General features: G+C 55.2%; 80 protein-coding genes, 2 tRNA genes and 1 pseudogene. 45 read left to right on the top strand and 38 right to left on the bottom strand.

All coding sequences use genetic code 11. The features are described 5' to 3' along the window. Positions 1-54: 54 nt before the first annotated feature. The 11 genes and pseudogenes from QK300_RS10350 to QK300_RS10400 all read right to left on the bottom strand — a co-directional run bounded on the left by QK300_RS10350 (position 55) and on the right by QK300_RS10400 (position 10,190). The gene (locus QK300_RS10350; protein ID WP_281301692.1) at positions 55-630 is read right to left on the bottom strand and encodes a hypothetical protein; all 576 of its coding nucleotides are present in this window, start codon (positions 628-630) and stop codon (positions 55-57) included. A gap of 6 nt (positions 631-636) precedes the next feature. Next, entirely contained in the window at positions 637-969 is a 333-nt protein-coding gene (locus QK300_RS10355; protein ID WP_281301691.1) for a DUF5681 domain-containing protein, read from the bottom strand. A gap of 3 nt (positions 970-972) precedes the next feature. After that, positions 973-2,358, bottom strand: coding sequence for a DNA methyltransferase (locus QK300_RS10360; RefSeq protein ID WP_281301690.1), 1,386 nt, complete (start codon positions 2,356-2,358; stop codon positions 973-975). Between the two features lie 1,009 nt (positions 2,359-3,367). Continuing rightward, positions 3,368-3,813 (bottom strand): annotated as a pseudogene (locus tag QK300_RS10365) (IS5 family transposase); the annotation flags it as partial. Between the two features lie 245 nt (positions 3,814-4,058). After that, entirely contained in the window at positions 4,059-4,277 is a 219-nt protein-coding gene (locus QK300_RS10370; protein ID WP_281301689.1) for a hypothetical protein, read from the bottom strand. A 17-nt stretch (positions 4,278-4,294) separates the two neighbouring features. Then, positions 4,295-5,530, bottom strand: a complete 1,236-nt coding sequence (hemA, locus tag QK300_RS10375) for a 5-aminolevulinate synthase (RefSeq protein ID WP_348651875.1) — start codon at positions 5,528-5,530, stop codon at positions 4,295-4,297. Positions 5,531-5,736: 206 nt separating this feature from the next. Next, a complete protein-coding gene (locus QK300_RS10380; RefSeq protein ID WP_348651876.1) occupies positions 5,737-6,243 on the bottom strand; it encodes a winged helix DNA-binding protein in 507 nt (168 codons plus the stop codon). 116 nt (positions 6,244-6,359) lie between these two features. Continuing rightward, positions 6,360-7,247 carry a 3-hydroxyisobutyrate dehydrogenase gene (mmsB, locus tag QK300_RS10385; RefSeq protein WP_281301687.1) on the bottom strand — a complete coding sequence of 296 codons (888 nt, stop codon included), beginning with the start codon at positions 7,245-7,247 and terminating at the stop codon, positions 6,360-6,362. A 65-nt stretch (positions 7,248-7,312) separates the two neighbouring features. Next, positions 7,313-8,416 (bottom strand): enoyl-CoA hydratase/isomerase family protein, encoded by a 1,104-nt coding sequence (locus QK300_RS10390; protein WP_281301686.1) that lies wholly within the window; start codon positions 8,414-8,416, stop codon positions 7,313-7,315. A gap of 43 nt (positions 8,417-8,459) precedes the next feature. Further along, the gene (locus QK300_RS10395; protein WP_348651877.1) at positions 8,460-9,605 is read right to left on the bottom strand and encodes an acyl-CoA dehydrogenase family protein; all 1,146 of its coding nucleotides are present in this window, start codon (positions 9,603-9,605) and stop codon (positions 8,460-8,462) included. Between the two features lie 144 nt (positions 9,606-9,749). Next, complete coding sequence (locus QK300_RS10400) at positions 9,750-10,190, bottom strand: MucR family transcriptional regulator (RefSeq protein ID WP_281301684.1); 441 nt, start codon at positions 10,188-10,190, stop codon at positions 9,750-9,752. A gap of 356 nt (positions 10,191-10,546) precedes the next feature. On the opposite strand from QK300_RS10400, the gene rpiB reads away from it, so the two are divergent. The 11 genes from rpiB (at position 10,547) to QK300_RS10455 (ending at position 20,750) form a co-directional block, all read left to right on the top strand. Beyond that, positions 10,547-11,005, top strand: coding sequence for a ribose 5-phosphate isomerase B (rpiB, locus tag QK300_RS10405; protein ID WP_281301683.1), 459 nt, complete (start codon positions 10,547-10,549; stop codon positions 11,003-11,005). Positions 11,006-11,119: 114 nt separating this feature from the next. After that, positions 11,120-12,457, top strand: a complete 1,338-nt coding sequence (gene glyA, locus QK300_RS10410; protein ID WP_281301682.1) for a serine hydroxymethyltransferase — start codon at positions 11,120-11,122, stop codon at positions 12,455-12,457. Between the two features lie 92 nt (positions 12,458-12,549). Beyond that, the gene (nrdR, locus tag QK300_RS10415) at positions 12,550-13,035 is read left to right on the top strand and encodes a transcriptional regulator NrdR (RefSeq protein ID WP_281301681.1); all 486 of its coding nucleotides are present in this window, start codon (positions 12,550-12,552) and stop codon (positions 13,033-13,035) included. After that, complete coding sequence (ribD, locus tag QK300_RS10420; protein WP_281301680.1) at positions 13,032-14,045, top strand: bifunctional diaminohydroxyphosphoribosylaminopyrimidine deaminase/5-amino-6-(5-phosphoribosylamino)uracil reductase RibD; 1,014 nt, start codon at positions 13,032-13,034, stop codon at positions 14,043-14,045. Before nrdR ends, ribD begins: the two co-directional genes overlap by 4 nt. 30 nt (positions 14,046-14,075) lie before the next feature. Next, positions 14,076-14,735 carry a riboflavin synthase gene (locus tag QK300_RS10425; protein ID WP_281301679.1) on the top strand — a complete coding sequence of 220 codons (660 nt, stop codon included), beginning with the start codon at positions 14,076-14,078 and terminating at the stop codon, positions 14,733-14,735. 40 nt (positions 14,736-14,775) lie between these two features. Then, positions 14,776-15,897, top strand: a complete 1,122-nt coding sequence (gene ribB / locus QK300_RS10430) for a 3,4-dihydroxy-2-butanone-4-phosphate synthase (protein ID WP_281301678.1) — start codon at positions 14,776-14,778, stop codon at positions 15,895-15,897. A gap of 7 nt (positions 15,898-15,904) precedes the next feature. After that, positions 15,905-16,357: a 6,7-dimethyl-8-ribityllumazine synthase gene (gene ribH / locus QK300_RS10435; RefSeq protein WP_281301677.1), complete on the top strand. Its 453-nt coding sequence runs from the start codon at positions 15,905-15,907 to the stop codon at positions 16,355-16,357. A gap of 2 nt (positions 16,358-16,359) precedes the next feature. Further along, positions 16,360-16,857 (top strand): transcription antitermination factor NusB, encoded by a 498-nt coding sequence (gene nusB, locus QK300_RS10440; RefSeq protein WP_281301676.1) that lies wholly within the window; start codon positions 16,360-16,362, stop codon positions 16,855-16,857. Positions 16,858-16,877: 20 nt separating this feature from the next. Beyond that, positions 16,878-17,876 carry a thiamine-phosphate kinase gene (thiL, locus tag QK300_RS10445; protein ID WP_281301675.1) on the top strand — a complete coding sequence of 333 codons (999 nt, stop codon included), beginning with the start codon at positions 16,878-16,880 and terminating at the stop codon, positions 17,874-17,876. Between the two features lie 46 nt (positions 17,877-17,922). After that, positions 17,923-18,447, top strand: a complete 525-nt coding sequence (locus QK300_RS10450; RefSeq protein WP_281301674.1) for a hypothetical protein — start codon at positions 17,923-17,925, stop codon at positions 18,445-18,447. A 209-nt stretch (positions 18,448-18,656) separates the two neighbouring features. Beyond that, on the top strand, positions 18,657-20,750 hold the full coding sequence (locus tag QK300_RS10455; protein WP_281301673.1) for a sodium-translocating pyrophosphatase: 2,094 nt from the start codon (positions 18,657-18,659) through the stop codon (positions 20,748-20,750). An 84-nt stretch (positions 20,751-20,834) separates the two neighbouring features. Here QK300_RS10455 and bamE read toward each other — a convergent pair whose 3' ends face one another. Then, positions 20,835-21,320: an outer membrane protein assembly factor BamE gene (bamE, locus tag QK300_RS10460; RefSeq protein ID WP_281301672.1), complete on the bottom strand. Its 486-nt coding sequence runs from the start codon at positions 21,318-21,320 to the stop codon at positions 20,835-20,837. Positions 21,321-21,431: 111 nt separating this feature from the next. Between bamE and QK300_RS10465 the strand changes: the two genes are divergently transcribed. The 13 genes from QK300_RS10465 to QK300_RS10525 all read left to right on the top strand — a co-directional run bounded on the left by QK300_RS10465 (position 21,432) and on the right by QK300_RS10525 (position 30,072). Further along, positions 21,432-22,028, top strand: a complete 597-nt coding sequence (locus tag QK300_RS10465; protein ID WP_281301671.1) for a ubiquinol-cytochrome C chaperone family protein — start codon at positions 21,432-21,434, stop codon at positions 22,026-22,028. Beyond that, complete coding sequence (locus QK300_RS10470) at positions 22,025-22,549, top strand: DUF177 domain-containing protein (RefSeq protein WP_281301670.1); 525 nt, start codon at positions 22,025-22,027, stop codon at positions 22,547-22,549. The genes QK300_RS10465 and QK300_RS10470 overlap by 4 nt, the downstream gene beginning before the upstream one ends. Positions 22,550-22,658: 109 nt before the next feature. Beyond that, entirely contained in the window at positions 22,659-23,738 is a 1,080-nt protein-coding gene (gene plsX, locus QK300_RS10475) for a phosphate acyltransferase PlsX (protein ID WP_281301669.1), read from the top strand. Further along, the gene (locus QK300_RS10480; RefSeq protein WP_281301668.1) at positions 23,735-24,724 is read left to right on the top strand and encodes a beta-ketoacyl-ACP synthase III; all 990 of its coding nucleotides are present in this window, start codon (positions 23,735-23,737) and stop codon (positions 24,722-24,724) included. Before plsX ends, QK300_RS10480 begins: the two co-directional genes overlap by 4 nt. Before the next feature lie 138 nt (positions 24,725-24,862). Next, positions 24,863-25,177, top strand: coding sequence for an integration host factor subunit alpha (locus QK300_RS10485; RefSeq protein WP_281301667.1), 315 nt, complete (start codon positions 24,863-24,865; stop codon positions 25,175-25,177). A gap of 221 nt (positions 25,178-25,398) precedes the next feature. Further along, positions 25,399-25,977: a MerR family transcriptional regulator gene (locus QK300_RS10490; RefSeq protein ID WP_348651878.1), complete on the top strand. Its 579-nt coding sequence runs from the start codon at positions 25,399-25,401 to the stop codon at positions 25,975-25,977. Positions 25,978-26,129: 152 nt separating this feature from the next. Further along, positions 26,130-26,864, top strand: a complete 735-nt coding sequence (locus QK300_RS10495; RefSeq protein WP_281301665.1) for a cytochrome b/b6 domain-containing protein — start codon at positions 26,130-26,132, stop codon at positions 26,862-26,864. A 205-nt stretch (positions 26,865-27,069) separates the two neighbouring features. Beyond that, positions 27,070-27,146 (top strand) — tRNA-Pro (locus QK300_RS10500). Between the two features lie 33 nt (positions 27,147-27,179). Continuing rightward, a tRNA-Lys gene (locus QK300_RS10505) sits at positions 27,180-27,254 on the top strand. A gap of 121 nt (positions 27,255-27,375) precedes the next feature. Next, complete coding sequence (locus QK300_RS10510) at positions 27,376-27,942, top strand: UbiX family flavin prenyltransferase (protein WP_281301664.1); 567 nt, start codon at positions 27,376-27,378, stop codon at positions 27,940-27,942. Continuing rightward, on the top strand, positions 27,935-28,519 hold the full coding sequence (locus tag QK300_RS10515; protein WP_281301663.1) for a TIGR02444 family protein: 585 nt from the start codon (positions 27,935-27,937) through the stop codon (positions 28,517-28,519). Before QK300_RS10510 ends, QK300_RS10515 begins: the two co-directional genes overlap by 8 nt. 24 nt (positions 28,520-28,543) lie before the next feature. Next, complete coding sequence (locus QK300_RS10520; protein WP_281301662.1) at positions 28,544-28,861, top strand: 2Fe-2S iron-sulfur cluster-binding protein; 318 nt, start codon at positions 28,544-28,546, stop codon at positions 28,859-28,861. A gap of 32 nt (positions 28,862-28,893) precedes the next feature. After that, positions 28,894-30,072 carry a saccharopine dehydrogenase NADP-binding domain-containing protein gene (locus QK300_RS10525; RefSeq protein WP_281301661.1) on the top strand — a complete coding sequence of 393 codons (1,179 nt, stop codon included), beginning with the start codon at positions 28,894-28,896 and terminating at the stop codon, positions 30,070-30,072. A gap of 99 nt (positions 30,073-30,171) precedes the next feature. Here the strand turns inward: QK300_RS10525 and QK300_RS10530 are convergent, their stop codons facing one another. Further along, the gene (locus QK300_RS10530) at positions 30,172-33,237 is read right to left on the bottom strand and encodes a TonB-dependent receptor (protein ID WP_281301660.1); all 3,066 of its coding nucleotides are present in this window, start codon (positions 33,235-33,237) and stop codon (positions 30,172-30,174) included. A 388-nt stretch (positions 33,238-33,625) separates the two neighbouring features. On the opposite strand from QK300_RS10530, the gene QK300_RS10535 reads away from it, so the two are divergent. The 4 genes from QK300_RS10535 to QK300_RS10550 all read left to right on the top strand — a co-directional run bounded on the left by QK300_RS10535 (position 33,626) and on the right by QK300_RS10550 (position 36,601). Then, the gene (locus tag QK300_RS10535; RefSeq protein WP_348651879.1) at positions 33,626-34,018 is read left to right on the top strand and encodes a DUF4399 domain-containing protein; all 393 of its coding nucleotides are present in this window, start codon (positions 33,626-33,628) and stop codon (positions 34,016-34,018) included. Positions 34,019-34,116: 98 nt separating this feature from the next. After that, positions 34,117-35,703, top strand: a complete 1,587-nt coding sequence (locus QK300_RS10540) for a peptide chain release factor 3 (RefSeq protein WP_281301658.1) — start codon at positions 34,117-34,119, stop codon at positions 35,701-35,703. Continuing rightward, complete coding sequence (locus QK300_RS10545; protein ID WP_281301657.1) at positions 35,700-36,356, top strand: hypothetical protein; 657 nt, start codon at positions 35,700-35,702, stop codon at positions 36,354-36,356. Before QK300_RS10540 ends, QK300_RS10545 begins: the two co-directional genes overlap by 4 nt. Before the next feature lie 74 nt (positions 36,357-36,430). Next, on the top strand, positions 36,431-36,601 hold the full coding sequence (locus tag QK300_RS10550; protein WP_281301656.1) for a hypothetical protein: 171 nt from the start codon (positions 36,431-36,433) through the stop codon (positions 36,599-36,601). Positions 36,602-36,631: 30 nt separating this feature from the next. Here the strand turns inward: QK300_RS10550 and QK300_RS10555 are convergent, their stop codons facing one another. From QK300_RS10555 to QK300_RS10570, 4 genes are all read right to left on the bottom strand, one after another. Continuing rightward, a complete protein-coding gene (locus QK300_RS10555; RefSeq protein WP_281301655.1) occupies positions 36,632-37,921 on the bottom strand; it encodes a hypothetical protein in 1,290 nt (429 codons plus the stop codon). Next, complete coding sequence (locus tag QK300_RS10560; protein WP_281301654.1) at positions 37,918-39,369, bottom strand: glycosyl transferase family protein; 1,452 nt, start codon at positions 39,367-39,369, stop codon at positions 37,918-37,920. Before QK300_RS10560 ends, QK300_RS10555 begins: the two co-directional genes overlap by 4 nt. A 64-nt stretch (positions 39,370-39,433) precedes the next feature. Then, on the bottom strand, positions 39,434-40,432 hold the full coding sequence (locus QK300_RS10565; RefSeq protein ID WP_281301653.1) for a cobalamin biosynthesis protein: 999 nt from the start codon (positions 40,430-40,432) through the stop codon (positions 39,434-39,436). After that, on the bottom strand, positions 40,429-40,614 hold the full coding sequence (locus tag QK300_RS10570) for a DUF1289 domain-containing protein (protein WP_281301652.1): 186 nt from the start codon (positions 40,612-40,614) through the stop codon (positions 40,429-40,431). Before QK300_RS10570 ends, QK300_RS10565 begins: the two co-directional genes overlap by 4 nt. A 247-nt stretch (positions 40,615-40,861) precedes the next feature. Here QK300_RS10570 and QK300_RS10575 point away from each other — a divergent pair, with 247 nt between their 5' ends. Further along, positions 40,862-42,016, top strand: coding sequence for an acyl-CoA dehydrogenase (locus QK300_RS10575; protein WP_281301651.1), 1,155 nt, complete (start codon positions 40,862-40,864; stop codon positions 42,014-42,016). A 3-nt stretch (positions 42,017-42,019) separates the two neighbouring features. On the opposite strand, the gene egtD is transcribed toward QK300_RS10575, so the two are convergent. Together egtD and egtB are read right to left on the bottom strand one after the other, a co-directional pair. Further along, entirely contained in the window at positions 42,020-43,018 is a 999-nt protein-coding gene (egtD, locus tag QK300_RS10580; RefSeq protein ID WP_281301650.1) for an L-histidine N(alpha)-methyltransferase, read from the bottom strand. Beyond that, complete coding sequence (egtB, locus tag QK300_RS10585; protein ID WP_281301649.1) at positions 43,018-44,364, bottom strand: ergothioneine biosynthesis protein EgtB; 1,347 nt, start codon at positions 44,362-44,364, stop codon at positions 43,018-43,020. The genes egtD and egtB overlap by 1 nt, the downstream gene beginning before the upstream one ends. A 184-nt stretch (positions 44,365-44,548) precedes the next feature. Here egtB and QK300_RS10590 point away from each other — a divergent pair, with 184 nt between their 5' ends. Beyond that, entirely contained in the window at positions 44,549-45,547 is a 999-nt protein-coding gene (locus QK300_RS10590; protein ID WP_281320843.1) for an alpha/beta fold hydrolase, read from the top strand. A gap of 850 nt (positions 45,548-46,397) precedes the next feature. Next, on the top strand, positions 46,398-47,102 hold the full coding sequence (locus tag QK300_RS10595) for a hypothetical protein (protein ID WP_281301647.1): 705 nt from the start codon (positions 46,398-46,400) through the stop codon (positions 47,100-47,102). A gap of 106 nt (positions 47,103-47,208) precedes the next feature. Here the strand turns inward: QK300_RS10595 and prsR are convergent, their stop codons facing one another. Both prsR and prsK read right to left on the bottom strand, forming a co-directional pair. Beyond that, positions 47,209-48,555: a PEP-CTERM-box response regulator transcription factor gene (prsR, locus tag QK300_RS10600; RefSeq protein WP_281301646.1), complete on the bottom strand. Its 1,347-nt coding sequence runs from the start codon at positions 48,553-48,555 to the stop codon at positions 47,209-47,211. A gap of 42 nt (positions 48,556-48,597) precedes the next feature. Next, a complete protein-coding gene (gene prsK / locus QK300_RS10605; RefSeq protein ID WP_281301645.1) occupies positions 48,598-50,622 on the bottom strand; it encodes an XrtA/PEP-CTERM system histidine kinase PrsK in 2,025 nt (674 codons plus the stop codon). A 251-nt stretch (positions 50,623-50,873) separates the two neighbouring features. Between prsK and prsT the strand changes: the two genes are divergently transcribed. Next, positions 50,874-53,657, top strand: coding sequence for an XrtA/PEP-CTERM system TPR-repeat protein PrsT (gene prsT, locus QK300_RS10610; protein ID WP_281301644.1), 2,784 nt, complete (start codon positions 50,874-50,876; stop codon positions 53,655-53,657). A gap of 74 nt (positions 53,658-53,731) precedes the next feature. Here the strand turns inward: prsT and QK300_RS10615 are convergent, their stop codons facing one another. The 5 genes from QK300_RS10615 to QK300_RS10635 all read right to left on the bottom strand — a co-directional run bounded on the left by QK300_RS10615 (position 53,732) and on the right by QK300_RS10635 (position 61,212). After that, the gene (locus QK300_RS10615; RefSeq protein ID WP_281301643.1) at positions 53,732-55,210 is read right to left on the bottom strand and encodes an AMP nucleosidase; all 1,479 of its coding nucleotides are present in this window, start codon (positions 55,208-55,210) and stop codon (positions 53,732-53,734) included. A gap of 25 nt (positions 55,211-55,235) precedes the next feature. Then, positions 55,236-56,459, bottom strand: coding sequence for a nucleoside transporter C-terminal domain-containing protein (locus QK300_RS10620; RefSeq protein WP_281301642.1), 1,224 nt, complete (start codon positions 56,457-56,459; stop codon positions 55,236-55,238). 69 nt (positions 56,460-56,528) lie between these two features. Continuing rightward, positions 56,529-58,919, bottom strand: a complete 2,391-nt coding sequence (locus tag QK300_RS10625; RefSeq protein ID WP_281301641.1) for an aldehyde dehydrogenase family protein — start codon at positions 58,917-58,919, stop codon at positions 56,529-56,531. Positions 58,920-58,928: 9 nt separating this feature from the next. Continuing rightward, positions 58,929-59,876: a deoxyribose-phosphate aldolase gene (deoC, locus tag QK300_RS10630; protein WP_348651880.1), complete on the bottom strand. Its 948-nt coding sequence runs from the start codon at positions 59,874-59,876 to the stop codon at positions 58,929-58,931. Between the two features lie 118 nt (positions 59,877-59,994). Beyond that, positions 59,995-61,212 (bottom strand): phosphopentomutase, encoded by a 1,218-nt coding sequence (locus tag QK300_RS10635; RefSeq protein ID WP_281301639.1) that lies wholly within the window; start codon positions 61,210-61,212, stop codon positions 59,995-59,997. Positions 61,213-61,536: 324 nt separating this feature from the next. Between QK300_RS10635 and QK300_RS10640 the strand changes: the two genes are divergently transcribed. Next, on the top strand, positions 61,537-62,319 hold the full coding sequence (locus QK300_RS10640; protein ID WP_281301638.1) for a GntR family transcriptional regulator: 783 nt from the start codon (positions 61,537-61,539) through the stop codon (positions 62,317-62,319). 43 nt (positions 62,320-62,362) lie between these two features. After that, positions 62,363-63,184, top strand: a complete 822-nt coding sequence (locus QK300_RS10645; RefSeq protein WP_281301637.1) for a purine-nucleoside phosphorylase — start codon at positions 62,363-62,365, stop codon at positions 63,182-63,184. A 19-nt stretch (positions 63,185-63,203) separates the two neighbouring features. On the opposite strand, the gene QK300_RS10650 is transcribed toward QK300_RS10645, so the two are convergent. The 6 genes from QK300_RS10650 to QK300_RS10675 all read right to left on the bottom strand — a co-directional run bounded on the left by QK300_RS10650 (position 63,204) and on the right by QK300_RS10675 (position 70,851). Further along, a complete protein-coding gene (locus QK300_RS10650; RefSeq protein ID WP_281301636.1) occupies positions 63,204-63,893 on the bottom strand; it encodes an SCO family protein in 690 nt (229 codons plus the stop codon). Beyond that, on the bottom strand, positions 63,890-65,641 hold the full coding sequence (locus QK300_RS10655) for a c-type cytochrome (RefSeq protein WP_281301635.1): 1,752 nt from the start codon (positions 65,639-65,641) through the stop codon (positions 63,890-63,892). The genes QK300_RS10650 and QK300_RS10655 overlap by 4 nt, the downstream gene beginning before the upstream one ends. Positions 65,642-65,664: 23 nt before the next feature. Further along, positions 65,665-66,399, bottom strand: a complete 735-nt coding sequence (locus QK300_RS10660) for an SCO family protein (protein WP_281301634.1) — start codon at positions 66,397-66,399, stop codon at positions 65,665-65,667. A gap of 114 nt (positions 66,400-66,513) precedes the next feature. Further along, complete coding sequence (locus tag QK300_RS10665; protein ID WP_281301633.1) at positions 66,514-68,448, bottom strand: hypothetical protein; 1,935 nt, start codon at positions 68,446-68,448, stop codon at positions 66,514-66,516. Positions 68,449-68,491: 43 nt separating this feature from the next. Beyond that, entirely contained in the window at positions 68,492-69,151 is a 660-nt protein-coding gene (locus tag QK300_RS10670) for an SCO family protein (protein WP_281301632.1), read from the bottom strand. A 38-nt stretch (positions 69,152-69,189) separates the two neighbouring features. Beyond that, entirely contained in the window at positions 69,190-70,851 is a 1,662-nt protein-coding gene (locus QK300_RS10675; RefSeq protein ID WP_281301631.1) for a multicopper oxidase domain-containing protein, read from the bottom strand. Positions 70,852-71,642: 791 nt separating this feature from the next. On the opposite strand from QK300_RS10675, the gene QK300_RS10680 reads away from it, so the two are divergent. The 9 genes from QK300_RS10680 (at position 71,643) to QK300_RS10720 (ending at position 81,119) form a co-directional block, all read left to right on the top strand. After that, positions 71,643-73,358: an ATPase, T2SS/T4P/T4SS family gene (locus QK300_RS10680; RefSeq protein WP_281301630.1), complete on the top strand. Its 1,716-nt coding sequence runs from the start codon at positions 71,643-71,645 to the stop codon at positions 73,356-73,358. 4 nt (positions 73,359-73,362) lie between these two features. Continuing rightward, on the top strand, positions 73,363-74,622 hold the full coding sequence (locus QK300_RS10685) for a type II secretion system F family protein (RefSeq protein WP_281301629.1): 1,260 nt from the start codon (positions 73,363-73,365) through the stop codon (positions 74,620-74,622). Between the two features lie 9 nt (positions 74,623-74,631). Beyond that, a complete protein-coding gene (locus tag QK300_RS10690) occupies positions 74,632-75,135 on the top strand; it encodes a GspH/FimT family pseudopilin (protein WP_281301628.1) in 504 nt (167 codons plus the stop codon). Between the two features lie 91 nt (positions 75,136-75,226). Beyond that, positions 75,227-76,414 carry a type II secretion system protein GspL gene (locus QK300_RS10695; RefSeq protein WP_281301627.1) on the top strand — a complete coding sequence of 396 codons (1,188 nt, stop codon included), beginning with the start codon at positions 75,227-75,229 and terminating at the stop codon, positions 76,412-76,414. Continuing rightward, positions 76,411-76,998 carry a type II secretion system protein GspM gene (gene gspM, locus QK300_RS10700; RefSeq protein WP_281301626.1) on the top strand — a complete coding sequence of 196 codons (588 nt, stop codon included), beginning with the start codon at positions 76,411-76,413 and terminating at the stop codon, positions 76,996-76,998. The genes QK300_RS10695 and gspM overlap by 4 nt, the downstream gene beginning before the upstream one ends. Beyond that, positions 76,995-77,654 (top strand): hypothetical protein, encoded by a 660-nt coding sequence (locus tag QK300_RS10705; RefSeq protein ID WP_281301625.1) that lies wholly within the window; start codon positions 76,995-76,997, stop codon positions 77,652-77,654. The genes gspM and QK300_RS10705 overlap by 4 nt, the downstream gene beginning before the upstream one ends. Positions 77,655-77,682: 28 nt before the next feature. After that, positions 77,683-80,037, top strand: coding sequence for a type II secretion system secretin GspD (gspD, locus tag QK300_RS10710; RefSeq protein ID WP_281302305.1), 2,355 nt, complete (start codon positions 77,683-77,685; stop codon positions 80,035-80,037). A 27-nt stretch (positions 80,038-80,064) separates the two neighbouring features. Beyond that, entirely contained in the window at positions 80,065-80,454 is a 390-nt protein-coding gene (locus tag QK300_RS10715) for a prepilin-type N-terminal cleavage/methylation domain-containing protein (RefSeq protein WP_281301623.1), read from the top strand. Next, a complete protein-coding gene (locus tag QK300_RS10720; protein ID WP_281301622.1) occupies positions 80,451-81,119 on the top strand; it encodes a prepilin-type N-terminal cleavage/methylation domain-containing protein in 669 nt (222 codons plus the stop codon). Before QK300_RS10715 ends, QK300_RS10720 begins: the two co-directional genes overlap by 4 nt. Here the strand turns inward: QK300_RS10720 and QK300_RS10725 are convergent. Beyond that, entirely contained in the window at positions 81,116-82,078 is a 963-nt protein-coding gene (locus tag QK300_RS10725) for a type II secretion system protein GspK (RefSeq protein ID WP_281301621.1), read from the bottom strand. The two genes, QK300_RS10720 and QK300_RS10725, sit on opposite strands and share 4 nt — an antisense overlap. Next, positions 82,075-82,521 (bottom strand): type II secretion system major pseudopilin GspG, encoded by a 447-nt coding sequence (gene gspG, locus QK300_RS10730; RefSeq protein WP_281301620.1) that lies wholly within the window; start codon positions 82,519-82,521, stop codon positions 82,075-82,077. Before gspG ends, QK300_RS10725 begins: the two co-directional genes overlap by 4 nt. A gap of 210 nt (positions 82,522-82,731) precedes the next feature. Between gspG and folE the strand changes: the two genes are divergently transcribed. Beyond that, entirely contained in the window at positions 82,732-83,322 is a 591-nt protein-coding gene (gene folE / locus QK300_RS10735; protein WP_281301619.1) for a GTP cyclohydrolase I FolE, read from the top strand. 240 nt (positions 83,323-83,562) lie between these two features. Next, entirely contained in the window at positions 83,563-85,764 is a 2,202-nt protein-coding gene (locus tag QK300_RS10740; protein ID WP_281301618.1) for a S9 family peptidase, read from the top strand. Here QK300_RS10740 and QK300_RS10745 read toward each other — a convergent pair whose 3' ends face one another. The 4 genes from QK300_RS10745 to QK300_RS10760 form a co-directional block, all read right to left on the bottom strand. Continuing rightward, complete coding sequence (locus QK300_RS10745; protein ID WP_281301617.1) at positions 85,765-86,532, bottom strand: ATP-binding cassette domain-containing protein; 768 nt, start codon at positions 86,530-86,532, stop codon at positions 85,765-85,767. It lies immediately after the preceding gene. Next, positions 86,529-87,200 carry a molybdate ABC transporter permease subunit gene (modB, locus tag QK300_RS10750; protein WP_281301616.1) on the bottom strand — a complete coding sequence of 224 codons (672 nt, stop codon included), beginning with the start codon at positions 87,198-87,200 and terminating at the stop codon, positions 86,529-86,531. The genes QK300_RS10745 and modB overlap by 4 nt, the downstream gene beginning before the upstream one ends. 3 nt (positions 87,201-87,203) lie before the next feature. After that, positions 87,204-88,031 carry a molybdate ABC transporter substrate-binding protein gene (gene modA, locus QK300_RS10755; protein ID WP_281301615.1) on the bottom strand — a complete coding sequence of 276 codons (828 nt, stop codon included), beginning with the start codon at positions 88,029-88,031 and terminating at the stop codon, positions 87,204-87,206. 64 nt (positions 88,032-88,095) lie between these two features. Next, complete coding sequence (locus QK300_RS10760) at positions 88,096-88,551, bottom strand: LysR family transcriptional regulator (protein ID WP_281320844.1); 456 nt, start codon at positions 88,549-88,551, stop codon at positions 88,096-88,098. Positions 88,552-88,596: the final 45 nt, after the last annotated feature.

An 88,596-nucleotide genomic window follows, 5' to 3' on the forward strand; every position in this document is an offset into this window, starting at 1 on the left:
TTTTGCGATGACATCTGTGCTTCTCCTTGGTTCCATAGTTACCAAGCAAAGCGTCTATAAATCTAGGGGCATCTCATTTTCCTCCTTCAAGAGTTGGTTCGCGGCACCCATGATGCTGTCGCTGAGGACGCCAAGGAATGCATTCTTCTTGCGGCGTTCCTCGAGGACGGTCTGTGGATCAGGGGGCATGGACCTGAAGTCGAGCAAAAGCGCTGTGAAGCGTTTTGTGAATTTCTTTTCGGAAAGCCCGGACCAGTCCATGACAAAGTCGATTTGGTCGTTTTCACTGTATTGCATACTCGGCGGCAGGCTTTCGTTCACCTCTTGAGCCAGAAACAATAGCATTCCAACAGTATACTGCTCTTCTGTGGTCATCTCCGATATATTTTTATTATGGGATTTGGCGTAGCGAGCCAGAAATATGTCCCGGCAAAGGGCGCCCTTGCGAAATCGTGGCATCTCTTCCGGGCTTTCCGGCCCAAAAACGTAGGCCATGCTTTGGACGGAATCGAGCAAGATATCGTCGGGATGGGGGTAGAGGGCAGGCGGCTTTTCTCCCCGCTTTTTAGCCTCCGCAATGGCCGCTTCGCCTTTGCGTTTGAGCGCTTCGAGGCGAACATATCGCTCCACCTTGATTTACGTATATTGGATCTCCTTGCGTTCAAGGATATCCAGAAATTGAACTTGTGCGAGCCGGTTGCCTTTGGCCGCGTTGACCATAAGTGCGCGTATGACCGCCTGGACCGCTGGCAATTGGATCGTCTTGCCGTTTTCACGTAATTGTACAGGGCGATAAGCTTCTTCCTCGAGAAAGCTGTCGAACAGATGATCAGTCAGTCTCGGCGGTTGCGGTTTGGGTTTGGGCGGCCGACCCTGGGGGTTTCCGGACTGGCCTTTTTTGAAGCGGCTGGCCTTTGGCGGCTGGCCGTATCCCACCTTGTCGCTATCGGGTTTCTTGGGCTGTGTCATTGCTCAGGCCTTCTGACTGTCTGGGATCGATGAGTTATTTGCAGATGCTGGCTCTTTCCGGTGATCCGTTGCGGCCTCCTCATATGTTTTGCGGCGCTCGGCCACGTCCTCGAAAGTCTCACCACTTTCAAGCAGAACGGCCTGTTTGCCGGTGACGGCTTCAAACCGGCGAAGGATGGTGTCGCAGTAATGGGGGTCATATTCGATGAGACGGGCACGTCTCCCCGTCTTTTCCGCGGCAATGAGTGTGGTGCCGGAGCCGCCAAAGGCGTCGAGGACGATGTCCCCGCGCTTCGAGCAGTCCCTGATGGCATCGGCGACCAGAGCCACCGGCTTGACGGTGGGGTGCATGGCGAGTTCCTCGCTTCTTTTGGCCGACAAGCTGCTGATGCCGGGATAGTTCCAGACATTGGTGCGATAGCGCCCCGTATCGCCGAGGCCGAATGTATTGATATGGGGCGCGGTTCCCAGCTTGAAGACGAATACCAACTCGTGCTTGGAGCGATAGAAACTGCCCATGCCGCCATTGGTCTTGTTCCAGACGCAGAGGTTCTTGAACTCCGTGAAAGCCGACTTGCCGGCAGCCAAAAGCTCGCCCATATGCCGCCAGTCCATGCATACAAAAGCGATGGCACCGTCCCGACAGACGGCGGCCATCTGGCCCAGGGTTTCGGCAAGGAAAGCGGTAAAGGCATCATCGGACATCTCGCCCACGCCCATAGCAAAGTTCGCATGACGAATGCGACCCAGGCCACAGACATGGCCGTCGATGGGGACATTATAGGGCGGATCGGTGAATATCAGATCCACGGACGCACCATCGAGCAAGGTCGCATAGTCCGCAGCCTTGCGTGCGTCACCGCATATCAACCGGTGACGACCCAACTGCCAAAGATCGCCGGTGCGGCTTGCGGCCGTTCCGGAAATCGCTGGGATTCGGTCCTCCGGCGCATCATCCATGTCCGGCGCCCGTTCGCGGGCCTCGTCAAGGACGAGGTCGATCTCCGAGAGGGAAAAGCCTGTGATCTCCACATCGAAGTCGAGATCGATCAGGCCCTGAAGCTCGAGCGCAAGCAGGTCCTGATCCCAGCCGGCATTCAAGGCGAGCTTGTTGTCGGCCAGCACATAGGCGCGTCGTTCCGTCGCCGAGAGATGGGAAAGCGCCACCGTGGGCACGGTCTTCATATCCAGCAGCTTCGCCGCCTCAACCCGGCCATGGCCGGCAATGATCTCGCCATCGTCACTCACCAGTACCGGATTGGTAAATCCGAACTTCTCAATACTGTCGGCGATCTGGCGGATTTGCTTTTTGGAATGACGCCGGGCGTTTCGGGGATAGGGCCGTAATGTTCGCACGGGATGGTCCGTGATCTGGTAGGTAGAGATCATGATGTCCTCGCTTCAAATGAAAGAAACGCGAATATTTTTCGGCAAGGAAATTCATGAATGCAATGACATATTTTTTAGCAAATGATCGTAATTTGTGAATATTGTGGGGAAATATTTAACGCGTCGTTTAAAAGGACTTTAAAAGGCGTTTAAACGGCTTTAAAAAAATCTAGCCGGTTTCGAGCAGACAAAAAAAGTGAAAAAATTTTGCTCGCCGCGAGGCTTTCCGGGCCGTTTTTCTGTTTTATGAGCGTAATTTTTGCCCGAATTGCTCCGAACGATTCGACTGCCCCGGCGCATCCAGGATCACTTGACCCTACCGCGGGGGCGTCTATGGTTACCGCAATGGCGGGTAGGGTGCGTGGCTGTTCTCCTTGCCATTGCTACCGGATCATCGATCAGCCTTGCCATTTCCATCCCGGATTACCGGCATTGGCCCCGCACGCAGCCCCAACGACCGGAAACGCGTCCCGCTTTGTCAGGAATTTGTCCCACTTCGATATCATTTGTCCCACTTTCGTCTCGCCTCAGGCGCAAATATCCCACTTCTATATCGAAAGGGCGTAGCTTGGATCGGCAGGCAGGCATGGGCGAGGGCTGGCAGAGGCGAGGGCAATAGCGACACAGATTTAATGCTTTTTAGACGACCCGCCGCCAAGGCACCAGGGCAACCAGCTTGCACGGGCCCGTGCCATGGGCGCTTTCTGCATTCTTATCCCACTTGCGTCGGATCGCTCTTTCGCTCTGCGTATTCCCTGTTTTATGGTGGAACCAGAACATATATTCCCTGTTTAGGAACATAAGAAATCAACCCCTAAACCACTGAGATATATCTTTAAGTCTTGGAAAAAATCCGATCTTGAGCCGAAAAGAACAAAAAAACCCTGTTTCTAACCAAAACAGGGAAATGATCCCGGCTTTGGGGCGAGACGGGTTCGCAGCAGACTTCCCGCTCCGCCAATTTACGCTATAATACAATGGGTTATAATAAATAGCAGGCGCTAACCCAATGCGCCTGTCCCGGCGTCAGGCACAATTTGACCGGCAGGCCCTCGGCATCCACAAGAGCATGGATCTTGGTGGTCAGGCCGCCTCGGGAACGGCCCATGCAACCATCGACAGAGCCCCCTTTTTTCCGCTGGCTCCATGTTGATGGACGCGGACGCAAGAGCTATCGATCATCACGATATCGCCATCATAAGCCTTGCTGATGGCAGCCAGAAGGCGATCCCAGACCCCGGCCTTGCGCCATCGGACAAACCGGTTATAGCAGGTGGTATAGGGACCATATCGCTCGGGAATATCAGCCCATGGCGAGCCCGTTCGAAAGCGTTACAGGATGCCGTTCAGAACCCGCCGGTCATCAACACGCGGCACACCGCGCGGCTTGTTCGGCAGCAGGGGTTCGATGATCGACCATTCAAAGTCAGTCAGTTCATATCGGCGACGGCTCATCCATATCTCCCTTCAGGAAAATATGAATCATAAACGCGACGCTTTGGGAATTCCGTTTATGAGTTTACGGCTTAGGAATGCGCCTCATCTTTCAAGGCCATGCTCTGGACCATCACCAGCCATATCAAGATCGTGGAGGCGCGCATCCAAGCTCTTTTGGCATAGCGAAGGTTTGGGCTTGGGGGCCTGGCTGACGAATAAAGTGGGGGGAATGAAGAAAGCCCCGCTTCGTGATCTTGGATGGCTTAGACAAGGATGCCGGGGCGGTCATCGTCCTGATCATTTCTAGCCTTGTTCATCACATAAAGCAGCTTTTGCACGGCGAGTTTTGAGAGCGCATCGCGGCTCATTTTGGGATCGCCAACGATGCTGGCTTCCGTGCCGCTTTCAGGATCAACGGCGGTGACCTTCAAGGCTTTGCCCGATGAGATAAATTCAATCAGATAGGACTCAGATTTTCCCATCGGGATTTTCCAAAAAATCAGGCAGCGCGTCGCAGCTTCAAACGCTCCCATATGCTGCCAAGGGCCGAGACCAGATCATCCATCATGGCTTCACTATGCATGGGGCCGGGGGTGAGCCGCAAGCGTTCCGTGCCCCGGGGAACCGTGGGATAGTTGATCGGCTGCACATAAATGGCAAATTCATCCAGCAGATCATCGGTGACATGTTTGGTCATCACCGGATCGCCCACCATCAAAGGTACGATATGGCTTTCCGATGGCATCACCGGCAAACCCGCATCCGCCAGCTTTTGCTTTAACAGAGCGGCCTGCTTTTGATGCTGCTGACGCTCGATCCCGCTGTTTTTCAGGTGCCTGACACTTGCCAAAGCGCCCGCCGCCAGAACCGGGGCAAGGGCCGTGGTGAAAATGAAGCCTGAAGCATAAGACCGCACCACATCCACCAAAGCCTGGCTGGCTGCGATATAGCCGCCCATCACGCCAAAAGCCTTGCCCAGCGTGCCTTCGATCACATCCAGACGATGCATCACCCCATCGCGATCGGCAATCCCGCCGCCACGGGGGCCATAAAGCCCTACGGCATGAACCTCGTCCAGATAGGTCATGGCACCATATTTTTGGGCCAGATCGCAAATGGCCCCAATGGGCGCAATATCGCCATCCATGGAATAAACGGATTCAAAGGCCACCAGCTTGGGCCGGGCCGGATCGGCTGCGGCCAGCAGATCTTCAAGATGTTCCAGATCATTATGGCGAAAGATGTGTTTTTCCGCACCGGATTGGCGAACACCCTGGATCATCGACGCATGGTTGAATTGATCGGAAAAAACGATGCAGCCGGGCAAAAGCCGGGCAAGAGTAGACAGCGTCGCTTCATTGGAAATATAGCCCGATGTAAAGAGCAGGGCAGCCTCTTTGCCATGGAGATCGGCCAGTTCCTGTTCCAGCATCACATGATAATGATTGGTGCCCGCGATATTGCGGGTGCCCCCGGCACCGGCTCCGCAATGATCCAGAGCTTCGTGCATTGCCCTGATCACCGTTTCATGCTGGCCCATGCCCAGATAATCATTGGAACACCACACCGTAACCGGGCGGGCATTATCGCCAAGCGGCTGGCCATCATCGCCGGTGCCAAAGCGATCAGCGCGGGGAAATTCGCCGCGACGACGGACGATATCGGCAAAAACACGATAGCGGCCTTCTGCCTTCACGGCAGAAATCGCATCCGAGAATATCCGCTCATAATCCATATTCTTGCCCGCTTCGTCGGCTGCTTTATTGGCGGCATGTTTAAGGCTGGCCAGCGTTTGTGCAGAGGCCATGCTATGGCCCACCACGCAGCTTATCGACCAACCCAAACACGATCTGCTATCATATAATCATAAAGCAATGAAGGGAAACAAGGGCGCAAACCACCCTCGGATCAATTGTCGCAGCCAAGCCTTTGATGATGGGCTCAAATGGCAAAGCGCAGGCGATCGCTCCAGAAGCGCTCCAGATTGCGAAGATTGCGGCGCAGTGCGATCATTTCATCGGAATTGATCAGCCCATCCTGCAGCAGTTCATCGAGCTGTTCCAGATACATGGAATCGATCAGCTTGCGGATTTTATAGCCGCGATCGGTAAGTGAAATGCGCACGGCCCGGCGATCATGTTCGGCGCGCTGATGATCGATATAGCCCATCTCGACCAGTTTCTTAAGATTATAAGACACATTGGAGCCCTGATAATAGCCCCGGCTTTTCAATTCACCGGCGGTCATTTCATGCTCGCCGATATTATAAACCAAAAGCGCCTGCACCGGATTGAGATCGGAACAGCCTTCGCGATCAAGATGATCTTTCAGCACATCGAGCAGCCGCCTGTGCAAGCGCTCGACCAATGCCAAACAATCGAGGAAAAGGGCCTTTGTCTGGGCTTCGGGTGTTTCGTCGCCGATCAATCCCGCCGTGCCCGGCTGCATGGTCATGCCGTCTGTCTCCTGAGAATCCAAAGTTTCCAGCAAAATTTAGGAGTAAAACTACAAAAAAGACTTAATCCTTATGGTGCTTTTGCTGGAAATTTAGCGATATTTTTATTCTATTTCTCTTTTTCAATCATGGGAAAGATGGTTGAAAAGTCACGTCCGCCTTGCCCATCTGCCGAGAGTTTAGAATAAATATCGAAGGCATGAATACCCAGTTTTGCATCAGTTGCCGTCGCTTCGATGGCTTCTTTAGCAAGTTTTAAATCTTTGAGCATCATATCCACGGCAAAGCCCGGCTGATAATCGCGATTGGCGGGCGAAGAGGGAACAGGGCCGGGAACCGGGCAATAGCTGCTTAAAGACCAGCACTGCCCCGATGATGTATTGGCGATATCGAAAAATTTCTGATCCGGCAGCCCCAGCCTGCGGGCAAGGGAAAAGGCTTCGGACACGCCGATCATGGAAATGGCCAGCAGCATATTATTGCATAATTTGGCCGCCTGCCCATTGCCGGGATCGCCCGCATGGATGATTTTGGCCCCCATGATCGATAAATAGGGCTGGGCGGCATCAAAAGCCGTTTCATTACCCCCCACCATGAAGGTAAGGGTGCCCGCCTGCGCCCCGGCCACACCGCCTGAAACCGGGGCATCGATCATTTTAAGCCCGGCTTTGGTGGCGTTTTCAGAGACCGCGCGCGCGGTTTCAACATCGATGGTCGAGCTATCGATCAGCAGCGTATCGGGGGCCGCATGGGCAATCAGCCCCTTATCGCCCAGATAAACTTCGCGGACATGCTTGCCCGCTGGCAGCATGGTGATGATCACCGGGCAGGTGGCGATCATGGCGAGATCGGCTGCCGCCTTGCCGCCCGCATCCACGAGGGCTTTGGTCTGGCTGGGGCTGAGATCGAGCCCCAGAACCTCATGCCCCGCTTTTACCAGATTGAGCGCCATCGGCAGGCCCATATTCCCAAGCCCGATGAATCCGATTTGTGTCATTGTTCACTCCCCATAAGCAGTTAGGCCATAAGCAGTTAGGCCATAAGCGGTCAGGCTTTTATTGATCAGGATAAGATCAGTTCGCGCGGACCCAGATCAGCAAAATGAGCCTCGATCCCCTTTGGATCGATGTCTGCAAGACGGGCGGGCGACCAGCGCGGCTTGTGATCTTTTTCGATGAGAAGGGCGCGCACGCCTTCAAAAAAATCGTCATCCATGGATAGAATGCGATTGACGATGCGATATTCCATGCGCAGGCACTCATCAAGGCTGAGATCCTTGCCTTGATGATAGGCCTTGAAGCTCAGCTCCAGCGAGGTGGGCGATTTTTTGAGCAGATCGGCATAGATCCCCTGCGCCCATTGGGATTGATCCTGCTCCAAAGAATCGATGATCGCGCCCACGCTGGAGAGGCTGAAATGGCGGGCAATCTGGGCATGGCGGCCGGAAAGGGGGGCGGGTTCCTGTGGAGTAATCGCCAGATCATCAAGGGCCACACCGGTTTCCGCCAGGCCCAAAGGCCCTTTGGATTCCACCAGCCGGGCCTTCAGATCGATCAGCCGTTCATGGGGAATGATATGGGTCACAAGCCCCAGATGCAGGCAATCGTCCGCTTTCAGGCGATGCCCGCCAAGGGCCAGATAAAGCCCGGTGAAATCAGGCAGGCGCGGCAGAAAAAAGGAACCACCCACATCGGGGATCAGCCCCAGCCCGGTTTCGGGCATGGCAAATAGCGTGCGATCTGTTGCCACACGATAGGCCCCATGCACCGAAATTCCCACGCCGCCACCCATGGTGATGCCATCGAGAAAAGAGATGATCGGTTTCTGGAAATGGCCGATAGCACTGTTCATCTGATATTCGTCATGGAAAAAGCGCCAGCTTTCGCTATCCGCCTCCGCCTCAGACAAGCCCTTGCGTTCGGCCTGAGCAGCCCGGGCCACCTGCACCACATCGCCGCCCGCGCAAAAGGCCTTTTCGCCTTCGCCCTCGATGATCACCGCATCAATGGCGGGATCATTGGCCCACAGATCAAGCTGATGCCTGATCATCACGCACATATCGCGGGTAAGGGCATTGAGGGCGCGGGGCCGATTGAGCAGGATGAAGCCAATCCGACCGGCTTTTGAAAAGACGACATCGAGGCTTTCTGGAGGGGTTGAATTCACGCTATGTCCTCATGATTACAGAGATAAAAGAAGTGGCTGGCGATCAGCCGAGCAATTTGCGGGCAATGATCACCCGCATGATCTCATTGGTGCCTTCCAAAATCTGATGGACCCGCAGATCGCGCAAGACCCGTTCAATGGGATAATCCATCAGATAGCCATAGCCCCCATGCAATTGCAGGGCATCATTGGCGATGCGGGTGCCGGTATCGGTGGCCAGCCGCTTTGCCATGGCCGCATATTGGGTGGCATCATGGGCTTTATCCGTCACCTTTTGGGCCGCAGCATAAAGCAAAAGGCGGGCGGCTTCCAGATCGGTGGCCATATCCGCTAGCTTGAAGCCGGTGGCCTGAAATTCGGCAATGGGCCGACCGAACTGATGGCGTTCCTTTACATAATCAAGGCTTTTATCGAGGGCGAATTGCGCCCCGCCCAAGGAACAGGCGCCGATATTGAGGCGGCCGCCATCCAGCCCTTGCATAGCGATTTTAAAGCCATCGCCCTCGGCCCCGATGCGATTGGAAACAGGCACCGCGCAATCATCGAAATTGACCGTGGCTGTTGGTTGGGAATGCCAGCCCAGCTTCCGTTCCTGCGCCCCAAAGCTCAAACCCTTTGTGCCCTTTTCCACGATGAGGCACGAAATGCCGCCGGGCCCCGGATCGCCGGTGCGCACCATCACCACATACACATCCGAACCCGCATCGCCCGCACCAGAGATGAAGGCTTTCGCGCCATTGAGGATATAGTGATCGCCCTGGCGCAGGGCGCGGGTTTTGAGCGCCGCCGCATCCGAACCGGACGAGGCTTCGGTGAGGCAGTAGCTCGCGAATTTTTTCATGCTTGAAAGATCGCCCGTCCAGCGTGCGCGCTGATCTTCGGTGCCAAAGCGGGCGATCATCCAGTTGGCCATATTGTGGATCGAGAGATAAGCTGCCGTTGAAGGACAGCCATAAGCAAGTTGCTCAATGATGAGGGCGGCTTCCACCCGGCCCAAACCGACGCCGCCATGGGCTTCATCAACATAAATAGCGGCAAAACCAAGCTCGGCTGCCTGACGCAGGGCATCGGTGGGGAAAATTTTCTCTTCATCCCAGCGGGCGGCGAAGGGCAGCAGAGTGTGCAGGGCAAATTGCCGGGCGGTTTCTTTGATAAGGTCTTGTTCTTCGCTCAGCTTGAAATCCACGATACACCTCTGATCCGGCAAAAAGCCATATGATCAGTGGACCATAGCCAACCGAACGCCGAGGTCAATCCCGGCTCATGCTTAAAGCACGGCATGGAATGATCTGGGGGTGATTTGGGTAATGATGCGCAATTTTGCGCCCCGATTTCAGACTTTTTTGCGCCCGCCGCCCCGGCCACCCAGCCCCAGACCGATATCTTTGGCGAATTGCGAACGCCTTTTGGCATAGTTGGGGGCCACCATGGGATATTCCGGCGGCAAATTCCATTTCGCCCGATAGTCTTCGGGGGTCATGTCGTATTTTGATCTGAGATACCGCTTGAGCATTTTGAGTTGTTTGCCATCTTCCAGACAAATGATGAAATCATCGGTCACGGATTTTTTGATGGGAACAGCCGGCTTCAAACTATCCGCGACCATATGGCCGCTATCCTGGCCTAAATTGATCAGGCTTTGATGCACGGTTTTAATGACATCGGGAATTTGCGAAGCGGGCAAAGGATTATGGGCTACATAGGCTGTGACGATATCCGCAACCATTTGCATTGCGGCTTCTTGTGACAAGCCATTATTTTTTTTGTCGTCCATGGTCTGTTTCCGCATATTGTACAATAATAGCTGATTACATGGCAGCAAATTTTATAATAATCAAGATTAATTCTATTTTTACATTAATATTGATGAATTAAGGGAATTTAACTATGATGAAATGGAGAAAATCTTCCTGTCTGACTGAAGTTTATCAGATTAACTATTTAGAATCATCAGCTTTGATGGGTTGATCTTTCTTGCCGGCGGTTTTGTTTATAAACTGCCATGATGGCCTGATGAATTTTCCAGGGCTGCCGTCTTGGCGGCTGCGATCCGCCTGTGCTATGAGGCATCATGCTGGCGGACTCACGCCTGCGCGGCTTCCATTCAATCTTTCCTTCAGGATAATGCTCATGGCCGAGACGATTATTGCTCTAGCCGCCGATCATGCCGGTTTTGATCTCAAGCAGCTTTTGGCCGCGCATCTGCGGGATAAGGGCTTTAAAATCGAGGATCTGGGAACCTTTGATGGGGCATCGGTGGATTATCCCGATTTTGGCTATGCACTGGCGCAGGCCATTGTTGAGGGTCGGGCGATCAAGGGCGTGGCGGTGTGTGGCACAGGGATCGGCATTTCGATTGCCGCCAATCGCCATCCCGGGGTGCGCGCGGCTTTGTGTCATGAGCCCTTGTCAGCCAGGCTCGCCCGGCAGCATAATGATGCCAATATTCTAGCTTTGGGTGCGCGTTTGATCGGACCTGCGATGGCCAGCGAAATTCTCGATGTCTTTTTGGAAACAGCTTTTGAAGGCGGGCGGCATCAGCAAAGGGTCGATAAGCTGGGTGCCCCCCACAAAGGATCGACAGATTGATTGTTGATGCCCGCGTCTTTGATCATGGCGATCCAATGTACTTTTTGACCGGCTGAAGGATCAGCCCGGTTCCCATCTTTATCCTGATTTTCGGCGAATAAGGAATTGTTTATCATGTCATCCGCCCCGAAAGAGACTGCAAGCCCCGCTGCTGACCGCCGCCCTGATGCCCCGGCGCAAAACGGTTTTTTCACCACCCCTTTGGCGCAGGCCGATCCGGCCATTGCCCGAGCCATTGAAAAAGAATTGGCGCGCCAGCAAAGCCAGATCGAGTTGATCGCTTCTGAAAACATCACAAGCCTTGCGGTTTTGGAAGCGCAAGGCTCGGTGCTGACCAATAAATATGCCGAAGGCTATCCCGGAAAGCGCTATTATCAGGGCTGCGAATTTGTCGATATTGCGGAATCTTTGGCGATCGAGCGGGCCTGTCAGCTTTTTAATTGCAGCTTTGCCAATGTGCAGCCCCATTCCGGGGCGCAGGCCAATAGTGCGGTGATGCTGGCTTTGGTCAAGCCCGGTGAAACGATTTTGGGCATGTCCCTTGATGCCGGTGGCCATCTTACCCATGGGGCAAAGCCCAGCCTTTCGGGCAAATGGTTTCATGCCGTGCAATATGGGGTGCGGCGCGCCGATGGGCTGATCGATTATGATGAGGTGGAAAGCCTTGCCAAAGAACATCAGCCAAAGCTGATCATTGCCGGGGGATCGGCCTATTCCCGACAGATCGATTTTGCCCGTTTCCGCACTATTGCCGATAGCGTGGGGGCTTTTCTGATGGTGGATATGGCCCATTTTGCCGGTTTGGTGGCGGGTGGGGTGCATCCCAGCCCCTTGCCCCATGCCCATGTGGTCACCACCACCACCCATAAAACCCTGCGGGGTCCGCGCGGCGGCATGATCCTGTCGCAGGATGCCGAACTGGGGAAAAAGATCAATTCGGCGGTTTTCCCGGGTTTGCAGGGCGGGCCTTTGATGCATGTGATCGCGGCCAAGGCGGTGGCCTTTGGCGAGGCTTTGCAGCCCGGCTTCAAGCGCTATGCAAAGGCGGTGATCGATAATGCCCGGGCTTTGGGGGCAAAGCTGCAAGATGCCGGTTTCGATCTGGTGGCAGGCGGCACGGATACGCATCTGGTGCTGGTGGATTTGCGGCCCAAAGGATTGACCGGCAAGGCCGCCGATGAATCCCTTGAGCGCTGCGGGATCACCTGCAACAAGAATGGCGTGCCCTTTGATCCTGAAAAGCCGTTCATCACTTCGGGCATTCGTTTGGGCTCGCCAGCCTGCACCACAAGGGGATTTTCCACCGCCGAATTTGAAACGGTGGGAGATTGGATTTCAGAAGTGCTTGATGGGCTGGCCAAAAAGGCTGATGACAATCAGGCTTTGGAAACAGATATTCGCCAAAGAGTGCGGGATTTATGTGATCGCTTTCCCATTTATCCGGGGCTTTAGGGTCGCCGGTCGAAAGACTATGGGCCAAGCCTGATCCCAAAGCCGCTCATTTAAGGCTTGAGGGAGACCGGTCTTGAAACGAGAGGGGTGAGATGCGCTGTCCATTTTGTGGGAATGAGGATACGCAGGTCAAGGATTCGCGCCCGACCGATGATCGCTCGGCGATCCGGCGCCGCCGCTTTTGCCCGGGATGCGGGGCGCGGTTTACCACCTTTGAACGGGTGCAATTGCGCGAATTGGTGGTTTTAAAGCGCAATGGCCGAAGGGTACCTTTCGAGCGGGATAAATTGCAAAGATCCATCGATATTGCCATGCGCAAGCGCCCGGTAGAGCCGGAACGGGTGGAACGCATGGTCAATGGTTTGGTCCGCCGCCTTGAATCTCAGGGCGATAATGAGGTGAAGGCCGATTATATCGGGCAATTGGTGATGGATGCGCTCTCGAGCCTCGATCAGGTGGCTTATGTGCGCTATGCCTCGGTTTATCGCAATTTCCGCGAGGCTCAGGATTTCGAGAATTTTCTCTCCACCATGCAAGGGGATGAGGGATTGGAGCGTGATGAGGGCCGGGATGAATGAGCGATGACACGCCTTTCATGGATATGGCTTTGCGGCTGGGGCGGCGGGGTTTGGGCCGGGTTGCCCCTAATCCGGCGGTGGGCTGTGTGCTGGTTAAGGAAGGCAGAATTATCGGCCGGGGGTGGACTCAGCCCGGCGGCCGTCCTCATGCTGAAACTCAGGCCCTGCAATCGGCGATAGAGCCAGTGGCGGGGGCCACGGCTTATGTCAGCCTTGAGCCCTGCGCCCATCAGGGGGCAACGCCATCCTGCGCTACGGCCCTGATCGAAGCCGGGATTGCGCGCGTGGTGGTGGCCATGGAAGATCCCGATCCGCGCACGGCGGGGCAGGGGGTGGCGCGGATGCGTGCGGCAGGGCTGCAGGTGGATTTGGGGCTTTTGGCTGAACAGGCGCGGCGCGATCATCAAGGTTTTATGCTCAGGCTGACCCGGAACAGGCCTTTGGTCTGTGGCAAGATTGCGCAATCCGCCGATGGTCGCATTGCCAGCACCACAGGCCATAGCCAATGGATCACCGGCCCTTTGGCCCGCGCCCATGGCCATGCCCTGCGCGCGGATCATGATGCCATATTGATTGGCGGCGGCACATGGCGCGCTGATCATCCCCGGCTGGATTGTCGGCTGCCGGGCTTAGCTGATCGCAGCCCGCAAAAGGTGCTGTTGTCGCATGGGGTTCCTGAAGACCAGCCCGATGGCTGGTGGACATCGGCCCGGCTTCTGGCCGATCAGCAGCCCCCTTATGATCTGGATGATCTGCTCGGTGTTTTGGCCCGGCGCGGCATCACCCGCCTTTTGGTGGAGGGCGGGGCGGCCACCATCGCCGCATTTGTGCGGGCGGGGCTGATGGATCGCCTTTATCTTTACACTGCGCCCAAGCTGATTGGCGAGGATGGCCGGGCATCGGTCGGGGCTTTGGGGGTGCGGGATGTGATGGCCGATGCCCCCTATTTGAAGGTGATTGAAACACGCACCCTTGGCGAAGACGCTCTGGCAGTTTATGAACGCGGCTGAAGAGGCAGAGCGGGCTTTGAAGGAGCGACCATGTTTACGGGCATCATCACCGATATCGGGCATGTGCAAACCCTGATGCGCGGCGGAAAGCCGATCGAGGCCGCGAGCCCCGGACAGGGGGAAAGCGACACGCGGATCATTCTGGAGACCAGCTATGATCCGAAAAGCATCGATCTGGGGGCCTCTATCGCCTGTGCGGGGGTGTGCCTGACGGTGGTGGATAAAGGCGCTGCTGATAAAGATCAGGCGGGTGGCTGGTTTGCCGTGGATGTGAGCGATGAAACCCTGCGCTGCACGAATTTAGGGGATTGGCGCCCTGGCACCCCCGTTAATCTGGAACGATCCCTGCGCGTGGGCGATGAAATGGGCGGGCATATCGTTTCGGGCCATGTGGATGGCGTGGGGGTGATTCTTGAAATTATCGAGCGGGCAGGCTCGCGGGAATTTGTCATCGGCCTTCCCGATGATCTGGCCCCTTATGTGGCCCGCAAGGGATCGCTGGCGATCAATGGCACCTCGCTGACGGTGAATGCCGTGGGTGATCTGCCCGATGCCACGGCCTCGGTCAATCTCATCCCCCATAGCCTTGAGGAAACCACCTTTGGCAAGGCGGTGCAGGGGGATCGGGTTAATCTTGAAATCGATCTGCTTGCCCGTTATCTGGCGCGGTTGATGGAACAGCGCGCATAAAGACCTGATAGAACCGCCTTCACAGAAAGAAAGGCCCGACATGACTGAAGCTTTTTTGTCGCGCATCGAAGATGTGATCGAAGATGCGCGCAATGGCCGCATGTTCATCCTTGTCGATGATGAAGACCGCGAAAATGAAGGGGATCTGGTGATCCCCGCCCAGATGGCAACGCCCGAAGCGATCAATTTCATGGCGAAATTCGGTCGGGGGCTGATCTGTCTCACCCTCACCCGGAAGCGGGCAGAGACTTTGGGCCTGTCTTTGATGAGCCAGGATAATGCCAGCCGCCATCAAACCGCCTTCACCGTTTCCATCGAAGCCCGCGAAGGGGTGACCACGGGCATTTCCGCCGCTGATCGGGCGCGGACCATTCAGGTGGCCATCGATCATGGGAAAAGCCGCGATGATCTGGCAACGCCGGGCCATGTTTTTCCTTTGGTGGCGCGTGATGGCGGGGTTCTGGTGCGGGCAGGCCATACCGAAGCATCGGTGGATATTTCCCGCCTTGCGGGCCTGAATTCTTCAGCGGTGATCTGCGAAATCATGAACGAAGACGGCACCATGGCCCGCTTGCCCGATCTCATTCCCTTTGCCCAAAAGCATGGTTTGAAGGTGGCCACCATTCGCGATCTGATCGCCTATCGGCTGAAGAACGATAGCCTGGTGAAAGCGGTTGATGAAACCATCATGAACAGCCTTTATGGCGGTGAATGGACCCTCTTTGCTTATATGAATACCGCCGAATATGCCGAACATATGGTGCTGGTGAAGGGCGATCTGCGCGGTGATGATCCGGTTCTGGTGCGGATGCATGCGATCAGCCTGTTTGATGATATTCTGGCAGAAAATAATGGCCGCGCCGGGCAACTGCATCAATCGATGCGGGTGATTGGGGATGCCGGGCGGGGGGTGGTGGTGATCATCCGCGATACCCGCCCTGATCGGCTGACGCAGGAATTGAAAATGCGCCATATCCCTGCACGAAAACAGGATAAGGAAAGCACGGCGGCCCTGCGTGATTATGGGATCGGTGCCCAGATTCTGCTTGATCTGGGTGTCAGGAATTTGATTTTGCTGTCAAATACAAAACATAATATCGTTGGGCTTGAGGGCTATGGCCTTAATATCGTAGAACAACGCACCATTCCCACCGACGATTGATCATAACATGACCCCATCCCAGACGATTTTGATTGTAGAGGCCCGCTTCTACGAAGACCTGGCCGATGAACTTTATGCCGGAGCCGAGGCGTTTCTGACCGCCAGTGGCTTTAAGGTGGACCGCTTGAGCGTGCCCGGAGCCTTTGAAATTCCGGCGGCTATTGCCATGGCGGCCAAAGCCGGGCGGGCGGGCCATTGCGAGGAATTTGCTGGCTATGTTGCCTTGGGCGTGGTTATTCGCGGTGAAACCAGCCATTATGATTATGTTTGCGGCGAAAGCGCGCGGGGCCTGCAGGATCTGGCGGTGCAATATCAACTGGCCATCGGCTATGGCATCCTGACCACCGAAAATGGCGAACAGGCCTGGGCGCGGGCAGATCGCAAGCGGGGGAACAAGGGCCGGGCGGCAGCAAAAGCCTGTGTGGATATGATCAGCATCAAACAGCGCTTTGGAGTATAATCATGCCGCAAAAGCAGGCACCCTCGCCCGCGCGTTCGCGCAAAAACAAAAAACCCACCGGCGGTGCCCGGGCGGCGGCCCGCTTGGGGGCTGTGCAGGCCCTTTATCAGCTTGAACAAAACAGCGATGCCGATCCCCGCCATGTGGTGACCGAATTTCGCGCTTTTCGTTTGGGGCGTGAAATCGAAGGGGATCAATATGCCCCGGCGGATCAGGATTTATTTGCCGATATCGTTTTGGGGACCATCGAACGGGTGCATGAGATCGATGAAAAACTAAAGCAGGTTCTGGCCGCCAATTGGCCCCTTGATCGGCTGGAATCGGTTTTGCGCGCCATTTTGCGGGCGGCAAGCTATGAACTGATGGCCCGGCCCGATGTGCCCACGGCGGTGGTGATCAATGAATATATGGATGTGGCCCATGCCTTTTTCGATGGCGCGGAGCCGGCTTTTGCCAATGGTGTGATTGATCGACTGGCGCGCGAAATCCGCACGGCTTAGGCGGATGGGGGGAGCAGTTTTTGGATGAATTTGGCCTCATAAAATCCTGTTTTGCCGCTTTGGCTGGTGCGGATGCTCCGGCTTATGGCCTGGGGGATGATGCGGCTGTGCTCGCGCCGCCCCCTGGCTGCGATCTGGTTTTTACCAAGGATATGATGGTATCGGGCAGGCATTTTTTTGCTCATGATCCCGCCGATCTGGTGGCGCGCAAGCTTTTGCGGGTGAACCTGTCCGATCTGGCGGCGATGGGGGCGCGGCCTTTGGGCTATTTGCTGGGCTTTGCCTTTCCCCATCATCTGGATGAGGCTTTGGCGCGGGATTTTTGCCGGGGCCTCGCGCAGGATCAGGCGGAATTCGGGCTCCGGCTTTATGGCGGCGATACCGTTTCCGGGGCCGGATCGCTGGTCTTATCGCTCACCGCCATCGGGGCTGTTGGGCAGGGCCGCGCCCTGCGGCGTAGGGGGGCGCAGCCGGGCGATGATGTGTATGTGAGCGGTGCAATCGGCGATGCTGCTATGGGGTTAAAGGCTCTTTTGGGCACATTGCCCCCCGCTGTGGCCCGCATCCCGGATTTTGCCGCAATTAAAGATGCCCTGATTAATCGCTATCATCTGCCTCGGCCACGGGTGGCATTGGGCATGGCTTTGGCGGGTCATGCTTCTGCCGCAATTGACATATCGGATGGGCTGTTGGCTGATCTGGGTCATATCTGTGAACAAAGCGATTGCGCGATGGAGATCGAGGCCGGGCAGGTGCCTTTATCGGCGGGGGGGCGGATGGCGGTTCATCAGGCGCCCGAATTGTGGATGGATATTCTCACCGGCGGTGATGACTATGAACTGGCCTTTACCGCCGCCCCCGATGAGGCTGATCAGCTTGTGGCGCTGGCCCATGAAGCGGGTGTTGCCATCACTCGGATCGGCCGGGTGAAGCCGGGGGCAGGGCTCGCGGTGATCGCCCATGATGGCACGCCTTTGCCCCGCGATGCTTGGGGGGCGGGGGGCTTTCAGCATGGCTGATGTGGCGGACGCGATCAGAAAAAACCGGGAATGAGGAACAGGCTTTATGGTTGATGACGATCCCATTGAATTGCCGGCATCCGGCAAACGTCGCGGCGTGCTGATGATCATCATTGGTGTGGTCGTGGGTCTGCTGATCGGCGGTGGTGCGGTTTATCTGCTGGTTTCCGGCACTGCTGAGGCGCCGACAGATGCCGGGCAGACCGATGCGGCAGCCGCGCCCGATGAAGCTGCGCCCGATCTGCCCAAAGTTGATCTGCTGGTGGTGCCGGTGCGCCGCTTTGCGGTGCCTTTGATCGATCATGATGGCGATGTTCTGGGCTATATGTGGGTAGATCTGGCTTTCGAGGTGGATGGCCCCGATCATCAATCCTATGTCGCTGCCCGAATTCCCGAATTGCGCGATGCTTTCCTGCGCGATCTCAATGCCCGGCAAACCACGCAGAAAGACAAACCCGGTGCCCTTGATTTTGAGCTTTTGCGCGAACGCCTTGATGCGGTGAGCAAGCAGGTGATGGGCCCGGAACGGGTTTTAAGGGTGCGGATCACCAATGCCCAACGGGTTCCCTGATCCTATCGGGCCCGTCCGGGCCTAAAAAGCCCGGCGGGGCTCAGATTGTTCCACAGATGCGTTTGGTGGCTTGCGTGATCCCTAAGCGCCCCTTAAGCTTTTGAAACTGAAAAGGCCGCGCAGAAGAATAAAAAGCGGTCATGGGCTGATTTGTGCGCCAACATGCGCCCTGATTTGCCCGTCGGATTCAAAAGAAGGGGATATCGTTTATGCACGTTTTGTATGTTTCGATCGCTGCGGGTGTTTTGGCCATTGTGTATGGCATCTGGGCAACGCGATCTGTTTTGTCGGCCAGTCCTGGCAATGAGCGCATGCAGGAAATCGCCGGATATATTCAGGAAGCGGCAGGGGCTTATCTCAATCGCCAATATAGGGCCATTGCCATCGTCGGGGTCGTGGTTGCGGCTTTGCTGTTCTTTTTTCTCGAACCCTGGGCGGCCATCGGCTTTGTTTTAGGGGCGGTGCTGTCCGGCGCGGCAGGCTATATCGGCATGCTGATTTCCGTGCGGGCCAATGTGCGCACGGCGGAAGGGGCGCGGGAAAGCCTGCAAAGGGGCTTGTCCATTGCCTTTCGGGCGGGTGCGGTCACCGGGATGCTGGTGGCGGGCCTCGCCCTGCTGGCGGTGGCGGGCTATTATACCTTTCTCACTGTGGGGCTGGGCTTTGAAGCCACCGGGCGCACGGTGATCGATTCCCTTGTTTCTTTGGGCTTTGGGGCATCGCTGATTTCGATCTTTGCGCGTTTGGGGGGCGGTATCTTTACCAAGGGCGCGGATGTGGGCGCCGATCTGGTGGGCAAGGTTGAAGCCGGGATTCCCGAAGATGATCCCCGCAATCCGGCGGTGATCGCCGATAATGTGGGCGATAATGTGGGCGATTGCGCCGGGATGGCGGCGGATCTGTTTGAAACCTATGTGGTGACCGTGGGGGCGACCATGGTTTTATCGGCCTTGTTTTTGAAAACGGGGGCGGCTGATCTGATGGCTTTGCCCCTGATCATTGGTGGGGTGTGCATCGTCACTTCGATCATCGGAACCTTTTTCGTGCGTTTGGGATCAAAGCAATCGATCATGGGGGCCCTATATAAAGGCTTTCTGGTCACCAGTGTTTTGTCCCTCATTGCGATTTATTTCGCCATGGATTGGGCTTTGGGGGCGGATGGCCTCGATACGGCCTTCACCACCGCAGATGCGGGCCGCTTTACCGGCATGGATCTTTATTTGTGCGGTGTGGTGGGGCTGGCTGTGACTGGGCTTTTGATCTATGTCACGGAATATTATACCAGCACCGAATATCGCCCCGTGCGGTCGATTGCCAAGGCATCGGAAACCGGCCATGGCACCAATGTCATCCAAGGGCTGGCCATTTCCCTTGAGGCCACAGCCATTCCCGTGCTGATCATTTCCGCCGGGATCATCGTGGCGTATAGCCTGGCCGGTGTTTTGGGCTTAGGCTTTGCGGCCACGGCGATGCTCGCTTTGGCGGGCATGGTGGTGGCGCTCGATGCCTATGGCCCGGTGACCGATAATGCCGGCGGCATCGCTGAAATGGCCAATCTGGATGAAGATGTGCGGTCGCGCACCGATGCTTTGGATGCGGTGGGCAATACCACGAAAGCGGTGACCAAGGGCTATGCCATCGGCTCGGCGGGTTTGGCGGCTTTGGTGCTGTTCTCAGCCTATACGGCTGATATCGAAATCTATTTTTCTGAAGTGGTCGTCGATTTCAGCCTGTCTAATCCTTATGTTGTGGTGGGCCTGTTTTTAGGGGCCATGCTGCCTTATCTTTTTGGGGCCATGGGGATGACGGCGGTGGGCCGTGCCGGTGGTGCGGTGGTTGAGGAAGTGCGCCGTCAATTTCGTGAAAAGCCGGGCATCATGGATGGCACGGAAAAACCCGATTATGCCCGTTCGGTCGATCTTTTGACCAAGGCGGCGATCCGGGAAATGATCATTCCATCCTTATTGCCGGTGCTGGCGCCATTGGTGGTTTATTTCGTAATCAATGCCATTGCCGGTCAGGGTCAGGCCTTTTCGGCTGTTGGTGCTCTGCTTTTGGGGGTCATCGTTTCAGGCCTGTTTGTTGCCATTTCCATGACTGCCGGCGGCGGGGCTTGGGATAATGCCAAAAAATACATCGAAGATGGCCATCATGGCGGCAAGGGATCGGAAGCCCATAAAGCCGCGGTGACCGGTGATACGGTGGGCGATCCCTATAAGGATACGGCGGGCCCGGCGGTGAACCCGATGATCAAGATCACCAATATCGTGGCGCTTTTGCTGCTGGCCTTTCTGGCCCATTAAGCGCGGCAGATCAGAAAAAAACGGCATGCCTTTGAGGGGCGTGCCGTTTATTAATTGCGTAGAGATCGAGAGAGATATCAGATTTCAGCGGCCACCGGGTCCACGACCGCCACCGGGGCCCGCCGGGCCAACCCGCCCGATGCCACGCAAAAGCTGCTCGAAAAAGCCCAGAGTTTTGCCACGGATGGGGGTTATGTCATTCACCGGATTGATTTCCTGCGCATCGGCAAGGCCATAGCGTTTGACGTTTTGAACCGCCCCGCCATCGTCGAATTGCACTTCCACAACGGTTTGTGTGAGCGGGCGTTCCTCGATGAAGCCACGGCTAACCGTATCGCGGGAGACATAAAACCATGTTTCATTGCCAAAGGCGCTGACGATGGATGGAGTGCCCAGCATATCGACAACGGAATTTCTGTTGTCCACGCCGGGGGAAATGGCTTTCATCAGGTCTTCATCAACCACATAACCGCGGGTTTGGGTGGATGTGGTGCAGGCCGGGAGCAACAGCGCCATGGCCATGCCCCCCAATAAAGCGCCCTTCGACGATTTTGATTTCAGAGAACCCATTTTAGCAATCATTTGGAAACAAAGCCTGTGCTTGATTTTTTGTCGATAAGCGGCGAATGATCACAGATACAGTCATCTCCTATTCACCGCGTCAAGTCAACAAGCGTGCCCATGTCCTCATTGATCCATTTTCTGAAAAATCTTTTTGCCGCCTCGCCCGGCCGCGAAACCGCGATTGCCCTTTATAGTGGGGCCGTGGGCCAGGCCCGGCAGCCTGCTTTTTTTATACACTATAAAATCCCCGATACATTGGATGGGCGTTTCGATCTCGTTGTTTTGCATCTGTATTTGCTTTTGCACAGGCTGAGCGCGATCAAACCCCCCTGCAATGATGTGCAGATGATTTTGCAAGAGGCTTTTTTTGCCGATCTTGATCGCTCGATGCGCGAAATAGGGGTGGGGGATTTGGCCGTCGGCAAGCATGTCAAAGAGATGGCATCGGCCTATTTCGGACGCTTGCAGGCTTATGATCATGCCCTTGATTCGGGGGATGAGGCAGAGCTTGTGGATGTTTTGGCACGCAATATCTATCGGGGGCAGCTCCCTTCAGGGGATTGCATGGAGCGTTTGGCTTCTTATGTGAGGCGTCAGGCCGCGCATCTGGAAGCCATCAGCGACGAGGATATCTGTGCTGGCCGCGTGCATTTTCTAAGCCCTGAATTTTCCGAAACCACCAAAAGCCGACATGAGGATGACCCCCGGGCATGACCGCCTTTCACCAGATCATCAGCCGCGACAGCCTCGATAAAGAGCCGCTTTTTCTCCATCTGAAGGCAGATGAGGCCATTCGTGAGGCCTTGTCTCAAAGATTTGAACTGCCTGCGATCAATGCCCTTGAGGGTGATGTGGAAATCAATGCTATTGATGGGGGAATAAAGCTGTGCGGCCAGTTACGGGCCGATCTGGTGCAGCAATGTGTGCTTACTTTACAACCCATTGTCGTTCGGCTGGATGAGCCTTTCGCCATTTATTATCTTGCTGATGGCTTGCCTGAAGAGGATGGAGAGGCGATTGTGGATGCAGAGCATGAGGATGTGGTTGCTTTGATCGATGGTAAGGTGGATGTGGGCGAAGCTCTGGCGCAAACCCTGTCCTTGGCGCTTGATCCTTTTCCGCGTGCCGAAGATGCCGTTTTACCACAGGGGGTGCTCAGCGAAGACGAACTGAAGACAAGCCAACGTCGTGATAATCCATTCTCGATTCTAGAAAAACTTCGCGACAAGACTTGAAGCAATATCATTTGCCGCTATTTTGCACGGCGCATCAGGGTGTGGCAGAAGTGGTGCTTGCCGGTGTTATGATGTGTTGAATGGTATATAGATCCTGGGGCAGGCATAGTTGAAAAAACATCTGACAATTGCGCTCGACGCCATGGGTGGTGATCAAGCTCCGGCGGTGGTTGTTCATGGCGCGCATCTCGCCCGCGAACGCTATCCCGATGTCCATTTCGTCTTTTTCGGGCGCAGCGATGATGTGCTGCCCTTGCTCGATGCCGCACCTTTGCTGAAAAAGGTGAGCCGCTTTGTGCATACCGATGATGTGGTGCAGGCCGAAGACAAGCCCGGTAAAGCCCTGCGCCGCAGCCGCCAATCCTCGATGGCGCTGGCCATCGAATCCGTGAAGGCGGGGGAGTGCGATGTGGCGGTATCAGCCGGTAATACAGGGGCGTTGATGGCGCTGGCCAAATTCATCCTGCGCACCTTACCATCCATTGATCGCCCCGCTTTGGCCTCTCTTCTGCCCACCTATAAGGGCGAATGTGTGATGCTGGATCTGGGCGCGAATGTGGAATGTGATGCCTCTAATCTCGTTGAATTTTCAGTGATGGGCGCGGCTTTTGCCCGCACGGTTTTGGGATTGCAGCGGCCGCGCGTGGGGCTGCTCAATATCGGGGTCGAGGAACTGAAGGGCAATGAAGAGGTGAAAGAAGCCGCAGAAATCCTGCGGACGTCTGATCTGCCGATGGAATTTTGCGGCTTTATCGAAGGCAATATGATCGGGGCGGGCGAAACCGATGTGGTGGTCACCGATGGCTTTACCGGTAATGTTGCCCTGAAAGCTGTGGAAGGCACGGCGCAGTTGATTGGCCGCCTGGTCGGCGATGCTTTTCGGTCTTCATGGCGTGCCCGGTTGGGCTATTTGCTGGCCCGGCGCGGTATGAATGGTTTGCGCGATCATCTCGATCCCAATAATCACAATGGTGCCGTTATGTTGGGCTTGAATGGCCTGGTGGTGAAAAGCCATGGCGGGGCAACGGTTGAAGGCTATGCCACGGCCATCGGGGTGGCGATCGATATGGCGCATCACAATCTGATCCATCTGATCACCAAAGATCTGGGCGGGGTCGCTATGGAACGTCAGGACAATGAAAGCCTGACAATGGACACAGATAAACAGGCAGAGAGTAAATCAGCGTGAGCACGATCCGATCCATCATCAAAGGCTGCGGCAGCTATCTGCCCGAACGGATCATGACCAATGCCGATATGGCCCGGTTCGTTGAGACGAGCGACGATTGGATTTCCGAACGCACGGGGATCAGGCAACGCCATATCGCTGCCGATGATGAAAAAACATCCGATCTTGCCATTAAGGCGGCCGAAAGGGCGCTGGATATGGCCGGGATGGCGGCATCTGATCTCGATATGATCGTGCTGGCCACCGCCACCCCGGACCAAACTTTTCCCGCCACTGCCACGACCGTTCAACATGCTTTGGGGATGCACAAGGGCTTTGCATTTGATTTGCAGGCGGTGTGTTCGGGCTTTGTTTATGCGCTTAATACCGCCGATAATTTCATCAAGGCGGGGCAGGTGAAGCGGGCTCTGGTCATCGGTGCTGAAACCTTTACCCGTATTCTCGATTATGAGGATCGCACCACCTGCGTGCTTTTTGGCGATGGCGCCGGGGCCGTGGTGCTGGAAGCGGAGCAAGGAGCGGACCGGGGGGCGGGTCAGCCTCAGGATCGCGGCATATTGGCCAGCAGGCTTCATTCGGATGGCCGCTATGGTGATATGCTTTATGTGGATGGCGGGCCATCATCCACCGGCACCACAGGCCATGTGCGCATGAAAGGGCGGGAGGTTTTCCGCCATGCTGTGGTCAATCTGGCAGCGGTGATGGAGGAAATTCTGGCGGATGTGGGTCTGACTTCCCAGGACGTGGATTGGGTGGTGCCCCATCAGGCCAATCGCCGCATTCTTGAAGGCACAGCGAAAAAGCTCAATCTCTCCCCGGATAAGGTGATCATGACCGTGGATCGCCATGCCAATACCTCTGCCGCCTCGATCCCCCTTGCCCTTGATGAGGCCGTGCGCGACGGGCGCATTAAAACCGGCGATCTCTTGATGCTGGAAGCCATGGGCGGTGGCTTTACATGGGGTGGGTGTCTGGTCCGCTGGTAGAATCGGCGGTTTCGCCCGATGGCTGTGATCCGCTCATCAGCTTTGAGGCTAAGACATTGCCATCTCTTAGCTAAGACATTGATTGACATGAAATCTTTTGCGATCTAGACTGCTTCATCATCTGACAGGGGAATGGCCATGTCGAAGCACACCGTGACGCGCGCTGAATTATCGGAAGCTGTTTATCAGGAAGTGGGCTTATCGCGGAATGAGTCTGCGGATCTTGTGGAGCAGGTGCTCGATGCCATCAGCGATGCTTTGGTCGCGGGTGAGAATGTGAAGGTCTCGTCATTTGGCAGCTTCATCCTGCGCGATAAGGGCGGGCGCATTGGCCGCAATCCCAAAACGGGCGAGGAAGTCCCCATCGAGCCCCGGCGGGTCCTGGTATTTCGCCCAAGTCAGGTGATGAAGGATCGGATCAATGGCGCGCTTAAGGGAAAAGGCGGGGCTTGATCGGCCTTTGGCTATCGTCTTGTCGTTTATTGGCGCTGTGCTCTTCTCGCTCTGTTTCTCCAAGGCCTGAAAACGGCTCGCCTTTTTCGGCGACGTGCCCATAGAGGATGGCAGGATTGATGCCGATTGAAACGATGGGCGGATAGATGGTGTCTGGATATTCAGATATGGCAGCGGATGGCCCCTTGCGGCCCCATGATGATGAAAACGAGGCTCGGATGATGGCCCGTTCCGGGTCTTTGGACACAGGAGAGAGCGGATCGGAAAAATCTGATCGCGCCTTTCGGACCATTGGCGAGGTATCCGAACTTCTTGATCTGCCACAGCATGTCTTGCGCTTTTGGGAAACCCGTTTCACCTCCATCCGCCCGATGAAGCGGGGCGGCAATCGTCGCTATTATCGGCCGCAGGATATTGCTCTTTTGCGGACGGTGAAGCATTTGCTCCATGAAGATGGGATGACCATCAAGGGCGTGCAAAAGCGCTTTCGGGAGCAGGGCGTGAAGGCCACCATTGATGATGTGATGGCCGTGGCGGAGCCGGATGGCCTTGATCGCGGCTCTATTGATCGCCCGATGGAGGGGGCGGGCGCGGGACAGGCGCCGTCTGCCGGATCAAAGCCCGATCAAAATAAACCAGATGCCGATGGGGCTGGCTTGCATCATATTGAAGATATGTCTGATGATCAGCCCATTGAGCCGCCCTTAGCGGAGCCGGGCCGGGCGGAAAAGGCCCCGATGCGCGCAACATTGGCCCACATTCTGGATGAACTGCGCACCCTGCGCCAAATGCTGGATTGAGGCACGGATCATCCGGAGGCGGCAAAGATTGTGAAACAACCAAATTCTTTGCCATGTCTTGATCTGGATCAGGGTCGAAGGCCCATATTTCACACAATAATAGCTATAATCTTCGGGATCATGATTCTCCAAGAATTTGGAAGGAGTCGATTATGGCTTTAGACGTTTATCAGCGTTTAAAAATCTGGGATCGCCCGGTTCGGCTCTTTCATTGGATTAATCTGCTTTGTTTTCTGGGCCTGCTTGGGGTGGGTCTGGTGATTTTTTATGGGGGCGATCTGGGGATCAGCAATGATGGCAAGATCGCGCTGAAACAGATCCATGTTTTGATCGGCTATGTGTTTGCAGCCAATCTGCTGGTTCGAATCATCTGGGGTTTTATGGGAAGCCCCCATGCCCGCTGGCGACATCTGTTTGCATTCGGGTCGCGCTATCGCGAACGATTGGCACGCTATTTAAGGAAGGATGGGGATGCCGATCCCTTGCCCGATGCCGGGCATAATCCTTTGGGGCAGCTATCGGTTTTCGTGATGTATCTGCTTTTGCTTTCCCAGGCTGTTACAGGCCTATTTCTGGCGGGCAGCGATCTGTTCTGGCCGCCTTTGGGGTCTTTCATCGCTGAATGGATCGCCGCGCCGGGCGTGCCCCCGGCTGATCTGGTGCCTTATGCCACAGCTCTTTATGATCCCGTGCTCTATGCTGAGATGCGATCCTTGCGGGCGCCCTTCATCAGCCTTCATGTCTATGGATTTTATGCCCTGATGGGGATGGCCGTTTTGCATAGTGCGGCGGTTGTTTGGGCTGAAATCCGCCATGGGGGGTCATTAGTTTCCGCCATGATCACCGGCTATAAAATGCTTCCCCATAAAAGCCGGAAAGACCAATGATGCCCGATCAGGTGCTAGAGCGATTTCGAGCGGAGTGGACTCACGACGCGGCAAGGTTTTCGCGGTAAAACAGATATTTAGAGCATTTGATCCGATCCACTTTGATCGGAAAATGCTCTAGGCGCATTGCTGTTGATTTTCTGGCATGCGTTTTCTTGGTTGCATCAAGGGCCTGTTCCCGCCTATAACGGCGCCCGTTGCAATGCGGAGCGTAGCGCAGTCTGGTAGCGCACTACACTGGGGGTGTAGGGGTCGTGGGTTCAAATCCCGCCGCTCCGACCATTGCAAAGGCAAAGGGGTTCGCCCGCTTCATTCGGGCCGTTAGCTCAGTGGTAGAGCAGCTGACTCTTAATCAGCGGGTCCGGGGTTCAAGTCCCCGACGGCCCTCCAATAAAAACAAGCACTTGGCCAGATATGGTCAGGTGCTTTTTTCTTGCGCCCAACAATCCTGCGGGGCCACACTCAGGCGAGGGGCTGCGAAGGTCGCTTAATGTGCGCAAAGAGAGGTTCTATGAGATTGATCATCGGTATGGGCGGGGCCAGCGGAATCATCCACGGCATTCGGCTTTTGGAAATTTTGCAGCCGATGGCCGATGTTGAAACGCATCTGGTGATGAGCAAAACCGCCCGCATCACTTTGGCTGTGGAAACCGAATACAGCCTTGATGCGGTGGAAGCCATGGCCGATCATGTCCATAAAATCGGCAATGTGGCGGCCAGCATTGCCAGTGGCTCCTTTCAAACCGATGGGATGATTTTGGCTGCCTGTTCCATGAAGAATTTGTCGGCGGTGGTGCATTCCATGGCCGATGATCTGCTGACCCGGGCGGCGGATGTGTGCCTGAAGGAACAGCGCAGGCTGGTTTTGATGCCGCGCGAAACCCCCCTTCATGCTGGTCATTGCGCTTTGCTGCTGGATGCCGCACGCTTGGGGGCGATCATTGCCCCGCCCATGCCCGCTTTTTATATCAAGCCGCAATCGATCGATGATCTGGTGGATCACAGCGTGGGCCGGGTGCTCGATCTGTTTGGCATTGATAGCCAAGGGGTAAAACGCTGGGCGGGGCCCCATGGCTGAAGACTATAGCGATGAGACTTTGGATCAGGACGCATCGGCATTCTGGGCGTTTTCACAGGCCCTTTATGGCCGGGATGATGTGGCAAAAGATTGCCTTTATCTGCAGGATCATCTGGGGGCCAATGTCAATCTTATCTTGTATCTTTGTTTTCGCTGGCGGGCGCATCAATCGGTTTTAAGCCCGGATGATCTGGCGATCCTGGGCGCGGGCATGGATCATTATGATGCGGCGATCCTGCACCCCTTGCGGGCGGTTCGGCGCGGGCTGAAGCCGATGATCGGTGATGATCCGGATCTGGCCGCAGCCTATGAAGCCCTGAAAGCGGCAGAATTGTCTTGTGAAAAAGCGCAGCAAAGGCGGTTGGTCGCCAGCGGGCGATCCTTGGGTGCGCGGCCATGCGATGGGCAGGCACAAGCGCCTCTGGCCAAGGCCCTTGAAGACCATCTGATGCCTTTGTTAATGGATTTGCCTGAAGATTTTACCCCCAAAAAGGTGCTGGCGATGGTGGCACGGATCGCCGATGCTGCCTGCCGGATGCCGCTCACCCACGTTTTTCTTTCCAATAAACACGCATAAAACCGGATGATAAAGGAGACAGCCATGCCCAAAATTTACGTGACCGATTGGTCTGGTGACACCCATGAAATTGAAGGAAGGCCGGGCGCAACCCTGATGGAGACGATCCGCAAAGCTGGCATCGATGATCTGGCCGCCATTTGTGGTGGTTGCTGTTCTTGTGCGACCTGTCATGTCTATGTGGATGGGGCCTGGCTGGGAAAATTGCCGGATCGCGAAGACGACGAATATGAACTGCTATCTGATAGCGTGCATTATCAGGAGCAGTCGCGGCTATCATGCCAGATCCCGCTCTCGGATGCATTGGATGGCTTGAAGGTGACCATCGCCCCGGAAGAATGATCCCCGTCGAGCACAAAATTGAAAGGCAATGAATGAATACCCAACGCGATTATGATCTGGTGCTTTATGGTGCCAGCGGATTTACCGGCAAGCTGGTGGCCGAATATATTGCCAAAAACTATGGCGAAACAGATTTGCGCTGGGCTTTTGCCGGCCGCAATGCACAAAAGCTTTCGGATGTGCGCGATGAACTGGGCTTGCCCGCTGATTTCCCGCTGATCCTTGCCGATGCCGATGATCCCCAATCGCTCCATGATCTGGTGGCGAAAACCCGGCTGGTGATCACCACGGTGGGGCCCTATCAGCTTTATGGCGAAGGGCTGTTGGCAGCCTGTGCCAAGGCGGGCACCGATTATGTGGATCTGTGCGGTGAACCGGCCTTTATGCGCCAGATGATCGATGCTTATGAACAAACCGCCCAACAATCGGGAGCACGGATTGTTTTTTCCTGCGGCTTCGATTCCATTCCTTTCGATTTGGGCGTGTTGTTTTTGCAATCGGAAGCGCGTCGGCAAACCGGGGCACCTTTGCGGCAGGTTCATGGCCGAGTGCGAAGCATGAAGGGGGGCTTTTCCGGCGGCACGGCAGCCAGCCTGAAGGCGACCTTGGCAGCAGCGGCGGAGAATCCCGATATTCTGGCGTTACTGCGCGATCCCTTTGCTTTGGTGCCGGATTTCGATGGCCCCAAACAGCCTTCGGGCATGAAGCCGCTTTTTGATGAACAGTGCCAATCCTGGGCCGCTCCGTTCATCATGGCACCGATCAATACCCGCAATGTGCATCGCAGCCACGCGCTTTTGGGGCATCCTTGGGGCCGCGATTTTACTTATGATGAGATGATCCTCACCGGACCCGGCGATAAGGGCGAGGCGGTGGCAAAGGCCGTGGCCGAAGATAAATCGATGATGAAGGAAGATGGCCTGAAGCCCGGCGAGGGGCCAAGCCGCGAGGAACGCGAGAATGGCTCATATGATGTTTTGTTCATAGCGCCCACGGATGATGGCCAATCGGTGCGGGTTTCGGTGAGTGGGGATCGCGATCCCGGCTATGGCTCTACATCGAAAATGATCACCGAAGCCGCCCTTTGTCTTTTGCACGATGGCTCCGATGTGAAGGGCGGCATCTGGACCCCCGCAGCCGCCATGGGCATGGCATTGATCAAGCGCCTTGAAGCGCGGGCAGGCTTGCGCTTTCGGGTCGAGCAGGGCTGATCGCGCTTTTGATCAACCGATAAGCCAATAAAAACAGGGAAGCCGCGCGGGCTCCCCTGTTTTTTTGTTTAAAAGACGCGGATGGCCTTAGGGATCGGCTTAAAACGTCCCATTAAAGCCGATGAAGAAGGATCGGCCCACAAAGCTGACTGGCCTTACCAGATTGCTCAGGAAGGGCTTGCGGTCGGCGATATTATTCACCCCCCCATAAATCTGGAAGCGATCCGTGATGTCATAGCTGGCCGAAAGATCATGGACAAAGGCATTGCCCGAACTGAAAGGATCGGCAAAGAGCGGATCGCTTTCAATGCTCAGATTTTCCACATTGGGGAGCAACTGGCTGCTTTGGAAACGGGTTTGCCAAGACAGGCTGTATTGATCGACCTGCCAGGTGGCTGTGGTATTGACAATCCATTTGGGGAAGGTGTTTTCCCCCAGTTGATTATCGAATTGATCAGAAAATTCCTGAAAATCGAAATCCCGGCGCCGCAGATTGCGGGTGCCATTGGTGCGGATATCGATGCTGCCCCAATTGCCCGATAGGCCCAGATCGGCCAGATCAAAGCCGTAGCTGACTTCAAAATCGATCCCACGGGCCTCCAACGCCGCCACATTCTGCTGACCGGATTCAAAGAAAGTGATATTGCGATTGACCGGATCGCGGGTGACGAGAGCGCAGAATTCATTATCAAGGCTGGGGGCATCCACGCAATTCTCGATGATCCGCTCAGCGCTGACGACGATGATGGCATCGGAAATTTCCACATCATAAAAATCGACCGTAGCCGATAAGCCGGGAATCCAGCGCGGGGTGATCACGGCCCCAATGGTCAGAGTATCGGCTTCTTCTTCGGCCAGATCAGGATTGCCGCCCGCCCGTCCGGTGACGAAGGCGGAATTGAAATTGGTGGAATTGAAATTATCGCCCACCAATGCCTGGCAGTTCTGGGCCCGAAATTCGGTTCCCGCATTGACCCGGTTGGCATTGCAGGGATCGAAATCGGCATCGATGAAAATGGGTTGGGGGGGTGAAAACAGCTCGTTGATATTGGGGGCGCGCACCGAACGGCCAAAGGTGCCGCGAAAGCGGATATCATCCACCGGCGCATAAGAGCCGCCCACATTCCACGAAACGGTTGATCCCACTGTGCTGTAATCGGCATAGCGCACCGCACCATCGATGCTCAGATCCTTGATGAAAGGCACATCGCTGATGATCGGGATATTGACTTCGCCAAAAACTTCCCAAACATCGAAACGGCCATCCACCGGCTCGGAACTCGTGGTGACGGAATTAAAGCTCAGGCCGGCAGTTTCAAAGGCATTGGGTTCAAATTCGCTTTTTTCTTCGCGATATTCCGCGCCCGCTGCAAAGCCGATGGCCCCACCCGGCAACTCGATGAAGCCAGCGGTGTCACCCGAAATAAAGCCGGAAATCACCTGCTGTGTCAGCTCGGAATTTTCCACCGAACGCTGGAAGATGAATTCTTCTGCCGCCTCGCTCGTGGTATTGGCGCCAAAAATATTGATCGGCGCGCATTGCCCGCTCCCCGGATTAAAGCTTAAAAAACCTTCCCGCGCGGCAGGGAAAGGGGAAATGGGCGGGATCGCCGTAGGGTCGAGATCAGACCGACACACCACCTCGCCACTATCGGGATCGATTACGGAATCAACGGCGGCAAAGAACCGATCCTCAATGCGGGTTTTCAGATTGGTGAAATTGCGTTCGGTTCGGCCAAAATTATACGAAACTTCATAGTTCCAGCCATTGTCGAACTCGCCATCGATGCCGGTAACCACCCGGAAGCTGTATTGATCGGCCTGGGTTTGGGCGGGCACATCGAGATTATCGCGGGAAACCGTCAGCACCGGGGTGATCCCCTGACCGATCAGGCTATCAATCTGGCTGCGCAGGGCGGTTGGGATAAAGCCATTATCGAGGGAAATGGGGATATCATCATTGAAGCCATTGACCTGATCCACCGATTTCGTGGCGTTATAGGAAAATTTCGATTCAATGAAAAAGTTGAGCTGATCAAGGACTTTATAGTTCACATTGCCATTGACATTGACACGATCAAGCTTGGGCTGCAGCCAACCGATATTGGGCAGGCCGGGCACCGCATCGCCGCCGATGCCATTGAACAGATCAAGGAAAATATCGGCAGGATTGAAAGCGCGCAAAGTGCCGGTTTCATCCACGATCTGGGCAATGGGAAAGCCGCCAACGGTGGCACCGGGATCAAGCAGATTGATAAAGCCGGGATCGTTGAAATTATTCTGATCCTGCAGCCAGATGATGCCAAAAGGGCTGGAAACCGGCAGCCGCGCATTTTGCGCAAAGCTATTCACGGCATCGGGATTGACGCCTAGCCTTGCGGCCAGTTCAGGGGAATTGGGCACGAAAGCGGCAAAGCCGAGACCGGCGATATTGGGTCGATCTTCAACCTTGATATTGCCGGTCTGGGTATATTCCACGCTGACCACGGCATTGCCGCGACCATCGGCAAAATTGGTGCCGCCGGTTGCAGACAAAAATAGATCTTCGGAATCGCCCCGTTCGCTGATGCCGAATTGCGAGCGCACATCAAGCCCTTCAAAATCATCGCGCAGGATGAAATTAACCGCCCCGGAAACGGCATCCGCACCATAAATGGCCGATGCGCCGCCGGTCAGCGTTTCCACCCGCTCGATGAGGGCGACGGGTATGCTGGTCACATCCACCGCTGCTGTGCCCGCAACGCCTGAAACATGGCGCCGACCATTGATCAGAACCAGAGTCCGCTCGCTCCCAAGCCCCCGAAGATCGAGAAGACCAACCCCCGCAGGCGCGCCATTCTGATCAGATTGATTGGCAGGCAAAGAGCTATTGAGCGCCGGAATTTCGCGCAACAGAGAAGAAATATCAGTTTCCCCCGATCTTTTGATATCGGTGGCATCGATGGTGGTGACCGGGCTGGGGCTGCTGAGATTGCTGCGGGCAATGCGCGAGCCGGTGACGACGATTTCTTCAACAGCCTCATCAGGGGCTTCGGTTTGGGCTTGGGTTTGGGCGCTGACCGCCAAGGGCAGACCCGAGACGAGAGCAAGGCTGGCCGCCCCGGCCAGAAGAGTCCCCCGTCTTTGGCACTGTCTTTGGCCTCGTCTTTTGATGACAGATGACATGATCGTTTCCTCCGTGAATTGGGGTTATGACCCCTTTATTTGGTTATGAGGTTTCAAACGATTGTATTTTTACAAAACCACTGCTTTTGGAAAGATAATTAAGCGCGAAGCTCTGTATTTGACATATTAAATTTGTGCACTGCGGCAAAAATGTTTCACTTTATTCCGAATCAGCCTAAAATTTAGGCATTTGATGCGAGATGTGACGGGAATTTGGGCAAAGCCCGACGAAGGCCAAAGCTTGCTTATGATGTGGCCTTGCTTATGATCAGGGCGGTCAACCATAGCCTATATGTGTATAAGCTTTGAGGCTTTTTCATCTTGCAGGAGGATTGTTATGCTATCGTCGTTAAAAGCACATCTCGCCCCTATAGCCGTGGCGGCCCTGATGGCCGGGGGCTTTGGATCATCTGTGGCGATGGCCGATGATCACAAGGAAAAGCCCAAGGTTTATATCGTCAATCTGGAAGATGGGGCGGTTGTTGAAAGCCCGGTGAAAGTGGTCTTTGGGCTGAAGAATTATGGCGTGGCTCCGGCAGGTGTGGATAAAGAAGGCACGGGCCATCATCATTTGCTGATCAATGCGAGCTTATCCGATGAGGATATGGCCTATCCCATCCCCGCCGATGATCAGCATCGCCATTTTGGCGGCGGGCAAACGCAGACGACTCTGGATCTGGAACCGGGTGAGTATCGTTTGCAGCTTGTTTTGGGGGATGCCAATCATGTGCCTATTGATCCGCCCATTGTCTCGAAACCCATCACCATCACGGTGAAATAAGCCGCCGAAGGCTTTAATCGCGGCTGAAACGACAAACGGCCCTTTCATATTTGTGCAAAGTCCTTAAATTGCGCGCAGATGTGAAAGGACGAACCCTCATGACTCTGACCGAAGATATTGGCAATCGCCGCACCTTTGCCATCATCTCGCATCCCGATGCCGGGAAAACCACGCTCACCGAAAAGCTTCTGCTTTTTGGCGGAGCCATTCAGCTTGCCGGTGAAGTGCGCGCCCGTGGCGAGCGGCGCCGGGCGCGATCCGATTGGATGAAGGTGGAGCAGGAGCGTGGCATTTCCGTTGCTTCATCGGTGATGACCTATGATTGGGAAGGCTGCACCTTCAATCTGCTGGATACCCCGGGCCATGAGGATTTTTCCGAAGATACCTATCGGGTGCTGACAGCGGTCGATAGCGCGGTGATGGTGCTGGATGCGGCGAAGGGGATTGAAACCCAAACCCGCAAATTGTTCGAGGTGTGCCGCCTGCGCGATATGCCGATTGCCACTTTTGTCAACAAGATGGACCGCGAAGCCCGCGATCCTTTTGATTTGCTTGATGAGGTGGAACAAACGCTGGCGCTTGATGTGTCGCCGGCATCCTGGCCGATCGGTATGGGGCGTGATTTCAAGGGCTGCTATGATCTGATTAATAATCGCCTGATTTTGATGCAGGCCGCCGATAAGAATATCAGGTCTGAAGGGATTTCCCTCTCCGGGCTTGATGATCCGCGCCTGGCCGATTATCTGCCGGAATATAGCCTTCAAACCCTGCGCGAGCAGGTGGACATGGTGCGGGGCCTGTGCAAGCCTTTTGATCTGCAATCCTATCTGGAAGGGCATTTGACCCCGGTTTTTTTCGGCAGTGCCTTAAACAGCTTTGGCGTGCGCGATCTGTTGTCGGGCCTGCGGGATTTTGCACCCCCCCCCCGTTCGCATAAGGCCATTGAACGCCGGATCGAGCCTGTCGAGGCCAAATTTTCCGGTTTCGTTTTCAAGATTCAAGCCAATATGGACCCCAAGCATCGGGATCGCATGGCCTTTGTGCGGCTGGTCTCAGGCCGTTTCAAGCGGGGGATGAAACTGCGCCATGTGCGCTCGGGTAAAACCATATCGGTGCATAATGCCCAGCTTTTTCTGGCGCAGGATCGCGAGCTGGCGGAAACCGCTGTGGCCGGTGATATCATCGGCATTCCCAATCATGGTGGCTATAAAATTGGGGATAGCCTGACCGAGGGCGAAGACATCCGCTTCACCGGCATCCCAAGCTTTGCTCCCGAATTGATGCAGCGGGTGCGCCCCATTGATCCCATGCGCGCCAAGCATCTGGCCCGTGCTTTGGAGCAATTGGCAGAAGAAGGCGCGGCTTCGGTTTTCAAGCCCTATCTGGGGGCCGATTGGATCGTGGGGGTGGTGGGCAGCCTGCAATTTGATGTGCTGGCCGCACGCATCGATACGGAATATAATATTCCCGTGCGTTTCGAGCCGACCGAGCTTTATACGGCCCGCTGGGTGGTTGGGGATGATCCCAAATTGCTGAAGCAGTTCATGGAAGCCAATCGCGCCTCTTTGGCCGAGGATCATACCGGCCATCCGGTTTATCTGGCGCGCAATAGCTGGCATCTGAACAAGGGTCAGGATGATTATCCCGATCTGCGCTTTCTCAAAACCAAGCAGGAGGTGGCATGAAAAACCGGAAAACAGGGGCATTATGGGCCCTGATCATCGGCTCGGTTTTTTTGACATCGGCCTGTATGGGGGCGGATGATCAAGGCGCCCCGGATGCGGCCGCCATCGATCAGGCGCTTTCGGATCATTATGAGCTGATCGCCATGGCCTTTGCCTCAAACAGGGATGAGGACGAGAGGGCCGCCGATTCCATTGCTGATGGCGACCTGAACACTGGCCCTGAAGCGGGTTCTGATCAATCCGCTGAGGAAAGCCGCAAGTGCACCTCGATGGAAATCATCATCAATCGCATGGATGGCCGGGAAAGCCGGGAGCGTTTCACCTTGCCCTGCCATCTTTTGGATCGGGCGCAAAGCAGCCTGAGCCAGGGCCTGAAAGCCCTTGAAAAAGCGCTTGAGGATGCGGGCCTTGCAGTTTCCAATTCTGTGTTTTCGGGGAAGCCCTTGGCCTATCAGCGGGTGGAAAAGATTGCCTGTATCAAGGCGGTTGAAAAGCCCGGGTTCGTGTGTGATCTGCGGGTTTGGTTTGATGATGAAGGGCAAACGGTTTCGCGCTATCAAACGGCGCGTTTCGTTAAAGATCACGATGGCTGGATCGCGCTGGAGGTCAGCGGTTCCCCTTTGAGCGGGGATGATGCGCCATCGGATTTTTGAGGGGGTCTTTTTCTGGGGTATCATCAGGTGGGGGGTCTATGGGAAAAAGCACGGAGCCTAAGAACGCGAAGCGCATGAACACGGCACTTTTGCGGCTGCGCTATGTTTTGGAAGGGCTGGATGGTTCTGATCAGGCCATGCTGGTTGATCTTTTGGAGCGAAAGGCCGATCTGATTTTGCGGGCTGAAGAAAAAGCCGATCAAAGCCCGGCTTCATGCCCCCGCCTTTATGGCCATGATGGCTGATTTTTTAGAGCCTGTTCAGTGGGGTTCGGGTTAAAAGCTGACGCTTAAAATGATGCTCAGCCCTTCATCATTATCGGATGTGCCCGCCAGATTGATCCGCAATTGCGTGGTCAGTTCGATCTTGTGCGCCGGGGCTTGGCGCGCCGATCCGCCAAAGGGCAGGGCAATCGTCAGCCCCGGTCCGCCTTCTAAAAGCGAGTTTTGCCCTGATCTGTCATCCTGCCACAGGCCCGATAAAAGCAGATGCGGGGTGAGGATGAAGCGGTTTTTTTGCCAGGATCGGCCGATGCGCCCTTCGCCACTGATCTGCCAATCGGTTTTTTCAATCCCAATCCCTGCAATATCGCCAAAAACCGACCAGAAAAGCCAGGATGGCCCCTGATGCGCCACGGGCCGTTCATAGCCCGCCCCCCATGAGCCAGAGATCCGAAACAACCAATCATCCCGGGCGAAATCCCCTACCGACACAAGCCGTTCTGCGCCCACTATGATGGCCTGAGAGGCAAAAGGCTTCAGTTTAAAACCAAAGCCCGCCTGTTCGCTTTTGGCCTGTGGTAAGGGATCGGCCCCATCAACCGACCATAAAAGCCGCGCAAATCCGGCTATCCAGCGATCGGGCGATCCCAGCCACAGGGGCAGGCGGCCATTGGCTTCGATGATCCCCTGACTTTGGCTCAGAACCCGATCCCCCAGAAACAGGCTTTCATCATCGGGGCCATCCGTGCGCCATAACAGGCTCGCCGATCCCCAGAAAATGCGATCAAGGGCGCGCATTTCGCGCCGTGTTTGCTCTAAAATCAGGGGATCGTGATCAAGGCCGAGGGCCGTGGTGAAATGGGTACGCGCGCAGGCCATATCCCCATCATTACGGCATAAATAGGCCAATTGCCGATGATAAACCGGATGATCAGGGGCTTTTTCCACCAATTGTGCAAAAACATCCCGGGCGGCAGGCTGATCGCCAGCGGCCAGAAGGGCATAGCCTGCGGATGCCAAACTTTCGGCTTCGGGGCGAATGGAAAAAGCCAGAAGAAAGGATTGCGCCGCTTGGGCATGGCGATCAAGGGCGGATTGAATATGGCCCAGATCCAGCGCCCATTGATGGCGGCGCGCCTCATCTGCTGTTTGTTCAATCGCCAAAGCCAGGAAATCGGCAGCCATGGCCTGATCCCCTGCATTCAGCGCCTGATAGGCTTCCGTTGCCGCCTGATGGGGAGAAAGGGGCGGGTTTTGCGGCTTCACCCTGACCTCGATCTGGGCCACTGCAGGAAAAGACAGCAGCCAGCAAAAGGCGATGAACAGGAGGCGGATAAGGATCATCGCCCGCCCTCATGATCCGCTTGTTCTTTTAGATTTCCGGCCAGATCATCGGCCAGATCATCGGCCAGATCATCGGGAAACAGATGGGTGGTTTTTTCCCATTGCAGGGGCGTGCCATAAAAAAGATGCACCAGATAAAGCCGCAAAGCCCGCCATGCGGCCGCGCAATTCACCAGATTGCCGATAAATACCCGGGGGATGGATAAAAACCCCTGCTGCCAGCCATAAAGCCTGCCGGTATAAAAAGCGCGATGCCCGGCGCGATTGATCAGCAGCCCGGCATTCAAAAAAAGCAGCATCATCAAGGGGGAGTGGGGCTCGATGATCGTCGGCATATCGGCTAGATGGACGTGCCTTGCCCCTTCATAAAGGACCAAAGCCAGAAATATGACATAAGCCGCCACCCCCATGAAGGCGGTGAGAATGGCCTTGCGATCCCGCATCAGCATATAGCGCATGGCCAAAGATCCGGGCCAGCCCTGACTTTTCCAGGATTGCAAAACGATGCCGATCAGCCAGCGGGATTTCTGGCTGACCGCCGCCTTGAAAGCCGTGGGAAAATATTCCCGCGTGGCGATCACCGCGCGTTGATCATCGGATTCGGGCAGCCGCACGAAAATGCTGTTATAGCCCAGCTTTAAAAGCATCAAAGCCAGTTCATAATCCTCGGTCAGGCTGTGTTGGGGGAACGGCCCCGGCGCCTTTGATATTTGGGCGATATGGCTTAAGGCCTTGCGCGAAAAGGCGCAGCCAACGCCTGCGCAGGGGATGCCCCCTGCCATCCATTCCCGCAGGACCAGATCTTTTTGATGGGATTCCGCAAATTCATCCAGATAATGCCCGCCCACAAGGCTGCGAAGGGGCGGCGGCAGCGGGATCACCGGCAATTGGATAAGATCGGCCCGATCGGCCAGATAATTGAAAAGCTGTAATTCATCGGGATGCACCACATCTTCGGCATCATGCAAAATGATCTGCTGGAAATCGTCATAGGCCGGATCGGCGATCAGCGCCCGCCATAGATGGTTCAGGCAATCGCCTTTGCTGGTGGGGCCATCATGATCCAGACACAGGATTTTCAGCCAGCTCTGCTCGCGATCCACCGCCCGTGCCCTGATAGCGGTTTCACGGTCATTGGGATAAACGCCTAAGAACACAACATAATGATCATAGCGCAGGCTGCGCCGAAGCCGTTTCAGCATTGGCGCTATCACATCGCTTTCATTCCATGCCGGCAGAAAAATAGCGATTGGCTTTTGTTTTTGCACAGGAAGGCTTTGCGAATTGGCGCGGGCAGATTTCCGGTAAATGGTGAGAGAGCGCGACAGGCTGCGATAATGGGTCGCCAGATCGATGAACAGATCATCAAGGCCAGACAGCAGGATCAGCGCAGCAATGATCCAGACAAGGAGGTTCAGCCCCGCATGGAGCGCATTAGCAGCATCCATAAAGGCGCCCCCCGCCTGTTTTGATGAAGGGCCCTATCTATGAGAAAATAAACTGAAATATCAACTATAAAGAAATAAAAGATGCAACATATTCAAGAATAAACAACATTAAAACGAGAATGGTGCAGGATAAAGCATATAACGTTCTTGAGATTGTAATGTCCCTGATGCCGGGTTCAGCAAGCTGGGCTCCGAAAAAATCACCCTTGCGCTGATGGCTGCCGATACAGACAGGCCCCCCAAGCCGCACACTTAAGCTGCCGCTGAAAACCGCGATGGCCGGGCTGAAAACGGGCCAGGCATAGCGGTGATTGCGACACAGGATGCGCAAGGACTGGAGCGTGCGCCCGGGCCAAAGAACAAGGCTGCCCAAAAGCAGAAAGGGCGCTGAAAGCACGGTGGCGGGCAGCAGAAATGCGGCGGAAAAGGCGCGGGGATAGGTGCCAAAGCTGCGCGCATGATCGGATTGCTCATCAATCATAATGCTGGCGGTATCCAAAAGCTTATAGGCGATGAGGGCCGGAAACCCGCCCAGGACAAACCACAGGATCGGGGCAATATGGCCCTGCACAAAACCCATGGCCCCGCTTTCGATGGCGGCGGCGGCAAGAGCGCTTTCGTTCATGCGGCTGGTATCGCGGCCGGTGAGCAGGGTGAGCATGGCACGGCCTTCTTCAAGGCCCAAAGCAAGGCTGTTGGCCATCAGGCGCAAGCGTTCGAGCATGGGCCGTAAATTGATCAGGGATGCCAGAAACATCGCTTTGATAATCCAGGCATAAGGAAACTGCGCGAGCGCAAAACTCAAGAGAAAGCCGCATAAAAGCCCGAAAATCAGCAGGAACATAGCCACCGACAAAGAATCGGCGCGGCGCATCCTGTCATCATGGCTTGGTTGATTATAGCGGCTTTCCATCTTCGCGATCAGCCCGCTCGCCCATGTCATGGGGAAAGAAAAAACCCGGCTGATACGGCTGGAACTGCAAAAGATCAGATTGAACACAAGGGCCAGCACGATCACCAGTGCGTCAGACAGGCTGGCAAAGGGGAGATCGCCACCGGTCATGATCGGTCTCGGGCCGCGGGGCCGGGGCGGCGGCGGGGCAGCATGGCCAATATCTGCTGTTTTTGCGCAGGCTTCAGCCGCGCCCAATGTTCAATTTCCTGATCCGTGCGCCAGCAGCCGATGCACAGCCCCAAATCAGGCTCCAGCCTGCAACGGTCGATACAGGGGGATTTGATGGCCATAGCGATCATCCGTTTGTTTGGTCTTGCTGGCGAAGGCTTATGATCAGGCTTGTGCATTCAGATTGGCAGTGAGCATGGATTTCACAAGAGGACGAAATCATAACAGTTTATGACGATATATCTCCCCTGAGGCAAGCGGCAGGTTGCCATCTGTTTTCTGGCGTGCACAATCACGATTGCGGCTGTGCTTTTTTAAAAGGGCGCTGTGTTTTTTATAGACCAGACAGGTGATGTTATGGATTTTTCCTTGAACGATGAACAGAAAATGCTTCAAGCGGGGGCGGCGCGATTCATCAAGGAACAATATTCCTTTGAAAAACGCCGGGCGCTGGCCGCCTCGCCGGAAGGATTTTCTCGTGATCATTGGGCGAAATTCGCTGAATTGGGCTGGCTGGCCTTGCCCTTTGCCGAGGCCGCAACCGATGCCTCCGCCGGGGGTGATGAGGTGGGCGGTTTAGGGGGCACAGCCATCGACACCATGCTTTTGATGGAGCAATTTGGCCAGGGGCTGGTGCTTCTACCTTATCTTTCAACCATTCTTATGGCGGGTCGGGCGATCGAGGCCATGGGTTCGGCACAGCAACGGGCGCGGTTTCTGCCCCCCATCATGGCCGGTGATCTTTTTGCCAGCCTTGCTTTTGTGGAACCACAGGCCCGTTATGATCTGGCCGATGTTTCGACTGCCGCCAGCATCAGCGGCAAGGGATGGCGCCTTTCGGGGGCAAAAAGCATCGTGCTCAATGGGGATGTGGCGGATCTTCTGGTCGTGCCGGCGCGCACCGCCGGTGGGCGCACCGATGAACGCGGGCTTTCCTGTTTTCTGGTGGATAGCAAGGCCCCCGGGGTGCAGATTCGCACCGTGCCCAGCACCGATGGCGGGCGCGTGAGCGATATTGTGTTTGATGATGTGAAGCTTGATCCCGAAGCCCTGCTGGGCCCCGAGGATGGGGCACTGCCTTTTTTATCCGCCCTTTTGGATCGCGCGGCCGCCGCCCTTTGTGCCGAGGCGATGGGGATCATCGATGCGGCGGTGGAAGCCACCCGTGCTTATTTGTTGCAGCGCAGCCAGTTTGGCCGTCCGCTCGCCAGCTTTCAGGCTTTGCAGCATCGCTTATCTGAAATGGTGATTGCGCAGGAACAAACCCGCTCTTTGGTTTATGTTGCCAGCATGCGGATTGGCGAGGATAACCCCGTTGAACGGGCCCGGGCGGTTTCTGCTGCCAAGGCGGAAATCAGCCGCAATGGCAGCATGATCCTTGCCAATGCCGTGCAATTGCATGGCGGCATGGGCGTTTCAGAAGAATTAAATGTGGGGACCTATTTCAAACGCCTGCACATGATCAATGCCCTGTTTGGCGATCGCGATTATCATGTGCGGCGCTATGCGGCTTTGGCGGCCTGATCTTCAGATGCGCAGAATATGCAGGCTGAACAGGGATTGATCATCGGTCAGCACCTGTTGCGGGGCCCAGCCTGCTGAGCGGGCCAGATCGGCAAACTCCCCGATGCTGTATTTGCAGCTTATCTCTGTGTGGATGCGCTCAGCCGCCTTGAAATCGATCACCGTGCCCGCCACTATCACCTTTTGATCGCGCAGGCTTTCGATATGCATTTCCACTTGGCTTTGATCGGGATTGTAAAAAGCCACATGGCGAAAGGCATCGAGATCGAAATTGGCCCCGCATTCGGTGTTTAATCGCCGCAGCACATTGAGATTGAATTGGGCGGTGATCCCCATCGCATCATTATAAGCAGCATCAAGAATAGCCGGATCTTTTTTCAGATCCACACCGATCACCAGCATCCCATCGGGGCCCAGCAGATGATGCATGATTTTCAAAAAACCCACGGCTTCATCGCGGCTGAAATTACCAATCGTGGAGCCGGGGAAAAAGCCCAGCTTTCTATGGGGCGTGGTGTTGAGGGGGGCGGGCAGGGCATCGAGCCTTGTATAATCGGCACAGATGGCGGTGATATTCAGATCGGGATTTGCAGATGCTAATTCAGACGCCAGTTCTTGGGCCGCCAAAAGCAGATGATCCCCTGAAATATCGATGGCAACAAAACCGGCGGGATTATCGAGCCCATCGAGCAAAAGCCGCACTTTTTCTAGGGCACCCGCACCAAATTCGATGACCAGAGCATCAGGACCCACAGCCGCGCCGATGTCTTTGCCATGGTCGCGCAAAAGGCGGCATTCCGTGCGGGTGGGATAATATTCCGGCTGCTTGCAGATTTCTTCAAACAGGCGCGAGCCATGGGCATCATAGAAAAATTTTGCCGGGATCGTTTTTTTGGCAGCCTTCAGGCCCGCAAGGGCAGCCTGTTCAAAAGACTCAGCTTCGGGCGCCAGATCAATGAAATGAACCGGGCTTTTGGTCGCTTGCGTCGTCTTTTTTTGCATCAGATATCCTTGGCCAGTCTTAATCCGGTGAATTGCCATTGGGCATGGGCGGGAAAGAAATTGCGATAGCTGGGCCGCCAATGTTTGGCGGGTGTCAGGCACGAAGCCCCCTTTAGCACATACTGATTGCACATGAATTTACCATTATATTCGCCAATCGCGCCGGGGGAGGGGCGAAAGCCCGGATAGGGGCCATAAGAGGAAGATGTCCAGGACCAAACCTCGCCCGCAAGCTGAAGAAAGGATGGGTTATCATCGGCATCCGAGCGGCGATTGTGCGGCAGTTGCGCAGGCGCCGGGTGCAGCCGGTGGCTGGCAATGATCGCGGCTTTGCGTTTGGCCTCATCATCATCTTGCATCGCTAAAAGCGTGGCACATTCAAGCTCATCCTCGCGCGGGAGGCGGGCCCCGGCCCATGTGGCAAACGCATCGGCTTCATAGAAATTGAGATGACAAACCGGCTCCGCCCAATTGATCGGCTGGCGGCCATAAAGGGTGAAAATGCTCCAGTCGCCGTCTTTGCTTTGGGTCCAGTAAAGGGGGGCGCTGGCATGTTCATGGTTCACCCAATCCCATCCTTCGGACAACCACAGGGTGGGGGTGCGATAGCCACCATCTTCGATGAACTGCAGATAATCGGCAGTGGTGACAAGACGATTGTGCAACGCATGATCATGAAGCCAGACCTGGTGCTGCGGGCCTTCATTATCAAAGGCAAAACCAGTGCCATCATGGCCGATTTTTTTGAGGCCGCCCGCCATTTTTATCCAGCGCGCTTCGGGGGCTTTGGTGATCATTTTGGGGAAGGAATGGGCATAGGCGGGGGCCGTGGGATTGCACGACAGGGCATGTTTGATATCGGTGAGCAGCAATTCCTGATGCTGTTGTTCATGATGGCAGCCCAATGTGATCAAAGCGGCGATGCGCGGCCATTGGGGATGCGCGCTCATTTGATCGAGAAAATCCGCCATGCGATGATCGGTTGCCCGGCGATAATCCATCACCGTTTGCAAAGAGGGGCGGCTCAAAAGCCCGCGTTGCGGGCGTGGGTGGCGCGGCCCTTCGGCCTCATAATAAGAATTGAACAGATAGTGGAAATCCTCGTCAAACACCGGATGATCGGGATCATAGGCTTTAAGAATAAAGGTTTCAAACAGCCAGGTGCTGTGGGCCAGATGCCATTTTGCCGGGCTGGCATCGGGCATGGATTGGATTTGTGCATCTTCCGCCGAAAGGGGAGCGGCCAGAGTCTCGGTGGCTTTTCGCACATCAAGAAAATGCGCCTTCAGCGCTTGGGCATCCATCAGATCGGCGGATAACAAATTTTGCTGATGAGGTGTTTGCACGGGGAACTCACCTGATAAAATGGATGGAAAGCGAAGGATCGGATAGGCCCGGACTATCCTATGGGTCAAGGGCTGCGCTACAAGATATAGGGTCTTCATTCTTTATGACAATGTGGCTTTTTACGCAAATCATCAGTCAATGCCTGTGAAATATATGGGAAAAATCATTGATATGAGGGGGATGGTGCGTCTTTTTCTCTTGGGCGGGTGGCTGATGGCGGTGGCCTGTACCCCTGTGGTGCAGCCCTTTCAGCCGCCTTCCGTGCCCATGGCGGGCAGCATAGAGGATGAGATTTATCAGACCCCGGATGGCCGCGCTTTGCCACTCAGAATCTGGCCTGATCATGATCGGGCGGCACCGCCAAGCTGCGCTGTGGTGCTGGCCTTGCATGGGTTCAATGATTATCGCGCTGCCTTTGATTGGTCGGCACCCTTGCTGGCTGATCGGGGCGTGCGGGTTTATGCCTATGATCAGCGGGGTTTTGGTGAAAATCCGCAGGCCGGAATTTGGGCGGGGGCGGATGCCTTGCGCGCCGATGCCCAAGCCCTGATCGGCCTTTTGAAAGCCCGCCATCCTGATCTTCCGGTGATTTTACTGGGGGAAAGCATGGGGGCGGCGGTGTCGGTTCTGGCCTTGGCTCAGAATGAAAAGAGCCCAAAGGCCGATGGCGCGGTGCTGGTATCTCCCGCTGCCTGGGGCTGGTCGGAGATGCCGTTATTCTATCGGATGAGCTTATGGCTGGCCGCCCATATCGCCCCCGGATGGGAACTGACCGGGCAGGGGTTAAAGCGCGTGGCATCGGATAATCGCGAGGCTTTGATCAGAATGGGGCGCGATCCACATGTGATCAAGGCGACGCGGGTGGATGCGATTTATGGGCTTGTTTCCCTGATGGAACAGGCGATGCAGGCGGCGCGCACGCTGGATGTGCCGACCCTTGTGCTGATTGGCGAGAAAGACGAGATCCTGCCTATCGAGGCCATTGAGGCCATCGCCCACATGATCCCGGCAGAGCAGCGCATCATCCGGCGCTATGCCGATGGTTATCATCTGCTTTTGCGCGATCTTCAGCGGGATGAGGTGGTTTCAGATATTATTGCGTTCATCAATGATTTGGCCGGATATGATCGGCGCTGTCAGAAAACGGCTCAGAAAATTCCCCCAGAAAATGCCTTAGAATAGTCCAACCCAAAAGACTGCCGATCACGGCTCCCAAGCTTGCGGCGATCATGCAGATGAACAGGTTTGTATCAAAGATCGTGGTCATGAAAAAGGCAAGTACGGCACCCGCTGCGGCGCTTAAAAGACCGCAGGTCAGGATTGTGATCTGCGCCATGAAATTTATCCCCTGTTCTTTATTCGCCTTGTCGCGTTTTATGATCGGCCTTGCCTGATCAGACAACCACTCTAAAGCTTACCATTTTATCGCGATTCGGCACCATTATCCACAAATATTTTTGTATTATATGATGTGCTCATTCATGGGCTGGCACAGGATATGCATAATTAATGATTGTGGCATACACATGACGTCCGCATCCTCGTTTGAATTTTCTGTATGTCTGGATCATGATTTATGGAAAAACCATCGAAAAGACAGGCTCTTTCTGTGTTCAGCCGTCGCACAGCTTTTCTGATCTGGCTCGTGGGCAGCCTGATCGGCTGGTTGGCTGTGATGCTCATCCTTGTTTTTATTCTGTAATATCTCGGCCATGGGGGGGATTTGGGATGCGCCTCCTTTTTTAGGATAGAAAAAAATGCTCCATGCCGTTTGCCTATCAGACCGTTTTATTCTCACTGATGAGTTTTCAAGAGGCTGTGGCAATAAGCGGGAGCAGGTTGTCCGTAAATTTTACAAAAGAACGCGGCATCGACAAAAATGTGTTATATTTTCTGACATTTTATAGTCATGACTTAAGTGTGATTTAAAAAACTATGGGTCATGAAGGGTTTATAGTATTTTCTATAATGGCATGAGATTTGCTTTTTTCCAGCAAACGACTATCCATGAAATGGCAAAATGATGCAACAGATGCGCGCAATAATCGGCAATGGATCGGCAAAAGGATTGCGGGGCTCGTCCCTCTATCTTTTGGCTGCCCTGATTATAGGGCTCGGCTTAAACCCGATCAAAAGCCAGGCTGCCGAGATCGTTGCGGGTGGGCTTGGCGATGGTAGCTGTGGAAATGCCACCGTCACGGCGCATGAAGCCAGCGGGGCGGTCGTCAATTTTAAAAGCTGTATCGGGCGCTTGGCGGGGAATGATGCCAAAGGTGATGGCGATCCTCTTTTGTTACTGCTCAATGATGAGGATATTTTCGGCGCTACGGATTGGATCTTTTTCGGCAAAAGCGATGGGAATGCCCCTGCATTCCTCGCCAGCAATGATCAAACCAGCGGCACCTGGTCGCTTTGGGATGATGCGGCATCGATTGCTGGTCCTTTCGTCATCAGTTTCAAGCATGGCAATGGATTCAGCGCCTTTTTCTTCGATGATCTGATCTCGGTGCGCGGGGGTGATTTTGCTTTGTCCCCGGCTCTTTCGGGGGGTGGCCGAAATAATCGGGTCAATGCTTTGTCCCATGCGTCCGTGTTTTTGTCGCCAACCACTTCCACCATCACAGCAGTCCCTTTGCCCGCGACCCTTGTTTTTCTGGGTTTTGGCCTGATCCTGCTGGGCTTTTTGGGTGGTCGTCGCAGCCGGTTGGGCCAGAGGCTCAAAAAGGGTGCGGCATGATTTTGAGCTAAGCAATCGGGAGGGGGAACTCCTGAGAAGAAGGGCGCGCCGCTTCAACCCCGGCTGCGCCCTTCGCCTTTTAGCGGTGATTTAAGGGATGCTCGCTTTATCGCAAGCCATGCTCATTGAGCAATTGATATAAGGTGGGGCGGCTCACATCAAGGAGGCGCGCGGCCTCGGATATATTGCCGTCGGTTTGGGCCATGGCTCTTTGGATCGAGTCCAGCTCGGCTTTCTGGCGGGCCATTTTAATAGTCAAAATCTGTTCATCGGGGCTTTCGGCAAGATCAAGATCACTCGCCGAAATCCGGCCATTGGCGGTGGCAAGAGCCCGTTTGATCCGGCTTTGCAATTCGCGCACATTGCCGGGCCAGTGATAATGCGAGATCGCAGCCAATCCATCACTGGCAAAACCGGGGTTTTTCAGCCCCTGTTCATGGCTCCATGTGTCGAGAAAATGATGGGCGATGAGCAGGGCATCTTCCGGGCGATCCCGCAATGGGGGCACCTGCACCACAGCCTCGCCAACCCGGTAATAGAGATCTTCGCGGAAATGGCCTTCGGCAATGGCTTTTTCCAGATCGCAATTGGTGGCGCACACCATGCGGAAATTGATGGCGATCTGCTTTCTGCCGCCCACCCGCTCGATGGTTTTTTCTTGCAAAACCCGCAAAAGCTTGGCCTGCAAGGACAAAGGCAGATCGCCGATTTCATCGAGCATCAAAGTCCCTTCATGGGCCTGTTCGATCTTGCCGATGGTTGTTTTATGGGCCCCGGTGAAGGCCCCGCGTTCATAGCCAAAGAGTTCGGATTCCAAAAGATTTTCAGGAATGGCCGCGCAATTGATTGCGATGAACGGGCCCTTGCTGCGACGGCTCAGGCTATGCACCCCATGGGAAAGCAATTCCTTGCCCGTGCCGCTGTCACCGATGATCAAAACCGAGACATCGGTTTTCGCCAGACGCATGATCTGATCGCCGATCGATTTCATCTTGGCGCTTGCGGTGATCAGGCCGGGGATCGCATTGGCCTGACTTTCAAGCTGCAAACGGCGATTGTCCTGCTCAAGATCATAAAGCTTCAAGGCCCGATGCACGATCAACCGCAATTCATCCACATCCAATGGCTTTTCATAAAAATCATAAGCCCCAAGCGAGACCGATTTCAGAGCATAGGAGCGTTCCTTCTGCCCGGTCATGATGATCACTTTGGTATCGGGGCTGGCAGCCAGAATATCGCGCAAAGCCGATAAACCCTCGCTGGGGCCATCCGTATCGGGGGGCAGCCCAAGATCGAGCAAAACCACGGCAGGGGCTTCTTTTCGCACAGCTTTGATGGCGCTTGGGCGATCAGCGCATAAGGTGCATTCCAGATCATCGAAGGCCCATTTCAATTGCCCCCTGATGCCCGGATCATCATCGACGATTAGCAATGTTCGCGTTGATTCATTCATAAATTGAGACCATATCTCATCATAACCGGGTTTGCTAAAAGTTTACAAAAGTGCAGGAAAGCTGAGCCGCATGGTGGTGCCGGAACCGGGGCTGCTGATCACATCCAGATCGCCCCCTTGTTCTCGGGCAAACTCCCGGCATTGAAAGGCACCAACGCCAAAGCCGCTGCGTTTTGTGGATCGGAAGGGCACAAAAAGGGTATCGCGAATGAATTCGGGGCTCATCCCGGCCCCATGATCGGTGATGTCGATGATGATCTTGTCGCCAATCAGATCGAGGGAAACCTCAACCTCGTCTTTAACATCACCGGCTTCAAAGGCATTGGATAATAAATGGCCGATGGTGGCGCAAAACCGTTCCTTCGGCACATGAAGCATCAAATTGTGCGCGGCAATATCGGCTTTCAGCAACGCTTTGCCACCGCCATTTTCGGCACGCTTGGCCAATTCATGCTGCAAGATCGGATAAACCGCAATTTCCTCGGGCTCTTCGGCCGATCCCTTGCCCGCTTCCACTTGGGTGAGGCGGGTGATCAGCTTTTGCATCCGCTCCACACTATGCTGAATGGTTTCATGCATATCACGCTGAAATTCCGGATTAGCGGAATGCTTATCAAAATTTTTCAGCATCAGGGAAAGCTGGCTGATGATATTTTTAAGATCATGGGCGACAAAGGCATATTGCCGATTGAAACGGGCAAATTGCCGGTTTTCCTCCAGGATGGCCGCGGCTTTTGATTCCGCCAGAAAGCTTGCGCATTGTTGTGCCACCAAAAGCAGCAGATCTTCATCTTCCACATCGATTTTATTGGCCACACGAGGATAAGTGAGGATGAGAAAACCATTCAGATTTTGCAGATGGGGCAGGGGAATGACAATCCATGCCGCCCGATCTTCATGAAAGGGGCTTTGCGCCAAACGCTGGTCATAAAGGCAATGAAGGGCGCCCTGATCATCCTGGAACAGATCAATGGATACAGGATGAGGGCTATGGGCTGCGGGCCGGAAATTCCATGTTGCCTGCAAGCGCGGGCGATCCTGTTCCAAAACCCATAAAGCGCCACCGGGGCTTTCCAGAATTTCAGCACAGGCCTTGATGATCCGATATTCCAAAGAGCTGTTATTGCGCCCATCGGTGGCCAAAGTTCCCATCAGGCGACGCCATTCATGGGCATAATCATATTTGCGGCTGTAAAAATGCCGGGCGACAAAAAGCTTGATACGCGCCCGGGCGCTGCCCGATGATAAAAAGAACAACAACATCATCAGGGCAAAGAAAAACAAACCGATCTGCAAGGGGAGGGCGGCATCTTCGGACAATTCGGGTAAAATAAGGGCCGCAGCCGCCACCAGCAGCAGATAAAAACCTACACCGATCAGGGTGAGGGAATAAAGAACCGCTTGCCGTGAGACGAAAAAGGGATCGCGCCAGAATTTATAGCGCGCCGCGCTGATGAATAAAAAGGGCACGATGGCAAGGTTCAGCAGGCCGCGAATATTATGATAGGCCGTGTTCATATCGCCCATGGCAAAAATCTGGGCATGCACCACCAGATCATAGGCAAAGGCTACTCCTAGGGGAATGCAGATGAATTTCAGATGCCAGCGTTCATAATCATTGGTGGCCTGAAACACCCCCACAAGGGCCGCGAGGCCTAAAATCATGCTGGAAAGATCGAGGATATAAATGATCTGACCCAAAAGCGCGGGGGCAATCCCAAAGCCCAGCAGGCTGATGATTTTGGATAGAATCAAAATCGGCGCCAAAAGCCCGACGATCCTTTGGAGCCCCCCCAAGGATTGACCCGAAGATTGTTCGGAAGATTGGGGCAAAAGGCTGACCAGAAAAAGGGCCCAACCCAAAAAATGCGCCGTGTAAAGCAGCCAGGCCAGATGGGTTGAAAAGGGGAATGTGCCATAAATCTGGCTCGCGGCCCATAAACCATGGATGAAGGCGGCCATGGCAAACAGGCGGCTTTGCCTTTGCCGCCATCCCCTTCTCAGCAAAAGCAGGGCCAGCGCGATAAAACCCACAGCCGTGAGTGCGAATGTCCAGAAATGGATCATCCTGCGCTGTCCTCCTGCCCTTTGTTCCCTTTTTACACAGTTCTACAGCTTTGGTCTGAACGCAAGTCTTTCACAACATTTAAAATAAAGTGCTTGGCGCTTGGACAAGTCTTTGCTGTGAGATGGTTCAGTCTATGCTAGAGTTGGTTGCTGCACGGATCACAGGGTCACAGGATCGCGTGGGGCGAAAAAGGGGCCGCAGTTTTCAAAGCCTGCGGATCCTATCCGAATCGGGGAATAAAGGGTCGAAGATGACAGTCTCAAAATTATTGAAACACGGGTTTTTTTTGATCAGCCTGGCCGCGATTTCGGCTTGTTCGCCCGCTGACCCACAGCAGCGGGCCGAAAAATATTACGAATCAGGCTTGGAAAAATTTCAATCCGAAAAATACAATGCCGCTGTCATCGAACTGAAAAATGCCTTGCAGGAAAAGGCGGATTTTATCCCCGCCCGGCTTTTGCTGGGCCGGCTTTATCTGCAGAATTACCAGATCATGGCGGCCGGAAAAGAATATGAACGTGCAAAGGAGGCGGGGGCTACGCCATCCGAATATCTGGTTCCTTTGATGCGCGTTTATAATCTGGGCGGGGAATTTCCCAAGACATTGGGGCTTGTGGAGGCGGCTGCCCCCGATCTGGCGCGCGATCTTGATGTGATGGCCTATCATGCCGATGCCCTTTTGGGCCAGGGTCGGGTGGGGGATGCACAGGATCTTTTGCAATCCGCACCGGCTCAAACGGCGGGGATTTTGGCGCGTCTCGGGCAGATCGCCCTAAGCCAGAATGAAACCGAAAAGGCGGCATCCTTATCACAACAGGCGTTGGAAGCCGGGCCCGAACAGTATGAAGCCAATCTGCTGGCCGGACGCATGGCGATCATGGCGGAAAACAGGGATCAGGCCGAAGGCTATTTGCGCACGGCGCTTAAAGCCGATCCCGCATCGCCTTTGGCCACCATAACCCTTGCCAGCCTTTTGATCGAACAAGGTGGGCTGGATGAGGCCTTGGGCTTGCTCGATGGTTTGCGCCAGCGCGGGCTGAGCTCGGAGCAAAGCATTTATCTGCGCTCATTGATTGCCCTGCAGCAGCAGAAATTTGAAATTGCCAAAACCGAATCCGAGCGTGTTTTGGCGAGCAATCCACGAAGCCGCTCTGCCCTTCTGGTGGCCGGAATTGCCAATAGCGCCTTGGGGAATGATCAGATTGCGATCAATAATCTGCAACGCTTCGCGCGGGAAAGTATGGGCGATGGCGAAGTTCCCGAAGTGGCCAGCCGGGCCCTTGCCTGGTCGAATTTAAGGATGGGCAATGCTTCCGATGCTTTGGCTGCCATTGCCCCCCTGGCCAGTGCCGGAGGCGCGGGCGAAGATAATCTGGCCGCTTTGCGCCTGGCAACGGCCGCCGCCGTGCAGTCAGGTAAAATGGATCAGGCGATCGGCTATCTTGAAAATGCTTTGGCGCGAACGCCCGATAATCTGGCCTTAGCCACGGCATTGGCATCGCTCAAGCTTGGGATTGGCGATAAAGCCGGGGCGGAAGCGGCTTTGAAGTCTTTTTCCGGCGGCGATCAACTGGATGGCGTGAATGATCGTATGCGTCTTGGGGTAACCTATGCGCGGGCTGGCAATCTTGATGAAGCCATGACCATTGCCAATGCCCTGATCTCCGATCATCCCGAGCGTGCGGCGGGCTATTTTCTGAAAGGGCTGGTGCACGGCACCTTGGGGGAATCGGCTGAAGGCATTGAATTGATCGAAAAAGCCAATGCCCTTGAACCTTATAATCAGCCGGTGATCGTGGCCTTGATCAGGCTTTATCGTGAGCAGGGGCGGCAGGATTTAGCCATCGGCTTGATTGAAACGGCCCTTAAAAAGGCCCCGGAATCGGCCGAACTGAAATTAGGGCTGGCCCAGCTTTTGGCTGAATCAGGGCAAAATGAAAAGGTGGAGGCGTTGCTGCGCGATGTTGTGGCGCAATATCCCGAGCAACAGGCCTATAAGCTTGCTTTGGGTCGATATCTTCTGACAAATGGGCAGGAAAAAGAAGCCCTTGAACTGGCCAAGGCAATTTTGAAGGCGAATCCCGATCAGCAAGAAGCAATGGAACTGGCGGGTCTTGCTGAGGAGATCATGGGTGATTCTGCTGCGGCCTTGCAGCGGTTTGATCGGCTGGTGGCGCTTAATCCTGAAAATGCGCGCAATCATGTTTTGCTGGCGCGTAGCCTTGTTGCTTCGGGTCGGATCGATGATGCCATCGCTTCTTTACGTGAAAGCATCAGATTGAATGATGAATATAATAATGCGCGGGCCATATTGGCGCGGCTTTTGGCAGAAAAAGGGCAGACCGAAGAAGCGGATGACCTTCTTGTGGAATTGGAAAGTCGTTTGGGGGCAACCCCTGATTTTCTGGAATTGAAGGCCGAAATATACTTACGGCTTGGGGAGCAGGCCAAAGCAGCAGCGGCGATGGAGCGGGCTTATGCGCAGGCACCTACCGAAAGGCGGGCGCTTTCATTGTCGCAGATTCTGTGGTCAATCGGGGAAAAGGAAAAAGCGCTCGCAGCCCTTCAAGGCATGGAAACATTGGGGGTTAATCTGCAGCGCGCCCAATTATTGAGCCAGATGGGCGAAAAAGAACGGGCGGCCCAGCTTTATGATGCAGTGTTGGATAAAAATCCGGAAAATCCGGTTTTGCTGAATAATTATGCTTGGCTTTTGTGGGAAATGGGGCGGACTGATCAGGCTTTCCAGCTTGCCAGCAAGGCGCGGAGGCTCGCCCCAAAATCCGCATCCATTCAAGATACCTATGGAGTGATCAGCTTATCACGCGGAAATTTGGGGCAGGCCTTGGCGGCCCATCGCGAAGCTTATAGCCTTGCCCCTGATAATCCCGACATTCAGATGAATTTGGCCAAAGCTCTGTTGGAAAATGGGAATAAAGAAGAAGTGCAGACATTGCTGGCGGATTTAGGGCGTACGATCGATCCGGCTCGGCGCGACGAAGTGGCAGAGCTTCTTAAACTAGCCCGGCAATAAACTTGCCACCTTCATACGTCACCCTTGGGTCTCCGCCCGGGGTGACGAAGTTAAGGAGGCCATGAGAACCGCCCTTAACGAAAGGCGGGTTCGTCGAAGCTTCGGAGCTTGCGCGAATGGAGGGTGCCCGATGCCGCTTCATCGCGCAGCAATTCCATCGCCCGGATACCGATCTGCAAATGCTGGCTGACGCTTTTTTCATAAAACACATCGGCCATGCCCGGCAGCTTGATTTCGCCGTGCAAGGGGCGATCCGACACACATAAAAGCGTGCCATAAGGCACCCGAAAGCGATAGCCATTGGCGGCAATGGTGGCGGATTCCATATCGATGGCAATCGCCCGCGATTGATTGAACCGCAGCGCCAGTTCATCGATCCGCAATTCCCAGTTCCGATCATCGGTGGTGACAACGGTTCCGGTGCGCAGACGGGCTTTCAGGGATTTACCCTTCAAGCCGGTGATTTCCGATACCGCATTGGCCAAGGCCACCTGCACTTCGGCTATGGTGGGCAGAGGAATGGCGGTGGGCAGAGCCCCATCCAGCACATGATCATCACGCAGATAGGCATGGGCCAGCACATAATCCCCCAGCCTTTGGCTGCCGCGCAGGCCACCGCAATGGCCCACCATCAGCCAGGCATGGCTGCGCAGAACCGCCAGATGATCGGTTACCGTTTTGGCATTGGATGGCCCCACACCAATATTGACCATACTGATCCCGCCGCGCCCTTCGCGTACCAGATGATAGGCGGGCATCTGCGGGGGTTTGGCAATCAGATCCTTCGTCGGCATTTTGCCACGCTGGGTGATCCGCCCCCCCGGTTCCACCAGCATGTCATAGCGCCCGGCTTCCACTTCGTTTTTGCCAAATTCAATGAATTCATCAACATAGCGCTGATAATTGGTAAAGAGCACGAAATGCTGGAAATGTTCGGGATCACTGGCCGTGTAATGGCGGATGCGGTGCAGGGAATAATCAATCCGTTCGGCTGAAAAAAGCGACAAAGGGGCCACTTTTTCCACGCCCTTGATGCGTTCGCCATCCACGATATCATCATTGGTGGCAACAAGATTGGGCAGGCTGAAACTATTCTTGATCTCGTTTCGGCGTTCCGGCGTGAGGCCGGATGCCGCCCGTTCAAGGGCAAAGGTGAGCGGGATTTGCGTATGGCTTTTGCCCACCATGAAAATCGCCTCATGATGATTGATCAAAAGCTCCATCTGATCAAACAGATAATCCCGAAACAGATAAGGACAGGTGATATCGGTGCCGTGAAAGCCATGGGTATTCACCTTGCCGAAAGCCAGATTGCTGGTCCGCGACAATTTGCTGGGATCAACTTTTGTTGCCAGATAAGGATAATGCGCTGGCCGGGCCGGGCCTTCCAGGCGATTATCCAGAAAGGCATCGAAATCTTCCTTGATGGTGGCAATGGCATCTTCATAATGGCTGATCATGCGATCAATGGCCTCTTGGGCCGTTTCGCAGATCACCAGATCCGTGGCGGGAAAATCTTCCAATAGGTGCGGGTCGATCTGATTTCTTTTCATGATTTGTCCTGAATTCGGTTCGGGATTATAGCGATAACAAAAAACTGGCCATGGTGGCGCTCATCAGATTTGAAAGGGTGCCGGCCAAAATAGCCTTCAATCCCAGCCGGGCGATTTCTGATTTCCGATCCGGCAGCATGGCGCCCAGGCCCCCGAAAATGATCGCCAGCGCTGGAAAATTAGCAAAGCCGCACAGGGCGAAGGTGATCACGGCAACACTATGGGCGCTTAGCGTATCCTGAATTTGCGCCAATTGCACATAAGCGATAAATTCGTTGAGGATGGTTTTCTGGCCCAGAAGATTTCCAGCCGTGGCCGCCTCATGCCAGGGTATCCCCATCAGATACATCAAAGGGGATAAAACAACCCCCAGCACCAGTTCAAGGCTTAAATCTTCAAAACCCAAAAGCGATCCGATGCCACCGAAAAGATCATTCAGCAAGGCCAGCAAGGCCACAAAGGCCAAAAGCAGCGCCCCCACGCTGACGGCGATTTTAAGCCCGGCCATCGCCCCATCGGCGGCGGCCTCGATCACATTGGCGGGCTTGTTCTTTGGATCAAAGCCGGTGGCATCAAGGGCTTTGATGGGTTCTTCCCGTTCATCAGGGGATTCCGGCATCAGCAATTTGGCCTGCAACAATCCCCCCGGCGCTGCCATAAAAGCCGCCGCCAGCAGATATTCCAGATTGATCCCAAGGCTGGCATAGCCCACCAATATGGCCCCCGATACCGAAGACAGGCCCACCGCCATCACCGAAAAAAGCTGGGAACGGCTAAGGCTGGCAAGATATGGCCGCACCACCAGCGGGGCTTCCACCATGCCGACAAAAATATTCGCCGCCGCACACAGGCTTTCCACAGGGCGCGCGCCGATGATCTTTTGCAGGCCGCCGCCGATCAGCAAAACGATCCATTGCATGATCTTGAGATAATATAAAACCGCAATGAGCGATGAAACGAACACGATCACCGGCAAAACCCGGAAAGCAAAAATAAAGCCCAAGCTATCATTGCCCAAGGGGCCGAAAAGAAAGCTGATCCCTTCATCGGCATAGGTAACGATCGATCCCACACCCAAGGCCGCAGCGCGCAGAACATCCTTTCCCACCGGGATATAAAGGGCGAAAATGGCAATCAGCGCCTGCAAGGCAAAGGCGCTGCCCACCACCCGAAACCGAATATGCCGCCAATTGCTCGAAGCCAAAACCCCAATGGCAAGTAAAAGCAGCATACCGGCAAGAGCGATCATCAAGGGAACCTTTATTTGGGGTACGATCCTGCAAGCGTGTCGAGCCTGCTTTCATGCCCCATTCTGGCTTTAATCGCCATAAGGAAGCCAGACGTTTTTCACCTGTGTCGCTTCACGCAGGAACTGACGCCCCTCGCCAAATTTTGGCGATGACCAATCCCGGGCCTTGCCATAATTTACCCAGCAGCGTTTGAGATTATCGGCGGATAACCGCTCCACCTGCTCGCTGCCTTTGGCCGTGCCAAAATACCAAAGCCCATCGACCTGATCATGACGCGCCAACACATCGGCGAGGCCATCGCGATCCCCGGTGACGATATTCACCGCGCCATCCGGCACATCGGATGTTTCAAGGATCTGATAGAAATCGGTGGCGATGAGGGGAAAGCGCTGGGAGGGGACGATGACCGTGCGATTGCCCATCGCCAGATGCGGTGCCAGCAATGAGATAAAGCTGAGGAGCGGGTTGCGATCGGGGCAGAGCACCGCCGTTACCCCCAAAGGCTCGTTGATGGCGAGGGCGATATTGCGCAGGGGCGGATTGTGAACCAGTCCATCAAATTTATCGGCCCAGGCCCCATAGCTGAACAGCCGGGAGATACTGGCCAGAACCTCGGTCTTGGCCGCTTTGGCGCTGGCCCCCGTCAGGCGGCTGAGGCGGTGGGAAAATTCCTCTTCGCGGATGGCCAGATTCTCGGCGATATAATAAAGAATCTGGGCCCGGTTATGGCCGGTGCTTTTGCTCCAGCCTTCAGCCTTGAAGGCGGCTTCCACGGCATCGCGGATGTCTTTCCGATTGCCGTCGCCCACAAGCCCGATCAGCTTGCCGCCCTGATCCACCACCGGCAGGCTATTGCCGCCATCGGGGCGCTTTTGTTTGCCCCCGATATAGTTTTTCGCGGTGCGGTCGATCAGATCATGGGGCTTGCTCTGGACTTTCGGGGCGGCTTTGGCCTCGATGATATCGCTGCCCGATGGCTGCCATTCATCGCGCAGCTTCATATATTCATAAAGCCCTTCGCGCCCGCCCTCACGGCCAAAGCCGCTTTCGCGATAGCCGCCAAAGCCGCAGGCTGCATCGAATTGATTGGTGCAGTTGATCCACAGCACACCAGCCTTCACCAGCCCGGAAATTTCAAGCGCACGATTGATATTTTCCGACCACACGCTGGCCGATAGCCCATAGCGGGTATTATTGGCCAGATCGGCGGCTTCGGCCAGGGTGCGAAAGCTTGTGACCGTGAGAACGGGGCCGAAGATTTCTTCGCGCGCGGCGACATTGGCGGGGGCCACATCGGTCAGAATGCTGGGCAGATAATAGCATCCCTTTTCGGGCATGGGGATATCGGGCTGCCACAGCACCGCCCCTTCACGCACCGATTGGCCGACCAGTTCATCGATCCTTTGATGCTGGATGGGATCGACGATGGCCCCCATATCGATGGCTTTATCAAGGGGCGAGCCAAGACGGAAATTGCTCAGCCGGTGCTTGATTTTTTCGATCAGCTGATCGGCCACGCCTTCCTCGACGATCAGCCGCGAACCGGCGCAGCACACCTGGCCCTGATTGAACCAGATGGCATCCACCAGCCCCTCCACGGCGCTATCGAGATCGGCATCATCAAAAACGATGAAGGGCGATTTGCCGCCCAGTTCCAAAGTCAGCTTTTTGCCGCTTCCGGCCGTTGAGCGGCGGATCAGGCGACCCACATCGGTGGAGCCGGTGAAGGCGATTTTTGCCACATCGTCATGGCGCACCAGCAATTCGCCGGTTTCGCCCGCGCCGGTGACGATATTGACCACCCCATTGGGCAATCCGGCCTCGCGGCATAATTCGGCAAAATAAAGGGCGGTGAGGCTGGTATATTCCGCCGGTTTCATCACCACGCAATTGCCCATGGCTATTGCCGGGGCAATCTTCCAGGCCAGCATCAACAAAGGGAAATTCCATGGAATGATCTGCCCCACAACGCCCAGTGGCTCAAAATCGGGCAGATCCTGTTCCATGAGTTGGGCCCAGCCCGCATGATGATAAAAATGCCGGGCCACGAGGGGAATATCGATATCGCGGCTTTCGCGGATCGGCTTGCCATTATCCATGCTTTCCAGAACCGCCAGAAACCGGCTGTTTTTCTGGATCAAACGGGCGAGGGCATAAAGATGGCGGGCGCGTTCATGACCGCTCAGGCCCGACCATTTGGGAAAGGCTTTTTTGGCGGCGGCCACGGCCTTGTCGATATCGGCGGGCCCGGCAATGGCGATTGAGGCAAGCAGGTCGCCGGTCGCCGGATTGCGGCTTTCCAGTGATGTGCGGGTGCCTTCGGGTGCCTGCCACTGGCCATCGATAAACAGATCAAAGCCGCCCTCGTGCCGGGCCAGCCAATCTGACACATAATCGGATTGTTCGGGCGCGGGGCCATAGGACATGCTATCGAAAATCTCGGCTATTTTGGTTGACATGAGGAGCCCTTATCCCATCGGGTGGCGATGTGCAGCCGAATAACGGCCGGTGACGAAATGTTCGAGCTGGCGCTCGATATCGGTGAGGAGGCGCGAGGCGCCAAATCTGAACAAGTCTGGCTCCAGCCAATCGCGGCCCAGTTCTTCCTTGACCAGTACCAGATATTGCACGGCATCTTTCGCGGTAGAAATCCCGCCCGCCGGTTTATAGCCGATCTTATAGCCCGTCCGTTCGTAATAATCGCGGATGGCGCGCATCATGATCAGGCTGGTGGGCTGGGTGGCATTGATTTTTTCCATGCCGGTCGATGTTTTGATGAAATCGGCACCGGCCATCATCGCCACCATCGATGCCTTGGCGATCTTGGTGGCCGAACCCAGTTCGCCGGTGGCCAGAATGGCTTTCAGATGGGCATCCCCACAGGCTTCGCGAAAGGCTTTTACTTCTTCATATAAAGCCTGCCAATTGCTGGTGAGCACATGACGACGGGAAATCACGATGTCGATTTCCGATGCTCCGGCCGCCACGGATTCATGAATTTCCGCCAAACGCAGATGAAAGGGCGATAAACCCGCCGGGAAGCCGGTGGAAACCGCCGCCACGGGAATATGGCTGCCCTTCAGCGCCTCGACCGCGGTCGAGACCATTTCATGATACACACACACAGCGCCCACGGTGATCGGCCGATCGGCCATGCCCAAAGCGGCCATCAGATCGGGGCGCACGGGTTGGCGCGCCTTGGCACACAGGCGGCGCACCCGGCCCGGTGTATCATCGCCCGATAAGGTGGTGAGGTCGATGCAACTGATGGCTTTTAAAAGCCAGGCCGCCTGCCATTCCTTTTTTACCGAACGGCGGGCTTTCAACGTATCGATCCGGCGTTCCACCGCCGATAGATTGACCCTGATATGCTCGATCATCCCGGCATCAAAGGGGATGGCCGAATTGCGCATCATGGATGCATTATGGCCCGCCCCATGGGGCAGATTTTGATCGAAGGGGGTTAATGCCGTGACCTTTTGTTCACTCACCAGATCGAACCTTTCACGATTATTCATCAATTATCTTCGGCTTTCAAAAAAAGCGCTCACCGGCATCAAGGGGCGGCAATCCAAGATGATGGGCAAGGCTTTGACCGATATCGGCAAAGCTTTGGCGTATCCCTATATCCTTGCCCTCCAGATCCGGCCCAAAAGCCAGAATGGGAATATATTCCCGGGTATGATCCGAACCCTCGGCGGTGGGATCGCAGCCATGATCGGCAGACAGCACCATCACATCCCCCGGTTTCAAGGCGGCGCGCAATGCGGGCAATTGCCGATCAAAGGCTTCCAAAGCCGCGGCATAGCCCGGCACATTGCGGCGATGGCCATAGAGCATATCGAAATCCACAAAATTGGCAAAAACAATGGCTCCATCGGGGGCGCTGTCGATTTGCTCGATAAGGCGTTCAAAAACCGCCTGATTGCCATGCGCCTTGATAGAGCGGCTGATCCCCGATCCTGCAAAAATATCGCTGATCTTGCCAATCGAGATGACCTCGCGGCCATGATCCTTGCTGATATCGAGCAAGGTGGGTGCATGGGGCGGGGTTGCCAGATCGCGGCGATTGCCCGTCCGCTCGAAAGTGTCGGGGTGATCACCCAGAAAGGGGCGGGCGATGACCCGGCCGATATGATAATCATCCACCAGTTCGCGGGCGATGGCGCACAGCTCGTAAAGACGATCCAGACCGAAATGGGTTTCATGGGCGGCAATCTGGAACACACTATCCGCCGATGTGTAAACAATGGGCTTGCCGGTTTTGATATGCTCTTCACCCAGATCGGCGATGATCGTGGTGCCCGATGCATGGCAATTGCCCAAGACACCGGGGATGCCGGCCCGGCTGATCAGATCATTGATTAATTGATCAGGAAAGCAGGGGGTTTCTTTGGGGAAATAACCCCAATCGAACAGAACGGGCAAACCCATCATTTCCCAATGGCCGCTGGGGGTATCCTTGCCTTTGCTGCGCTCTGCCGCTGCGCCGTGAAGCCCGGTGGTGGCGCCTGGCAAAATCATCTGGGCGGGCAGGGTGCCGCCAGCCGTGCGCGCCGCATGGCCTAGGCCCAAAGCCAATAAATTGGGGATGTTGAGCGGGCCCTGGCGCAGGCCGGGCTGATCGGCGGCACCATCGGCACAGGCCTGGGCAATATGGCAAAAGGTATTGGACCCCTGATCGCCGAAAGCGGCGGCATCGGGGGCTTCACCGATACCAAAGGAGTCGAGAACGGCTATGATCGCGCGCACGGGCTTTCCCCAGATATGTCTTCACGTCTTCATTCAGTTTCGGCCATTTTCATGATCATGAGCAGCTATGATCAAGGATGAAAACGGCCATGACCACTTGCTAAGTCACTGTTCAATGACTGTGGCAAAAATTGACCGAAAAGTCAAAAAACAAATTGCGATAAGAAAGTGCCTTTTGCCCCATCATAGCAACAGATGTGTATGAAAAAGACAAGGCTTGTTCCGAGCGCCAGAATTTTGTTAACAATTCAAACAGATATTGCTATCAAAAAAGCGGCGATGTTCGGACCATTATCAAAAGAAACCAGCGGGGACGGATCGACCATGAACGGGGAACCAAAGGCGACACATAAAGCAAAGAGTGCTGTGCGTAAAAGAATGCTGAAAAGCCCCGTCAATATGGCAGGCACAAAGCCCAGGATCATGGAAGCCGAAGACCCGTCAGAGCGGGTTTATCGCGATATTTCCAAAGCGATATTGGAACAGCGCCTGCAGCCGGGAACCAAGCTGGGGGAACAGTTGCTGTGCGAAATATTCGATGTGAACAGGCCGGTCATTCGTCGCGCCCTGATGCGCCTTTCTTATGAAACGCTGGTTGAGATCCGGCCCCATCGCGGGGCTTTCGTCGCCAGCCCCACGCCCCTTGATGCCCGGCAGATTTTCGAGGCGCGAAGGGCTTTGGAAGATTGGGTGGTGCGCATCTGTGCGGAGCGGATTGAACCCAAAGCCCTCCAATCCCTGGCACAGCATGTGGCCATCGAGCAGGAAGCGCGTTTATCCGATGATCGTGTGCGCTGGATCAGGCTTTCGGGGCAATTTCATCTTGAATTGGCCGCCGCTACGGGCAATAGCCGCATCCAGCGTTATCTCGAAGATCTGATCGCGCAAACATCCCTGATCATCAGCCTTTATGGCGGGGCCGAGCGGGTGGCCTGTGAAGATCATGATCATAGCGAGATCGTAGCGGCGCTCGCCCGCGCTGATGCCGATCATGCGATCAGCCTGATGCGCGCCCATCTGGCTGCCTGCGAGGCCGGATTATCTTTCGAAGAAAAAGGCCATACCACCGATCTGCGGACGATCTTTCCTGTCTCGGCCAAGCGGTGATAAGCTTTTTATAAGTTCAACATTTTGCAAACAGAGAGTTTTCATGACTTCATTCGATATCGATGCCAGCGCCAAAGCCATCAAGGCGCATTATGATAAAGCATTCCCGAAAACCGCCCTGATTTTAGGCAGCGGGCTGGGAAAATTTGGTGAGAATATGGAATTGGAAGCGGTGATTGATTATGCCGATATTCCAGATTTTCCGGTTTCAACCGTTGCCGGCCATAGCGGCAGGCTTTTGATTGGCACGGTGGGCAAAACTCCGCTCGTTTGCATGCAGGGCCGGATGCATCTTTATGAGGGCTATCCGGCGCAACGCCTGGCTATTCCTGTTCGCACCCTGAAAAGCTTAGGCGTGGAACGGATCATCATCACCAATGCCGCAGGCAGCACGCGCCCTGAAATGGGGCCGGGGTCTTTGATGATGATCGCCGATCATATCAATTTTTCCGCGCAAAATCCTTTGATCGGGGCGAATGATGATCGCTTTGGGGATCGCTTTTTCGATATGTCGGATGCTTGGAACAGCGAATTGCGCACGGCGCTTTCCGGGGCAGCCAAGGCCGAAGGGATCAATCTGCACAGCGGAGTTTATCTGCAGGTGGCCGGGCCCAATTTTGAAACCCCCGCCGAGGTGCGGATGTTTGCCGCTTTTGGCGCGGATGCGATTGGCATGTCAACGGTGCCGGAATGTTTGGTTGCTCATCATGCGGGGATGAAAGTGGTGGGGATTTCGGTGATCACCAATCTGGCCGCCGGGATTGCCCGTCATGCCTTGAGCCATGATGAAACGATTTCCGAAGCCAATAAAGCCTATGAAGACATGAAGCGGCTTTTGACCCGCTTTCTGGCTGATCTCTCCTGATCACAGCGGATTTGGCGGTTCAGCGGCGGATGCGGCTTTTCAGGGCGGCGGCCATCAAAGAGGGCGGTGTTTGGGGCGAAAAATGCGTCAGATATTCCCCCTCGCGGCCCATCAGCATGATATTTGTCGTGTGATCAATGAGATAGCTGCTATAGGCTTCATCGGTGGTTTTGGAAAAACGCACGGCATAGGCGGTGGCCATCCGCTGGATATCCGGTACCGCGCCGGTGATGCCGGTGAAGGCCGGGTGAAAGCTTTTAAGATATTGGCCCATCATAGCCGGGGTATCGCGCTCAGGATCAAGGGTGACGAAAATAGGCGCGATTTGCGCCGCCAATTCAGGGTCATCCTGTTCCAGTGCATAAAGGCTATTGGAAACCGCCAATAAAGACATCGGACACACATCGGGGCAAAAGCTGTAGCCAAACACGATCAGCATATAGCGGCCGCGAAAGTCCTGCGCCCTAACGGGGGCACCATCCACCCCGATAAGCGAGAAAGCCCCGCCTACGGGCGCATCGAGATCGACCTCGCCCTCGATATATCCCGGGTCATTCGACTTCAAGGCATCGCCTTGGGCCTTTTGATCTGTGCTGGATGGATTTGCAGAAAATAGATCTGGCATGGTTTTATAAAAAACAAAAACCGCCAGAAATGAAATCCCTGCCACCACCAAAGGCAGCAGGGTTTGTTTCCGAAACAGGCTCACGGTACGATCCAATCCGATACGGGTTCGACGCCTTTGCGATTTGTTTCATCAAACTTGACGATATAGGCCCCTTTTGATCCAAAGCGCTGGCCAGAACCCAAGGACAAGCGCGGATGGGGACCGGGATCGAAACCCACGCCGATATCATGTTCGATCAATTCGATGAGATAGCTTCCATAATAATCGCTGAGCAAATGGCCCATGGCAAAAGAGATGGTTTTCACCGCATAATAAGCTTGTAATTGCATCGGCCAATCGGGAATTGGCAATTTTCGGGCCCGCAGCCAGGCGCGAATCCGATAGGCATCGGCATGATAGGCATCGGGCCTATCATAAGGATAGATGGCTCGCACATGGTCCCATTGGCCTTCGGGAAGATGGGCTTGCATTGCCGCGATCGAGGCCGAGGGCACATAGATCATGAGATCGCCGGGGAGCGAGGTTTCAGCCAAAGCTTTAGCCGCAGCTTCAGGCGCATTGCCGGGCCACAGGATAAGGGTTGAGGGGGGATTTTTGCCCGCCAATGCCGCCTTGATGGCCTTTCCCCATGCCTTTTCCGGGGCTTTTCCCGATTTCACCTGCTGGCTTCTGATCTTCCGATCAGGGGCCCGCTTTTCCAAAGCGCTGGCAAAACGCTCAGCCGGTTTCCGGCCCTCGGCATCCTGATGATAAATCTGACGGATCGTGCCTTGCTCTGGGGCGTTCTCCAGATTTTGGGTCAAATGGCTAACGAGCGCATCGGCTTCCAGCAGCAGGGCGCGTGAGAAATAAATCGTGAAGCTATCCGGCCCGGTATTTTCCGATGGTAATTGGGTGATGGGCAGGATGCAGGGCATTCTTTTGGCATCACAAAATGCGGCGATGGGGGCGTAATCCCCTTCAACCAAAGCACTGGCAACCAGAAAAGCAGGCTGTTTTTGATAATAGCGCTCCAATTGTTCGGGCCAGCTTTTTGGATCGCCGGTCAGCCGCCAGACAGCAATATCCCAATCGCGATAGGAATCCTGGAATTCTGATCGATAATAGGGGGAATAGCCGGGGCGGGCTCTATCGGTGGCATAGGATTTTGATTTCCAGTCGGCATAGGCGGTGATCACAGCGGTGAAGGCTTCGGCGCGTTCGGGGTCAACCGGGCCAGCCACGATGGTGGCCATATGCAATTTTTCAGGCTCCACGCCCTTGTCATAATCTGGATAGGTTTCTTCCAGAAAAGCATAAAGATTGGCGACATCGGCATCGCTTAATTCATAGCGCGGCATGGCGGGGTTCAAAGCCCGGCCCACGGGATCAACCCCTTCGCGAATGGCGGCCCCCAGATGATCAAGCTCATAAGCCGGACGTAAGCGGCCACGGCGCGCATCATGCACAAAAAGCGGGCCTTGGGGTTCCTTGTAATATTCTTTGAAGCGTTCATTGCGCAAAGCACGATCAGCTTTGCGTTCGGTAAACAGATAGCTCGCATTGATCGGGGGCACATAAACGCCACCCTCGCTTGATCCCATCCCACTGGGGCGATGACAACTGACACAGGTCATTTGCGCGCCACTGATCTGGATATCCCCGCCTGTGATGCCGGAAATCACGGAGCCATCAGCACTGATCCCGTCATAATAAAGGCGCTTGCCAAGGGCGGGATTACCCTTCGGTGCGGATGCGGCGCTTTGCGCATGGGCGCCGGAAAATGCGCTTACGGCGCTAAAAACAAAGGCAAGAGCAAAAAAATGAAAGCGGATCGGGGGTCCAAACATCAACACTACTCTGGCTAAGGGGATCACTGACGGGCGGCAGCACGGTGCTGCAACACGCTTTCAAATTCGTTCATCAAGGCAGCCTTGCTCAAAAGCCCATCAAGCCGCACCCAATCTTTCCCCGGTTCGGCCCGCAGATAGGTATAAGGCCGATGATACATTTTATTGCTGCTCTCATAAAGGGCATCAAACGCCTTGATCGCCAAACGCACCTCGGTCAAAGAGCCGGTAAGGAACATCCAGTTTTCCGGGGCATTATAGCGGGTTGCATAGCTCAAAAGCCGCTCAGGCGTATCATATTCGGGATCGATCGAGATGGAAATGAGCCGTGTTTCGGGATCGAGGGTCGTCATCGGGGCGATGGATTGCGCAAAACTCGCCGATAAAACCGGGCACACCGTGGCGCAGCTTGTGAAGATGAACTGCAAAGCCACCGGGCCGGGCTGAGCCAGTATCTGGGCCAGATCATGGGCTTTGCCATGCTGATCCACAAGCTGCACGGATGAAACATCATAAGCGCCGATGCTCGCCGTGTAATTCCGACCGGGCTTTGTAGGGCCATTGTGCATGTAGAATTTCTGCTCACCATGGCCCATCACATGCTCACCCATCACATGCTCACTCTGGCCATGCTGGCTATGATCCATCGTGCTGTGATCAGCCTGGGCGCGAGCCGGAACAGACATGGCAGTAAAACCAAGGGCCATGCAGCCAAGCGCTATGATCATCGAACGTGTTTTTGCCGGGGTCTGTTCCATCGTTTAATCCCTTCAATGCAGAATGACATCCGTATAAAACGCAAAAGCTGCCGGGCCTGAGCCCGGCAGTGTGGTTATCAATTAAAACCCTTTAACGTCAGCAGCATAACCGCCTCAGTGAACCGACCAGATGGCAACGCCATGATGGAAAGGATCGAACTGATAATAGCGCAGACGCTGGGCAGGATCGTAACGGAATTCGATTTCCACTTCATGCTTGCCCAAGCCCTCTTCGGTGACCTGATTGGCAAACTGGGTGAAATCCGTTTGCAGTTCCTGCTGGATGATCACGCCTTTTTGTCCGGCTGTCATGGCCTGTGCTTCGGCAACATTGGAAGCAAGACCACCCAAACCGGCCATCGTGGCGGCGTCACCCAGAATACCAGCCTGTGTGAAGCCCCCTTGAGGACGCACAGCCGGGGGAACAACCGCAGGATTGACCGTATTGGGCATCCAGTTGGTGCGCCCAAAGGTGAACCATGGGCCCTGGCCATTCAAAGGCAGGGTGTTGTGGAAGGTATTTTCCCAACCCCGCAGACCGCCGAAATCGACGTTGAAATACCCATGGGGGAAATAATCACCATTATAAAGGGTGACATTGAGTGTCGTTCCGCGGGTGGTCCATTCGTCGAAGCGACCCTGCGCACCGGTGGTGCCATCATGCCCTGTCAACATTCCATAGATGGTGTTGTTGACATAGAACAAAGTGCTGTCGGCCGTGAGATCAGGTGTGACCCCACGCGGCAGTTTATTGCGGTTTTTCCAATCGAAGAACGCTTCTTCGATTTCTTTCACCAAAAGCCGCGCAGTGCTGTTTTCGGTGCGGCCGTTGAAGTTGTATTCCCGCAGGGCTTTCAAGGCCAGCCACATGCGCTTGGCAGGTGCCAGATCTCCGATCATCCCGATGGCAGCCAGCTTGGCGGCTTCGCTGGACGAAGGCGCTTCGCCAAAGACATCGATTTCCCATTGCGGAATGGATTTTCCACCCGGTGCCTTCAGGGCATTTTCAATGGCCTGAATGCGGGATGGATGGACACGCCAGCCCCAATGATAGGTCAGATTCCAAAAGCGCCCTGGAGCCATTTTGTATTCAAACTCATAGCGCTCGCCTTCATTCATCGGAAAGAAGGAACCATCCAGTGCCACTGAGGGCACGCCCACGCCGCCGCGCAGATTGGGATCATCGAAATACATCACGAAGGGGGCCCAATCTTCATGCCCTCTTTTCACGACATCGACGACATAATGAATGGTCCATTCTTCATCGAGCACATTGCTGGGATCGATGGAGAAGGTATCCGACATGATGAAATGCCGCCCCCAAACCTGATGAACCGTGACCGATTTGGTTTCGGGATCAACAGATTTGATCTGCTCGGGACCTTTGTAATTGAGCAAAGGCATACCGCTATAGGTGCGATTGATCGGGTTTCCTTCCAGAATATTCAAAGCAAACTGGATATCTTCCTGATCAACACGGGTGGCGACACGCTCGCCAATCTGGCCCGCTGATGGATCGCCGCGCGGAACTTCGCTATCCCCGCGACGCGGATCAGTGGGAACGCGCAAACCACCATGAAAGCGGGTTTGGGTTGTGGCCCATAATTCGCGCCAATCGGTGGCTTCCTTCAGGCGCTTGATCACCCGCGCCAGATCTTCTTCCGGGCCACGATCATCAGCCAGAACGCTGACAACGGGATCGGGATGAAGATTATAGGGATTTTCCGGCGTCGAGCTTAGTGTATTGGGAATTTCATTCCCGGCTGAATCGAGCGCATTGCCAAAGATCGTGGGCAACAGGTTCGATGGATTGGTGCTATCCGCTCCCATCGTTTCTGAAGGAGCGAAAGGATGACCGGCGCCCGAAAGCGCTTCTGCCGATCCGGTTTTATAGATCGTTTTGGTGCCGTCATTGACCACTTCCATTGTGCGGTCAGCCGGCAGGGGCTGGAAAGGCGCCCCATCCTGAGCGAATGCCGCGCCGGTTCCCGCCAGCATAACTGCTGGCAAAAGAACCTTGGCCATCCGCCTGTCGAGTTTCGTTCTCATTACGTCACTCCATTGATTCCGTTTGAGCCTCAAAAGCGCTGCATCAAAGCGTTGCGCGGTGATTCCACGCATAGGCGCTCTTTCCCGGAAGGGAAGGACCAGCCAATTGCGGAGTCGCAGGCTTTTTGCGGGGCAGCATCCATGAGATGCGGTGAACGGCATCCTGCGTGGTGATCTTGGCGGGGAAAGTGCCCCAGATCCGTGCATTGCCGGTTGCATTGCCATAGAAAACCAGACGGCCCATGCCCACACTGGCACCACGATTGAAGTGGTACATGCGTTGCGCAAGCATCGCTGGTTCTTCTCCGGCAGCGCGCATGAACATCCAACCATCCGGGGCATTGAATTCCCGGGCATGTTCGGCCAAACGCTCGACCGTGTCATTGATGGGGTCCACGGTGATCGAGGTGATGAAAACATCACGCCCGACCTTGTCGCCCAATCCTTCCGCGATCTTGGCAATATGCGCCGTTTGGCTGTGCATTTTGTCATCATCGATCGAGAAGAAATTGACCATGAAGATCTTGCCTTGCATGCGATCTTCATAGAACCGCACCGGATCGCCGGTATGAGATACGGCACGCACATCAGGGAAGCCACAGCGGACATTGAGATCAAGCTGGTGCACCGAGGTGGGTGTCAGGCTCTCGTTCGGGCCGCATTGTGCGGCGCCGCTTAACAACTGTCGTCTTGTTGTAGACATCGAATTGTCATCCTTTTCGAAAAGTTTCGGTGAGGGGATCAGTCGCCCTGACCCGGCTCCACAAGATCCCAACGCACCATCATGGCGTGATCCTCATGCACCACATTGTGGCAATGCATGATGTAAGGACCGAGGAAATCGCGCCAGCGGCTGAAGAATTTCACTTCATCGCCCGGTCCGAGTTCCACCACGTCTTTCTTGGTGTCGAGGAAGCTGAACGGCTCCACCGGCTTGCCATTGACTTCAAAAATCTGGAATTCTTCCATATGCGTATGCACAGGATGCGCCCAGCTATCGCCGGTATTGCGCCAGGTCCAGATTTCCGCACTGCCTTGCTCGATCTTGGCATCAGCACGGTTTGGATCCATCAACTCGCCATTGACGGTGAAGAGGCCACTGTCATAGTCGAAGGTCCAGATGCGTTCGCGACGCACTTCGCTGAAATCGATAGCGGGCTGACGACGCATGAAATCGGGGATCCGCGATGGATCTTCGACATCACCCGCCTGCACGCGGAACTGCATGATCATATCGCCTTCATCAAGCTGGCGTCCGCTTTGACCGGCGCCATCTTCGCGCATGCCCAAACGGTTGACGATGTAAACATTGTCCCCGGCATTGAAATTCGAGAAGTCGATGATCACATCGGAGCGATTGGCCACCCAAAGCTTGAGGGTTTCCGATTCGAGCGGTGTTTCACGCAGATTGCCGTCGTTCGACAGGATGATCCAGTTGGTTGCCTTTTGGGCATTGGGATCGGCACTGTCTGTGGCCAGATGCAATTCATATAAACGGCTTGGGCCGCCATTCAGAATACGGAAGCGATATTTGCGGCGTTTCACATCCAGATAAGGCTGGATGGTGCGGTTCACCGTCATGGTATCGCCCAGCATCCCAAAGGTTGTGTGCTGGAAGCTTGGCAGATATTCGCCTTCGATATTCTGGATATCGGGGGAGAAGAAATCCCAGACCACCTGACCATTTTCATCGAACTGAACGTCATGGATGATGAGGGGGATGTCGTATTCCCCGCTGGGCAGCCGGAAGGCATTGGGATTGGAATCATTTTCGTTGTCGGAATCTTTCTCGTCGAACAGGAGATAGAAACCGGCATGACCCGCATACACATTGGTGGCTGTAAAATCGAGGCGATGATCATGATACCACAAGGTGGTCATGCGCTCATCGTCATTCTTACCGGTTTGATCGCCCGCCGGGAAGTTTGCGTAATGATGATCCCAGAATTCGCCGGGATTGAAATAATCCTGGGGAATGCCATCTGATTCCGACGCCGTATGGCCGTTATGCAGATGGACCGAAAAGCTGGGAACCGCGAAATTCACGTTACCCGTGCCGATTTCCGGATGTTCATTGATGCGACGAACGAAAACAGGCTCGCCATATTTGGCCTTATAGGTCGGCCCCGGGGCGATATTGGTAAAGTTCGGACCGGTGAAGGTATAGTGCCACGATCCCTGATTATAGGGGGGTTGTGGATGATACACCCAGCGCGATTCCTGCAAGCGTTCGTAATAGAACTTTTGCGGCGCAAATTTATCGAACAGCTGATGCCGTTCGGGATCGGGCGCCATGCCGCCCAATATGGGATCAAGCAGATCAGATTGTGGCACGGATTGCGCAATCGGCATCCGAAACAGGGGGGCCGTAAAAGGGGTGACCTTAGGACTTGGTCGGGACACCCATGATGGCCTGAATGTTTGAGGGAAAATAAGCCCGGTTTGTGGGAAATTACCGGGTGTGCGCTCGATAACATGCTGTTTCGGCGCACTCATTGCATACTTCGACGCAAGGCCCGCACCAGCGGCAGCGGCACCCAGCTTCAAAGCATCTCGCCTTTTGAACATAAGGATTTCTCCAGGTTGACGTGTCGATCCGCGATTCCCTGAAGACGGATGCCATCAGGGTTGTGAGAAAGCTTTGCACACAAAGCGCGAAATTCACGCGAAGCATGATCTGATCAAGCGATTTGGATGCGGTGGGGAAACAGCTCTAAAGATGTGTTTGGCCGTGAATAACGAGATCGTATCGTCATTATCTACGAAACACTTTTAAAGCGATCATTATTTATGAACTACCCGCATTAAGAATCAAATTCACTCAACCAAAAAGGGCCACACTCACTGTTGTCATTTTTCGCCTTATTGTGAATTAATGCAAGCCCATATTTTGCCATATTCTTAAAAATAGACAAATCAGCACTGTCTTATGAATTTTATGATTATAAAACAATGATTTATTTTAACATTGCATTTGTGTTATTGCGTGGAAACATTTAGAAATACATCGTATGGATGTTCTCTAGGTTGTGGAGTTTCCGCGCTTTATGGTAGAATCAATTAAATTTCACGAATTTGTGTTTGAGGATTTATCGTTAAAAAAATTAATATTTTTTTTAACACTCATGATGATAAGATGTGTTTAGATTAAATCCTTAAAGTATTGTTAACACTCTGGCCGGGCTGTGCGACAGATGAAGACTATGGAAACGCCTTTGGCTGATCGTGACGAACGCCTGGCGGCCTTGCTGATGGACGCTGGCCGGATCGAGAATTCTACTGTCGAGCGAGCGCGCCTCATTGGTCAGACCACGGGGGATTCCCTTCCTCTGGTCTTGCTGAAACTCGGCATGATGGCGGAGCGGGATCTGGCGATGGCTTTGGCCCGCTGCCATGGGCTGAAGCTTGTGGAACAGGACGCTTTCCCCGCACAGGCGATCCCGGGCTTATCGCTCAGCACCCGCTTCTTGCGCGAAGAGCGTGTCTTGCCCCTTGCCCTCACTGATGATCGTCTTGATCTGGCGATGGCTGATCCCGGTGATGATTTCGTTCGGCAGTCTTTATCGATGATTGCCGATGTGCCGGTGGTGGTGCATGTGGGGCTGCCTACAGAAATCGAGCAGGCGATTGATCGGCTTTATGGCTCGGTGCAGGCGACCGAAGATCAGCTTGATCGCACCCATAGCGCTGCTGAGGACGAGGGGTTTGAAACCGATATCGAGCGCTTGCGCGATCTGGCCAGTGAAGCGCCGGTGGTTCGGTTGGTCAGCCGGATGATCGAGGATGCCATCGATTTGCGCGCCTCGGATATTCATCTGGAGCCATATGAGCAGCGTTTGCGCCTTCGCTATCGGGTCGATGGCGTTTTGCAGGACGGTGAAACGCCCCCCTTGCGCCTGAAATCGGCCATCGTTTCGCGTCTGAAGATCATGGCCAAGCTCAATATTGCCGAGCGTCGCCTGCCGCAGGATGGACGGATCAAGCTGGCGGTGCGCGGCTCTGCCATTGATCTGCGTGTCTCCACCTTGCCGTCCCTTTTTGGTGAAGGCGTGGTTTTGCGGGTGCTCAATCAGGATCAGTTGAGCCTTGAATTCGGGGCCTTGGGCATTGGCGGCAAAACCCTTGAGCGCTTGCTGGAAGGCTTGCAGCGCCCCAATGGAATTTTTCTGGTCACCGGGCCCACGGGTTCGGGGAAAACCACCACCCTTTATGCGGCGCTTTCCCGCTTGAATGAAGCGGGCACCAAAATCGTGACAGTGGAAGATCCGGTTGAATATCAGCTTGATGGGGTCAATCAGATACAGGTGAAGCCCGCTATTGGTTTGACCTTTGCCAATGCCTTACGCGCCATTTTGCGTCAAGACCCCGATATCATCCTGATTGGGGAAATTCGCGATCTGGAAACAGCGCGGATTGCGGCTCAGGCGGCGCTGACCGGGCATCTTGTGTTATCCACTTTGCACACCAATAGCGCTGCGGCTTCGGTCACCCGCTTGATGGATATGGGGCTTGAAAGCTATCTGGTCACCGCCACTCTGAATGGCGTTGTGGCTCAAAGATTGGTGCGCCGCCTGTGTGATGCGTGCAAAACGCCTTATGCCATCAGCCCGGAGCTTTATGATAAGCTGGGCTTGAAGAAACTGGGGGCGCCTTTATCTGCAACGCTTTATCAGCCCACAGGCTGTGATCACTGCCATCAAAGCGGCTATCGCGGCCGTACCAGCCTTGTGGAAATTCTGGTGATCGATGATCATCTGCGCCGGATTATCCTGAAGGATGGGGATGCATCAGAGGTGCAGCGGGCGGCGCTGGAAGCCGGGATGATCACCCTTTATGAAGATGGGATGACCAAAGCCCTGGCCGGAGAAACCTCGGTCGAAGAAGTGCTCCGCACGGCGCGGGATGGGTGATTTTATGGCTGCTTTCAGCTATCGCGCTGTAGATCAATCGGGTCGGCTTGTGGAAGGCACCTTTCATGGGGCGGATCAGGCGGCCCTGATCGCCCATTTGCGGGGGCAGGGCTTGCAGCCGGTGCAGATGACCGATCTCAGCCGAAAAGATGCCGGGATTTTTTCGGGTGGTCTTTTCTCTCGCGCCGGGCGCCTGGGCTTTTCGCTGGATCAGGCAAAGGCTAAAAAGCTGACATCTGGCGGTTTGGCGATGATGAGCCGTGAATTGGCCACCCTTCTCGATGCCGGATTGCCATTGGAGCAGGGTCTGCAGATGCTGGCACAGCAGGATGGCGGGCGCACAGTGGCAGCAAAGGTTGCGGGTGGCTTGCTGGAAAAGGTTCGGTCCGGCGCGTCTTTTGCCGATGCCTTGCAAGATCAAAGTGAGAATTTCCCCGGCCATTTCATCGGACTTGTGCGCGCGGGCGAGGCGGGCGGCACCCTTGATCGGGTTCTGCTCAAGCTGGCCGATAGTTTAGAGCGCAGCCATGCTTTGGCGCAGGATATCCGCTCGGCCCTCAATTATCCGATCCTGATTCTGGTGGCTTCGGGGGGGGCGGTTCTGGTTTTGCTTTTGGGGGTGATCCCGGAATTCGAGCCGCTGTTCAGCAGCGCGGGCAATGCCTTGCCGATGTCGGCACGGATCGTGATGGGGGCTTCGCGGCTTTTGCAGCAATTCTGGTGGGCTTTGCCGCTGGCGATTATCATTTTTTACATTATTATGCGGTTTATTTCAACGGATGCATCCTTGCGGGCGCGGATTCAGGGGCAATGGCTTGATTTGCCGTTGATCGGCCCTTTGATGCGGAAAATCGAGGCGGCGCGTTTTTGTGGCACTTTGGGAACCTTGATCGAAAATGGTGTGGATGTGGTGCCGGCCTTGCAGATGAGTGGAAAAACCTTATCCAATGCCCGTTTGGTGCGGGCTGTGGAGCAGGTGGTACCGCGCTTGCGCCGGGGTGAAGGCTTGGCCGAACCGCTGGTTGAAGCCGGGGTGCTGCCCCCCCTGGCGGCGCGCCTCATTCGGGTGGGGGAGCAAAGCGGTCGGCTTGATGTTATGCTTTTGACCACGGCGCGCATCTATGAAGGGGAAATCGGCCGCGAAACCCGCAAGCTCGTTTCGCTGCTGGTGCCGATGGTGACTTTGTTTCTGGGTATTCTTGTGGCGGGGATCATCGGGTCCATCCTGTCGGCGATTCTCACCTCTTATGATTTGCCTTTTTAGGAGATGGGCATGAAACCCCTGTTCATCACCATCAGCATGTTGCGCCCCTCCTGTCGGCAGACGGGTGAGAGGGGGTTCACCCTGATGGAAATGCTGGTGGTGATGGCGGTGATGGGGATTGTGGCGGCTTTGGCCATGCCGCGCTTTCATCATGCCCTGCCGGGCCTGGATTATACCCATGCCGTGCATAATCTGGCGTCCGCCCTGCGGCAAACCCGTGCAGCGGCTATTTCTTCGGGGCAAATGCGCAGTCTGGAACTGGATATCGATGATGCCATCTATCGCTATCCCGGTCAGCCCAGAGCCGACATTCCGGCCGGGATCGCTATCGATCTTTTGGCTGGGCGCGATGGGTTATCACTTGTCGATCAACGGGCACGCTTTGATTTTTATCCCGATGGGTCGTCGGCGGGGGGGCGGATTGCTTTGGCTCAAGGGGATCGGCTGTCAATCCTTGCGATCGATTGGTTGACCGGACGCATCGAGATCAAGGATGACGCCGATGGTTTTTAAAGGCACGACCTATTCAAAAAAGAGTGTTCCTTTAATTTCGCACTTGCTAAAGATGCATTTCGGATCTGGGGCATGATCAGGGTTCTCGTCCATGCGTTTTGATATCAATCAGCTTGGCCGCACGGCGAAACAGCTCTTCTCATGGTGGATGAGGGAACTGGCAGGCCTGTTGCCGGTGGCTTGGCTGGTGCGCGCCGGTCAATGGCGGCGAACCCTTGTGTTCGAGATCGGTCAGGATCAGGTTACGGCCCGCCTTTATAAGGGCAATGGCCCTTGTGCCCTATCGGATCAAGACCGTGGGCCAACGGACCATAAAGACGAAGGCAGCGTGGTTTTCGAGACCCCCTATGATCGCGACCGACCTGCCGCTTTGGCTGATGCCCTTAATCACCCGAGCCTTCAGGCTTTGCCCGAAGTGGATCAGGTGCATGTGCTGATCCCCAAGGATCGGGTTTTGAGCCGCGCCATCCATCTGCCCTTGGCGGCCCGCGATAGCCTGGCGCAGGCCGTATTATTCGATCTGGATCGCCAAACGCCTTTCCAGCCGGATCAGGTTTATATCGGGTTGAAAAATCCGCTGATCGATCAAGCCGCCGGGCGCATTAATCTGAGCATCGACCTCATGCGCCGGGAAGATTTAAACCCCATCCTCGATGCTTTGGCGCAGGCCGGGATCAAGCCGGATGCCTTGCGGGCCTCGGCCTTGGGGGCGGATCTTCTGCCGGATCATTATCGGCTGGAAAAGCCCGGTTTTTCGCGCCTTAAAACGGCGTCGAGCCTGTTGCTGGCGGGCCTTTTGCTGCTGGCTTATTGGCTGCCCCAAAATCGGCTGAATGAAGCCCGTGCCCACTTATCTCAAGAGCTTTTGGAAACCCGCAAGAAAGCTTTGGCGGTTGATGATCTGATGCGTGATCTGGAGGGTTTGCAAAATCGCCAGACCCTTCTTTTTGAACGCAGGGCGGCAGAGCCGATGGCCCTGAACTTGATGAACAGCTTGAGCAAAGCCCTGCCCATGGATGTTTTTCTGATCGAATTTTCTTATGAAAATGGGGTGGTCTCTTTGACCGGATTTGCGGATCGGGCATCCACCGTTTTATCGGCGGTAGAAGATATCGATCTTTTTCATCAGGCGCGTTTTGTGGCCCCGGTGACCCAGGATCAGCGCGTTGGCCGTGAGCGGTTCAGCCTGGCTGCGGATATTTTCATGCCTAATGCAGCAACGCCGCAAAATGCCTCCATTAAAAGCGACAGCGCAGCCCTGGGGAGGGACGGGCGATGATCAAAACGCCCTCCCTTTTTGTGCGCAGGATTTCGGCTGTGGGGCTGATTTTTCTGGCCATTGCGGTTTCCTATGAACTGGTGATCGCCCCCCTTGTGTTTGAGTATCGGGCCGGTGTGGCTCAGCTTGAAAAAGATGCCGCACTTCTGCGGCGCTATCAAAAAGTGGCGCTGTCTGTTGATGAGGTGGAAGCGCTGAGCCGCGATGTACGCCAGGGTCAGGCCCAAAGCGGGGTCTTTTTATCGGAAAGCACCGATTCGCTGGCTGCCGCCCGCCTGCAAACCCTGCTTGGGCAAACCGTGACCGCAGCGGGTGGCGATGTGCGATCCCTGCAGGGCCTGCCGGTCGTGGTGCGGGATGGGTTGTCGCGCATTCCCATGCGGCTGCAATTCATGTCGGATATTCGTGGGTTATCCGATCTTTTGTATCGCATTGAAAGCAGCCAGCCGATGATTTTCGTGGATCAGTTGCAGATCAGAACGCGATTAGAACGCACATCGGTCAGGGGCGATGAACTTGAAGTCGGGCAGAATTTCCTCATTGAACTGGTGGTGTCGTCCTATCGCTTGCGGGGTGAAGAATGACCCGGCGTTTGTGGCCTCAATTGGTGCCTTTGGGCCTGATGGCCCTGTTGCTGATTATTTTGGCCGCTTTGGCCCTGCGCACGCCGCCTGATTTCACCCAAAACATGCCTGTTGATGAGGATGCATCGGCTTTTTTGGGGGCCGATCATAAAAAAGCCGAACCGGTGCCACCTGTAGCCCCGGGTCAAAGCACTTTTGCCGCGATCATTGAGCGCAATCTTTTTGCCATTGATCGCAAGCCGCCTTTGGTGCGGACAGTGGCAAGCACCGGCCCGGCTTTGGCCAGTACTGAGCTTGCGCTTGTCGGTGTCATCATGGGGGATGCGGGCGGATCGGCCATCGTTGAAGATAAAAAATCAAAGGATATGTCGATCATCGGGCAGGGCGAAAGCTATCGGGGATGGGAATTGCTGGCGGTCAGCCAATGGGGGGCAAGCTTCATCCGCAATGGCGAGCGTCTCTCTTTGAGCCTGCAATTTGCCCCGGGTGCGGAGGGGGTGGGGTCTGATCCCTATCAATTGGGGATGCCTGCGCATCTGGTAAAGCCCCGCTCGGTGATTACCCCGCGCCGGGGGGATGCCAATGGCAATCCCGTTCCGGCGTCGCGTCAAAACAAAGATCCCGATCGCCTTGATCGCCGCGGTTCAGGCGGATGAGCCCTCAACAAAAATGAGACATAACATCGTGTGTACAGCAAGCATTGAACGATCCTATCGCAGCCCTGCACGGGCCTTTCATCGGCTTGTGCCTTTTTGTCTGCTGATGTTTTTAGCGGCCTGCGGACAGGATCTGGTGCGGGGTTCGCATGGCAATGATCGGGCGACCCCGCCGCCGGGCTTGTTTGAGGAAAGCGAGCAGCAGCGCAGCACGCGGGAGGCTTATGAAACCACCCGGATCGATAGCAGCGATCCCCAAAGAGACCCGAATTCATTGCCCCCAACCGAGGCCGAAATCTATCGCGGCAGTGGCCAATTTACCAATGATGTGAAGCCCGCCAAAGACGGCGGCTTTGCCGAGGTGCGGGAGCGCGAAGGCACCTATAGTCTTAATTTTGCCAGTGCCGATATTCGCAAGGTTGTGGATGCCGTTTTGGGGGAAGCCTTGTCTTTGCCCTATATGATTGATAGCGCGGTTTCAGGAACCATCACCGCCCGCAGCGCCCGGGCCTTATCGGCCGAACAGGTGATCCCGGCTTTGGAAGATATTCTGGCCATCAACCGCGTGGCGCTGGTGGAACGTTCGGGGGTTTATCATGTGGTTCCCATCGAGGCGACCACCGGCAATGCCCCCCTTCTGAGCGGGCGCGAAAGCGTGCGCGATGGCTTTGGCATTCATATCATTCCTTTGAAATATGTCTCTGCCGATGAAATGCAGGTGAGTCTTGAGCCCTTTCTGGCTCCGGGGCGTGGCCTGCAGGCCGATCATGCCCGCAATCTGTTGTTGTTTCGCGGACCTTCGGTGGAAGCCAATGATATTGTCGCCCTGGTTGAAACCTTTGATGTGAACTGGCTTCAGGGCATGTCTTTTGCCATCCTGCCTTTGCAACATGCCGATGTGGGAGATGTGATTAGCGAGATGGAGGCGATCTTTGCCAAGGGTAGCGAAGAGCAGCCCGGGCCAACCGATGGGGTGATCCGTCTCTTGCCGATTGAACGGATGAATGCCGTTCTGGCGATCAGCCGTCAGGCGCAATATCTGGTCAGTGCCAAGCAATGGGCGGAACGCCTTGATCGCGGTGGCGGCACGGATGGTCAGCGGATGCTTTATGTGTATCATTTGAAAAATGCCCGGGCATCTGAAATTGGTGAGGTTTTAGGCGAATTATTCGATGTGCGCACCGTGGGTGAGGGGGTGGGCCAAAGCGGCGGCGGCCTGGCTCCCGGTCGGCAGGCTGGCGGTCTTTCGGGCACCAGCGGTTCGGGCAATACGGCATCCTCAAATGATGGGTCGGCGGCTAGCGGCTCTGGTCGGGGCGGGGCGTCTGGCAATAATGGCGGGGCCTTATCGGCAGGCAGGGCTTCCACAGGTGGGGCGGGCCGCGCATCTGGCTCGGGTGGCAATAGCGGTTCAGCTTTTTCTTCGGAAAATGGCGAGGGGCCCCGGTTGATTGCCGATGATCGCAATGATGTGATGCTGATTTTGGCAACGGCGCAGGAATTTCGCATGATCGAATCCACGATCAAGCGTTTGGATGTTTCTCCCTTGCAGGTTCTGATTGAAGCGACGATCGCCGAAGTCACCCTGAACGATGCCCTGAATTTTGGCGTGCGCTGGTTTTTCGATGCTGGAAGCGGCAATACCCAGAATGTGGCTTTCTCCGATGTGGCGAATGGCGCGGTGGCCCCCACATTTCCCGGATTTTCTTATTTCTTTGAAAGCAATAATGCCCGTGCAGCGCTCAATGCCTTGAGCGAAATCACCGATGTGACTGTTGTGTCGTCGCCGCAATTGATGGTTCTGGATAATAAAACGGCTCGGTTGCAGGTGGGGGATCAGGTGCCCGTGCCGGTGCAGCAATCGGTTTCGACCCAAAATCCCGATGCCCCTATCGTCAATTCCATTCAGTTTCAGGATACCGGTGTCATTCTTGAGGTCACGCCCCATGTGAATGCCAGCGGGCTGGTGGTTCTGGATGTTTTGCAAGAAGTGTCGGATGTGGTTCCCACAACTTCGTCGGGGATCGATGCCCCCACCATTCAGCAACGCACGATCAGTTCATCGGTGGCGGTACAAACCGGGGAAACCATTGCATTGGGCGGCTTGATCCGGGATCGTTCCACCAGCAATGATACCGGTGTGCCGATCCTGATGAATATTCCGTTTTTTGGTAATTTGTTCAAAAGCAAAACCTTGGGCAATGAACGCACGGAATTGCTGGTGATGCTGACCCCGCGGGTGGTGCGCGATCAGGCCGAAGCCCGCGAGGTGACCCAGGAACTGCGCAGGCGGATGAAGGGGCTGGAGCGGCTGAGGGAGAATTTTGGCCTGCCCAAAAGCGAGCCTGACGAGATGAAAAGCGAGCAAGCCGGACCTAACTGAATGCAGCTTTTTGCGGCCAGAAGCAGAATGCACTTAGCCTCTAAGGGCTTTACCCTCATCGAGGTGTTGGTGGCCTTTACCATAGCTTCGATCATGCTTGTGGCTTTGCTTCAGGGCATGGGGCGGGGCCTGCGCAGCATTGATCGGGCCGATGATCGGCAAATATTGGTGAATGCCGCGCAAAACCAGATGGCCCGCCTGGGCCGCCAGATTGAACTGCGCCCGGGCATAGAAAGCGGGGAAGGCGATGGCTATCGCTGGCGGGTGACGATGTCTGATCCGCCCCCTGATCTGGCGTCGGATCAGATCGCCGGTGGGCAGCTTCGCCTGCTGATGATCGAGATCAGCGTGAGCGATGAAACGGGGGCTGAATTTCATCTTCAAACCATGCGTTTGGTTGAAAGCGACCTGCCATGATGCGCCATGCCCGATCAGCACAGGCGGGCTTTACCCTTGTGGAACTGATTGTTGCCCTCACCCTTGTGGGTCTGTTATCGGCGGGCCTTTTTACGGCCCTGCGCTTTACCAGCAAGGCGTGGTTTGCCGGGGAAGCCCGGATCAGCCAAAGCATCGATGCCGATGCCGTGCGCTCGTTCATTCGCCATAGCCTGAGCCGGGCTCAAGCGATGAGCATTTCCCATAATGGCAAAGATCAGGTGCCATCCTTTGTCGGTGATCGCACCAGCCTCAGTTTTGCCAGCACCATGCCGATGGGGGTGGGGATTGGTGGGCTTTATCTGTTTCAATTGGAAACCGGGCCCGGCGGCGCGTCTCTCACCATCGATTGGGCGCTGATCAGGCCGGATCGGCTCATTGCTATCGAGGATGGCCGGGAAAGGCCGCGCCTTCTTTTTACGGATAACCCCTTTATAGAATTTCGCTATTTCGGGCTGAACGATGACGATCTCAATGCCGGGCTTTCCCCGCGCTGGTATGATCGTTGGCAGGGCAGTTTCCGCCTGCCGCAATTGGTTGAAATGCGTTTTCTCGATGCGGGGGGGGCTGCGGTGGCCCCCGATCTGATCATCGCCCCGATGATGGCGCCAAGCCGAGATCGGGGCCCGGGCATAGGATCTAATTAAAAACCGCTTGTGCTTTCGCTTTCAAGGGTCATGCCCTGCTGCCATGATCTTATGCGATAGCGTTCGGTGCCTCCGGAAAGCTGGACCACGGCGCGTCTTTGAAACAGGCCATTGCCGGGGGTGCGCGCGGTGCTGGTGATATGGAAAATGCTGCGCGCCGGGCCGGTAAGATACGGATTGGGGGCTGATGCAGCGCGATCCGCCAGGCTGATGATTGCGCCTGAGGCATAGGCGGCCCGTTCGCCCTCGCTCAGGCCCGGTATAGCGGCCAGAACAGCGGGTGGGGCCGATGTGGGATCAACGGCGCGACCCCCCGATTGCACTGTGGCAACATGAGACAGGCGCTGAACCAGATCCTGGGTCATGCCCGGGATTTGCAATAATTCTTCAAATTGAATCATTGGCGCATCGCGGGACTCATATGCAAGGCCCGCAGCCCGATAATCGGCATCTTCGGCCCCAAAAGGGCGCGCCCGATCATCGCCATCGCGGAAATCGGCAATGCGCGCGGCCAGAATATCCGCTCTATCCGGGCTTTCACCAATGCTGATAAGCAGGCTGCGCATCAAAATTTCATCGGCGGCATTGAGATCGACCAGCCCCCCCGCATCCTGCACCGCGATGCTGATTTCGGCATCATCGATCTGCACGCGGCGGGGCGTGCCATTCACCGCGATGGCCGATCGCGGGCCTGCGGCTTCATAATTGATGGTGAGCAATTGACCGATGGCCCAGAAAACGGCCCCATCGGCCAAAGCTTCGGCCTGAGCCTGATCGCTGCGAGCGATCAGCGTGCGGGTTTCGCTGCGGGTGGTGCTAAGAAATCCGGCAATGATCAAAGAAATCAATGTTAAAACCCACAAGACGAGAATGAGGGCAAAGCCACCGTTGCGACCGCCTTGATCAGCGCAGGAAAAGCCTGATGCCGACGAAAGATCGGCAGGTGGATCAGGGATCAATTGCTGCTCCAGTTTGTGACATCAGCATTCTCACCCTCGCCCCCCGGCGCATCATCGGCTCCCAGCGTATAGATATCCACATCCATGCCCATCTGGCTGGGGAAGCGATAATGATAGGGACGGCCCCAGGGATCGATCAGGCCTTCGGGCTTATCGATATAGGGGCCATTCCAGCCCCGCGCCCCGGTTGGTTCTTTGATCAGGGCCTGCAATCCTTCTGCTGTGGTGGGATAGCGCCCGGTTTCCAGCCGGTAAAGATCAAGTGCGCCTGAAAGATTATTGATCTGGATATTGGCACTATCGGTTTTTGCCCCCGACAGATATTTCAAAACGCGGGGAACGGCAAAAGAGGCCAGCAAGCCAAGAATTGCCAGCACCACCAGCAGTTCCATCAAGGTGAAGCCGGATTGTTTTTTTCTGGTCTGTCGTGTCGTCGTGCTCATGAAATCATCCTCATTTGCAAAGCCTCTTGTGCAAACTATAAGGGAAAAACACAAGAACAGGTAAATCTTTGGTGTCAATCATAATGATAAGTTTGGATTTTTGAAACAGGCGCGATCTTGCCCCAAAGCCCATCCGGGGATAAAGCTGGGGGCGTTGATCGGGGCTGGCAGGCCGCGCCCATCAAGATGAATATATAAAGGAATGATGACATGACAAAGTCCGCGGGCGTGCAAATCTCGAAAGAAGAAGCGGCGGCGCGCGATGCGGTGCGAACCCTGATCCGCTGGTCGGGGGAAGACCCTGATCGCGAAGGGCTGCGCGATACGCCCGAACGGGTGGTGCGTGCCTTTCTGGAATATTTCCGGGGTTATGAAGAAGATCCGGTGGTGTATCTGTCGCGGACTTTTGAAGAAGTCTCGGGCTATGATGAAGTGGTTTTGCTGCGCAACATTCCTTTCGTTTCGCATTGCGAACATCATCTGGCGCCCATCATCGGCAAGGCGCATGTGGCCTATCTGCCCAATGATAAGGTGGTGGGGATTTCCAAATTGGCACGGGTGGTTCATGCCTATGCCCGGCGGATGCAGGTGCAGGAACGCCTGACCGCCCAGATTGGCGATTGTATCACAAAAGTGCTCGAACCCCAGGGGGTGGCCATTGTTATTGAGGCCACCCATGGCTGCATGACCTGCCGAGGCGTGGAAACCCCCGAGGTGATCATGACCACAAGCCGGATGACCGGCGTTTTTCGTGAAGATGATAAGGCCCGGCGCGAGGTTTTATCCCTGATGGGTTTTTGATCGGGCCTTTCATCCGGCCAAATGGTGAGCGCGGGATTGCGCGCGGGAGGTCTTGCCTTCGGGCGATGAACGCAGCACTGTGCTTTGGGGACTGTTTTGGCAGATTAGAAAAGGCCACAGCCGGTCGATCTTTGGGTCATCCCGGCCATGATGGCTTTCAGGATATGGGAATTGCATATGGTTTCGATGGTCGCGTTTTTTAAAGCCCTTGTCGGTTTTGTTTTTTTGATGGGGATGATGATGCCCACATTTTCGCATGCCGAAGAACTGACCATCGCCCGGATGGTTGGCAGCCCCGCGCTTGATGGGCCAAAGGTGAATGGCCTGAAGCTCGCGCCCGATGGCAGCCGGGTCACCTTTTTAAAGGGCAAGGAGCGGGATTTTCGCATTCAGGACCTGTGGGAATATCATATCGAAACGGGCGAAACCCGGCTTTTGGTGGATAGCGATGATATTTTGGGGGGTGTGGCCGAAGACTTGAGCGAGGTGGAAAAAGCCCGCCGGGAACGCCAGCGCATTTCCGCCAGCGGCATTGTTCAATATCAATTTTCCAAAGATGGACAAAGCCTTCTCTTTCCCTTGGGCGGTGATCTTCATGTCTATGATATCAAGGCAGGCAAAGCGAAAAGGCTGACGGAAACCGAGGGCTTTGAGACGGATGCCAAATTCTCGCCCAAAGGCACTTATGTGTCGTTCATCCGCGATCAGAATCTGTTTGTTGTGAGCGTTAAAAACGGCGTTGAAAAGCAGCTCACCCATGAGGGCGGCGGCCCTGTTCTGATGGGCATGGCTGAATTTGTGGCGCAGGAAGAAATGGATCGCGATACCGGCTATTGGTGGGCCCCCGATGAAAGCCATATCGCCTTCACCCGGGTTGATGAAAGCCCGGTGCAGGTCGTTGATCGTTATGAACTTTCGGAAAATGGCGGGGTCACCACCATTGCCCAGCGCTATCCTTTTGCCGGAACGGCCAATGTGCTCATTGATCTGGGCGTGGTCAGCCTTGAAAGCGGGGAAATCGACTGGATCAATCTGGGCGATGAAAAAGATATTTATCTGGCGCGGGTGAATTGGCTGCCCGATAGCCGCCATCTGGCCTTTCAAAGGGAAAGCCGCGATCAAAAGCGCCTTGATCTTGTTTTTGCGCATATCAGCTCGGGCAAGCAATGGGTGGCCATCACCGAAAGGCCGGAAAGCTGGGTCAATTTGCATCATGATCTGAAATTTCTCGAAAACAGTGATCGGTTCATCTGGTCATCGGAAAAAAGCGGGTTCCGGCATCTTTATCTTCATGATCTGGAAGGCCGCGAAATCGGCGCGCTGACCGCTGGGGATTGGGTGGCGACGAAGCTGGAGCGGGTGGATGAAGAGGCAGGCGCCCTTTATTTTTCAGGCTTCAAGGATGGCCCCACCGAGCGGCATCTTTATCAGGCAACGCTTGAGCCCGATCCCCAATCCATCACCCGCCTCACCAAAGAAGAAGGCTGGCATGATATCAGCCTGTCCGATGATGCGTCTTTGTTTATAGATAGCTTTTCAGCACCGCGCACGCCGCCGCGGGTGGCCCTTAAAAGCATCAAGGGCGATCTGGTCACCTGGATCGAGAAGAATGAATTGGATGCCGATCATCCTTATGCGCCCTTTCTTGATCATCATGCCACAAGCAGCTTTGGCACAATCAAGGCTGAAGATGGCACGGATCTTTATTATGAACTGATGAAACCGGCGGATTTCGATGCAACGAAAGTTTATCCCGCGATCATCAATGTTTATGGCGGACCGGGGGTGCAAAGGGTGCGGAAAAGCTGGTCCATCGATTTCGATCAGATCCTCACCCGCAATGGCTATATCGTTTTGAAGGTGGATAATCGCGGTTCCGCCAATAGGGGCAAGGCTTTTGAGGATGTGCTGTACCGCAAGATGGGCCATAGCGAAGTGATCGATCAGGTGGCGGGGGCGAAATATCTGGCGGCACAGGATTATATCGATGGCGCACGCATCGGCGTTTATGGCTGGTCTTATGGCGGCTATATGACGATCCATCTGCTGGCGCAGGCCCCCGATGTTTTCAAGGCCGGGATGTCTGTGGCACCGGTTTCTGATTGGCGCCTATATGATACCCATTATACCGAACGCTATCTTGGCCAGCCTGATGCAAAGGATGAGGCATCAAAAGCTGGGCGCGATGTTTATGCCGAGGCATCGGTTTTTGGCCATCTTGGCGATATGAAGCCCAACAGCCTGCGGCTGGTGCATGGGATGGCCGATGATAATGTGTTTTTCGATCATGCGGTGAAGCTGATGTCGGTTCTGCAAAATGAAGGCATCGGCTTTGAATTGATGACCTATCCCGGTAAAAAGCATCGCATCAGCGGCGAGGCGACCCGGGCGCATCTATGGTCTGGGGCACTGGATTTCTTTGATCGAAAGCTGAAGCCTTGATCATGATGGCTGCGGAATGCCCATCGCCCTCAGTGCTTCAGGCTGCGAAAGCACATCCGGAACCGGGCCATGGGCGATGATCCGTCCCTCTTCGATCACCATGATCTGGTCGGCCAGGCGTTCCGCCTCATGCATATCATGAGTGACGAGGATGATCGGCATGGCCTGTTCTATGGCCTGTTCTGGGGCCTGTTCTGGGGCATGGCGACTGTGCCGCAGATGCAGCTGATGGCGCAAGGCAATGATTTCGCCATAAAGGCTCTCGCGGGTGCGGCGATCAAGGGCGGCAAATGGTTCGTCGAGCAAAAGCACCTTGGGCCGTCTTGCCAGCGCCCGGGCCAAAGCGACACGCTGTTGCTGGCCATGGGAAAGGGCTCCTGGCTTGCGTTTTTCCAGCCCCTTTAAATTCACCAGAGCCAGCAGCCTTTCCGCTTCGGTCATTTTTTCGGTTGAGGCGAGGTCATCGATGGCGCAGGCCACATTCTGGATTGCCGACATATGCGGAAAAAGGGCATAGGATTGAAACACCATGCCCACCCGCCTTTCGCGCGGGGGCAGATTGATGGCGCGATCCGTATCCAGCCACAGCTCGTCAGAAACTGAAATCCGCGCGATGGCCGGAGTGTATAGCCCGGCGATCGTGCGCAGGATGGTGGTTTTCCCCGCCCCTGAATGGCCCACCAAAGCCAGCAGCGCCCCCGGTTCGAGCTGGAAATCAATGGCGAGAGGGATGGGGCTTTCGGCCTTGATGCAAAGTTTGAGGGTCATGGCGACATCCTCCATCTCAGGCGCCCCGATAGCCATGTGGTGAGGGCGATGGTAAAGAGCGAAATGGTCACCAAAAAGCCTGACATCAAAGCCGCGCCCCGTTCATCGAAGCTTTGGACCCGATCATAGATGGCAATGGCGATGGTTTTCGTCTCGCCGGGGATTGCCCCCCCCACCATTAAAACGATGCCAAATTCGCCCAGTGTATGGGCAAATGTCAGCACCATGGCGGTCAGGATCCCGGGCCAGGCGATGGGCAGCTCGATCAACCAAAAACTGCGCCAGGACGAAAGACCGCATGTTTGTGCCGCTTCACGCAGTTCTTTGGGAACGGCTTCAAACCCCCTTTGTGCGGGCTGGATCGCAAAGGGCAGATTGAACAGAACGGACGCCACCACCAATCCTTCAAAGCTGAAGACCAAAGAATGACCGAATGTGTTTTGCCAGAAGGCGCCGATCCAGGATGCCTTGCCAAAACCGACCAGCAGATAAAAGCCAAATACTGTAGGCGGTAAAACCAGAGGCAGCATGATCAGGGCTTCGACCAGCGCTTTTCCCCGAAAAGTGCGATAAGCGAGCAGCGAGCTGATCGCCAGAGCGATGGGGAGCAGGATGGCGACGGTCCAGCCCGCCAAGCGCAGGGAAAGCCAAAGCGCCGTCCAATCCATGGCTCAGAACCCCGGCAGATCGAAGCCATAATCGCGCATGATCGCGCGGGCTTTCTCGGTTTTCATATAGGCGTAAAAATCTTCGGCGATGGCCCCGGCACCGTATAGCCGCACCATGCGTTGGCGCAGAGGCTGATGCCAGTCTGCCGGGATCAGGGCATAGCTGCCCCGCGTTTCAAGCTTTGGAGAAAACGCCAAAGAATAAGCAATGATGCCGCCTTCGCTATTGCCGGAAAGAGCAAATTGCGCCGCTTGGCTGACATTTTCACCCAGCACTAAAAGGGGCTCGATGGCAGGCCAAAGTCCTTTGTGGATCAAAGCTTCTTTTGCCCGCGCGCCATAAGGGGCATGATCGGGATTGGCGATGGCAAAATGGGCGATGGCCTTTTCATCGAGCAGACTTGCCAAATGGTCGAGATGGGAATCGGCTTTCAGCTTTGAACCCTGTGGCACCATCAAAACGATCCGCCCTTCCGCATAAAGGTCGCCTTCATCCATGGTGAGGCCCAATCGGTGAAGATCGGCAATATAGGCTTCATCGGCGGCCATGAACAACTGATAAGGCGCGCCTTGGCGGATTTGCTGGGTAAATTGCCCGGAGGAGCCATAAGATACCCGGATGGTATGGCCGGTTTCGGTTTCAAAAGCCGTGATGATATCGGACAGCGCAAAGCGCAGATCAGAAGCGGCGGCAATGACCGGGGCTCGATCCTGCGCGGATGCAAGGCCGGAAGGTGTCAAGGATAGAGCTGCAAGCGTGATCAGCCGGAGCACAGCGGCCATGAACAAGGGCCGGAAATAATAACGGCGGAAGCTGCGGGAATTCGGCATCGGTTAAAAATCTCTGGTTATGTTTGAGCAAACATAACACATGACATGGCCGCTTGCCGAAGCTTTATTCCGGGATGTTTCGATCTTTCAGCAGGAGGGACAGAGCTTCAAGGCTGGGCGCGCTGCTTTGGGCGGCATCATTTTGTAATTGGCGATAAAGGCGCAAAACCTCTTTGCCAATCGGGGTGAGCAGGGCACCCCCACCCCCCGGTCCGCCCCGATTGCTTTCCACGAGAGGCTCGCGGAACATGGCATTCAGGTTTTCGATCAGCATCCAGGCTCGTTTATAGCTCATGCCCATGGCCCGCCCGGCGGCTGAAATCGAGCCTTTTTGCATAATCTGATAGAGCAATGCGGCCTTGCCGGGCCCAATCATGGCATTGGGCCCGAAGATAATCCGAATATGGAGGCGCGGCGGTTCGCCTGTGTTGATCATCGCGTCAGCTTTTACGCCCATTGCGCCCTGCCATTGTTGATGCCGGATCAGCCCCACTGCTGTCCGGTTTAAATTCACTGCCATTGCAGCACCATTTGGTTCGTGTTTTCCGGTGGGCTATGCGCAGTT

Source organism: Iodidimonas sp. MBR-22 (genome assembly GCF_029946565.1).
GTDB lineage: Bacteria > Pseudomonadota > Alphaproteobacteria > Sphingomonadales > Rhodothalassiaceae > Iodidimonas > Iodidimonas nitroreducens.

Coding starts and splice junctions, on each gene's coding strand:
- QK300_RS10355 (WP_281301691.1), bottom strand. CDS start 969: ATGACACAGCCCAAGAAACCCGATAGCGACAAGGTGGGATACGGCCAG.
- QK300_RS10360 (WP_281301690.1), bottom strand. CDS start 2,358: ATGATCTCTACCTACCAGATCACGGACCATCCCGTGCGAACATTACGG.
- QK300_RS10370 (WP_281301689.1), bottom strand. CDS start 4,277: ATGGGAAAATCTGAGTCCTATCTGATTGAATTTATCTCATCGGGCAAA.
- hemA (WP_348651875.1), bottom strand. CDS start 5,530: ATGGATTATGAGCGGATATTCTCGGATGCGATTTCTGCCGTGAAGGCA.
- QK300_RS10380 (WP_348651876.1), bottom strand. CDS start 6,243: ATGCAGCCGGGCACGGCGGGATTGATCGGCGACGAAACACCCGAAGCC.
- mmsB (WP_281301687.1), bottom strand. CDS start 7,247: ATGACACAAATCGGATTCATCGGGCTTGGGAATATGGGCCTGCCGATG.
- QK300_RS10400 (WP_281301684.1), bottom strand. CDS start 10,190: ATGGACGACAAAAAAAATAATGGCTTGTCACAAGAAGCCGCAATGCAA.
- rpiB (WP_281301683.1), top strand. CDS start 10,547: ATGGCCGAGACGATTATTGCTCTAGCCGCCGATCATGCCGGTTTTGAT.
- glyA (WP_281301682.1), top strand. CDS start 11,120: ATGTCATCCGCCCCGAAAGAGACTGCAAGCCCCGCTGCTGACCGCCGC.
- nrdR (WP_281301681.1), top strand. CDS start 12,550: ATGCGCTGTCCATTTTGTGGGAATGAGGATACGCAGGTCAAGGATTCG.
- ribD (WP_281301680.1), top strand. CDS start 13,032: ATGAGCGATGACACGCCTTTCATGGATATGGCTTTGCGGCTGGGGCGG.
- QK300_RS10425 (WP_281301679.1), top strand. CDS start 14,076: ATGTTTACGGGCATCATCACCGATATCGGGCATGTGCAAACCCTGATG.
- ribB (WP_281301678.1), top strand. CDS start 14,776: ATGACTGAAGCTTTTTTGTCGCGCATCGAAGATGTGATCGAAGATGCG.
- ribH (WP_281301677.1), top strand. CDS start 15,905: ATGACCCCATCCCAGACGATTTTGATTGTAGAGGCCCGCTTCTACGAA.
- nusB (WP_281301676.1), top strand. CDS start 16,360: ATGCCGCAAAAGCAGGCACCCTCGCCCGCGCGTTCGCGCAAAAACAAA.
- QK300_RS10450 (WP_281301674.1), top strand. CDS start 17,923: ATGGTTGATGACGATCCCATTGAATTGCCGGCATCCGGCAAACGTCGC.
- QK300_RS10455 (WP_281301673.1), top strand. CDS start 18,657: ATGCACGTTTTGTATGTTTCGATCGCTGCGGGTGTTTTGGCCATTGTG.
- bamE (WP_281301672.1), bottom strand. CDS start 21,320: ATGGGTTCTCTGAAATCAAAATCGTCGAAGGGCGCTTTATTGGGGGGC.
- QK300_RS10465 (WP_281301671.1), top strand. CDS start 21,432: ATGTCCTCATTGATCCATTTTCTGAAAAATCTTTTTGCCGCCTCGCCC.
- QK300_RS10470 (WP_281301670.1), top strand. CDS start 22,025: ATGACCGCCTTTCACCAGATCATCAGCCGCGACAGCCTCGATAAAGAG.
- QK300_RS10485 (WP_281301667.1), top strand. CDS start 24,863: ATGTCGAAGCACACCGTGACGCGCGCTGAATTATCGGAAGCTGTTTAT.
- QK300_RS10490 (WP_348651878.1), top strand. CDS start 25,399: ATGGCCCGTTCCGGGTCTTTGGACACAGGAGAGAGCGGATCGGAAAAA.
- QK300_RS10495 (WP_281301665.1), top strand. CDS start 26,130: ATGGCTTTAGACGTTTATCAGCGTTTAAAAATCTGGGATCGCCCGGTT.
- QK300_RS10510 (WP_281301664.1), top strand. CDS start 27,376: ATGAGATTGATCATCGGTATGGGCGGGGCCAGCGGAATCATCCACGGC.
- QK300_RS10515 (WP_281301663.1), top strand. CDS start 27,935: ATGGCTGAAGACTATAGCGATGAGACTTTGGATCAGGACGCATCGGCA.
- QK300_RS10520 (WP_281301662.1), top strand. CDS start 28,544: ATGCCCAAAATTTACGTGACCGATTGGTCTGGTGACACCCATGAAATT.
- QK300_RS10525 (WP_281301661.1), top strand. CDS start 28,894: ATGAATACCCAACGCGATTATGATCTGGTGCTTTATGGTGCCAGCGGA.
- QK300_RS10530 (WP_281301660.1), bottom strand. CDS start 33,237: ATGTCATCTGTCATCAAAAGACGAGGCCAAAGACAGTGCCAAAGACGG.
- QK300_RS10535 (WP_348651879.1), top strand. CDS start 33,626: ATGGCCGGGGGCTTTGGATCATCTGTGGCGATGGCCGATGATCACAAG.
- QK300_RS10540 (WP_281301658.1), top strand. CDS start 34,117: ATGACTCTGACCGAAGATATTGGCAATCGCCGCACCTTTGCCATCATC.
- QK300_RS10545 (WP_281301657.1), top strand. CDS start 35,700: ATGAAAAACCGGAAAACAGGGGCATTATGGGCCCTGATCATCGGCTCG.
- QK300_RS10550 (WP_281301656.1), top strand. CDS start 36,431: ATGAACACGGCACTTTTGCGGCTGCGCTATGTTTTGGAAGGGCTGGAT.
- QK300_RS10555 (WP_281301655.1), bottom strand. CDS start 37,921: ATGATCCTTATCCGCCTCCTGTTCATCGCCTTTTGCTGGCTGCTGTCT.
- QK300_RS10560 (WP_281301654.1), bottom strand. CDS start 39,369: ATGGATGCTGCTAATGCGCTCCATGCGGGGCTGAACCTCCTTGTCTGG.
- QK300_RS10565 (WP_281301653.1), bottom strand. CDS start 40,432: ATGACCGGTGGCGATCTCCCCTTTGCCAGCCTGTCTGACGCACTGGTG.
- QK300_RS10570 (WP_281301652.1), bottom strand. CDS start 40,614: ATGGCCATCAAATCCCCCTGTATCGACCGTTGCAGGCTGGAGCCTGAT.
- egtD (WP_281301650.1), bottom strand. CDS start 43,018: ATGCAAAAAAAGACGACGCAAGCGACCAAAAGCCCGGTTCATTTCATT.
- QK300_RS10595 (WP_281301647.1), top strand. CDS start 46,398: ATGCGCGCAATAATCGGCAATGGATCGGCAAAAGGATTGCGGGGCTCG.
- prsR (WP_281301646.1), bottom strand. CDS start 48,555: ATGAATGAATCAACGCGAACATTGCTAATCGTCGATGATGATCCGGGC.
- prsK (WP_281301645.1), bottom strand. CDS start 50,622: ATGATCCATTTCTGGACATTCGCACTCACGGCTGTGGGTTTTATCGCG.
- prsT (WP_281301644.1), top strand. CDS start 50,874: ATGACAGTCTCAAAATTATTGAAACACGGGTTTTTTTTGATCAGCCTG.
- QK300_RS10615 (WP_281301643.1), bottom strand. CDS start 55,210: ATGAAAAGAAATCAGATCGACCCGCACCTATTGGAAGATTTTCCCGCC.
- QK300_RS10620 (WP_281301642.1), bottom strand. CDS start 56,459: ATGATCGCTCTTGCCGGTATGCTGCTTTTACTTGCCATTGGGGTTTTG.
- QK300_RS10625 (WP_281301641.1), bottom strand. CDS start 58,919: ATGTCAACCAAAATAGCCGAGATTTTCGATAGCATGTCCTATGGCCCC.
- deoC (WP_348651880.1), bottom strand. CDS start 59,876: ATGATGCGCAATTCGGCCATCCCCTTTGATGCCGGGATGATCGAGCAT.
- QK300_RS10640 (WP_281301638.1), top strand. CDS start 61,537: ATGAACGGGGAACCAAAGGCGACACATAAAGCAAAGAGTGCTGTGCGT.
- QK300_RS10645 (WP_281301637.1), top strand. CDS start 62,363: ATGACTTCATTCGATATCGATGCCAGCGCCAAAGCCATCAAGGCGCAT.
- QK300_RS10655 (WP_281301635.1), bottom strand. CDS start 65,641: ATGTTTGGACCCCCGATCCGCTTTCATTTTTTTGCTCTTGCCTTTGTT.
- QK300_RS10660 (WP_281301634.1), bottom strand. CDS start 66,399: ATGGAACAGACCCCGGCAAAAACACGTTCGATGATCATAGCGCTTGGC.
- QK300_RS10665 (WP_281301633.1), bottom strand. CDS start 68,448: ATGAGAACGAAACTCGACAGGCGGATGGCCAAGGTTCTTTTGCCAGCA.
- QK300_RS10670 (WP_281301632.1), bottom strand. CDS start 69,151: ATGTCTACAACAAGACGACAGTTGTTAAGCGGCGCCGCACAATGCGGC.
- QK300_RS10680 (WP_281301630.1), top strand. CDS start 71,643: ATGAAGACTATGGAAACGCCTTTGGCTGATCGTGACGAACGCCTGGCG.
- QK300_RS10685 (WP_281301629.1), top strand. CDS start 73,363: ATGGCTGCTTTCAGCTATCGCGCTGTAGATCAATCGGGTCGGCTTGTG.
- QK300_RS10690 (WP_281301628.1), top strand. CDS start 74,632: ATGAAACCCCTGTTCATCACCATCAGCATGTTGCGCCCCTCCTGTCGG.
- QK300_RS10695 (WP_281301627.1), top strand. CDS start 75,227: ATGCGTTTTGATATCAATCAGCTTGGCCGCACGGCGAAACAGCTCTTC.
- gspM (WP_281301626.1), top strand. CDS start 76,411: ATGATCAAAACGCCCTCCCTTTTTGTGCGCAGGATTTCGGCTGTGGGG.
- QK300_RS10705 (WP_281301625.1), top strand. CDS start 76,995: ATGACCCGGCGTTTGTGGCCTCAATTGGTGCCTTTGGGCCTGATGGCC.
- QK300_RS10715 (WP_281301623.1), top strand. CDS start 80,065: ATGCACTTAGCCTCTAAGGGCTTTACCCTCATCGAGGTGTTGGTGGCC.
- QK300_RS10720 (WP_281301622.1), top strand. CDS start 80,451: ATGATGCGCCATGCCCGATCAGCACAGGCGGGCTTTACCCTTGTGGAA.
- gspG (WP_281301620.1), bottom strand. CDS start 82,521: ATGAGCACGACGACACGACAGACCAGAAAAAAACAATCCGGCTTCACC.
- folE (WP_281301619.1), top strand. CDS start 82,732: ATGACAAAGTCCGCGGGCGTGCAAATCTCGAAAGAAGAAGCGGCGGCG.
- QK300_RS10740 (WP_281301618.1), top strand. CDS start 83,563: ATGCCCACATTTTCGCATGCCGAAGAACTGACCATCGCCCGGATGGTT.
- QK300_RS10745 (WP_281301617.1), bottom strand. CDS start 86,532: ATGACCCTCAAACTTTGCATCAAGGCCGAAAGCCCCATCCCTCTCGCC.
- modB (WP_281301616.1), bottom strand. CDS start 87,200: ATGGATTGGACGGCGCTTTGGCTTTCCCTGCGCTTGGCGGGCTGGACC.
- modA (WP_281301615.1), bottom strand. CDS start 88,031: ATGCCGAATTCCCGCAGCTTCCGCCGTTATTATTTCCGGCCCTTGTTC.
- QK300_RS10760 (WP_281320844.1), bottom strand. CDS start 88,551: ATGGCAGTGAATTTAAACCGGACAGCAGTGGGGCTGATCCGGCATCAA.